This window comes from Streptomyces sp. CA-146814, from assembly GCF_050942385.1.
Taxonomy (GTDB): Bacteria; Actinomycetota; Actinomycetes; order Streptomycetales; family Streptomycetaceae; genus Streptomyces.
This window is the reverse complement of record NZ_CP192068.1, coordinates 4,968,420-5,082,729: the sequence shown is the minus strand read 5'-3', so window position 1 is coordinate 5,082,729 and position 114,310 is coordinate 4,968,420. Positions and strand designations below refer to the sequence as shown.

102 protein-coding genes (2 of these 102 only partly in view) are annotated in these 114,310 nt (G+C 71.1%); 44 read left to right on the top strand and 58 right to left on the bottom strand.

Going from position 1 to position 114,310, the window contains the following annotated elements:
• Positions 1-1,016 carry the 3' portion of a phospho-sugar mutase gene (locus tag ACQP09_RS22870; RefSeq protein WP_433402431.1) on the top strand. The gene continues 625 nt to the left of window position 1, outside the view, so only the last 1,016 of its 1,641 coding nucleotides appear in the window; the start codon falls outside the window, past its left edge; it ends in the stop codon at positions 1,014-1,016.
• Between the two features lie 81 nt (positions 1,017-1,097).
• Here the strand turns inward: ACQP09_RS22870 and ACQP09_RS22865 are convergent, their stop codons facing one another.
• On the bottom strand, positions 1,098-1,742 hold the full coding sequence (locus ACQP09_RS22865) for a PH domain-containing protein (RefSeq protein ID WP_433402428.1): 645 nt from the start codon (positions 1,740-1,742) through the stop codon (positions 1,098-1,100).
• 304 nt (positions 1,743-2,046) lie between these two features.
• Here ACQP09_RS22865 and deoC point away from each other — a divergent pair, with 304 nt between their 5' ends.
• From deoC to ACQP09_RS22850, 3 genes are read left to right on the top strand one after another with little or no spacing between them, the layout of a single operon-like run.
• On the top strand, positions 2,047-2,994 hold the full coding sequence (gene deoC / locus ACQP09_RS22860; RefSeq protein WP_433406723.1) for a deoxyribose-phosphate aldolase: 948 nt from the start codon (positions 2,047-2,049) through the stop codon (positions 2,992-2,994).
• Positions 2,995-3,000: 6 nt separating this feature from the next.
• The gene (locus ACQP09_RS22855) at positions 3,001-4,437 is read left to right on the top strand and encodes an aldehyde dehydrogenase family protein (RefSeq protein ID WP_433402425.1); all 1,437 of its coding nucleotides are present in this window, start codon (positions 3,001-3,003) and stop codon (positions 4,435-4,437) included.
• Positions 4,430-5,347: an aldehyde dehydrogenase family protein gene (locus ACQP09_RS22850; protein WP_433402422.1), complete on the top strand. Its 918-nt coding sequence runs from the start codon at positions 4,430-4,432 to the stop codon at positions 5,345-5,347. The genes ACQP09_RS22855 and ACQP09_RS22850 overlap by 8 nt, the downstream gene beginning before the upstream one ends.
• A 74-nt stretch (positions 5,348-5,421) precedes the next feature.
• Here the strand turns inward: ACQP09_RS22850 and ACQP09_RS22845 are convergent, their stop codons facing one another.
• Positions 5,422-5,844, bottom strand: a complete 423-nt coding sequence (locus tag ACQP09_RS22845; RefSeq protein ID WP_404071421.1) for a hypothetical protein — start codon at positions 5,842-5,844, stop codon at positions 5,422-5,424.
• A gap of 60 nt (positions 5,845-5,904) precedes the next feature.
• On the opposite strand from ACQP09_RS22845, the gene ACQP09_RS22840 reads away from it, so the two are divergent.
• A complete protein-coding gene (locus ACQP09_RS22840; protein WP_433402420.1) occupies positions 5,905-6,615 on the top strand; it encodes a uridine kinase in 711 nt (236 codons plus the stop codon).
• Between the two features lie 6 nt (positions 6,616-6,621).
• Here the strand turns inward: ACQP09_RS22840 and ACQP09_RS22835 are convergent, their stop codons facing one another.
• The 4 genes from ACQP09_RS22835 to ACQP09_RS22820 form a co-directional block, all read right to left on the bottom strand.
• Complete coding sequence (locus ACQP09_RS22835; protein ID WP_433406722.1) at positions 6,622-7,638, bottom strand: hypothetical protein; 1,017 nt, start codon at positions 7,636-7,638, stop codon at positions 6,622-6,624.
• A 64-nt stretch (positions 7,639-7,702) separates the two neighbouring features.
• Positions 7,703-9,970 (bottom strand): hypothetical protein, encoded by a 2,268-nt coding sequence (locus ACQP09_RS22830; protein ID WP_433402417.1) that lies wholly within the window; start codon positions 9,968-9,970, stop codon positions 7,703-7,705.
• 83 nt (positions 9,971-10,053) lie between these two features.
• Positions 10,054-10,569 (bottom strand): hypothetical protein, encoded by a 516-nt coding sequence (locus ACQP09_RS22825; protein WP_433402414.1) that lies wholly within the window; start codon positions 10,567-10,569, stop codon positions 10,054-10,056.
• 335 nt (positions 10,570-10,904) lie between these two features.
• A complete protein-coding gene (locus tag ACQP09_RS22820; RefSeq protein WP_433402411.1) occupies positions 10,905-11,693 on the bottom strand; it encodes a SigE family RNA polymerase sigma factor in 789 nt (262 codons plus the stop codon).
• Positions 11,694-11,910: 217 nt separating this feature from the next.
• On the opposite strand from ACQP09_RS22820, the gene afsQ1 reads away from it, so the two are divergent.
• From afsQ1 to ACQP09_RS22795, 5 genes are all read left to right on the top strand, one after another.
• Positions 11,911-12,588 carry a two-component system response regulator AfsQ1 gene (afsQ1, locus tag ACQP09_RS22815; RefSeq protein WP_078533099.1) on the top strand — a complete coding sequence of 226 codons (678 nt, stop codon included), beginning with the start codon at positions 11,911-11,913 and terminating at the stop codon, positions 12,586-12,588.
• Positions 12,585-14,156, top strand: a complete 1,572-nt coding sequence (locus tag ACQP09_RS22810) for an ATP-binding protein (RefSeq protein ID WP_433402408.1) — start codon at positions 12,585-12,587, stop codon at positions 14,154-14,156. The genes afsQ1 and ACQP09_RS22810 overlap by 4 nt, the downstream gene beginning before the upstream one ends.
• Positions 14,153-14,791: a hypothetical protein gene (locus ACQP09_RS22805; protein WP_433402406.1), complete on the top strand. Its 639-nt coding sequence runs from the start codon at positions 14,153-14,155 to the stop codon at positions 14,789-14,791. Before ACQP09_RS22810 ends, ACQP09_RS22805 begins: the two co-directional genes overlap by 4 nt.
• Positions 14,792-14,965: 174 nt before the next feature.
• Complete coding sequence (locus ACQP09_RS22800) at positions 14,966-15,538, top strand: VanZ family protein (RefSeq protein WP_433402403.1); 573 nt, start codon at positions 14,966-14,968, stop codon at positions 15,536-15,538.
• 134 nt (positions 15,539-15,672) lie between these two features.
• Positions 15,673-15,879 (top strand): PspC domain-containing protein, encoded by a 207-nt coding sequence (locus ACQP09_RS22795; RefSeq protein ID WP_433402400.1) that lies wholly within the window; start codon positions 15,673-15,675, stop codon positions 15,877-15,879.
• Positions 15,880-15,968: 89 nt separating this feature from the next.
• On the opposite strand, the gene ACQP09_RS22790 is transcribed toward ACQP09_RS22795, so the two are convergent.
• Together ACQP09_RS22790 and ACQP09_RS22785 are read right to left on the bottom strand one after the other, a co-directional pair.
• Positions 15,969-16,271 carry a hypothetical protein gene (locus tag ACQP09_RS22790; protein WP_433402398.1) on the bottom strand — a complete coding sequence of 101 codons (303 nt, stop codon included), beginning with the start codon at positions 16,269-16,271 and terminating at the stop codon, positions 15,969-15,971.
• Between the two features lie 156 nt (positions 16,272-16,427).
• A complete protein-coding gene (locus ACQP09_RS22785) occupies positions 16,428-17,582 on the bottom strand; it encodes an adenosine deaminase (RefSeq protein WP_404071441.1) in 1,155 nt (384 codons plus the stop codon).
• Between the two features lie 113 nt (positions 17,583-17,695).
• On the opposite strand from ACQP09_RS22785, the gene ACQP09_RS22780 reads away from it, so the two are divergent.
• Entirely contained in the window at positions 17,696-18,457 is a 762-nt protein-coding gene (locus ACQP09_RS22780; protein WP_433402395.1) for an alpha/beta hydrolase, read from the top strand.
• Positions 18,458-18,470: 13 nt separating this feature from the next.
• On the opposite strand, the gene ACQP09_RS22775 is transcribed toward ACQP09_RS22780, so the two are convergent.
• Positions 18,471-19,223 (bottom strand): hypothetical protein, encoded by a 753-nt coding sequence (locus ACQP09_RS22775; RefSeq protein WP_433402392.1) that lies wholly within the window; start codon positions 19,221-19,223, stop codon positions 18,471-18,473.
• A gap of 57 nt (positions 19,224-19,280) precedes the next feature.
• Positions 19,281-20,234, bottom strand: coding sequence for a LysR family transcriptional regulator (locus ACQP09_RS22770; RefSeq protein ID WP_433402390.1), 954 nt, complete (start codon positions 20,232-20,234; stop codon positions 19,281-19,283).
• Between the two features lie 62 nt (positions 20,235-20,296).
• Between ACQP09_RS22770 and ACQP09_RS22765 the strand changes: the two genes are divergently transcribed.
• The 3 genes from ACQP09_RS22765 (at position 20,297) to ACQP09_RS22755 (ending at position 23,633) form a co-directional block, all read left to right on the top strand.
• Complete coding sequence (locus ACQP09_RS22765) at positions 20,297-21,607, top strand: MFS transporter (protein ID WP_433402388.1); 1,311 nt, start codon at positions 20,297-20,299, stop codon at positions 21,605-21,607.
• Between the two features lie 146 nt (positions 21,608-21,753).
• Entirely contained in the window at positions 21,754-22,470 is a 717-nt protein-coding gene (locus tag ACQP09_RS22760; protein WP_433402385.1) for a L,D-transpeptidase family protein, read from the top strand.
• Positions 22,471-22,580: 110 nt separating this feature from the next.
• The gene (locus tag ACQP09_RS22755; protein WP_433402383.1) at positions 22,581-23,633 is read left to right on the top strand and encodes a sigma-70 family RNA polymerase sigma factor; all 1,053 of its coding nucleotides are present in this window, start codon (positions 22,581-22,583) and stop codon (positions 23,631-23,633) included.
• 13 nt (positions 23,634-23,646) lie between these two features.
• Here the strand turns inward: ACQP09_RS22755 and ACQP09_RS22750 are convergent, their stop codons facing one another.
• Positions 23,647-23,976, bottom strand: a complete 330-nt coding sequence (locus ACQP09_RS22750; protein ID WP_433402381.1) for an STAS domain-containing protein — start codon at positions 23,974-23,976, stop codon at positions 23,647-23,649.
• 190 nt (positions 23,977-24,166) lie between these two features.
• Between ACQP09_RS22750 and ACQP09_RS22745 the strand changes: the two genes are divergently transcribed.
• Complete coding sequence (locus ACQP09_RS22745; protein ID WP_433402378.1) at positions 24,167-27,514, top strand: S8 family peptidase; 3,348 nt, start codon at positions 24,167-24,169, stop codon at positions 27,512-27,514.
• Between the two features lie 87 nt (positions 27,515-27,601).
• Here ACQP09_RS22745 and ACQP09_RS22740 read toward each other — a convergent pair whose 3' ends face one another.
• The 12 genes from ACQP09_RS22740 to ACQP09_RS22685 form a co-directional block, all read right to left on the bottom strand.
• The gene (locus ACQP09_RS22740; RefSeq protein ID WP_317817916.1) at positions 27,602-28,198 is read right to left on the bottom strand and encodes a Uma2 family endonuclease; all 597 of its coding nucleotides are present in this window, start codon (positions 28,196-28,198) and stop codon (positions 27,602-27,604) included.
• 97 nt (positions 28,199-28,295) lie between these two features.
• Positions 28,296-29,573: a thymidine phosphorylase gene (locus ACQP09_RS22735; RefSeq protein WP_433402374.1), complete on the bottom strand. Its 1,278-nt coding sequence runs from the start codon at positions 29,571-29,573 to the stop codon at positions 28,296-28,298.
• Between the two features lie 111 nt (positions 29,574-29,684).
• Positions 29,685-30,116: a cytidine deaminase gene (locus ACQP09_RS22730; RefSeq protein WP_433402372.1), complete on the bottom strand. Its 432-nt coding sequence runs from the start codon at positions 30,114-30,116 to the stop codon at positions 29,685-29,687.
• Complete coding sequence (locus tag ACQP09_RS22725) at positions 30,113-31,375, bottom strand: ABC transporter permease (RefSeq protein ID WP_433402369.1); 1,263 nt, start codon at positions 31,373-31,375, stop codon at positions 30,113-30,115. The genes ACQP09_RS22730 and ACQP09_RS22725 overlap by 4 nt, the downstream gene beginning before the upstream one ends.
• Positions 31,372-32,487: an ABC transporter permease gene (locus ACQP09_RS22720; protein WP_433402367.1), complete on the bottom strand. Its 1,116-nt coding sequence runs from the start codon at positions 32,485-32,487 to the stop codon at positions 31,372-31,374. Before ACQP09_RS22720 ends, ACQP09_RS22725 begins: the two co-directional genes overlap by 4 nt.
• Complete coding sequence (locus tag ACQP09_RS22715; protein ID WP_433406721.1) at positions 32,484-34,067, bottom strand: ABC transporter ATP-binding protein; 1,584 nt, start codon at positions 34,065-34,067, stop codon at positions 32,484-32,486. Before ACQP09_RS22715 ends, ACQP09_RS22720 begins: the two co-directional genes overlap by 4 nt.
• Positions 34,068-34,444: 377 nt before the next feature.
• Positions 34,445-35,491 (bottom strand): BMP family lipoprotein, encoded by a 1,047-nt coding sequence (locus ACQP09_RS22710; protein ID WP_433402364.1) that lies wholly within the window; start codon positions 35,489-35,491, stop codon positions 34,445-34,447.
• A 173-nt stretch (positions 35,492-35,664) separates the two neighbouring features.
• Entirely contained in the window at positions 35,665-36,900 is a 1,236-nt protein-coding gene (locus ACQP09_RS22705; RefSeq protein WP_433406719.1) for an amidohydrolase, read from the bottom strand.
• A gap of 157 nt (positions 36,901-37,057) precedes the next feature.
• Entirely contained in the window at positions 37,058-38,092 is a 1,035-nt protein-coding gene (locus tag ACQP09_RS22700; RefSeq protein WP_433402361.1) for a hypothetical protein, read from the bottom strand.
• A gap of 10 nt (positions 38,093-38,102) precedes the next feature.
• Entirely contained in the window at positions 38,103-39,035 is a 933-nt protein-coding gene (locus ACQP09_RS22695) for an N-acetylneuraminate synthase family protein (RefSeq protein WP_433402359.1), read from the bottom strand.
• A 12-nt stretch (positions 39,036-39,047) separates the two neighbouring features.
• Entirely contained in the window at positions 39,048-40,310 is a 1,263-nt protein-coding gene (locus ACQP09_RS22690; protein WP_433402356.1) for a cytidylyltransferase domain-containing protein, read from the bottom strand.
• Positions 40,311-40,330: 20 nt separating this feature from the next.
• Positions 40,331-41,722: a DUF6716 putative glycosyltransferase gene (locus tag ACQP09_RS22685; protein WP_433402354.1), complete on the bottom strand. Its 1,392-nt coding sequence runs from the start codon at positions 41,720-41,722 to the stop codon at positions 40,331-40,333.
• 371 nt (positions 41,723-42,093) lie between these two features.
• On the opposite strand from ACQP09_RS22685, the gene ACQP09_RS22680 reads away from it, so the two are divergent.
• The 4 genes from ACQP09_RS22680 (at position 42,094) to ACQP09_RS22665 (ending at position 47,352) form a co-directional block, all read left to right on the top strand.
• Positions 42,094-42,594 carry an RICIN domain-containing protein gene (locus tag ACQP09_RS22680; protein ID WP_433402351.1) on the top strand — a complete coding sequence of 167 codons (501 nt, stop codon included), beginning with the start codon at positions 42,094-42,096 and terminating at the stop codon, positions 42,592-42,594.
• A complete protein-coding gene (locus ACQP09_RS22675; RefSeq protein ID WP_433402349.1) occupies positions 42,582-44,804 on the top strand; it encodes a sialidase family protein in 2,223 nt (740 codons plus the stop codon). The genes ACQP09_RS22680 and ACQP09_RS22675 overlap by 13 nt, the downstream gene beginning before the upstream one ends.
• 188 nt (positions 44,805-44,992) lie before the next feature.
• Positions 44,993-45,976 (top strand): glycosyltransferase family 2 protein, encoded by a 984-nt coding sequence (locus tag ACQP09_RS22670; RefSeq protein WP_433402346.1) that lies wholly within the window; start codon positions 44,993-44,995, stop codon positions 45,974-45,976.
• Positions 45,973-47,352 carry a polysialyltransferase family glycosyltransferase gene (locus ACQP09_RS22665; protein ID WP_433402343.1) on the top strand — a complete coding sequence of 460 codons (1,380 nt, stop codon included), beginning with the start codon at positions 45,973-45,975 and terminating at the stop codon, positions 47,350-47,352. The genes ACQP09_RS22670 and ACQP09_RS22665 overlap by 4 nt, the downstream gene beginning before the upstream one ends.
• A 128-nt stretch (positions 47,353-47,480) precedes the next feature.
• Here the strand turns inward: ACQP09_RS22665 and ACQP09_RS22660 are convergent, their stop codons facing one another.
• Both ACQP09_RS22660 and ACQP09_RS22655 read right to left on the bottom strand, forming a co-directional pair.
• On the bottom strand, positions 47,481-49,808 hold the full coding sequence (locus ACQP09_RS22660) for a glycosyltransferase (RefSeq protein ID WP_433402340.1): 2,328 nt from the start codon (positions 49,806-49,808) through the stop codon (positions 47,481-47,483).
• Complete coding sequence (locus ACQP09_RS22655; protein WP_433402337.1) at positions 49,805-51,373, bottom strand: hypothetical protein; 1,569 nt, start codon at positions 51,371-51,373, stop codon at positions 49,805-49,807. Before ACQP09_RS22655 ends, ACQP09_RS22660 begins: the two co-directional genes overlap by 4 nt.
• Positions 51,374-51,644: 271 nt before the next feature.
• Here ACQP09_RS22655 and ACQP09_RS22650 point away from each other — a divergent pair, with 271 nt between their 5' ends.
• Together ACQP09_RS22650 and ACQP09_RS22645 are read left to right on the top strand one after the other, a co-directional pair.
• A complete protein-coding gene (locus ACQP09_RS22650) occupies positions 51,645-52,817 on the top strand; it encodes an acyltransferase family protein (protein ID WP_433406717.1) in 1,173 nt (390 codons plus the stop codon).
• Between the two features lie 62 nt (positions 52,818-52,879).
• On the top strand, positions 52,880-54,814 hold the full coding sequence (locus ACQP09_RS22645) for an exo-alpha-sialidase (RefSeq protein ID WP_433402335.1): 1,935 nt from the start codon (positions 52,880-52,882) through the stop codon (positions 54,812-54,814).
• A gap of 104 nt (positions 54,815-54,918) precedes the next feature.
• Here the strand turns inward: ACQP09_RS22645 and leuE are convergent, their stop codons facing one another.
• Positions 54,919-55,578 (bottom strand): leucine efflux protein LeuE, encoded by a 660-nt coding sequence (gene leuE / locus ACQP09_RS22640; RefSeq protein ID WP_433402332.1) that lies wholly within the window; start codon positions 55,576-55,578, stop codon positions 54,919-54,921.
• A 250-nt stretch (positions 55,579-55,828) separates the two neighbouring features.
• On the opposite strand from leuE, the gene ACQP09_RS22635 reads away from it, so the two are divergent.
• Positions 55,829-56,860: a L,D-transpeptidase family protein gene (locus tag ACQP09_RS22635; RefSeq protein ID WP_433402330.1), complete on the top strand. Its 1,032-nt coding sequence runs from the start codon at positions 55,829-55,831 to the stop codon at positions 56,858-56,860.
• 201 nt (positions 56,861-57,061) lie between these two features.
• Here ACQP09_RS22635 and ACQP09_RS22630 read toward each other — a convergent pair whose 3' ends face one another.
• Positions 57,062-58,249: a hypothetical protein gene (locus ACQP09_RS22630; protein ID WP_433402327.1), complete on the bottom strand. Its 1,188-nt coding sequence runs from the start codon at positions 58,247-58,249 to the stop codon at positions 57,062-57,064.
• Positions 58,228-59,007 (bottom strand): RNA polymerase sigma factor, encoded by a 780-nt coding sequence (locus ACQP09_RS22625; RefSeq protein ID WP_433402325.1) that lies wholly within the window; start codon positions 59,005-59,007, stop codon positions 58,228-58,230. Before ACQP09_RS22625 ends, ACQP09_RS22630 begins: the two co-directional genes overlap by 22 nt.
• A 573-nt stretch (positions 59,008-59,580) precedes the next feature.
• On the opposite strand from ACQP09_RS22625, the gene ACQP09_RS22620 reads away from it, so the two are divergent.
• Complete coding sequence (locus ACQP09_RS22620; RefSeq protein ID WP_433402323.1) at positions 59,581-60,756, top strand: UDP-N-acetylglucosamine--N-acetylmuramyl-(pentapeptide) pyrophosphoryl-undecaprenol N-acetylglucosamine transferase; 1,176 nt, start codon at positions 59,581-59,583, stop codon at positions 60,754-60,756.
• A gap of 19 nt (positions 60,757-60,775) precedes the next feature.
• Here the strand turns inward: ACQP09_RS22620 and ACQP09_RS22615 are convergent, their stop codons facing one another.
• The 4 genes from ACQP09_RS22615 to ACQP09_RS22600 are packed head-to-tail and all read right to left on the bottom strand — an operon-like array spanning position 60,776 to position 64,374.
• Complete coding sequence (locus tag ACQP09_RS22615; protein WP_433406716.1) at positions 60,776-61,207, bottom strand: low molecular weight phosphotyrosine protein phosphatase; 432 nt, start codon at positions 61,205-61,207, stop codon at positions 60,776-60,778.
• Positions 61,207-62,340 (bottom strand): DegT/DnrJ/EryC1/StrS family aminotransferase, encoded by a 1,134-nt coding sequence (locus ACQP09_RS22610; protein WP_433402320.1) that lies wholly within the window; start codon positions 62,338-62,340, stop codon positions 61,207-61,209. Before ACQP09_RS22610 ends, ACQP09_RS22615 begins: the two co-directional genes overlap by 1 nt.
• The gene (locus ACQP09_RS22605; protein WP_433402317.1) at positions 62,337-63,347 is read right to left on the bottom strand and encodes an ATP-grasp domain-containing protein; all 1,011 of its coding nucleotides are present in this window, start codon (positions 63,345-63,347) and stop codon (positions 62,337-62,339) included. Before ACQP09_RS22605 ends, ACQP09_RS22610 begins: the two co-directional genes overlap by 4 nt.
• Positions 63,337-64,374: a dTDP-glucose 4,6-dehydratase gene (locus ACQP09_RS22600; RefSeq protein WP_433402314.1), complete on the bottom strand. Its 1,038-nt coding sequence runs from the start codon at positions 64,372-64,374 to the stop codon at positions 63,337-63,339. Before ACQP09_RS22600 ends, ACQP09_RS22605 begins: the two co-directional genes overlap by 11 nt.
• A 201-nt stretch (positions 64,375-64,575) precedes the next feature.
• Here ACQP09_RS22600 and ACQP09_RS22595 point away from each other — a divergent pair, with 201 nt between their 5' ends.
• Positions 64,576-65,922 (top strand): hypothetical protein, encoded by a 1,347-nt coding sequence (locus ACQP09_RS22595; RefSeq protein WP_433402311.1) that lies wholly within the window; start codon positions 64,576-64,578, stop codon positions 65,920-65,922.
• A gap of 131 nt (positions 65,923-66,053) precedes the next feature.
• On the opposite strand, the gene ACQP09_RS22590 is transcribed toward ACQP09_RS22595, so the two are convergent.
• Positions 66,054-66,356, bottom strand: a complete 303-nt coding sequence (locus ACQP09_RS22590; protein ID WP_433402309.1) for a hypothetical protein — start codon at positions 66,354-66,356, stop codon at positions 66,054-66,056.
• Between the two features lie 450 nt (positions 66,357-66,806).
• Between ACQP09_RS22590 and ACQP09_RS22585 the strand changes: the two genes are divergently transcribed.
• A complete protein-coding gene (locus tag ACQP09_RS22585; protein ID WP_433402307.1) occupies positions 66,807-68,033 on the top strand; it encodes a methyltransferase domain-containing protein in 1,227 nt (408 codons plus the stop codon).
• Between the two features lie 61 nt (positions 68,034-68,094).
• Here ACQP09_RS22585 and ACQP09_RS22580 read toward each other — a convergent pair whose 3' ends face one another.
• The 10 genes from ACQP09_RS22580 to rfbA form a co-directional block, all read right to left on the bottom strand.
• The gene (locus ACQP09_RS22580) at positions 68,095-68,847 is read right to left on the bottom strand and encodes an ABC transporter permease (RefSeq protein WP_433402305.1); all 753 of its coding nucleotides are present in this window, start codon (positions 68,845-68,847) and stop codon (positions 68,095-68,097) included.
• On the bottom strand, positions 68,844-69,779 hold the full coding sequence (locus ACQP09_RS22575; protein WP_433402303.1) for an ABC transporter ATP-binding protein: 936 nt from the start codon (positions 69,777-69,779) through the stop codon (positions 68,844-68,846). Before ACQP09_RS22575 ends, ACQP09_RS22580 begins: the two co-directional genes overlap by 4 nt.
• Before the next feature lie 79 nt (positions 69,780-69,858).
• A complete protein-coding gene (locus tag ACQP09_RS22570) occupies positions 69,859-70,575 on the bottom strand; it encodes a hypothetical protein (RefSeq protein WP_433402301.1) in 717 nt (238 codons plus the stop codon).
• Positions 70,572-71,459 (bottom strand): ATP-binding cassette domain-containing protein, encoded by an 888-nt coding sequence (locus ACQP09_RS22565; protein WP_433402299.1) that lies wholly within the window; start codon positions 71,457-71,459, stop codon positions 70,572-70,574. The genes ACQP09_RS22570 and ACQP09_RS22565 overlap by 4 nt, the downstream gene beginning before the upstream one ends.
• Entirely contained in the window at positions 71,456-71,851 is a 396-nt protein-coding gene (locus ACQP09_RS22560; RefSeq protein WP_433402297.1) for a GntR family transcriptional regulator, read from the bottom strand. Before ACQP09_RS22560 ends, ACQP09_RS22565 begins: the two co-directional genes overlap by 4 nt.
• Positions 71,852-71,960: 109 nt before the next feature.
• Positions 71,961-73,220 carry a beta-ketoacyl-[acyl-carrier-protein] synthase family protein gene (locus ACQP09_RS22555; protein WP_433402295.1) on the bottom strand — a complete coding sequence of 420 codons (1,260 nt, stop codon included), beginning with the start codon at positions 73,218-73,220 and terminating at the stop codon, positions 71,961-71,963.
• Positions 73,221-73,284: 64 nt separating this feature from the next.
• On the bottom strand, positions 73,285-74,559 hold the full coding sequence (locus ACQP09_RS22550) for an activator-dependent family glycosyltransferase (RefSeq protein ID WP_433402293.1): 1,275 nt from the start codon (positions 74,557-74,559) through the stop codon (positions 73,285-73,287).
• Between the two features lie 104 nt (positions 74,560-74,663).
• The gene (locus ACQP09_RS22545; RefSeq protein WP_432152841.1) at positions 74,664-74,927 is read right to left on the bottom strand and encodes a hypothetical protein; all 264 of its coding nucleotides are present in this window, start codon (positions 74,925-74,927) and stop codon (positions 74,664-74,666) included.
• Between the two features lie 35 nt (positions 74,928-74,962).
• The gene (gene rfbB / locus ACQP09_RS22540; RefSeq protein ID WP_433402291.1) at positions 74,963-75,937 is read right to left on the bottom strand and encodes a dTDP-glucose 4,6-dehydratase; all 975 of its coding nucleotides are present in this window, start codon (positions 75,935-75,937) and stop codon (positions 74,963-74,965) included.
• Between the two features lie 22 nt (positions 75,938-75,959).
• Positions 75,960-76,832 carry a glucose-1-phosphate thymidylyltransferase RfbA gene (rfbA, locus tag ACQP09_RS22535; protein WP_432152843.1) on the bottom strand — a complete coding sequence of 291 codons (873 nt, stop codon included), beginning with the start codon at positions 76,830-76,832 and terminating at the stop codon, positions 75,960-75,962.
• 94 nt (positions 76,833-76,926) lie between these two features.
• On the opposite strand from rfbA, the gene ACQP09_RS22530 reads away from it, so the two are divergent.
• Positions 76,927-78,177 (top strand): activator-dependent family glycosyltransferase, encoded by a 1,251-nt coding sequence (locus ACQP09_RS22530; protein ID WP_433402288.1) that lies wholly within the window; start codon positions 76,927-76,929, stop codon positions 78,175-78,177.
• A gap of 523 nt (positions 78,178-78,700) precedes the next feature.
• Here ACQP09_RS22530 and lanKC read toward each other — a convergent pair.
• Positions 78,701-81,358 carry a class III lanthionine synthetase LanKC gene (lanKC, locus tag ACQP09_RS22525; protein ID WP_433402286.1) on the bottom strand — a complete coding sequence of 886 codons (2,658 nt, stop codon included), beginning with the start codon at positions 81,356-81,358 and terminating at the stop codon, positions 78,701-78,703.
• Between the two features lie 51 nt (positions 81,359-81,409).
• Entirely contained in the window at positions 81,410-82,054 is a 645-nt protein-coding gene (locus ACQP09_RS22520; RefSeq protein WP_433406714.1) for a GNAT family N-acetyltransferase, read from the bottom strand.
• Between the two features lie 280 nt (positions 82,055-82,334).
• Here ACQP09_RS22520 and ACQP09_RS22515 point away from each other — a divergent pair, with 280 nt between their 5' ends.
• A complete protein-coding gene (locus ACQP09_RS22515) occupies positions 82,335-83,114 on the top strand; it encodes a TylF/MycF family methyltransferase (protein WP_433402284.1) in 780 nt (259 codons plus the stop codon).
• A 60-nt stretch (positions 83,115-83,174) separates the two neighbouring features.
• On the opposite strand, the gene ACQP09_RS22510 is transcribed toward ACQP09_RS22515, so the two are convergent.
• The 5 genes from ACQP09_RS22510 to ACQP09_RS22490 form a co-directional block, all read right to left on the bottom strand.
• Entirely contained in the window at positions 83,175-84,923 is a 1,749-nt protein-coding gene (locus ACQP09_RS22510; RefSeq protein ID WP_433402282.1) for a fatty acyl-AMP ligase, read from the bottom strand.
• Positions 84,920-86,824, bottom strand: a complete 1,905-nt coding sequence (locus ACQP09_RS22505; RefSeq protein WP_433402280.1) for an ABC transporter ATP-binding protein — start codon at positions 86,822-86,824, stop codon at positions 84,920-84,922. Before ACQP09_RS22505 ends, ACQP09_RS22510 begins: the two co-directional genes overlap by 4 nt.
• Positions 86,805-88,337: an aromatic amino acid lyase gene (locus ACQP09_RS22500; protein ID WP_404064381.1), complete on the bottom strand. Its 1,533-nt coding sequence runs from the start codon at positions 88,335-88,337 to the stop codon at positions 86,805-86,807. Before ACQP09_RS22500 ends, ACQP09_RS22505 begins: the two co-directional genes overlap by 20 nt.
• 1 nt (position 88,338) lies before the next feature.
• Positions 88,339-89,454, bottom strand: a complete 1,116-nt coding sequence (locus ACQP09_RS22495; protein ID WP_433402278.1) for a hypothetical protein — start codon at positions 89,452-89,454, stop codon at positions 88,339-88,341.
• Between the two features lie 74 nt (positions 89,455-89,528).
• The gene (locus tag ACQP09_RS22490; RefSeq protein ID WP_433402276.1) at positions 89,529-89,786 is read right to left on the bottom strand and encodes an acyl carrier protein; all 258 of its coding nucleotides are present in this window, start codon (positions 89,784-89,786) and stop codon (positions 89,529-89,531) included.
• A 645-nt stretch (positions 89,787-90,431) separates the two neighbouring features.
• On the opposite strand from ACQP09_RS22490, the gene ACQP09_RS22485 reads away from it, so the two are divergent.
• The 5 genes from ACQP09_RS22485 to ACQP09_RS22465 all read left to right on the top strand — a co-directional run bounded on the left by ACQP09_RS22485 (position 90,432) and on the right by ACQP09_RS22465 (position 95,230).
• Entirely contained in the window at positions 90,432-90,992 is a 561-nt protein-coding gene (locus ACQP09_RS22485) for an LmbU family transcriptional regulator (RefSeq protein WP_433402274.1), read from the top strand.
• Entirely contained in the window at positions 90,989-92,098 is a 1,110-nt protein-coding gene (locus ACQP09_RS22480) for a DegT/DnrJ/EryC1/StrS family aminotransferase (RefSeq protein WP_433402272.1), read from the top strand. The genes ACQP09_RS22485 and ACQP09_RS22480 overlap by 4 nt, the downstream gene beginning before the upstream one ends.
• On the top strand, positions 92,095-93,489 hold the full coding sequence (locus ACQP09_RS22475) for an NDP-hexose 2,3-dehydratase family protein (protein ID WP_433402270.1): 1,395 nt from the start codon (positions 92,095-92,097) through the stop codon (positions 93,487-93,489). The genes ACQP09_RS22480 and ACQP09_RS22475 overlap by 4 nt, the downstream gene beginning before the upstream one ends.
• A gap of 71 nt (positions 93,490-93,560) precedes the next feature.
• Entirely contained in the window at positions 93,561-94,196 is a 636-nt protein-coding gene (locus ACQP09_RS22470; protein ID WP_432152307.1) for a dTDP-4-dehydrorhamnose 3,5-epimerase family protein, read from the top strand.
• Positions 94,193-95,230 (top strand): NAD-dependent epimerase/dehydratase family protein, encoded by a 1,038-nt coding sequence (locus ACQP09_RS22465; protein WP_433402267.1) that lies wholly within the window; start codon positions 94,193-94,195, stop codon positions 95,228-95,230. Before ACQP09_RS22470 ends, ACQP09_RS22465 begins: the two co-directional genes overlap by 4 nt.
• An 18-nt stretch (positions 95,231-95,248) precedes the next feature.
• On the opposite strand, the gene ACQP09_RS22460 is transcribed toward ACQP09_RS22465, so the two are convergent.
• From ACQP09_RS22460 to ACQP09_RS22445, 4 genes are all read right to left on the bottom strand, one after another.
• Positions 95,249-95,953, bottom strand: coding sequence for a beta-ketoacyl-ACP reductase (locus ACQP09_RS22460; protein WP_432152305.1), 705 nt, complete (start codon positions 95,951-95,953; stop codon positions 95,249-95,251).
• Between the two features lie 219 nt (positions 95,954-96,172).
• On the bottom strand, positions 96,173-96,754 hold the full coding sequence (locus ACQP09_RS22455) for a hypothetical protein (protein ID WP_433402265.1): 582 nt from the start codon (positions 96,752-96,754) through the stop codon (positions 96,173-96,175).
• Between the two features lie 66 nt (positions 96,755-96,820).
• Complete coding sequence (locus ACQP09_RS22450; RefSeq protein WP_433402263.1) at positions 96,821-97,642, bottom strand: DUF4328 domain-containing protein; 822 nt, start codon at positions 97,640-97,642, stop codon at positions 96,821-96,823.
• A 125-nt stretch (positions 97,643-97,767) separates the two neighbouring features.
• Positions 97,768-99,378 (bottom strand): family 20 glycosylhydrolase, encoded by a 1,611-nt coding sequence (locus tag ACQP09_RS22445; protein WP_433402261.1) that lies wholly within the window; start codon positions 99,376-99,378, stop codon positions 97,768-97,770.
• Between the two features lie 407 nt (positions 99,379-99,785).
• On the opposite strand from ACQP09_RS22445, the gene ACQP09_RS22440 reads away from it, so the two are divergent.
• From ACQP09_RS22440 to ACQP09_RS22395, 10 genes are all read left to right on the top strand, one after another.
• Positions 99,786-100,409 carry a 2-oxo-4-hydroxy-4-carboxy-5-ureidoimidazoline decarboxylase gene (locus ACQP09_RS22440; protein WP_433402259.1) on the top strand — a complete coding sequence of 208 codons (624 nt, stop codon included), beginning with the start codon at positions 99,786-99,788 and terminating at the stop codon, positions 100,407-100,409.
• Positions 100,410-100,651: 242 nt separating this feature from the next.
• Positions 100,652-101,032, top strand: coding sequence for a succinate dehydrogenase, cytochrome b556 subunit (gene sdhC, locus ACQP09_RS22435; protein WP_078625614.1), 381 nt, complete (start codon positions 100,652-100,654; stop codon positions 101,030-101,032).
• Positions 101,033-101,037: 5 nt separating this feature from the next.
• Positions 101,038-101,520 carry a succinate dehydrogenase hydrophobic membrane anchor subunit gene (locus tag ACQP09_RS22430; RefSeq protein ID WP_404064415.1) on the top strand — a complete coding sequence of 161 codons (483 nt, stop codon included), beginning with the start codon at positions 101,038-101,040 and terminating at the stop codon, positions 101,518-101,520.
• Positions 101,521-101,550: 30 nt separating this feature from the next.
• Positions 101,551-103,305 (top strand): succinate dehydrogenase flavoprotein subunit, encoded by a 1,755-nt coding sequence (gene sdhA / locus ACQP09_RS22425; protein ID WP_433402256.1) that lies wholly within the window; start codon positions 101,551-101,553, stop codon positions 103,303-103,305.
• Positions 103,305-104,072: a succinate dehydrogenase iron-sulfur subunit gene (locus ACQP09_RS22420; protein WP_364784215.1), complete on the top strand. Its 768-nt coding sequence runs from the start codon at positions 103,305-103,307 to the stop codon at positions 104,070-104,072. Before sdhA ends, ACQP09_RS22420 begins: the two co-directional genes overlap by 1 nt.
• Before the next feature lie 149 nt (positions 104,073-104,221).
• Positions 104,222-104,860 (top strand): hypothetical protein, encoded by a 639-nt coding sequence (locus ACQP09_RS22415; protein WP_433402254.1) that lies wholly within the window; start codon positions 104,222-104,224, stop codon positions 104,858-104,860.
• Positions 104,861-104,876: 16 nt separating this feature from the next.
• Positions 104,877-105,698, top strand: coding sequence for a hypothetical protein (locus ACQP09_RS22410; RefSeq protein ID WP_433402252.1), 822 nt, complete (start codon positions 104,877-104,879; stop codon positions 105,696-105,698).
• Between the two features lie 95 nt (positions 105,699-105,793).
• Positions 105,794-106,234, top strand: coding sequence for a hypothetical protein (locus tag ACQP09_RS22405; RefSeq protein WP_433402250.1), 441 nt, complete (start codon positions 105,794-105,796; stop codon positions 106,232-106,234).
• Entirely contained in the window at positions 106,231-106,662 is a 432-nt protein-coding gene (locus tag ACQP09_RS22400) for a thiol-disulfide oxidoreductase DCC family protein (protein ID WP_433402248.1), read from the top strand. Before ACQP09_RS22405 ends, ACQP09_RS22400 begins: the two co-directional genes overlap by 4 nt.
• A gap of 10 nt (positions 106,663-106,672) precedes the next feature.
• Positions 106,673-107,482, top strand: coding sequence for a TetR/AcrR family transcriptional regulator (locus ACQP09_RS22395; RefSeq protein ID WP_433402246.1), 810 nt, complete (start codon positions 106,673-106,675; stop codon positions 107,480-107,482).
• A gap of 22 nt (positions 107,483-107,504) precedes the next feature.
• Here ACQP09_RS22395 and ACQP09_RS22390 read toward each other — a convergent pair whose 3' ends face one another.
• The 3 genes from ACQP09_RS22390 to ACQP09_RS22380 all read right to left on the bottom strand — a co-directional run bounded on the left by ACQP09_RS22390 (position 107,505) and on the right by ACQP09_RS22380 (position 110,959).
• On the bottom strand, positions 107,505-109,058 hold the full coding sequence (locus ACQP09_RS22390; RefSeq protein ID WP_433402244.1) for an ABC transporter substrate-binding protein: 1,554 nt from the start codon (positions 109,056-109,058) through the stop codon (positions 107,505-107,507).
• A gap of 278 nt (positions 109,059-109,336) precedes the next feature.
• Positions 109,337-110,680: a metallophosphoesterase gene (locus ACQP09_RS22385; protein WP_433406713.1), complete on the bottom strand. Its 1,344-nt coding sequence runs from the start codon at positions 110,678-110,680 to the stop codon at positions 109,337-109,339.
• Between the two features lie 30 nt (positions 110,681-110,710).
• Positions 110,711-110,959 (bottom strand): SCO4848 family membrane protein, encoded by a 249-nt coding sequence (locus ACQP09_RS22380; protein WP_356755865.1) that lies wholly within the window; start codon positions 110,957-110,959, stop codon positions 110,711-110,713.
• A gap of 133 nt (positions 110,960-111,092) precedes the next feature.
• Between ACQP09_RS22380 and ACQP09_RS22375 the strand changes: the two genes are divergently transcribed.
• Positions 111,093-112,355: a D-alanyl-D-alanine carboxypeptidase family protein gene (locus tag ACQP09_RS22375; RefSeq protein WP_433402242.1), complete on the top strand. Its 1,263-nt coding sequence runs from the start codon at positions 111,093-111,095 to the stop codon at positions 112,353-112,355.
• Positions 112,356-112,367: 12 nt separating this feature from the next.
• Here the strand turns inward: ACQP09_RS22375 and ACQP09_RS22370 are convergent, their stop codons facing one another.
• Positions 112,368-113,321 carry a YihY/virulence factor BrkB family protein gene (locus ACQP09_RS22370; protein WP_433402240.1) on the bottom strand — a complete coding sequence of 318 codons (954 nt, stop codon included), beginning with the start codon at positions 113,319-113,321 and terminating at the stop codon, positions 112,368-112,370.
• Positions 113,322-113,507: 186 nt separating this feature from the next.
• Here ACQP09_RS22370 and ACQP09_RS22365 point away from each other — a divergent pair, with 186 nt between their 5' ends.
• Positions 113,508-114,310 carry the 5' portion of an FAD-binding protein gene (locus ACQP09_RS22365; protein WP_433402238.1) on the top strand. It continues 547 nt past the right edge of the window, so the window shows 803 of its 1,350 coding nt (coding positions 1-803); the start codon lies at positions 113,508-113,510; its stop codon lies beyond the right edge, outside the window.

The following is a 114,310-nucleotide window of genomic DNA, read 5'->3' as shown; positions in this document are numbered from 1 at the left end:
CGGACGCCGTCCTGGCCTCCGGCAGCCCCCGTACCGCCCGCACCGTCTACACCGCGATGCACGGCGTCGGCACCTCCGTCCTGACCGCCGCCTTCGAGCGGGCCGGTTTCCCGGAGCCGGTCCTCGTCACCGAGCAGGCCGAGCCCGACCCCGCCTTCCCCACCGTCGCCTTCCCCAACCCGGAAGAGCCCGGCGCGATGGATCTCGCCTTCGCCACCGCACGCCGGGCGGCGCCGGACCTGATCATCGCCAACGACCCGGACGCGGACCGCTGTGCCGTCGCCGTGCCCGACACCGCCACCGAGGGCGGCTGGCGGATGCTGCGCGGTGACGAGGTGGGCGCGCTGCTCGCCGCGCACCTGGTGGAGCGCGGCGTCTCCGGCGTGTTCGCGGAGTCGATCGTGTCGTCGTCGCTGCTCGGCCGGATCGCCGAGAAGGCGGGGATCGGTTACGAGGAGACGCTGACGGGCTTCAAGTGGATCGCCCGGGTGGACGGCCTGCGGTACGGCTACGAGGAGGCGCTCGGCTACTGCGTCGACCCCGAGGGCGTCCGCGACAAGGACGGCATCACCGCCGCGCTGCTCGTCGCCGAGCTGGCCTCCGTACTCAAGGAGCAGGGTCGTACGCTGCTGGACCTGCTGGACGACCTGGCGCTGGCCCACGGTCTGCACGCCACCGACCAGCTCTCGGTACGGGTGGAGGATCTGACCGTCATCGCGGACGCCATGGCCCGGCTCCGCGAGCAGCCGCCGACCGCGCTGGCCGGCCTCGCGGTCACCTCGGCCGAGGACCTGTCACAGGGCACGCCCGCGCTGCCGCCGACCGACGGGCTGCGGTACCACCTGGAGGGCGCGCGCGTGATCGTCCGCCCGAGCGGCACCGAGCCGAAGCTGAAGTGCTACCTGGAGGTGGTGGTCCCGGTCGCGGACGCCGCCGGACTGCCCGCCGCACGGGCGCGCGGCGCGGAGCTGCTGGCCGGGGTCAAGCGGGACCTGGCGGCGGCCGCCGGGATCTGAGCGTACGGACGGAAACGAAGGACCGGCCCCTCCAGAGGGGGGCCGGTCCTTCCGCGTCGGACGTACGGACGTACGGGCTGCTCAGCCGATCGCCCACAGCACCACGAACAGCACGACCCCCGCGGCCGCCGGCGCGATCACCTCGTACGCCCAGCGCACCGAGCCCGTGGTGGCCCCGTCCTTCGGGTCGCCCGCCTTCTCCGCGAGGTCCCGCAGCTCCATGATCGTCTGGTCGGCGGCCGCGACCGGCGGCACGCTGTGCTGGTGCGCGTCGGCGGCCGCGCCGGGCGAGAAACGGCCGTAGGCGTCCTTGTGCGGCGCGCGGCCGGCGGCGCGCGAGGCGCGCTTGCGGTCGCGCAGCGAGACCGGGATGGCCCAGAGCTGGTACTTGGTACCGCCGGCGGCGATCAGCTCGGAGGAGTAGCCGGCCCGGACGTCGGCCACCTCGGTCCACGGCAGCTGGATCGTCCGGAACGGGTTGCGGATGCGGATCCGCTCGTCGTTCACGGCGACGACGGGCCGCAGGGTGAACGCCACGATCAGCGGTACCGCCGTGAGCAGAGCGGCGAGGGCCAGCCACGGCGCCTGCCCCTCGCCCCGGAACAGCGCGTCGCCGGCCATCACGGCGACCAGCGCGATGAGCAGCACTCCGCAGACCAGCGCGGAGGTCGAGCGGTGGGTCCGGTCGGCGTACTGCGGCTCTGCGGGAGGCGTGGGGCTCGTCATGGGGCCGATTCTGCCTGACGGACCCGGCGGAGAGGTCATGCGCCCCGGAGGCACGTGCGGCGGTGCACGCGGGCGGAGTGCCCCGGGCGTACGCGGCGCGTGCGGCGGTGCGCGCGGGCGCGGTGCCCCAGGCGTACGCGGCAAGCGCGGCGGTACGCACCACGGGCGCACGGGCGTGGCGCCCCAGGCATACGCACCACGGGCGCACAGTCGAGCCGACCCGGGCGCGCATGTGGCGGTGCGCACGGTTGAGCCGTCCCCCTGTACAGGTCGCTACGCGCGTAGATATGCTCCCCTGGTGACCATGCCCACCACTGCTCCCGCATTCTCCGACGCGACGGCGTCCGACAGTGCGCTGCGCCGCTTCCTCTTCGGGCTGCCCGGCGTCGACGCCGTCGGCCTCGAAGCGCGCGCCGCCGCCCTCGGAACCCGTTCGATCAAGACGACGGCCAAGGCGTACGCCATCGATCTCGCCATCTCGATGATCGACCTGACGACGCTGGAAGGCGCGGACACCCCGGGCAAGGTCCGGGCTCTCGCCGCCAAGGCCGTCCACCCCGACCCGCTCGACCGCACGACCCCGCGCACCGCCGCGGTCTGCGTCTACCCCGACATGGTGGCCACCGCCACCGCCGCGCTCGCCGGTTCCGGTGTGAAGGTGGCGTCCGTGGCGACCGCCTTCCCGGCCGGCCGTGCCGCGCTGGACGTCAAGCTCGCGGATGTCCGTGACGCCGTGGCGGCCGGGGCCGACGAGATCGACATGGTGATCGACCGGGGGGCGTTCCTCTCCGGCCGGTTCCTGAAGGTCTACGAGGAGATCGTGGCCGTGAAGGCCGAGTGCGGGTCCGCCCGCCTCAAGGTGATCTTCGAGACCGGTGAGCTGTCCACGTACGACAACATCCGCCGCGCCTCCTGGCTCGGGATGCTGGCGGGCGCGGACTTCATCAAGACCTCGACGGGCAAGGTGGCCACCAACGCCACCCCCGCCAACACGCTGCTGATGCTGGAGGCCGTGCGCGACTTCCGGGCGCAGACCGGCGTACAGATCGGTGTGAAGCCGGCCGGCGGCATCCGTACGACCAAGGACGCGGTCAAGTTCCTGGTGCTGGTGAACGAGACGGCGGGTGAGGACTGGCTGGACAACCACTGGTTCCGGTTCGGCGCCTCCAGCCTTCTCAACGACCTGCTGATGCAGCGCCAGAAGCTCAGCACCGGCCGTTACTCCGGCCCCGATTACGTGACGGTGGACTGATAAGCCATGGCATCCGCATTCGAGTACGCACCGGCGCCGGAGTCCCGTTCCGTCGTCGACATCGCCCCTTCGTACGGGCTTTTCATCGACGGTGAGTTCACCGAGGCCGCCGACGGCAAGGTCTTCAAGACCGTCTCGCCGAGCACCGAGGAGGTGCTCTCCGAGGTCGCGCAGGCGGGCGCGGCGGACGTGGACCGGGCCGTGAAGGCGGCGCGGAAGGCGTTCGAGAAGTGGTCGGCGCTGCCCGGCTCCGAGCGCGCCAAGTACCTGTTCCGGATCGCGCGGATCATCCAGGAGCGCAGCCGCGAGCTGGCCGTCCTGGAGACGCTCGACAACGGCAAGCCGATCAAGGAGACGCGCGACGCGGACCTCCCGCTGGTCGCCGCGCACTTCTTCTACTACGCGGGCTGGGCCGACAAGCTGGACCACGCGGGGTACGGGGCGAACCCGCGGCCGCTCGGTGTGGCGGGCCAGGTCATCCCGTGGAACTTCCCGCTGCTGATGCTCGCGTGGAAGATCGCCCCGGCGCTCGCCACCGGCAACACGGTGGTCCTGAAGCCTGCCGAGACGACCCCGCTCTCCGCTCTCTTCTTCGCGGACATCTGCCGTCAGGCCGGGCTTCCCAAGGGTGTCGTCAACATCCTGACCGGTTACGGGGACGCGGGCGAGGCCCTCGTCACGCACCCGGACGTCAACAAGGTGGCCTTCACCGGTTCGACCGCCGTCGGCAAGGCCATCGCGCGCTCGGTCGCGGGCACGGACAAGAAGGTCACGCTGGAGCTGGGCGGCAAGGGCGCCAACATCGTCTTCGACGACGCCCCGATCGACCAGGCCGTCGAAGGCATCGTCACCGGCATCTTCTTCAACCAGGGCCAGGTCTGCTGCGCGGGTTCCCGGCTGCTGGTCCAGGAGTCGGTGCAGGACGAGGTGCTGGACGCGCTCAAGCGCCGGCTCTCGACGCTGCGGCTCGGCGACCCGCTGGACAAGAACACCGACATCGGCGCGATCAACTCCGCCGAGCAGCTCTCCCGGATCACCGCGCTGGTGGAGACCGGCGAGGCGGAGGGCGCGGAGCGCTGGAGCGCGCCGTGCGAACTGCCGTCGTCGGGCTACTGGTTCGCGCCGACCCTCTTCACCAACGTCACCCAGGCCCACACGGTCGCCCGTGACGAGATCTTCGGCCCGGTCCTCTCCGTGCTCTCGTTCCGCACGCCGGACGAGGCGGTCGCCAAGGCCAACAACAGCCAGTACGGCCTGTCGGCGGGCATCTGGACGGAGAAGGGCTCCCGCATCCTCGCGGTGGCCAACAAGCTCCGCGCGGGCGTCGTCTGGGCCAACACGTTCAACAAGTTCGACCCGACGTCGCCGTTCGGCGGCTACAAGGAGTCGGGCTACGGCCGCGAGGGCGGCCGCCACGGCCTGGAGGCGTACCTCGATGTCTGAGCAGAACCGTCTTGGCGTCTTCAAGACCTACAAGCTGTACGTCGGGGGCAAGTTCCCCCGCTCCGAGAGCGGCCGGGTGTACGAGGTGAGCGACTCCAAGGGCCAGTGGCTGGCGAACGCGCCGCAGTCCTCCCGTAAGGACGCACGGGACGCGGTCGTGGCCGCGCGGAAGGCGTTCGGCGGCTGGTCGGGCGCGACCGCGTACAACCGCGGCCAGGTCCTCTACCGCGTCGCCGAGATGCTGGAGGGCCGCAAGGAGCAGTTCGTCCGCGAGGTGGCGGCCTCCGAGGGGCTGTCGAAGTCCAAGGCGGCGGCCGTCGTCGACGCGGCGATCGACCGCTGGGTCTGGTACGCGGGCTGGACCGACAAGATCGGCCAGATCTCCGGCGGGGCGAACCCGGTGGCGGGCCCGTTCTTCAACCTCTCCACGCCCGAGCCGACCGGTGTCGTCGCGGTCCTGGCGCCGCAGGCGTCGTCGTTCCTCGGCCTGGTCTCGGTGATCGCTCCGGTGATCGCGACCGGCAACACGGCGGTCGTCATCGCCTCCGCCGACGCCCCGCTGCCCGCGCTCTCGCTGGGTGAGGTGCTGGCCACCTCCGACGTTCCCGGCGGTGTGGTCAACATCCTGTCCGGCGCCACGGCGGAGCTGGCGGCCCCGCTCGCCGCCCACCAGGACGTCAACGCGATCGACCTCACCGGCGCCGGCGCGGAGCTGGCCAAGGAGCTGGAGATCGCGGCGGCGGACAACCTGAAGCGGGTCCTGCGCCCGCTCCCCGCCGAGGCGGACGGCTCCGACGCGTCCACCGACTGGCTGGCCGCGCCCGGCACGCACCGGCTGACGGCCTTCCTGGAGACCAAGACGGTCTGGCACCCGACGGGTGCGCTGGGGGCGTCGGGCTCGTCGTACTGACGTTCTCGCCGTCGTACGCGGAAGGGGCCGCCTCCACACGCTGGAGGCGGCCCCTTCCGCCGTACGGGAAGGCGTCAGCCCGTGACGAGCCGGGTCACCTGCCCCACCACCGGCAGGTCGGCGATCGCGCCGCCGCTGGTGAGCGGGTCGGTGAGGATCGCCGTCGACACCGGCTGGAAGTCGGCGACCTGGGTGCCCACCGCGTTGTCCAGCGGGTCGACGCCGGTCTTGGCCAGCGGGTGCAGCTGGAGTTCGGTGATGGGCCGGATGCTGTTGGTCAGCGAGGTCCCGAGCGCGCTGGTCACCGCGGGCCCGGCGCTCTTGGTGACCGCCTGGACGGCCGCGGTGCCCTGCTCGGGGATCTCGGCGACCGGGGGCAGCGTGGGGGCCGCCTGGGCGGAGCCCGCACCGGCCCCCAGGGCCGCTCCCAGCGCGGTCACGGTCAGACCGGCGCGCAGCAGGGCGCGGCGTTCGGGCTTGCGTGCGTGAAGTGCCATGTTTCCACCTGATCGACCTGGTCGGGTAATCGTCCGTACGCGCAGAGTAGTTGAGGTGTGATGCTGGATACCAACAGGAGGCCCGGGTGGTCCCCTGCGCGGGTCAATGCCTCACACTTCTGTTCTGTGAGTTCCCGTTCCCCCTCGATCCCGACCCGCGTCGTGCTGCTCGCGGGCCCCTCCGGCTCCGGCAAGTCCGTCCTGGCCGCCCGCACCGGCCTCCCGGTGCTGCGCCTGGACGACTTCTACAAGGAGCACGACGACCCGACGCTGCCCCGGGTGCCCGGCTCCCCGGACATCGACTGGGACTCCGCCGCGTCCTGGGACGCGGACGCGGCGGTGGCGGCCATCGCCGAGCTGTGCCGGTCCGGCCGTACGGACGTTCCGGTGTACGACATCGCCACCAGCTCCCGTACGGGCCAGGAGGCCTTCCACATCGAGCGCTCGCCGCTCTTCGTGGCCGAGGGCATCTTCGCGGCGGACATCGTGGGCCGCTGCCAGGAGCTGGGCCTGCTGGCGGACGCGCTCTGCCTGCGCGGCCGCCCGTCCACCACGTTCCGCCGCCGCCTGGTCCGGGACCTGCGCGAGGGCCGCAAGTCGGTCCCGTTCCTGCTCCGCCGCGGCTGGCGCCTGATGCGGGCCGAGCGGCGCATCGTGGCCCGCCAGACGGCGCTGGGGGCGTACCCGTGCGGCAAGGAGGAGGCCCTGGGACGCTTCGCCGCCGCCGCGGCGGGGCGGTGCCGGCGGGCGACGGTGGGGGCGCCGGAGTAGGGCCTTTCAGCCGCCGGCGGGGGCTGCGCAGCCGAAGGTCTTGGCGGCGGCCTTCATGAAGGGGGCGACGTAGGCATCCCGCTTCGGCAGGTCCTCGTGGCGCTTGCTCGCCTCCAGGTACTGGAGCCCCGACTCCACCGCCAGGTAGAGAGGGCCGCCGTCCGCGCAAGGCAGGATGAATCCGGGGCCCCTGTCGATCTTTTCGGCCTCCCGGCCGTCCGGCGCCGTGGCCTTGGCCGTGCCCGTGAACTTCCGCATGGCGGCGATGAGCAGCGGGTCCCGGGTGGCGGTGTACCTCATGAAGCCGTCACCACGGACGAAGCCACTCGTCTCGTCGTTCAGGGTCAGCTTGCAGAACCACAGGTCGGTGGGGGCCTGCTGGCCTTCTTCGAGCACCTTCGTCCCCGCTGGCACCTGGCCCGCCACGGTCAGACCGTCCAGGCCGCACACCTGTCCTTCGGAGACCGGGCGCGCGGAATCGGAGCGAGGGGAGACGAGCGTTCCGGGCTTCTCGGGGAGGTCACCGCACTGGGTCCGGGCCGCGATGGTCCGTGCGGTGTCGGTGGCCAGGACGGCGAAGGCGGTGCGGTCCACAGCCGGTTCGTTGATGCTGAACTCGGCGACCACCGGCCGGTCCGTCCAGCACTTCTCGGGCAGCATGACCCACGCTTTGTACGCATTGACCCCGCCGGTCACCTCGCCGGTGAAGTACGAGGCGCCCGGTGGGTAGGGCTCACTGTCGAACGCCAGTGGGTCATAGCCCCGTACCCCCCAGAGCCGGACGCTGAGCCCGCTCTCGCCGGAACCGAGGACGACGGACGACTTCTCGACCCTGCACTCCGTATCCGTCAGGTCGTCCTCGTCCAGCCCGTCCCCTTCGGCGTCCAGACGCCCGGACCCCGGAAGGACGGCGTCCACCTGCTCCGCCGACACCAGGTCCCCACAGAGCCGGTCCGCCGTCAGCACGTTGGTGTTGCGCCAGGCGTGCAGCAGCCCCGCGACCACCACGACCACGGCGGCCACGACCGCCCAGACCTTCCACACCGGACGCGTACGGCCTGCCGCTCCTGCTGCTGTGCTCACGTGCTCACTTCCTGGTTCGCAGGGCCGAATACGCTTCTTCACGGCCGGTGATGTAGCTCTGTCCCGCTTCTTGCACGGCGTTCCGGACGGCGTTGCTCTCGTCCGAGGCCCCACGCGTGTGAGCCCAGTCCTGGATGAGGCCGTTCGTGCTGGCGATGCCCCACGCCGTTTTCTCGCTGACCTGGCCCTTCGCCACCAGCTCCGCCTCATTCGCAGCGCCCTTGGACCACTCGTAGGTGGCGGCATCCACGGCCCGCTGCGCGATATCGCCGGCCTGAGGAATCATGTTGGCCACCGCTCCGAGGCCGTGGTACCCATAACGCGCCTGGTCGTTGATCTTCCCGATCTCGGCGTCACGAACGTCGAGGATCATGTCCGTGGCGATGGCGTTCATGCCGCCGAAGGCCTGTCCCACATCACGTGACCTGACATCCCAGCCGGTCACATTCTGGGTCAAGCTGCTCTGGGGAACGCGGTCGCCCGTGTCCAGGTACTCAACCGCGTACTGGCGCTGCGCCTCGTAGAGCGCATCGAAGACCCGGATGGGCTCCCCCTCCGCGTCCTCACCGGCCACACCGTCCGACACGCCACGCATCACCCGCAGCAGGCTGGCCTTGCTGTTGGTGATGGAGGCGCTGTCGCCCGATCCTTCGACGTCGTCCAGGCCGCTCGGGCTGCCCGGCGCGTATCCGCCCAGGATGGCGTGCGTGTCCGCCGTGTAGTCGTTCAGCACCCGGCCCAGCGGCACCTTGAGAGCCTCGGGAACGGTGTCCCCGTTGGTCCCCTGGTCCAGCGTCGCGATGATGCCCTGCATGACCCGGGCCTGACCCTCGCTGTGCGGCCCCGGCTTGCCCAGCGGAGTGCCGGGTTCCTCCCCCGTCGCCCCGGCCTCCAGCGCGAGCCCCAGGCCGTGGCGGCTGAGCGGGTCGTCCTCGATGAACACCCGGGGGCCGGCCACGGTGTTCAGCTTCGGCCACTCCCGCGCGTCGTCCCCGTTGCCCACCAGGTAGTCCAGGTGCGCCTGGCCGTTCTCCAGCTTCGGGTCGAAGAAGGCGGTGGCGGCGTCGGGGTTCTTGCTCATCACGCCGAGCAGGCTGTCGAGCGCGTCGGCGCGGCCCTCGCGGTGGTTGCCGCCCCACTGTTCGAAGATGGCCCGGTTGTCCTTCTCGGCGGCGATCATGTCGTGGCCGAGCTGGTTGAGGAACTGGTCGTCGAACGGCTGGTCGGCGCGGGTCATCATCTCGACGAACGGGCGGTAGCCGTAGAGCGGGTTGGTCTTCGAGTCGTAGTTCTTGGCCCCGGCCTCCTTGAGGCCTTCGGTGAACTTCTTGTAGAACGCGCCGTCCGGGCTGTTCAGCCAGGCCTGGTACTTCGCCGAGCCGGGCCCCGCGTCCGTCATCGAACCGGGGACCTGGGTGGCCGTCGCGACCGTGTCGGCCAGTCCGCCGAGGAGCTTGGTGTACTGGTCGGCGGAGGATCCGCCGTCCCGCTCCCGGTCGGACATGACGTCGCTCAGCTTGACGATGCCTTCCGGGCCGAGCTTGTTCAGCAAACCCTGGGCGAAGACCTTGTCGCCGGCCTGGTCCCGCATCGCCCGGTCCATCTCGGCGAGGTCGGCGTCGGAGACCTTCTTGCCGTCGAGCAGGCGCTCGGCTATCTCCTGGGTGTTGCGCAGCTCGTACGCCTCGATGTCGCCCAGCGCCTGGCCGTTGAAGCCGTCCCTGGTGCCGTCCGTGGTGTCGGTGTCCTTCACCACGGCCTTCAGCGCGATCTGGACACCGGCGTCGGCGTCCGACGTCTGCGCGACCAGCCGGTCGATCGCCCGCTGCCAGGAGCCGACCGCGTCGCGTACGGACTTCTGGTAGTCCGGGTCGTGGCGGTAGGCGGCCCGGGAACCCTCGCTCAGGCTCGCCATGTCGAAGGTGACCCGGCCGGCGTCCGAGATCAGCATGTCGGCCTTGAGCGCGTCGGCCTTCACCGTCTGGAGCTTGCTCTTGAACTCGGTGAACTGGGTGTGCGCGTCCCGCAGCAGCGAGGCGATCGCCTTGGCCTGGGTCTGCGCCGCCCGGTACTCGTTGAGCATGACGCGGAACTGCGCGTTGGCGGCCTCCGCGCTCTGGCCGATCCAGGTCCGCTCCAGCGTGATGCCCTGGACCTCTTTCTCGTACGCCTTCTCCTGCTTGTCGAACTCGCCTGCCATGCCGGTCCACTTGTCCGCGGCCGTGGTGAGAGCGGAGAGGTCCGTCGTCATGATCTCGTGGTAGGTGGGCATGCCCTTGTCCCCGTCGTCCGGTATCGCTGTCGTCCGGAATGCCTGATGAACGCGCCGAGTCGGCTCTTCCCGCTCCGTGACCGTCAGTAGGTGTCGAACGGTGAGGTCCGGCCGAACCCCAGCCCGCTCTGCACGTCGGCCCCGAAGAGGTTCCGGCGGGCGCCGCTCAGGCTGTTGATGTCCGCGTCGAGCCGGCCCAGCATGGACCGCACCTGCCCGCCCCACGTCTTGTGCGCGTCCTTCAGCGCACGGGAGGTGACCCACCCGTCGCCGTCCTTGGCGCCGAGCCCCTTGACGGCGGCCGAGGTCTCCTCGTCCGCGTGCTCGCCGGCGCCCTTGGTCCCGGGCTTGATCCGCGTACGGATGGCCTCGGCCGCGGCCTTCTTGCGGGCCGGGTCGGTGGCCAGCGAGGGGCCGCCGGGCGCGAACGGCGGCGCGTATCCGGGGGCGTACGGGACCTGAGGCGAGGTGTTCGGGCCCTGGCCCGGAGCGAAGGGGCCGTACACGGGAGGCGGTGAAGGGTCGGTCGGTGCCTCGTTGAGCTGCATCGAGGCCGACCCGCCGTCCGCCGCTGTCCGTTCGCCCGCCTCGCTGCTCACTTGGCCCCCATGAGTTTCCTCGAACTACCACGCTTGACGTGATCGGCTCAGACTAACAAGCGTCTTTTCCGCCACCCGTACGTGGGACCGGAGCCGGCCCGCGCGCACAGCGAACGGGGCCGTACAGGACCCCCCGGCCCGTACGACCCCGCTGCGTTCTCCCCCGTGGCCCGCGCCTCCCCCGAAGCGACGGACCGTTTCCCCCGTGTTCCCCCAGGCCCCCTCGGACCCGTTTTCCCTGCTCCCCCCGTGGCCCCTGCCTCCCCCGAAGCAGTGGCCGTTCCCCGTTTCCCCCGTTTCCCCGTTCCCCCTGTTTCCCCGTTCCCCCCGTTGCCTCAGGCCACCAGCTCGCCGAAGGACTCCTGCTCGTCACGTCCGAAGCTGAGGACCTCGTCCTCGCGCAGCCGGCGGAGGGACCGCCAGATGCTCGACTTCACCGTGCCGACACTGATGTCGAGGATCGACGCGATCTCCGGGTCGGTGCGGCCCTCGTAGTACCGCAGGACCAGCATCGTGCGCTGGAGTTCGGGCAGCCGGGCGAGCGCCTGCCAGAGCACCGCCCGCAGCTCCGTGCCGCGCATCGCGTCCGTGTCGCCCACCGTCTCCGGCAGTTCCTCGGTCGGGTATTCGTTGAGCTTGCGCCGGCGCCAGGCGCTGATGTGCAGGTTGGTCATGGTGCGGCGCAGATAGCCGCCGACCGCCGCCTTGTCACTGATCCGGTCCCATGCCCGGTACGTCGAGAACAGGGCGCTCTGCAGCAGGTCCTCGGCCTCGAACCGGTCGCCGGTCAGGTGGTAGGCGGTTGCGTACAGGGAGGCCCGCCGCTCCTGGACGTAAGCCGTGAAGGCCGCTTCGGCCTCCGCGGTCTCCGCCCGGGTGCGGTCCCCCGTGACCTCCCCGTACGCGCTTCCCCCGTGGTTCCCCGTGGGCGCGTCGACCACCGTCATGTACGTCGTACGCGGCTGCTCCGCGGCCGACTGCGACGGCAGGTGCTGACGCCCGGCGCTCCGAACGCACCCCCGCAGGTTCGTCCCGTTCATCGCGCCGGACTTCTCCGCGCTCCGGCCGACATCGTGGAGACGCGTCACAACCGCGCTTGAGCCGGTGCTGTGCAGTGCGTTCATCTCGCGCCCCCTATCGGTGGAGATCGGTGAAGTCCTTCGTTCGTTTCCCGCTGACCAAGAGCTTGCCGGGGCAGTTTCATGGCGCTGTCCCCCGACTGTCACAGGCCTGTCACAGGGGTAGTTGTGGCCGTGCCCGGCAGCCGTCGCGGCCGTGTGCGGGCAACGGGAGCGGGCCACAGGTCGAACTGAAGCGCCACCATGGGCCAGAATGACGCTCGTGCCTTTCCTGTTGCTGATCGAGGACGACGACGCCATCCGCACGGCCCTCGAACTCTCGCTGTCACGCCAGGGCCACCGTGTGGCCACCGCGGCGACGGGAGAGGACGGCCTGGAGCTGCTGCGCGAGCAGCGGCCCGACCTGGTCGTGCTGGATGTGATGCTGCCCGGGATCGACGGTTTCGAGGTGTGCCGGCGGATCCGCCGCACCGACCAGCTGCCGATCATCCTGCTGACCGCGCGCAGCGACGACATCGACGTCGTGGTGGGACTGGAGTCCGGCGCGGACGACTATGTGGTCAAACCCGTCCAGGGCCGGGTGCTGGACGCCCGGATCCGGGCGGTGCTGCGCCGCGGTGAACGCGAGTCGACCGACTCCGCGACCTTCGGCAACGTGGTCATCGACCGCTCCGCCATGACCGTCACCAAGGGCGGTGAGGACCTGCAGCTCACGCCGACCGAGCTGCGGCTCCTGCTGGAGCTGAGCCGCCGGCCCGGCCAGGCCCTCTCCCGCCAGCAGCTGCTGCGGCTGGTGTGGGAGCACGACTACCTCGGTGACTCGCGGCTGGTGGACGCCTGTGTGCAGCGGCTGCGCGCCAAGGTGGAGGACGTACCGTCCTCGCCGACCCTGATCCGTACGGTACGGGGCGTGGGCTACCGGCTGGACTCCCCTCAGTGACCGAACGCGCCAAGCGGTCCCTGCGGGCGGGGCTGCGCTGGACCAGTCTGCGGCTGCGGCTCGTCGTGGTGTTCGCGCTGGTGGCGCTGACGGCGGCGGTGTCCGCCTCGGGGATCGCGTACTGGCTCAACCGCGAGGCCGTGCTGACCCGTACGCAGGACAGCGCGCTCGACGACTTCCGGCGGCAGATGCAGGACACGGCGGCGGCGCTGCCGGTGCGGCCCACCAAGGACGACCTCCAGCGGGCCGCCGGGCAGATGGCCTCCGGCGGACCCGGCTACGACGTGCTGCTGGTGGACGAGCGGGAGCGCGGCAAGCCGATCGTCGGCTTCTCGGACCTGGACACCTTCACCCGGGACGACGTACCGGAACCGCTGCAGAAGCAGGTGGCCCGCAAGCAGCCGCTGACCTCGAACAACGAGCACGAGTACCACCTGTTCTGGCAGCGGACGAGCATCGCGGGCACGCCGTACCTCGTCGCCGGTACGCGGATCATCGGCGGCGGACCGACCGGGTACATGCTCAAGTCCCTGGACCAGGAGCGGCAGGACCTCAACTCGCTGGCCTGGTCGCTCGGGATCGCCACCACGCTCGCGCTGATCGGCTCGGCGCTGCTGGCGCAGGCGGCCGCGACGACGGTGCTGCGGCCGGTGCAGCGGCTCGGTGACGCGGCCCGCAAGCTGGGCGAGGGCAAGCTCGACACCCGGCTCACGGTCTCCGGTACGGACGAACTCGCCGATCTCTCCCGTACGTTCAACAGGACCGCCAGCTCGCTGGAGAAGAAGGTCGCGGACATGAGCGCGCGGGAGGAGTCGAGCCGGCGGTTCGTCGCGGACATGTCCCACGAGCTGCGCACGCCGCTGACCGCGATCACGGCGGTGGCCGAGGTGCTGGAGGACGAGGCGGACAGCCTCGACCCGATGATCGCGCCCGCCGTGCACCTCGTGGTGAGCGAGACCCGGCGGCTGAACGACCTGGTGGAGAACCTGATGGAGGTGACCCGCTTCGACGCGGGCACCGCGCGCCTGGTCCTGGACGACGTGGACGTGGCCGACCAGGTCACCGCCTGCATCGACGCCCGGGCCTGGCTGGACGCGGTGGACCTGGACGCGGAGCGCGGCATGATGGTCCGGCTCGACCCGCGCCGGCTGGACGTGATCCTGGCCAACCTGATCGGCAACGCGCTCAAGCACGGCGGTTCGCCGGTGGGGGTCCGGGTGCGGACGGAGGGCGAGGAGCTGGTCATCGAGGTACGCGACCACGGTCCGGGCATCCCGGAGGAGGTGCTGCCGCACGTCTTCGACCGCTTCTACAAGGCCAGTGCCTCCCGGCCGCGTTCGGAGGGCAGCGGGCTCGGCCTCTCCATCGCCATGGAGAACGCGCACATCCACGGCGGTGACATCACCGCCGCCAACACGCCGGACGGCGGCGCGGTGTTCGTGCTGCGGCTGCCGCGTGACGCGTCGAAGCTCACGGGCGGCGGGGCGGACGGCTCCGTCGGACGGGACGGCGGGCGTGACGGCGGGCCTCGGGACGGCGACGACAGTGAGGACGGTGGGGCGTCATGACCGGTGCGTTCCGGCCGATGGAGCGTGCCCCGCGACGGCGCGCCGCCGTCGCCGTACTGGGCGCCGTCCTGACGGTGGCCGCGCTCGCCTCCGGGTGCGGGATCCGGACGACGTCCGTGCCCGTGGACGCCGGGGCCGCACCGTCCCGGGTGCCGTGCAAGCTGCCGTCGGCGGATGTCACGACCCGGTCGCCGGACAGTGTGGCGGCGCCGGTGTACCTGGTGTGCGCCTCGCAGCTGGTGGCCGTGGACCGGCCGGTGCCGAGCGGTACGGCCGGGGGCGCCGACCGGCTGGTGGCCGCCCGCGCGCTGCTGGACCAGGTGCGGCAGGCGCCGCCGGAGAGCGAGCGCCGGGCCGGGTTCTCCACGGCGGTCCCGGCGGGGCTGCGGCTGGAGCCCTCCCGCGCCGGCGACCCGGCGGGCGCCCTGCGGCTGAGCAGCCAGCCCGAGGACCTCTCGGACGAGGCGCTGGCGCAGCTGGTGTGCACGTACGCGGAGAACGAGGCGCTGGTCACGAAGGGCTCGGTGGTCCTCGGCGGGCCCGGCGACTACCGGCCGCGCGGCTATCTCTGCACCTCGCAGACGAAGGCGCGGCCGCAGGACGGGACGGTTCCGGACGTGCTCCTACGGGACTGATGGCTCGCGCGGGCCGCAGGACGGGACGGCTCCGCACGTGCTCGTACGGGACTGATAGCGCGGGCGGGCCGCAGGACGGAACCGCTGCCCACCTGCGCGTACGGGACCGGGTGCGCCGCTCCGTACGGCCTCCGGCGAAGTCGCGGAACCGATCCGGCCGGTCGTGGCGTCTTGGTGGACGTGCGTCAAGGTTCGGACGGTCAGACCGTCATCCACTTCCGCGCGGCGGGGGTCACTCTCCTCCTCGCACATCTGCTGCTCGTCGGGTGGCTGACGCTGCGCCCGCTGGACGTTCCGTGGATCACCGCCGCCAACTTCGAGCCACTCGCCTCCATCAGAGCCGATCTCGCGCTGGGCCCGTCCGAGGCCGTACGCCGGATCGGCGGGGCGCTGCTCCTGCTGGCCCCGCTCGGGGTGCTGCTGCCGATGGCCGGCGGCCGGATCTTCGTCTCGCCCTGGGTGTCGCTGCTGCGGACGGTGGCGGCCGGGGCGCTGATCTCGCTCGCCATCGAGCTGGGCCAGACCGGGGTGCCGGGCCAGGTGGTCGACATCGACTCGGTGCTGCTGAACACCGCCGGCGTGGTCCTGGCCCATCTGCTGGTCGTCCCGGTCTGCCGGGCCCGGCTGCGCCGCCGGGGCGTGCCGGGCGTACGGGACCTTCCCCGGTACCGGCAGGAGACCCTTCTGCGGGACGAGGCCCCTGGGGGTTCGACCCCGACGATTACCAGGGTCGGCATCGCCCCGTAGAGCGATGCTTTGTCCCCCCTCGCGGATGCACCATGGATACATCGGGAGCAGCACAGAACGGCTCCCGGCTTCCCGGCGGAGCGGGACACGGACAGGTCCCGCTCCCACCGCTACGGTTCGCGAAGGAGCCCACCATGGCCGCACTGGTCCGCCCCACCGAAGGACGCATGATCGGCGGTGTCTGCGCGGGTCTGGCACGGCGCTTCGGCACCTCGGCCTCCACGATGCGCGTCATCTTCGTCGTCTCGTGTCTGCTGCCCGGCCCGCAGTTCCTGCTGTATCTGGCCCTGTGGGCGCTGCTGCCCGCGGAGAAGTCCTCCTCGTCCGCGACGGCCTGGTGACGCGACCGGCCGAGGCGGCCTCGTACATGACCGTGGGGCGCACACCCGGATCCGGGTGTGCGCCCCACATGCGTGTTCAGGTGCTGCGGTCAGCCGCCGAGCGGGATGCCGTTGGCGGTGAGGCCCTGGGTCGGCAGTCCGCCGAGCAGGCCGGTGACCGGGGCGGCCGCGTCGGTGGCGTCGCCGCCGAGGACCTTGTCGACGGTCTGCTGGACCGGTGCGTTCTGGGCCGCCGTGGCGACGCCGTCCAGCGCCATGGTGGAGACGGGGAGCGCGCCGGCCACGGAGTCGAGCGGCAGCGAGGGGGCGGCGGAGGCGCTGCCGGCGGCGGCAGCGGCGAAAGCGGCACCGAGAGCGGCGACACCGAGAGTCTTGGCAGCGGTCTTCTTCATGAAGAATTCATCCTTGGGGAAGGGGATGTGAGCGGCTCTGCAAGGTAGTCATTCCGCCGCCCCCTCCGCAAACATCGCGACACGCGAAAAATGGCCGGGATTTCACATCCCGACCATCTTCCCCGCGTCGAACACGCGCCGAACAAACGTCGAACGTCAGCTCGCGGCGGCGGCAGATCCGCTGGTCACAGCGGTCTGCCGGAAAAGCCACTCGGACTTCAGCTCGGCATAACCGGGCTTGACGACCTCGTTGATCATCGCGAGACGTTCGTCGAAAGGAATGAAAGCTGATTTCATCGCATTGACGGTGAACCACTGCATGTCGTCGAGCGTGTATCCGAATGCCTCGGTCAGCAGCTCGAATTCCCGGCTCATGCTCGTCCCGCTCATGAGGCGGTTGTCCGTGTTCACGGTGACGCGGAAGTGCAGCTTCCGCAGCAGCCCGATCGGGTGCTCGGCGTACGAGGTGGCGGCGCCGGTCTGGAGGTTGGACGTCGGGCACATCTCCAGCGGGATGCGCTTGTCCCGTACGTAGGAGGCGAGGCGGCCGAGAGCGACCGAGCCGTCCGCCGCGACCTCGATGTCGTCGATGATCCGGACACCGTGGCCGAGCCGGTCGGCGCCGCACCACTGGAGGGCCTGCCAGATCGACGGCAGGCCGAAGGCCTCGCCCGCGTGGATCGTGAAGTGGTTGTTCTCCCGCTTGAGGTACTCGAACGCGTCGAGGTGGCGGGTGGGAGGGAAGCCGGCCTCGGCGCCCGCGATGTCGAAGCCGACGACGCCCTGGTCGCGGTAGCTGTTGGCGAGCTCGGCGATCTCCAGCGCGCGGGCCGCGTGGCGCATCGCGGTGAGCAGGGCGCCGACGCGGATGCGGTGGCCGTTGGCGCGGGCGATGCGCTCGCCCTCGCGGAAGCCCGCGTTGACCGCCTCGACGACCTCTTCGAGGGTCAGCCCGCCCTCCAGGTGCTGCTCGGGGGCGTACCGGATCTCCGCGTAGACGACGCCGTCCTCGGCCAGGTCCTCGGCGCACTCGGCGGCCACCCGGAAGAGCGCGTCGCGGGTCTGCATGACGGCGCAGGTGTGGGCGAAGGTCTCCAGATACCGGGGCAGCGAACCGGAGTCGGCGGCCTCGCGGAACCAGACGCCGAGCTTGTCGGCCTCGGTCTCGGGGAGGGATGCGTAACCCTGCGCGCGGGCCAGCTCGATGATCGTGCCCGGGCGGAGGCCGCCGTCGAGGTGGTCGTGGAGCAGCACCTTGGGGGCGCGCCGGATCTGGTCGGAATCAGGGACGTTCAGGGTCTGGCTCGTCATCTTGGCACTGTAGCGCCTACGCGCGTAGAGCGCTTGTCGGCGCCTTCCGTCGATGCGCAACAGTGACCGGAAAGTCGGGTGGAGTACACCTGCTCTTCTGAGACTGTTCTGTCATGGCACAGCGCGCACTCCCCCTGCCTGCCGCCAGGCTGGGACGGGCCGTCTCGACGGCCGGAGCACCATACGAGGTCAGCGGCGTGGTCCTGCTGCTCCCGGACGGCGAGCCCGACTCACGCCGCCGTCCCTCATCCCTGTCGTACGCGGTACAGCTGCCGTTCGCCCGTGCGCTGGCGCGCGCCGGGGAGGGCGACGGGCTTGCGGTGCACGTCCTGCGCTACCGCCACCGGGGCTGGAACGACACCGACGCGCATCCGGCGGAGGACGCGGCCTGGGCGGCCGACGAGATCCAGCGGCGGTACGGGGACGTGCCCGTCTGCCTGGCCGGCCACGGCATGGGTGGCCGGGCGGCACTGCGGGCCGCCGGGCACGGGTCGGTCAACTCGGTCCTGGCGATGGCCCCGTGGCTGCCGGAGCACGCGGCCGCCGAGCCGGAGCCGGTGAAGCAGCTGGTGGGGCGGCGGGTGCTGATCGTGCACGGCACCAACGACGAGCGCACGGACCCGGAGCTGTCGTACCGGCTGGCCGAGCGCGCGAAGAAGTCCAACCGGGACACCTGCCGCTTCGAGGTCCACTCGGACGGCCACGCGCTCCGCCAGCACCGCTCCGAAGTGGTGGCGCTGGCAGCCGACTTCGTCCGGGGCTCGCTCTTCGCCCGCTCCTACGCCCGCCCGGTCAAGGACGCGCTGGCCGCGCCGCCGCCGCTGGGTCTGCGGATGCCGCTGGCGGCCGGGTTCGGACGGTCGCTGCGGCACTGAACGCCGTACGGCATCAGGCTGTGCGTACGCCTCCCCGTCGCCGCACCAGCAGCACCGAGGCCGTCCACGCGGCCGCGCATCCGGCGGCGGTCACCAGCAGGACGAGCCAGAGGCGGTCCGTGGCGACGGCGGCGGTGACGGCGACGGCCACCGCGACGAAGGTCGCCGCCATCGGCACGACGACCTGTGAGGCGCGGGTGGCCGGGGCGCGGGTGGCACGCAGGCGGTGCAGCCATCCCGCTCCCCGCAGGAAAACGGCCCCGACGATCAACAGCGCGAGCCCCACGGCCAGTTGGACGGTGGGGGCGTAGCCGGGCCTGGTGGTCGTGTCCTGGCGCAGCTCACCGAGGCCCACGGCCCACACCACATCGCGCCAAGAGGAGACCGTGACCTGGTTGCCGGGTGCGAGCTTCTCCCACACGGGTCCGTCGCCCCGCATCCGTATGCGGAACGGCTGTTCCTCGGTGCCGGGGTCGAGCGTGATCCAGTAGGTGACGGCCTTCTTCTTCCGGCCGGTCTCGGTGGAGACGACGGTGGCGGGCCACGCGGAGAGGCAGTCGCCGTTCTCCACCGCCGAGCCGCCGATCTCCGCACACGGCCGCGCGGCCCGGAAGTCCCGCGCCTCGGCGAGCGATCCCGGCAGCAGCGCGAACAGGACGGCCGCGACCAGCACCAGCACCGAACCGACGAGGGCGGCGAAGGTGACACCCATCAGGCTCGGGCGGCCGGACGGCGTGGAGAAAGGCGACGAGGAGGAACGATTCACCGGGTCATTCTCGCGTGCCGGTCAGTCCTCCCCTCCTCTCAGGTTCCCGTACGTAGGTCAGTCCGGCAGCAGGTTCCCCCGCCGGGAGAGCAGGAACCGCTTGAACGCGGCGACCGGCGGGGTGTCCGGGTGGCCGTCCAGCCAGGCGACGCCGATCTCGCGGACCGCGCGCGGGGCCGTCACCGTCAGTTCGACGACGCCCGGGCGGGCCACCGCGGGCGGTGGCAGGAGGGCCACCCCGAGTCCGGCGGCGACCAGGCCGCGCAGGGTTTCGGCCTCCTCGCCCTCGAAGGCGACGCGCGGGGTGAAACCGGCCTCCGCGCAGAGGTCGTCGGTGATGCGGCGGAGCCCGTAACCGGGTTCCAGGGTCACGAACGTCTCGTCGGCGGCCTCCGCGAGGCGGATGCGGCGGCGGGTGGCGAGGCGGTGGTCGTCGGGGACCACCAGGCGCAGGCGCTGTTCGTCCAGGCGGCGGGTGACCAGGTCGGGGGCGTCGGGGACGGGTGAGGTGAGGCAGAGGTCGAGGCCGCCCGCGCGGAGGCGTTCGATCATGGCCTCGCCGTAGTTCTGGACGAGCTGGAAGCGGACCTTCGGGTGGTCGGCCCGGAAGGCGCGGATCAGGGCGGGTACGGTCTCCGAGCCCATGGTGTGCAGGAAGCCGAACGAGACCCGGCCCGTCGTGAGGTCGGCGTCCGCCCGGACCGCGTCGGCGGCCTTCTCCACCTCGGCCAGGGCCCGTTCTGCGGAGGTGAGGAAGGTGCGGCCCGCCGGGGTGAGCGAGACCGTACGGCCCTTGCGGGCGAACAGGGCGACGCCCAGGTCCGCTTCGAGCCGGACCATGGCCCGCGAGAGCGTGGACTGCGGGACGCCGAGCTCGTGTGCGGCGCGGGTCACATGCTCGTGGCGGGCGACCGCCTCGAAGTACGCGAGGCGCGGCGCGAGGACGGCCCGGATGTCTTCTTCGTAACTGCTCGGTGACAGCCGAGGCTGTGAGCTGCGTTGATGCGCCATGGGATCGATTATGGCGGTTTCGTGCATTGGACGCATGAAACCTGGCGCTCTACGTTCGACGTATGCCTCCCGCCGATACCGGGGCATCCACCGTCGTCGTGGATGCCTCTGCCCCGTCGTCCCCCGTCATCACCTCCCGCGCCGCCGCGCCGACCTCTGTCGAGCGGCTGGAGCCCGGCCGCCCCGGCTACCGGAAGATGAGCTTCGCGCTCTTCGCCGCCGGTGTCGCCGCCTTCGCCCTCCTCTACTCCACCCAGGCCCTGCTGCCCGCGATCTCCGCCTCGTACGGCGTGAGCGCCGGCCAGGCGAGCTGGACGGTCTCCGCGGCGACCGGCGCGCTGGCGCTGTGTGTGCTGCCGCTGAGCGCGCTGTCGGAGCGGTTCGGGCGACGGCAGATGATGACGGCCTCGCTGACGGTCGCGGTCCTGGTCGGGATGCTCGTGCCGTTCGCCCCTTCGATCGGCTGGCTGATCGCGCTCCGGGCCATCCAGGGCGCGGCGCTCGCCGGGCTTCCGGCCTCCGCGATGGCGTACCTCGCCGAAGAGGTCCGACCCAAGGCGCTGGTCGCGGCGATCGGGCTGTTCGTCGCGGGCAACAGCATCGGCGGTATGAGCGGCCGCATCCTCACCGGGTGGGTCGCACAGGCCTGGGGCTGGCGCGCGGCGCTCGCGGCGGTCGGCCTGCTGGCGGTGGCGTGCGCCGTCGCGTTCCACTTCCTGATCCCGAAGGCCCGTAACTTCACCCCCGGCACGCTCAACCCGAAGGCGCTCGCCAAGACCGTCGCCACGCATCTGGGCAATCCGCTGCTGGTCCGGCTGTACGCGATCGGCGCGCTGTTCATGACGGTGTTCGGCGCGGTCTACACCGTGATCGGCTTCCGGCTGGTCGAGGAGCCGTTCTCGCTGCCGCAGGGCATCGTCGGCTCGATCTTCCTCGTCTACCTGGTCGGTACGGTCTCCTCCGCCGCGGCCGGACGTCTGGTGGCCCGACTCGGCCGCCGGGGCGCGCTCTATCTCGCGGTCTCGACCACGGCGGCCGGGCTGCTGCTCTCGCTGTCGGAGTCGCTGGCCGCCGTGCTGCTGGGGCTGGTGCTGATCACGGCCGGGTTCTTCGCCGGGCACGCGGTCGCCTCGTCCTCGGTGAGCCGGACGGCGACGACGGGCCGGGCGCAGGCCTCGGCGCTGTACCAGTCGGCGTACTACCTGGGCTCCAGCGCGGGCGGCACGCTCGGCGCGGTCGCCTTCCACGCGGGCGGCTGGGCGGCGACGGTGGCGCTGGGGCTGCTCGCGGTGCTCGGCGTGGTCTCGATCACGCTGTACGGGACCCGGGTGGCGCGGGCCGAGCGGCGGGCGCTGGTGCCGGCGACGCGCTAGCTCGACGGGGCCGATCCGGAGGCCGTAATTCCGGCTATGCCGGAACGCGACGCAACCGAGACCTGCCCCGTGCAACCACCCCTCCCCTTCGCGTGTCTACCAGACGTAACCACAAAGCTACTGTGGGCGAAGGGGAGTTGGGGGACATGGGTGTGAAGGCGAACGTATCCGGAGGGCGGCTGCGGCGCGGGGTGGCGCTCTCCGTGGCCGGGCTGGTGGCGGCACCCGCCCTGGTCCTGGGAACCGGCACCACGGCCCAGGCGGCCTCCTGCTCCACCTCCACCGGGCCGCACCAGAAGCAGGTCGAGAAGTTCCTGAAGCGGCCCGTGGACGGCAAGCAGTCGGCCGCCGACTGCAAGGCGATCCAGAAGTTCCAGAAGGCCCACGGGATCACCCCGACCATCGGGTACGCCGGGCCGCTGACCTGGCGCACGATGAGCACGATGCTCGCGCAGAAGGCCGCCGGGAAGAACCCGAACAAGGCCGGCAAGTGTCCGACCAACAAGGGCCGCATCGCCTGCGTCGACCTGACCCGGCAGCTGAGCTGGATCCAGGACGGCAAGAAGCTGACGTACGGCCCGGTGCCGGTGCGGACCGGGCGCGACGGCGCGGAGACGCGTACCGGCGCCAAGAAGGTCTACTGGCGCAACATCAACCACTGGTCGACGATCTACAAGGTGTGGATGCCGTACTCGCAGTTCTTCGACGGCGGCCAGGCGTTCCACTCCGTCACCAAGTCCATGTACAACCCGCCGGGCTCCGGCGGCTGCGTCAACATGCGCCCCGCCGACGCGAAGGCATACTGGAAACTGCTGAAGAACGGCGACGACGTGTACGTGTACGGGCGCAAGCCCGGGACCTGATCGACGCGGGCCGTAGGCCTCTTTCCACCCCTGTTGTCAGTGCCCTGCGGTAGCTTCCGACGTACCGGGTGACGGAGGCCGCGGCGCGGCTGCGCGACAGGGGTGGAGCGATGAGCGATCTGACCACGACGACGGCCACGGGTGCGGGGGCGGCAGCGGGCTCGGGGGACGCCGGGGTCTCCGGTGACGGCGGTGTCGACGCCCGGCTCGAAGGCCACCGCACCGAGCTGACCGGGTACTGCTACCGGATGCTCGGCTCCGCGTTCGAGGCCGAGGACGCGGTGCAGGACACCCTGGTGCGGGCCTGGCGCAACTTCGACAAGTTCGAGGGCCGCTCCTCGCTGCGCTCCTGGCTCTACCGGATCGCCACCAACGTCTGCCTGGACATGCTGAGCGCGGGCAACAAGCGGGCCCGCCCGGTCGATCTGACCGGCCCGACCCCGCTCGCCCAGGCCGCGCTCAGCCCCCGACCCGAGAACGTCTGGCTGGAGCCGATGCCGGACGGCCGCATCCTGCCGACCGTCCAGGACCCGGCGGAGGCCGCCGTGGCGCGGGAGTCGGTGCGCCTGGCGTTCGTCGCCGCCCTCCAGCACCTGCCGCCCAAGCAGCGGGCCGTGCTGATCCTCCGCGAGGTGCTCGCCTGGAAGGCCGCCGAGGTCGCCGAGCTGCTGGAGACCTCCGTCGCCTCGGTGAACAGCGCCCTCCAGCGGGCCCGCGCCACGCTGACCGAGCAGGAGGGCCGGGTCCCGGACGCGGCCGACCCGCTCGACGAGGAGCAGCAGAAGCTCCTGGAGCGCTATGTGAAGGCGTTCGAGGGATACGACATGGCCGCTCTGACCGCGCTGCTCCACGAGGACGCGGTGATGACGATGCCGCCGTTCGACCTGTGGCTGCGGGGCACCTCGGACATCACGGGCTTCATGACGACCGTCGGCGCGGCGTGCGCGGGCTCCCGGCTGGTGCCGGTGGCGGTCAACGGCTCGCCGGGCTTCGCGCACTACAAGCCCGATCCGGAGGGGTCCGGCTTCGTGCCGTGGGCGGTCCAGGTCATCGACGTCCAGGACGGGGCGGTCTCGGGGATGCACTGCTTCCTGGACGTGGAGCGCTGGTTCCCGCTGTTCGGGCTGCCGGACCGGCTTCCGGCGGTGACTCCCGAGGGCTGACCGGGCCGGTCGGTCACGGTTCCGGCACCCGCTCCTCCGGCCCCTCCACGCCCGGCCCCTCCAGCGCCACCACGTCCGCCAGCCCCACCAGGTCCAGCAGGCCCTGGAGTTCGGGCCCGACCCGGCGCAGCCGTAGCTGCCGGCCGGCCCGGCGGGCGACCAGCGCCAGCCGGGCCACCGCCTCCACCAGCGCCAGGTCCGCCCGCTCGACGTCGCCCACGTCGCACTCGACCGGAGCGGCCCGTTCGGCCGGGTCGTTCAGCAAGGTCTCCAGCTCCGCGCAGAGGGCCGGTACGGCGTCACGGGTGACGCGTCCGGTGACGGCGAAAACGATCGGGTTCATGGCTGCCACAACGGGAGGACCGGCCCGCTGACCGAAACTCATCGCGCCGGAGGCAGGTTTCCGGCCAGAGAGACCCAACTCACAACTCGTACACATCTCTTGCGAACCTCTTCACGATTTTCTCCCTCTAGGTTGTGTGAACGGTTCAGAGGAACCGCCTCATTCTCCAGGGGGAGAGTTGCACAGACACGTGAAGAGGGTGGGGGTTCCGGCTGTCGCCGCGGCCGCCGCCGTCGCACTCGCCGCGGGCATGACCACGCCCGCCGCCGCACAGCCGTATTCGCCCGCAGCCGTGGTCAAGGCGGCTTCCGGCTCCACGGGCAAGGCCTCGCACCAGCTGACGCTGATCACCGGCGACCGGGTGTCGGTGGACGCCAAGGGCCGGGTCGTGGGCTTCCAGCCCGCCGAGGGACGCGACGGCATCCCGGTGCACAAGCAGATACGTGACGGGCGCACGCTCGTCATACCCGCCGACGCCCAGCGGCTCATCGCCTCCGGCAAGCTCGACCGGCGGCTCTTCGACATCACCGAGCTGAACCGGCCGGAGAACCGCCGGGCCCAGAAGAAGGACCTGCGGCTCATCGTCAGCTACCGGGGCGCGCAGAGCGCGCAGGCAGCGGCGAAGGCGGAGGTCCGGGACGCGGGCGCCACCCGGATCGGCCGGAGCCTGACCTCGCTGAACGCCCAGTCGGTCGCGACGCCGAAGGCGGACGCCCCGGACCTGTGGCAGGCGCTCACCAGCGAGCAGGCGGGGAACGCCCAGCGCACCACCGCGACCGGCGTCGACCGGATCTGGCTGGACGGCAGGCGCAAGGCGACCCTGGACCGCAGCGTCGCCCAGATCGGGGCACCGACCGCCTGGAAGGCCGGTTACACCGGCAAGGGCGTCAAGATCGCGGTCCTGGACACCGGCGTGGACGGCACCCACGCCGACCTCAAGGGCAAGATCGTCGCGGCGAAGAACTTCACCAAGTCGCCCGACCTCAAGGACCGCATCGGTCACGGCACCCACGTCGCCTCGACCGCCGCGGGCTCGGGCGCGAGGTCCGGCGGGAAGTTCAAGGGTGTCGCGCCGGACGCACAGCTCCTGGCGGGCAAGGTCCTCGGCGACGACGGGTTCGGTGACGACTCCGGCATCCTCGCCGGGATGGAGTGGGCGGTCGCGCAGGGCGCCGACATCGTCAACCTGAGCCTCGGCGGCATGGACACCCCCGAGGTGGACGCGCTGGAAGCCGCGGTCAACAAGCTCTCGGCCACCAAGGGCGTCCTGTTCGCCGTCGCGGCGGGCAACGAGGGCAGCGCAGCGGGCACGGTCGGTTCGCCGGGCAGCGCGGACGCCGCGCTGACCGTCGGCGCGGTCGACGTGAACGACAAGCTGGCGGGCTTCTCCAGCCGTGGCCCGCGCGTCGGCGACAGCGCCATCAAGCCCGACGTCACGGCCCCCGGGGTCGCCATCACGGCGGCCTCCGCCCCGGGCTCGGAGATCGCCAAGGAGGTCGGCGAGAGCCCGGCCGGCTACCTGACGATCGACGGTACGTCGATGGCCACGCCGCACGTCGCGGGTGCCGCGGCCCTGCTCAAGCAGCAGCACCCGGAGTGGACGTACAAGCAGCTGAAGAACGTGCTGGCGTCCTCCACCAAGCCGGGCGCGTACACGCCGTTCCAGCAGGGCACGGGCCGGATCGCGGTGGACCGGGCGCTCACCCAGACCGTGGTGAGCGAGGAGGTCTCGGTCAACCTCGGGGTGCAGCAGTGGCCGCACACCGACGACGTCCCGGTCACCGAGCCGGTCACCTACCGCAACCTCGGCACCACGGACGTCACGCTCGACGTGACGGTCGCCGGCACCGGCCCGAAGGGCAAGCCCGCTCCGGCCGGCTTCTTCACCCTCGGCGCCTCGCAGGTCACCGTGCCCGCGGGCGGCACCGCCGCCGTGGAGCTGACGGCCGACACCCGGCTCGGCGGCGCCGAGGTGGGCTCGTACTCCGCGTACGTCGTGGCCACCGGCGGCGGCCAGACCGTCCGCACCGCGGCCGCGGTCGACCGCGAGCGCGAGTCGTACGACGTCACGCTGAAGGCCATCGGCCGCACCGGCAAGGCCGCGCCCGCGGCCGACGCCGAGCTGGACGGCCTGAGCGCGAGCGCCGAGGGCTCCTGGTACACGTCCGCCTTCAAGAACGGCGTGGCCACGGTCCGCGTGCCCAAGGGCACCTTCGTGCTGAACGGCAGCGTCGTCACGGACCCGAAGCGGAAGTACGACGTCGACTGGCTCGTCCAGCCGAAGCTCAGCATCACGAAGAACACGACGATCACGCTGGACGCGCGGAGGACCAAGCCGGCCGCCATCACCCTGCCGGTGAAGGGGACCACGCTCCGCGGCATCGAGACCGAGTACACGATCGCGACCAAGGACTACGACACCACCTACGGCTGGGCGGTCGGCCCCAAGGGGACGCTCCGCACCGCGCACATCGGCCCGAAGATCACCGACGGTTCGCTCAGCCAGCGGTGGGCCGGCAGCTGGAACAAGGGCGCGGGCGACTACAACATCGCGTTCGGCGGCAAGGTCACGCAGTTCGCCACGGGCGTCAGCCGTAAGTACACGGCCAACCAGTTCGCCACGGTCAAGCTGACCATGGGCGTCGGCGCGGTCAAGAAGAAGACCGGCGAGGTCTGGCCCATCGCCGAACTGCCGGGCGGGTACGGGATGTACGGCGCGCCCGCCCACCAGGCGCTGCCCGGCGTCCGTACGGTCCGCCTCGCCACCAGCGACAAGGCCCGCTGGGCCCTGGAGTTCGCGCAGATCGGCGGCAAGGACAAGCAGGGCTACCCGATCTACGAGTCGGCCTACTCCCTCGGGAACCCCGCCACCTACAAGGGCGGCAAGTCCTACACGAAGACCGTGAACACCGGGGTCTTCGGCCCGCGGCTGGCCGGTTACGACGGCGTCTACCGCGAAGGCAACGAGATCGCCGGCTTCGTCCCGCTGCTGGCGGACGGCAGGGGCAACGACGGCGCGCCGGAGTTCTCCTCGGTCACCACGGTGCTGCACCGCAACGGCAAGAAGTACGCCCAGACCAAGGACCCGCTCCAGGGCTGGGACTACTTCACGGTCCCGGCGGGCAGCGCCGACTACCGGCTCAGCTCGTCGGTGAGGCACACGGCGAAGATCAGCGCCCTCTCCACCCGGGTGGACGTCAGCTTCACCTTCCGCTCCAAGAAGGCGTCCACGAAGCTCCCGGCCTCCACCGTCCGCTTCACCCCGGCCCTGACCACCGACGGCCGCGCCACGGCGGGCAGGACCGTCTCCGTGCCGGTGACGGTGCAGGGTTCGGCCGCCGGGAAGAACCTCAAGGCGCTGGCGACGTACGTCAGTTACAACGGTGGCAAGACCTGGAAGAAGGTCACCGTGAAGAAGGGCAGGATCACGGTGAAGAACCCGGCGAAGAACAAGGCCATCTCCTTCGCCGCCAACATCACCGACAAGAAGGGCAACAGGTCCACGGTGCGGATCTACAACGCGTACCTGGGCAAGTGACCGCCCAGGAGCGGTAGTTGACCTCGCACGAACGGCGGCCCGCCGCACGGAGATCCCCTCCGCGCGGCGGGCCGCCGGCGTGATGCGTCAGCTGACCGGGAAGACGCCGGTGTCCAGGTCGAGCCCGAAGGGTTCGGGAAGACTGATCTTCCCGCCGTACTCGACCGTCTCCAGCACCCGGTACGTACCGCCCTCCGGCTCCCCGTAGAGCGTCGCGGTCGGACGGCCGGAGTGCCAGGGGTCGAGGAGCAGGAACAGCTCCACCCCGGCCTTGGCGTAACCGTTGACCTTGCTGACGCGGTCGTGGTTGGCGTTGGCGCGGGAGGTGATCTCGACGACGAGGCGGGCTTCCTCGGCGGGGACGGTGTTCCCCGGCCCGGAGGCGGTGGCGCGCTCCACGACGACGAGGTCTGGGATATAGATCCCGCCTCGCCCCGGCAGAGAGAGGCCGAGGGTCTGGTAGATCTCCCAGTCCTCCGGAATGACGGTGTAAAGCCTGCGCTGGAGCAGAGCAGCGGTGGTGTTGTGATCCTTGGACGGCGGCGGCGACACGGTGACGATCTCCTCGATGATCTCCACCTTGCAGCCCTCGGGTGCGTCCGTCTCCTCCCAGATCCGGACAGTGTCGTCCCAGTCCTGGCCCTGTCCCTGGCCCGGCACGGGATCGACGGTGAGTGCGCTCATGGCGGTCTCCTCTATCGGTACGTCACCGAGTCCAGCATGCCGAACGGGACCGGCGGCAGTCCACCGGTCCCGTTCACCCGTACGAGGAAACCGCAGGTCAGGCGATACGTTCCCGCACCACCGGCAGCGGGGCGAACGACGTGCCCGCCGGGGAGATCTCGTACGCGTCCGGCAGCGCCTTCAGCGCGTAGTCGAACTTCTCCGGGGTGTCCGTGTGCAGCGTCATCAGGGGCTGGCCCTCGGAGACGGTGTCGCCGGGCTTGGCGTGGAGTTCGACGCCCGCGCCCGCCTGGACCGGGTCCTCCTTGCGGGCGCGGCCGGCGCCGAGGCGCCAGGCGGCCACGCCGACGTCGTAGGCGTCCAGGCGGGTGAGGACGCCGGAGGCCGGGGCCGTGACGATGTGCTGTTCGCGGGCGGTCGGGAGCGTGGCGTCCGGGTCGCCGCCCTGGGCCGCGATCATGCGGCGCCAGACGTCCATCGCGGAGCCGTCGGCCAGGGCCTTCTCCGGGTCGGCGTCCTTCAGGCCGGCCGCGTCCAGCATCTCGCGGGCCAGGGCGAGGGTGAGGTCGATGACGTCCCTCGGGCCGCCGCCGGCCAGGACCTCGACCGACTCCCGTACCTCCAGCGCGTTGCCCGCGGTGAGGCCGAGCGGGGTCGACATGTCGGTGAGCAGCGCGACCGTGCGGACGCCGCTGTCGGTGCCGAGCGCGACCATGGTGGAGGCCAGTTCGCGGGCGTCCTCGATGGTCTTCATGAAGGCGCCGGAGCCGACCTTGACGTCCAGGACGAGTGCGCCGGTGCCCTCGGCGATCTTCTTGGACATGATCGAGCTGGCGATGAGCGGGATCGCCTCGACGGTGCCGGTGACATCGCGCAGCGCGTACAGCTTCTTGTCGGCGGGGGCGAGGCCGTCACCGGCGGCGCAGATGACCGCGCCGGTGGTGTCCAGGACGTTCAGCATCTCCTCGTTGGAGATGTGGGCCCGCCAGCCGGGGATGGACTCCAGCTTGTCCAGGGTGCCGCCGGTGTGGCCGAGGCCCCGGCCGCTGAGCTGCGGTACGGCGGCGCCGCACGCGGCGACCAGCGGGGCGAGCGGCAGGGTGATCTTGTCGCCGACGCCGCCGGTGGAGTGCTTGTCGGTGGTGGGGCGGGAGAGCGCGTCGAAGTTCATCCGCTCGCCGGAGGCGATCATCGCGGCGGTCCAGCGGGCGATCTCGGTGCGGTTCATGCCGTTGAGCAGGATCGCCATGGCGAGGGCGGACATCTGCTCGTCGGCGACCTCGCCGCGGGTGTACGCGTCGATGACCCAGTCGATCTGCTCGGGGGTCAGCTCGCCTCGGTCCCGCTTGGTGCGGATGACGGAGATGGCGTCCATGGGAGTCCTTCCGGCCGGTGCGTACGCAGGAGTTCAAGACGACTCTACGCGCATAGAGAGGGGGAATGGCGGTGGCCCTTCCGGGAAGGAAGGGCCACCAGGATGACTGATTCAGCCGAGGTGCTGCGGGCCGAACGACTGCGGCAGCATCGCGTCCAGCGTGCGGCGCCCGTCGGGCGTCTCCAGGAGGAGTCCGGGGCCGCCGAACTCGTACAGGAGCTGCCGGCACCGGCCGCACGGCACCAGGACGGACCCGGTGCCGTCCACACAGGTGAAGTGGGTCAGCCGGCCGCCGCCGGTCGCGTGGAGCGTGGAGACCAGGCCGCACTCGGCGCAGAGCGAGAGGCCGTAGGAGGCGTTCTCGACGTTGCAGCCGGTGATCGTGCGGCCGTCGTCCACCCGGGCGGCGACCCCGACCGGGAAGCCCGAGTAGGGGGCGTACGCCCGGGACATCGCGTCCCGGGCCGCCTCCCGCAGGGCCTCCCAGTCGGACTCGTCGAAGGCGGTGGTGGCAGCGGGGCCTTCGGAGGCGGGCGAGGTCACTTGCCCTCGCCCTTCCGATAGGGCACGCCGTCCGCCTTCGGCATGCGTAGCCGCTGTGCGGAGAGCGAGAGGACCAGCAGCGTGGTGACGTACGGAGCGGCGTCGACGAACTGGCTCGGCACCTGGTCGGTCAGCAGGTACCAGGTGAACAGCAGCGCCGAGACGGCCGCCGAGATCACCGCGGCGACGTACTTCTTCTTGTAGAGCTGCCAGAACACCGCGATGACCAGCAGGATCGCCAGCAGGAGCAGCATCGCGTGGACGTTCTCCGCGCCGCCGCGCAGCTTGAGGCTGTCGGTGAAGCCGAAGAGCCCGGCGCCCAGCGCCATCCCGCCCGGCATCCAGTTGCCGAAGATCATGGCGGCGAGGCCGATGTAGCCGCGGCCGCCGGTCTGGCCCTCCTGGTAGATGCCGGTGGCGACGATCGCGAGGAACGCGCCGCCGAGGCCCGCGAGCCCGCCGGAGATGGTGACGGCGATGTACTTGTACTTGTACACGTTGACGCCGAGCGTCTCGGCGGCCACCGGCGACTCACCGCAGGAGCGCAGCCGCAGCCCGAACGGGGTGCGCCACAGGATCCACCAGGTGGCCGGGATCAGCAGCAGCGCCAGCAGCGTCAGCAGCGAGAGGCCGGTGACCAGGCCGCCGATGATGCCCGCGATGTCGGAGACCAGGAACCAGTGGTGCTGCTGGAGGTCCTGCATCCAGTCCGAGAGCCCCGGAATGGTGATCTTGTCGATCGGGTCGATGCGCGGGGACTGCTTGGAGGAGCCGCCCTGCACACCGTCGAAGGCGAAGTTGGACAGGTAGCGGGTGACGCCGACGGCGAGGATGTTGATCGCCACACCGGAGACGATGTGGTTCACGCCGAAGGTGACGGTGATGATCGCGTGCAGCAGACCGCCGAGGCAGCCGCCGATGATGCCGAAGAGGACGCCCATCCACGGGCCCCACTGGAATCCGGCCCAGGCGCCGAACCAGGTGCCGAGGATCATCATGCCTTCGAGGCCGATGTTGACGACGCCCGCGCGCTCGGCCCAGAGGCCGCCGAGTCCGGCGAGGCCGATCGGGACGGCGAGTTCCAGCGCGCCGGCGACCTGGCCGACCGAGGTGATGTCCTCGGCGCCGCTGATCAGGCGGACGAGCGAGACGAGGGCGAGGCCGCCCGCGATGATGAGCAGGACGACGGGCAGGGTGAGCTTGCGGCGGCCGCCCTTCTTGGGGGCGTGGCGTGCGGCGATGGCTTTGCTGGTGCTCACAGGGCCGCCTCCTTCTCGGTCTTGATGGCGTGGCCGGCGGCGAGCTCCTCGCCCACCTTCTGCTGCTGGCGGCGGACGCCGTAGCGGCGCACCAGCTCGTAGGAGACGACGACCGAGATCACGATCAGGCCCTGCATGATCGTGGCGATCTCCTTCTCGTACCCGTACTGGTCGAGCGAGGCGGACGACTTGTCGAGGAAGGCGATCAGCAGGGCGCTCAAGACGATGCCGAGCGGGTTGTTACGGCCCAGCAGCGCGATGGTGATACCGGTGAAGCCGATCCCGGTCGGGAAGTCGAGGCTGTACGTGTGGGTGTCGCCGAGCAGCGTCGGCATGCCCGCGAGGCCCGCCACCGCGCCGGAGATCAGCATCGAGGTGAGGATCATCTTCTTGGCGTCCACACCGGAGGCCTGCGCGGCGCTCTCGCTGGCGCCGGTGGCGCGCAGGTCGAAGCCGAAGCGGGTGCGGTTGAGGATGAACCAGTAGAGCAGGCCGCAGCCGGCCGCGACGAAGGTGAAGCCGTAGATCTCGCCGCCGTCACCCATCGGCAGACCCGGGAACCAGCCGGACTCCGCGATCTCACCGGTGGTGAGGTTGTTGGAGCCGGCGGGCTGCTCGCCGAAGTTCTTCGGCAGGATCAGCCAGGCGATCAGCGCGGTGGCGATCGAGTTGAGCATGATCGTGGAGACGACCTCGCTCACCCCGCGGGTCGTCTTCAGGAAGCCCGCGATCCCGGACCAGAAGGCGCCCACCAGCATCGCGACGATCACGATCAGCGCGATGTGCAGCGGGCCCGGCAGGCTGACGCTCGCGCCGACCAGCGCGGACATCATGGCGGCGAGGCGGTACTGCCCGTCGACGCCGATGTTGAAGAGGTTCATCCGGAAGCCGACGGCGACCGCGAGGGCGGCGAGGTAGTACGTACCGGCCTGGTTGACGATCAGGACCTGCACGTCGACGTAGCTCGCCGACTCGAACATGATGCGGTACGGCTCGAACGGGTTGCGGCCGGAGGCCAGCAGCACCACGGTCGTCAGCGCGAGGGCCACGACCAGGGCGAGCACCGGGCCGGCGAGGCCCAGGATCAGCCGGTCCTTGTCGAATTTCTTCATCGGGCCTCGTCCTCCGAGCCTTCGAGGTGACCGGTGGCGGCGCCGGTCATGGCCGAGCCCAGTTCCTCCGGGGTGATGGTGGCCGGGTCGGCGTCGGCGACCAGCCGGCCGCGGTACATGACGCGCAGCGTGTCGGAGAGCCCGATCAGCTCGTCCAGGTCGGCCGAGATCAGCAGGACGGCCAGTCCGTCGCGGCGGGCCTCGCGGATCTGGTCCCAGATCTGCGCCTGCGCGCCGACGTCCACGCCACGGGTGGGGTGGGCGGCGATCAGGAGCTTGGGCGCGTGGCTCATCTCGCGGCCGACGATCAGCTTCTGCTGGTTGCCGCCGGAGAGCGAGGCCGCGGTGACCTCGATGCCGGGGGTGCGGACGTCGTACTCGCGCACGATCCGCTCGGTGTCGGTGCGGGCCGCCTTGTTGTCCAGCAGCCAGCCGCGGCTGTTGGGCTTCTCGGTGACGTGGCCGAGGATGCGGTTCTCCCAGAGCGGGGCGTCCAGCAGGACGCCGTGGCGGTGCCGGTCCTCGGGGATGTAGCCGATGCCGGCCTCGCGCCGCTTGCGGGTGGGGGCGTGCGAGATGTCGTCGGTGTCGAGCGTGATCACGCCGCCGTCCGGGTCGCGCATCCCGATCAGGGCCTCGATCAGCTCGGTCTGCCCGTTGCCCTCGACGCCGGCGATCCCGAGGACCTCGCCCTTGTGGATGGTGAAGTCGACACCCGCCAGCACGTCGCGGACGGTGCCGTCGGGGTCGGTGATCGTGAGCGCGAGGTCCCGCACGCGCAGCATGGGCACGTCGGTGACGGTGGACTCGCGGGTCTCCGGCGTCGGCAGCTCGCTGCCGACCATCAGCTCGGCGAGCTGCTTGGTCGTGGTGGTGGCCGGGTCGGCGGTGCCCACCGTCGTACCGCGGCGGATCACCGTGATGTCGTCGGCGACCGAGAGCACCTCGCCGAGCTTGTGCGAGATGAAGATGACGGTCAGGCCCTCGGCCTTGAGCTCGCGCAGGTTGGCGAAGAGCGCGTCGACCTCCTGCGGCACGAGGACCGCGGTCGGCTCGTCCAGGATCAGGATGCGGGCGCCCCGGTAGAGGACCTTGAGGATCTCCACGCGCTGCCGGTCGGCGACCCCGAGGTCCTCGACGAGCGCGTCGGGCCGGATGCCGAGCCCGTACGCGTCGGAGATCTCCTTGATCTTCCGGCGGGCGCCGGCGCCGATGCCGTGCAGCTTCTCGCCGCCGAGGACCACGTTCTCCAGGACGGTGAAGTTGTCGGCGAGCATGAAGTGCTGGTGCACCATGCCGATGCCGCGCTCGATGGCGTCGCCCGGGTTGGAGAAGGAGACCTGCTCACCGTTGATGGCGATGGTGCCCTCGTCCGGCTTCTGCATGCCGTAGAGGATCTTCATCAGGGTGGACTTGCCGGCACCGTTCTCCCCGACGAGGGCGTGCACGGTGCCCTTGCCGATGGTGATGTCGATGTCGTGGTTGGCGACGACGCCGGGGAAGCGCTTGGTGATGCCGTGCAGTTCCACGGCGGGGGGGCTGCTGGACGCGTTGATGACGCACTCTCCTTGGCCGGACAGGAGCGGGGGCGGAGGGGCTGAGGGGGCTCTGGTGAGCGGGGTGAAGTTATCGCGCCGGAGGGCCGTCTACACGCGTAGAGCTGCCGAATCGTGAAACACAGGCGCACGTCACAGTCCGGACGCGGGGTCCGGGACCGGTGGGAGAGCACTGCGATAGGCGGATCTTCTTCGGTGCTGCGTTGGTGGGGCTGAGGGTGGGGCTGTTCTGCGGGTGCCGCTGAGGGCCCTGTTCCGGTTACCGGAGAGGGCCCGGCGGCCCTGTCCGTCCGCCGGCGCCGGGGTGCGGCGGGGCGGACGGACAGGGCCTGGGAAACCAGCCGGAGAACCGGCCTCGTCAGCGAGGTGACGAGACGTTCGTCATGCGAGGTGACGAGAGGTTACGGGGCGGTCTTGACGGTGATCTTGCCGTCGATGATGTCCTGCTTGGCCTTGTCGACCGCGGCGATGACGTCCTTCATGTCGGCGAAGGCCGGGTTGGACATCGACAGCGCGACGCCGTTCTTGTCCAGGCCGTAGCGGATCTCACCGGACTGCGGCTTGCCGTCCTGGACCGACTTGATCAGGTTGAAGACGGCGTCCTCGATGTCCTTCGTGACCGAGGTCAGGATGGACTCCTTGTAGTTGGCGAGGCCCGCCTGGTTGTACTGGTCGGAGTCGACGCCGATGTTCCACTTCTTCGCCTTGGAGGCGGCCTCGATGGCACCGGAGCCGGCCAGACCGGCGGCCGAGTAGATCACGTCGGCCTTCTTGTCGAGCTGGCCCTGCGCGGCGGCCTTGCCGAGGTCGGGCTTGGAGAAGCCGTCGAAGTTCGGCGGCTGGGTCAGGTACTGCGGGAGCACCGTCACCGAGGGGTCGGTGTCCTTGACGCCCTGGGCGTAACCGGCCTCGAACTTCTTGATCAGCGGGGTCTCGACACCGCCGATGAAGCCGACCGTCTTCGTCTTGGTGACCTTGGCGGCGGCGACGCCGGCGAGGTAGGAGCCCTGCTCCTCGTTGAAGACGATGTTGGCGATGTTCTTGGCGGTCACCGAGGCGTCGTCGATGATCCCGAAGGTGGTCTTCGGGAACTTCGGCGCGACCTTCTTGATGGCCGGCGCGTAGGCGAAGCCGACGCCGATCACCGGGTTGTTGCCGGCGCGGGCCAGCTCGGTGAGGCGCTGCACCTTGTCGGCGTCGCTCTCACCGTCGGACGGCTCGGCCTCGTTGCCGTCGACGTCGAGGTCCTTCTCCGCCTTGGCGAGTCCGGCGTAGGCGGCGTCGTTGAACGACTGGTCGCCGCGGCCACCGATGTCGTACGCGATGGCGGCCTTGTCTCCACCGTCGGAACCGGCGTCCGACGACGTTTTTCCGCCACACGCGGTGGCGGAGAGCGCGAGGGCGGCTGACGCTACGCCCACGGTGGCAATCCTGGTGATCCGGCGCAAGGGAGGCTCCTTCAAACCTGACCGAAGCGCCTCTTCCGGCGCTGGTTTCGCGGCGATCGTAACGCGCGTAGATGTCAGATAAGAGCACGTACGGAAGCCGTTATCGGATCGTCGTGAACAGAAGGGGTTACGCACGTCCATGGATGGACCGCGAACAGTTCGTGAAGGCGCCCCTAAGACCGACCGGCCAGCAGGGCGGCGGCCGTGAACAGCTCGACCCCTACGGTGATGGCCTCCTCGTCCACGTCGAAGTTGCCCCGGTGCAGGTCCAGACCGCGCGTGTCGCCGGGCGGCCGGACGCCGAGGCGGGCCATCGCGCCCGGGACCTGCTCCAGGTACCAGGAGAAGTCCTCGCCGCCGAGGCTCTGCTCGGTGTCCTCGATCGCGTACGAACCGCGGCGCTCGGTCATCGCCGCGTCCAGCAGCCCGACGGACTCGGCGTCGTTCACCACGGGCGGCACGCCCCGTACGTAGTTGATCACGGTCTTGGCCCGATGCATTCCGGCCACCTCGTCCACGGCGGCGTGCACCAGGTCGGCCGCGTCCCGCCAGGCGTCCAGGTTGAGGCAGCGGACCGTGCCGGAGAGCTCGGCGTGCTGCGGGACGACGTTGGGCGCGTGGCCGGTGTGGAGGCGGCCCCAGGTGAGGACGAGGCCGGAGCGGGCGTCGACGCGGCGGGAGAGCAGCGCGGGGACGTCCACGGCCACCCGGGCGGCGGCGGTGACCAGGTCGGTGGTGAGGTGCGGGCGGGCGGTGTGGCCGCCGGGGCCGTCGAGCGAGATCTCCAGCCGGTCGCAGGCGGAGGTGATGGGCCCGATGCGCAGCCCGATCGTCCCGACGTCCACCTTCGGGTCGCAGTGGACGGCGATGATCCGCCCGACGCCCTCCAGCACCCCGGACGCGATCGCGCTGAGCGCACCGCCCGGCATGACCTCCTCGGCCGGCTGGAAAACCAGGCGCACCGGGTTGGGCAGGAGGCCCTTCCGGTCGAGCGCGGCGAGCACCAGGCCTGCGCCGAGCACGGTGGTGGTGTGGACGTCGTGGCCGCAGGCGTGGGCGCGGTCGGGGACGGTGGAGCGGTAGGGGACGTCCACCTTGGTGTCCGGGATCGGCAGCGCGTCGATATCGGCCCGCAACGCCAGCATGGGCGTCACGCCGTCCCACTCCCCCACGTCGCAGACGAGCCCGGTCCCGACGTCCAGCACCCGCGGCTTGAGCCCGGCCTTCTCCAGCCGGTCCTTGATCGCGGCGGTGGTCCGGAACTCCTGGTTGCCCAGCTCGGGGTGCATGTGCAGATCCCGGCGGAAGGCGATCAGCTCGTCCCGCAGCTCGTCACCGAGCCTGCCGGGCAGCCCACCTCCTCCCGGCTGGTCGACCAGGTCTTCGGGGCGGGCGGCGCGGGACTTCAACTGGTTCACCTTGTGAAGGGTAGGCCCCTTCACCCATCAACTGGCCACTGATCAACAAAACTTCAGCCGCACAGGGGAACAAAAGCGGTGTGGAGGTGTGTGACGGATCGTGACAGTGGGTATCAAGGTGGGTTTCGGTGACGGTGGTGGAGACCCGCTACGCGTGGGCCGTCGACGTCAGCCGCTGCACCCCCCGGGCCGTCTCCGTGACCCCGCTCAGGAACCCTTGCGCGCGCGGTGAGGCCGTCGTACGGAGCCACTCCGGGGCGATGTCGCAGACCGCGACGTTCACGCCGGTGCCGGACAGGGCCAGCGGGAGGGTGTGGACCACCGTGGAGGGGAAGCTGACCACCGTGTGGCCGATGGGGCCGCGGCGGGCGATGAGTTCCAGCGGGAGGTCCGGGCGGACGATCTCCAGGCCGGTGGCGGCCTCCAGGGCGTGGAGCTTCTCGGCGGACTCGCGGCGGTGGGCGAAGTAGCGGGTGGCGCCGTGGGTGCGGGCCAGGGCCGCGACCGCCTCCTGGTACGGGACCGGGTCGACCACCCCCGTCTCCACCAGGGACGTCCCCACCAGGTCCGCGCCCTTGCCGACGCTCGGCGGGCCGAAGCGGGCGCGGGTCCAGGCGAAGGTGTTGGCGGTGACGGTGACGCCCGGCGGCGGCTCGACCGGCATCGCGGTGAAGACCTCCACCTCGTGCCGGGCCGTCGGGGTGAAGCGGCGCCGGGCGGTGGCCGTGACCGGGGCCAGGAGCAGCTCACGCGGGCCGCCGCGCCCCTTGCGGTGCCAGCGGGTCAGCCGCTCCCCCCGGGCCAGCTGGGTGACGAACTCCATGGTGGCCGTGCCGTCGTCGACCACCGTGAGGCGCTCGGCGCGGACCAGGGTGAGCAGGAGCTGCACATAGCGGGAGAAGGGGTCCCCGATCACGATGTGGTCCGCCCGCCTGACCAGCCCGGCCAGCGCGCGCAGGGCCTTGAGAGGCGCGCCGGAGTCCCCGCGCGCCTCCTGCCAGCGGACGGTGATGCCCTCGTCGCGGGCCAGCTCCGCCATCCGGCGCAGCTGGCCGCGCGACATCGGGTCGACCGGGGGGAGGACGACGACCGTGGTGTCGGCCGGGTCGTCTCCCCCCATGGCGTGGGTCCACTCCAGGACGTTCAGGAGCTGGACCGGGCTCTCGACGAAGGCGAGGTTCACCGGTCGGCGCTCAGACCGCGACCGGCTCGGGGGCCGGCGCGTTCTCGGTCTCGGCGACGACGCCCGCGACCCGGCGGAGCTTCTTCATCGGGCCGAGCTCGGACTCGTACACCTTCTTGACGCCGTCGCCGAGGGAGGCCTCGATGGTGCGGATGTCGCGGACCAGGCGGGTCAGGCCCTGGGGCTCGACGGAGGCGGCCTGGTCGGAGCCCCACATGGCGCGGTCCAGGGTGATGTGGCGCTCGACGAAGGTGGCGCCGAGCGCGACGGCGGCCAGCGTGGTCTGGAGGCCGGTCTCGTGGCCGGAGTAGCCGATCGGGACGTTGGGGTACTCCTGCTGGAGGGTGTTGATGACCCGCAGGTTCAGCTCCTCGGCCTTGGCCGGGTAGGTGGAGGTGGCGTGGCAGAGCAGGATGTTGTCGCTGCCGAGCACCTCGACCGCGTGGCGGATCTGCTTCGGCGTCGACATGCCGGTGGAGAGGATGACCGTGCGGCCGGTGGCGCGCAGGGCGCGGAGCAGCTCGTCGTCGGTGAGCGAGGCGGAGGCCACCTTGTGGGCGGGGACGTCGAACTTCTCCAGGAAGGCGACGGCCTCGGTGTCCCACGGGGAGGCGAACCAGTCGATGCCGCGCTCGGCGCAGTGCTCGGAGATGGCCTGGTACTCCTCCTCGCCGAACTCGACGCGGTGGCGGTAGTCGATGTACGTCATCCGGCCCCAGGGGGTGTCGCGCTCGATGTCCCACTGGTCGCGCGGGGTGCAGATCTCCGGGGTGCGCTTCTGGAACTTGACCGCGTCGCAGCCGGCTTCGGCGGCCGCGTCGATCAGGGCGAGGGCGTTGCCGAGGTCGCCGTTGTGGTTGATGCCGATCTCGCCGGTGATGTAGACGGGGTTGCCGGGTCCGGCGGTACGGGTGCCGAACGTGCGCAGGCGGGAGGTGCTCATGGTGGTGCTTCCTTACTTGGTGGGGACAGAAGGGGAGGGAGTGGAGGTGAGGGTGGGGCCCAGCAGCCAGGCCGCGATCTCGCGGATGGCGCCGTAGCCGCCGGGGGTGGTCGTGACGGCGCGCGCCGCGGCGCGTACCGAGTCGTGGGCGCTGCCGACCGCGACGGGCCAGCCCGCGAGGGCGAAGCAGCCCAGGTCGTTGACGTCGTTGCCGACGTAGAGCACGCGGTCGGGGGCGATGTCCTGCTCGTCGCACCACTGCTTGAGCGCCTCGTCCTTGCGGTCGATGCCGTGCAGGACGGGCACCTGGAGCTTGCGGGCGCGGGCGGCGACGACCGGGTTCTGTTCGGTGGAGAGGATGAGGAGGGGCACCCCGGCCTTGCGGAGGGCGGCGATGCCGAGTCCGTCGCCCCGGTGCACGGCGACGGTCTCGCGGCCGTCGGAGTCGACCATGACCCGGTCGTCGGTCTGGGTGCCGTCGAAGTCCAGGACGACCGCGTCCACGTCCGCGAGGGAGGGCAGCGGCGACGGGTCCAGGAGCGGGGCGAGCGCGCGGGCGCGGGCCAGGTCGTGCGGGTCGTCGATCTCCAGGACCCGGGCCGGGTCGGTGGCGACGAGCGCGGTGTGGCCGAAGAAGCGGTGGCGGTGGGTGCGGAAGCCCGCCGCGTCCATCGCGTAGGCGGCGCCGGTCTCCAGGAGGTCCTGGGGGCGGTCCTGGCGGCGGGGGCGTACGGACTTGTCGTGGTTGACGCCGTACGTGCCGTCCTCCACCGCGTGCCCGTCGCGCCAGAGGAACCCGTGGAACGGGGCGACGGTGACGGCCGTGTCGGCGCCCTCGTGGGCCACCGCACGGGCCACGCCGTCGATGTCCTCGCGGGAGACGAAGGGGCTGGTGCACTGGACGAGGAGGACCACGTCGACGCTCCGGCCGCGCTCGGCCTCGTACACGTCCAGCGCGTGCAGCACGGCCGCCTCGCTGGTCGCGGTGTCGCCGGCGATGGCGGCCGGGCGCTCCACGCAGTGCAGCCGGTCGGCGGCGCCGAGGTGGGCGGCGGCGGTGCGGGCGGCCTGGGCGATGGCGGTGTCGTCGGTGGTGACGACGACGTCGGTGACCTCGGGGGCGGCGAGTGCGGCGCGGACCGCGCGGGCGACCAGCGGGATGCCGCCGACCTCGGCGAGGTTCTTGGCGGGGACGCCCTTGGATCCGCCGCGGGCGGGGATCACGGCGAGGACGGTCGGGGTCGTCGAGGCCCCTGAAGTCACGGTCGGGGTCATCGAGGCTCCTGAAGTAGTGGTCACAGCTCCCCCATCCGGCGGATCACCGGCGCGACGCGCTGGACGCCGTGCCGGTAGGCGCCGCGCGCCGCGTTGCGGACGGTCTCGCGCACCGCGCCCCGCACCCGGCCGGGCTGCTGCGGCGCGGCGGCACCGGGCAGCGGTGTGCCGTCGGGGGCCAGGTGGTGGCGGGCGAGGATGCCGGGGAGGTAGCCGGGGGCGGTGGCGGGCGTGTAGTACGGCGCGAGCGGCGGGAGTTGGGGGTCCGCCAGCAGCCCGGCCACCTTGGCGCGGGCCGTGTCGTAGGCGGTGCCGTACGAGCCGTCGGCGGCGACGCCCTGGCCGGCCAGCCACTCCTCGTCGGGGCGCGGGCGGTACCCGCCGTCGAGCCGGTCCCAGGAGGTGAGGAGCCCGGAGCCCACGAAGTGGTGGTTGCCGAGGGGTTCGCGTACGCCGAGGTCGGTGAGGACCGCGGTCGGGATGCGGCGGTGCAGGGACTCCAGCGCGGCGGTGGAGGAGACGGTGACCAGGAGGTCGGTGCGGTCCAGGACCTCGCCCATGTGTCCGTACACCAGGCGGAAGTTGGGCGGCAGTCCGCCGGGCACCTTCTGCGCGAGCTTCTGGTACGGGAGTTCCTCGATGTGCGTGGTGTGCTCGCCGGGCTTGGAGCGCAGCTTGAGCAGCACCTCGCGGCGCGGGTGGAGCCGGGCGTGCTCGACGAGCCGGCGGAGCAGGTACGTACGGTCGGCGCGGGAGGCCGGTACGGAGGGCTGCGCGGCGAACACCACGGTGTCGCGGCCCTCTTCGGGTGCGTACGGGGCTCCGCCGAGGAACGGCAGCGCGGCCTCGGTGACGGCCGAGGCGTCGGCGCCCACTCCCTCGTACACCGCGCGGAAACGCTCCGCGTCGTGGGCCGAGTTGGCGAGGACGATGTCCGCGCCGTGGCGGAGCAGCAGGCCGTCAGCGAGCTTCTCGTAGACGACGCCGACGTACCCGGTGACGATGACGGGCCGGCGCGTGAGGTTCAGCGCGGCCAGGCCGTGCAGCATCGCCTGGACGCCGCCGCCGACGAGGGCGAGGACGACCACGTCGTACCGCTCGTCGCGCACGGTGTGCAGGAACTCGACCGCGGTGACCTCGCGGACCTTCTCCGCTTCGATGCCGACCTCGCCGACCTCCGCGAGCTGGCGGGGCGTCGGGGTGGCCCGGCCGCGCAGCAGCAGCCCGCTCACCTCGACGGGGCGCGTACCCCGCTCGTCCGCTCCGGCGGCCCCGGCGGTCAGGCGGCGCGCGGTGAGCGCGCCCCATTTCCACCGGGTGTCGGAGTCGGCGAGGACGGCGACCCGCAGCGCCGGGCGGGGCTCGGCGGGGGTCGGGGCCGGATCGGCCGCATTGCTGGTACGTGGGGGCACGTCCTAGAAGCTAGGAAGGCATTTCGATGCGCGGCCCAACGCGACGGCAACAAATGGTTAACAGCGAGCCGACGGTTGGCGATTCGGCAGGCCGGATCCACGAAAAGCGCTTCTGTGGTGGGTGGTTCATCTCTATTCCATTCACCGTTCACCTGCCGTGCGGCGGGAAGGCAGGCAGGCAGGTCCGAAGCAGCCAGCGGCAGGTCAACACGGCTTCCGCAGGCGCTGGTTCACTCTGTTCGCGGGCCTCGGTGATCGCTCATCAATTCGTTGTCAGCACACGCTCGCGCTGCCATGCTCCCCGGCGGGACCGGAATCGGGACCGAAATGAACGCCCTTTCGACGAGCGGAGAGAAATCACCATGTCCCGTATGAGCGGAGTGAAATCCAAGGTGGCGGCGGCGGCCCTGGCCGGTGCGTCGGTCGTGGCCTTCTCGTCCACCGCTTCGGCGGCGCCGGCCGCCGTGTACGCGTCCCTGTACAACGCCGGCACGGGCCACTGTCTCGCGGTGCCCGGCTCCAGCACGGCCAACGGCACCGAGCTGGTGCAGTGGACCTGCACCACCAACAACGACCAGTACTGGACCCTGGAGAGAGTCGCGGGCGGCAACGGCGACCGGGTGAGAGTCCGCAACCTCAACAGCGGCAAGTGCCTGGCGATCGGCGGCTCCAGCACGGCGAACGGCGCCGACGCCATCCAGTGGACGTGCGGCACCAACACCGACCAGGTCTGGATCTACGACAGCGCCTACCGGCTGCGCAACCTCAACAGCGACCGCTGCCTGGCCATCCCGAACTCCAGCACCGCGTCCGGCACCAAGGCCGTCCAGTGGACGTGCGGCACCAGCGCGGACCAGCAGTGGGTGTGGTAGCCGGCTTCGTGCGGCGGTCCGGCCTCGCCGCGACCGCCGCGCTCCTGGCCTGCCTGACGGGCGCCGTTCCGCCGACGTACGCGGAGGGGACCTCGGCGGAGGTGACGGTCCACAGCGACACGGTGAGCCAGGGGGACGGGACCCGTACGCCGGACATCATCGCCACCGGGGAGAACCGGGCGGTGGTGGCCTGGCGGGAGGGGATCTGGCCGGGAAAGGTGGACCAGGGACACATCCGTTACGCGTACACCACCGACGGCGGATCGACCTGGAGCACGCCCCGTCAGCTGGCCCAGGCCACCTCCGAGGCGATGTGGCACTACGTGATCCTGTACCAGGACGGCTCCACGCTCTACGCCTTCCTCGGCCGCACCTCGCCGCAGTCGACCTCGGGCCTCCCGGTCACGCTGGTGGCCAAACGCAGCACCGACGAGGGCCACACCTGGCAGGACCACCCGATCGACGTGCCGCAGAACATCGCGAACCTCGTCGTGGCGGGCCGCCCGCTCCAGCTCGCCGACGGCACGCACGTCATCCCGTTCTGGTCCTCCGGCCAGCGCAGCGGAGTGCTGCGGTCCTCGGGCGGCGGCCTCTCCACCTGGACGGCCGGCGCCTTCGTACCGGATCCGAACGGGCTACGGGCCGGTGAGCCCCAGATCGTGGCGTCGCACGACGAGCCGGGCACGCTGATCATGACCGCGCGCCCCACCTACCCGCCGGCCTCGGACTACCTGACGAAGCCGACGTACGCCGCGACCGCGCGGTCCACCGACGGCGGGCTGAGCTGGTCGCCGTTCGTCCTCGACACCGAGCTGCCGAACTACAACACCAAGGGCTTCCTCACCAAGGGCGCCGACGGCCAGTACCTGACCGTCTACAACACGGCGGGCCGGGCCTGGACCGGCCCCGAACCGGCGCTCGCCCGCGAGGTGCTGCACTACAAGGTCAAACGCCCCGGCGAGCGGTGGAGTTCGGGCCGCTTCTTCGCCGACGGGCCACGGGTGACCTCCGGCACCGGAACGGGCTGGGACACCTACGCGATGGCGGACGAGTACGCGCCCGGCAAGTACTTCGTCACCTGGGAGCACGACACCTCCGCGATCAAGGTGAACCGGCTCGACGTCTCCGACGCGTTCACCAACACCTCCACCGGGTTCGACACGTCGGCGGGCTGGACGGCGGTCCCGGGCACCGGCACCGCCGAGGTGACATCCGGCGGCGAACTCCACCTGGCGGCGCAGGACATGACCGGCGCGTCGGCCACCCGCCCGTACGCGCCGCCCGGCGCCCTCGTCGCGACCGTACGCGGCAGAGTGGGCGACTACTCCCGGCTCGACCCGGCCACCGGGGCCGGAGCCAGCCTCGCCCTGAGCGTGCAGACCGGTTCCCGGCGGCTGGCGTTCACCGTGCAGGAGGACGGGGTCCACGCGCTGCGGGCGGGAGCGACCGGCTGGACCCGGGTGCTCGCCACACCCGGCGACGAGGCCCCGCACACCTGGAAGGCCGTGGTCGACGCCCAGGGCCGCGCCACCCTCTACCGGGACTCCCAGGAGACCGGCGCCCACTGGAACCTGCCGGAGAGCACCGCACCCCCGGGCCTCCGGCTGTGGTCCTCGGGCACCGCCGCCGACCCGGCCGAGGCGTGGATCGACAGCGTGGGCGTGGAGAGCGGGATCGCCGCGTCCACTTGGGACGACCTGGCCGGCTGGACCGCGTCGCCGAACGGCGGGACGGCGGCGGTGACCGGAGAGAGCCGGCTGCGGCTGCGCAGCGCCAACGGCTCGGCCGCCACGGTCCGGCACGGCACGCCGAAGCTCTGCGACCCGGCCGTCGACTTCCGGGGCCAGGTGACGGACCCGGGCGTCCTCGATCCGGCGACGGGCGCGGGCGCCTCGATGGGCGTCCGGGTCGACACGGGCGCCCGGCGGCTGATGCTGACGTTCCAGGCGGACGGCGTCTACGCGATCCGCAAGGGGGAGACGGCGTGGTCCAGGGTGTACGCGAGCACGGCCGCCACGACGCCCACCTCCTGGAAGGTGGTCACGCGCAGCGGAGGCGAGGCGCGGCTGTACCGGAACGGCACCGACACCGGCGCCACCTGGACCATCCCGGACCTGGCGACCACGCCGGGCGTGACGCACTGGGCGCAGGGCACGGCGGCCGATCCGGTCGAGTCGTCCGTGGAGTGGACCCGGGTGACGTGCAGCTGATCCGGGCGGCCCCAACCGGAGGACACGAACGGCTGATCCGGGCGGTCCCCGGATAAGAGCAGGAAGGGCGTCGGCCTCCCCACGAAGGGGCGGCCGGCGCGCCGGTTCACCGCCTCGACCGTCTTCGTTCACCTGCATTCCCCGCTGGGGACAAGGTCCGTGCCGCGGCCCGCCCTAACGTCGGCCGCGTGGTCAAGCTCTCCGTCATCGTGCCGTTCTTCAACGTGCAGACATACGCGCCAGACACCCTCCGAAGTCTTCGGGCCAATATCCGGGAGGACTTCGAGTTCATCCTTGTCGACGACTGTTCGACCGACGGGACGGCGGACGTCCTGCTCCGTGCCCAGGACGAGATCCCGGGGGCGGTCGTGCACCGACACGAACGGAACGGAGGGCTGGCCACGGCCCGCAACACCGGGCTGGACGCGGCGCGCGGGCAGTACATCGCCTTCCTGGACGGCGACGACTGGGTCGCCCCCGGCCACTACGCCGAGCTCCTCGCCCGGACCGAGGCCCTGGGCTGCGACTTCGTCCGTACCGACCATGTCCAGGTCGAGCGCACCAGGCGTACGGTCCACCGCGTCCCGCACGGCAGGCGTGACACCGTGGCCGACCCGCGCACGGCCATCCTGCCCGCCGACCGGTCCACCTCCGTGGACTACCCGTACGCCTGGGCCGGCCTCTTCCACCGCCGGCTGCTGGACCGCGGGCTGCTGCACTTCACCGACGGGCTGCGCACGGCGGAGGACCGGCCGTGGATCTGGCGGCTGCACCGCCGCGCCGAATCCTTCGCGGTGCTCAGCACGCTGGGCGTCTTCTACCGGCGGGGGGTGGCCTCCTCGCTGACCCAGATCGGTGACGTCCGCCAGCTCGACTTCATCCGGTCGTTCGACCAGGTCATCAGCGAGACGGCCGAGGACCCCGAGGCGGCTGCGCTGCTGCCCAAGGCGGTACGCACGTACTGCGCCATCATCTTTCACCACATGAACTCGATCGAGAGGTTCGAACCGGCGGTGGCCCGCATGCTGAAGGCACGGAGTTCACAGGCGCTCGGCCGTATGCCGCAGGCCGTACTGGACGAGGTCCTGGAGTCGCTGGACGTGGAGCGCGGCGCGCTCCTGCGCCGGCTGCGCCGCAGCCCCGCCGCCGCGAAGGAGGCGACGACGGCATGAGCACCGCCCCCGCCCGCCGCACCACGCAGCTCTTCACCGCCTCCACCCTCTACGGCGCGGCCACCCTCGCCGCCGCCCTGGACACCGGCTGTTTCGGACCGGCCGACCGCCGGACGCTGGTGGTCTGCAACAACGCGGCCATCCCGGAGACCACCCCGGCCCTCGACGCGATGCCGGGCTTCGAGCAGCTGCGCGGCCGGTTCGACGACGTCATCTCCTGGAACGAGACCATCGCCCCCTTCCACCCCAGCGGCTGGTCCCCGCGCCCGGACGACGTACCCCTGTGGGAGCGGCATCTGCGGCTGGCCTGGGAGCTGGGCGACGACGAGGTCGAGCTCGCCGTCGAGTCGATCCAGGTCAACCCGGCGTCGGCCATCACCGAGATCTTCACCGGCGCCCCGATCGACGTGTACGCCGACGGGCTGATGAGCTACGGGCCCACCCGCAACAAGCTCGACCCGCTGACCGGCACGCGGATCCGGCGGCTGCTGCACCTGGATCTGGTGCCCGGGCTGAAGCCGCTGCTGCTGACCGAGTTCGCGGTGGAGCCGCTGGTCGTGGAGACCGAGGGCTTCCTGAAGGTGCTCAGCGAACTGGCCACGGCCAGTTCACCGGCCGGGCTGCCCTCCGTCGAGGCGCCGGCCCTGCTGCTGGGTCAGTACCTGTCCGCGCTGGGGCTGATCACCGCCGCGGAGGAGGAGGAGCTGCATCTGCGGATGATGCGGGGCGCGGTCGCCCTCGGCCACACCCGGCTGGTGTTCAAGCCGCACCCGACGGCTCCGGCGCAGTGGTCGCGGTCGATGGAGGCGGAGGCGGAGCGGCTCGGCGCGGAGCTGACCGTGCTGGACACCGGGATTCTGCGGGCTCCGGTCCTCGCCGAGGTGCTCTACGAGCGGATGCGGCCGGCCCTGGTGGTGGGCTGCTTCTCCACGGCGCTGCTCACCGCTTCGGCGTTCTACGGGCTGCCGGTCGCCCGGGTCGGTACGGAACTGCTGCTGGAGCGGCTCTCTCCGTACGAGAACAGCAACCGGGTTCCGGTCACCCTGGTGGACGCGCTGCTGCCGGAGCTGGGCGACCGGGCCGCGGTGGAGGAGCGGCGGCCCTCGGACGGGGCCGAGCGGGAGGTGTCCGCGCTGGTGACGGCGGTCGGGTTCGCGATGCAGCCGAAAATCCACCCGGGGCTGCGGCCGGCTGCGGAGCGGTATCTGTCCACCCGGCTCACCCCGGCGACCTGGCGGTACTTCAAGCGGCGCCGGCTGACCTCGCTGGGGCTGCCGGGCGGGGTGCCGGCGCAGCTCTCGTTCCTGCCGCGCAACGCGGCGGTGCGCAGGGTGGTGCGGCGGGCGCGCTCGCTGCGGCGGAGGGTACGGCGGTAGGAGCGGTCCTGAACGGGGGATACGGCGGTGGGGCGGGTCCGATACAGGACCCGCCCCACCGCCGTATCGCCGTATCACCGCACCGGCCACCGGCCACCGGCCACCGGCTACCGGCTACCGGCTACCGGCTACCGGCCCACGATCACCCGGAGGTCCGCGGCGTTGGCCTCGGTGACCTTCCACAGCTCCTGCTGGCGGCCGTGCACATCGGCGACCGACGCCGCGTGGTCGGCCAGCAGCGCGGTCGCCCGTTCCGTGAGGCGCGCGCCGAGGTGGCGGTCGTGGACGGAGATGCCCCACTCGGGCCGCTCGATGTCGGCCAGGAAGTAGGCCATCTTGGGGTGCGATATCAGGCTGATGATCGGCGTGCCGCAGCCGAACGGGATCATCCCCGCGTGTCCCCGCATACCGATGACCAGCTTCGTCCGGGCGTAGACGTCACGTATGGAGTCGTTGTCGAAGTCGTACATCGGGATGACCGGCAGCGAGATGCCGTGCTCGCGCCGCAGGTCGAATGCGATCCGCTCGTCGTCCAGCGAGTGCGCCACACACCTCACCTCGGCCTGCTCGCCGAGCGCGGTGACCGCGGTGGCCATCTCGTCGAGGAAGTGCCCGTAGTCATGACCGAAGCGCAGACCCGCCCGGTCGTAGGCGGCGTTGACCAGGATGGTGTCCTCGCGCTCGGCCGGGTCGCGCCAGCCGTCGACCAGCTGCCGGGTGACCGTGGTCGGGCAGGGCTGGAAGCGGACCTTGTCCTGGAGCTCCGGCGGCAGCAGCTCCCGGACCTTCTCGATCGAGCCGTGGTTGCGCAGCCCGAAGAAGGCGGAGGTCTCCACCAGCTTGCGCAGGCTGGACAGGAACCGCTTGCGGCCGTGTCCGTACGCCTGGCCGTCGAACGCGTTGAAGCCGACCGCGTACACCAGGACGGGGACGTCGATCCGCCCCAGCAGCTCGTCGGAGACGTTCCACTGCCATCCGCTGTTGCCGTTCGGCGCGGTGTCGGGGATGAAGAGCCCGCCGCCGCCGATGACCAGCCCTCGCCGGGCGTTGACCCGCTCCAGGGCCCTCTCGTCGAAGAGCCGGTGGGCGTGGACCGAGTGCCAGCGGTCGGGCCCGGTGTCCTGGCCGAAGGCCAGCCGTACGCTCTCGGGCAGCAGCTTGTCGCCCGCGTTGCCCTGGCGCTCCATGTAGAAGGCGACATGGGCGAGCTGCCCGGAGGCGGGGCCCTCGGCGGGCGGGGTGAGGCCGGTGGTACGCAGGTGCATGAGCCGGTTCGCCCGGTGCGTCGGGTCGACGCCGAGCCCCTGGAGCGCGAGGCGGGACGCGCCCTCGTCGTCGCCGTGGATCCAGGCGATCTGGGCGAGCCGCCCGTACGCGGTCGCGGCCCGGTTGGGCGCGGAGGCCGCCAGCAGCAGCTGGGCGCGGGCCTCCTCGTACCGGGACACGCTCATCAGGGCGTGCCCGAGCACCTCGTGCGGCCAGGACTCCTCGACCGGGATGCGCAGCGGGGCGAGCAGGTCGACGGCTTCCTGGTACTCGCCGGCCAGGATGTGGGCGGCGGCCACCTTGCGGGCGCTGTCCACGTCGGCGGTGCGCCGGACGTGCGGGGTGCCGTAGTGGACCAGCAGGTCGTGGTGCTTGGAGCCGCGGGCCGCGAGGTAGGCGGCGTGGAACGCGGCGTCGGAGAGGTTGTACTCGTGCCAGCGGGCCTCGGCCTCGGAGTAGCCGGCCTCACCGCCCTGCCAGGGCTTGTGCCGCCCCGTGAAGTGCAGGATCGCCGTGCCGTCGGGCACCGGGAGGTCACCCGACAGGCGCCGCTTGACGAAGTTGTAGCGGGCGTCCAGGTGGACGAAGTCGCCGTCCAGCACGGCGTTCAGGATGCCCTGGTCGTGCTTGTCCAACTCGTACGAACCGGCCCGGCCGACCCGGTCCAGCTCGGCGCAGAAGGCGTCGGTCAGATACTCGCGCTGGATGACCAGCAGCCCGCTGTTCAGCTTGTGCTGTCCGTAGAAGAACTGCGGGACGGCGGCCAGGCCCTCGCGCAGCCGCAGCAGCTCGCCCAGGTCGTCCAGGACGACCATGTCGGTGTCCAGGGTGATCACGGTGTCGTAGTCGCGGACCCGGAACACGTCGAGGATGAAGTAGGCCTTGCGCACCAGGTAGTTGTCCTGGTCGCCCTTGGCGTACGAGTCGTAGTGGCCGGCGTCCACCCGGCGGAAGTCGGCGCGCGGGTGCAGAGCGCGGATCTTCGCGACGGAGGCGGGACGCAGGCCGTCGTGCAGGACGAGGAAGTCCTCGCAGACGTCCGGGTTGGACAGGGCGAGGCTGCGCAGCAGGGTCAGGAAACCGGGCAGGTAGTTCTCGTCCACGAAGCTGGCGAAGGCGATGCGGCGCTTCCCGGTCAGCGCGTTCGCGGGCGCCACGGGGGCCTCGGTGGAGGGGGTGGGCATCGTCATCGCAGGCAGATCCTCGTGTCGGTGACGCTCTGGGCCCGTTCCATGACCCACGCCTTCTCGCTGGTGTACTCGTGCACGGAGGTGATGGGCATCCGCATCGCCGCGGGCAGCCGGTAGGCGCCGCTCTCGTAGAAGTCGAAGCCGATCAGGTCGAGGCGCGGACTCACGTCCAGGAAGTCCAGCAGCCAGAGCATGTTGAAGCCGCTGGTGGGGATCGACGGCCACACGTCCCGGCCGAGGCGCCCGATACCGCGCACCGGCCAGCGCAGGGACTCGTCCCCCAGGTAGGTCTGCGCGCCCGGGACCAGCCGGTTGCGCAGCGAGTACTTCCAGTCGCCGGAGATGCCGCCGAAGATCAGCCGGGTGTCCACGTGCTGGTCCCAGTTGAACCCGTGCTTGTGGATGCTGACGTGGATGTCGGTGCGCCGGCCGGTGGCCGCCGGGTCGATCCGGTACGAGTTGAAGCGGACCACCAGGTCGTAGTCGTCGATCTCCTTGCCCAGCGAACTGCTGCCCACCCGCTGGGAGTTGGCTATCAGGCAGATGGACTTCCCGGCGATCCGGTTGCGGAACTCCCCCAGGGTGAGCCAGCGGACGCCACCGAAGGTGGGGTCGTCGACCGGTCCGCGCATCCGGGCCCGGCGCTGCTCCGCGTAGAGCGTGGTGAGGGCGGTGAGTTCGGCGAGGGCGGACGGGTCGCCGGGGCCCGCGGGCGCCCGGCCGGCCGTGGGCGCGCTCCCGCCGCCCGCGACACCGGCCTCCTCGCGGAGCAGGCCGAGGTAGTGGGCGAGCGTCTGCTGGATCTCGTTGACCGGGGCGTCGGCCCCGATCTGCGCGAGCAGCGCGCCGACCAGCAGCGGCCGGGCCTCCTCCCGGGCGCTCCGGGCGTGCAGTTCCAGGCCCTGCGCCCAGGAGTCGGTGACGGAGCCGTCGGCGAACTCCCGGGCCTCGGGGCAGCCGGTGGCGAGCCGCTGCACCAGCTCCGCCTGGAGCCGGGCGCCCTCCCGGAGCCCGGCCAGCTTGGCGGCGACGCCGAAGCCGTCCTCCTCGGTGAGTTCGAGGTAGCGCTCGAACGCGGCGACCGCGGCGCTCTCGGCGCCCATGGCCTCCAGCACGCGGGCGCGCAGCCGCCAGCCGGCCCGGGAGCGCTTGCGCTGGGTGAGCACGGTGTCGGCGACCAGCAGGGCGAGCTTCGTCTCGTCCTCGTAACCGCAGTCCAGGGCCTTGTTCCCGACCGCGAGCAGCGGGTCCATCAGCGCGTCGCCGAGCAGCAGCGCGGAGCTGGCCGACGCCTTGGCCGGGCGTCGCAGCAGCGGCAGCGGGCTGGTGCCCGTGGTCGCCGGGGCGGTCGCGGCATGGGTGGCGAGGAAGGTGCGGAGCGCCTCGGCCAGGGCGTTGCGCCGCCGGTCCAGGCTCGCTACGAGCTTGGTGCTGTGCGCGGCACAGGCACTCAGGCAGGTCTCCAGGTCCACGGCGTCCACCCGGTCGGCGGCCACCGTCTCTCCGGAGGTTGTCGGAGCCTCCGCGTCACGTTGCCGTGGCCAGCGGGTGCGGGCTTTCGTCATGGCGCTCCAAGCGTCTGGTGCCCGTGGGGGGAAGGGGGCTTCGGTCTCGCGCGGGTGCCGGGTCTCCGTCCGAGGTGACCCTGAGTGAAGTTCCGCGCAGTGGTTGTCGGTTCCGCGTCACCGTAGGAAACCTGGACGACCGAAGGATGAACTCCCTCTGTCGGACCGGGAAACGGCGTGCTGCCCGGGCGTTCCGCGTGCTTTCGCGGCCCTACGCTGACGCGGCACGACGCTGGAGAGGGGAGCGGCTTTGACCACCGCACCACAGGGTGTGACCATCACACCGCAGGACACGAAGGCGGCATCCCGGACCGCTGCGCCCGAGCACGTCCGGAGCGGCCGGGCCGCCCCGGACGGTACGGAACCGCCCCGCACGGCGGCCCACCGGCCGAAGGCGCGGCTGCGCGCCCTGGACGGGCTGCGGCTGCTCGCCGCGCTGATGGTGGCCGGTTACCACTACGGGGGCCGCGGCGGCGAGATAACCGAGGCCTGGGGCAGCTCGCCCGCCACCCAGTTCCCCACGGCCCACACCTGGCTGGCGTACGGCTGTCTCGGGGTGCAGATCTTCTTCGTGATCAGCGGCTTCGTGATCTGCATGAGCGGCTGGGGGCGCACCCCGCTCGCGTTCTTCGCCTCGCGCGCCTCGCGGCTGCTGCCGGCGTACTGGGCGGCGGTCGTGCTGGTGACCGCGGTGTTCGCGCTGCCGATGGTCGCGTACGAGGCGGTCTCGCCCAGCGACGCGCTGCTGAACCTGACGCTGTTGCAGCAGCCGTTGGGCGCGGACCGGGTGCTGGGGGTGTGCTGGACGCTCTGGGCCGAGGTGCGGTTCTACGCGCTGTTCGCCCTGTGCGTGGTGCTGCCGGGGGTGAACCGGCGCCGGGTGGTGCTGTTCTGCGCCGGGTGGACGCTGGCGGCGGTGCTGGCCCAGGCCGCGGACGAACCGCTCCTCGACGTACTGCTCATGCCGCAGTACGCCCCGTACTTCATCGGCGGCATCGGCCTCTACCTGCTGCACCGGGACCGGCGTGACGCGCTGGCCTGGGGCATCGTCGGGGTGAGCTGGCTGCTGGGCCAGCACTACGCGGTGGCCGACCTGTGGCACCCGGACAGCCCGGACGCGTTCTCCTACCGTTCATCGGCGGTCATCATCCTGATCGTGACGGCCGGCTTCGCCGCCGTCGCGGCCGTCGCGCTGGGCGCCCTGAACCGGATCGACTGGCCGTGGCTCACGGTCGCCGGGGCGCTCACCTACCCGTTCTACCTGGTCCACGAGCACCTGGGCTGGGTGGTGGTGGGGTGGCTGCACCGCGGCCTCGGTGTGCCGTCGTGGGCGACGTTCGCGCTGACCCTGGCGGCGATGCTGGGGCTGGCGTGGCTGCTGCACCGGTTCGTGGAACGACGCTTCACCCCGCCGCTGCGGAAGGCCCTGGCGGCGGGCCGATGACCGGGACGGGCACACCCGGCACCCGGTCTCCGACGACCACCACTCTCCGGAGGACCACCACCATGTCCCTGTTCGGACACCGACCACGGCTCCGGCACCGGCTCCGTAGAGCCCGGCCGGGTACGGCCGCCCTCACCCTGCTGCTGGCCTCGACGGCCCTCGCCGCACCCGCACCCGCCGCGACGGCGGCACCCGCGGCGGCCGCCGTACCGGCTGCCGTGGCCACCCCGTTCAAGGCGAACACCGAGGGCTACCGCTGCTTCCGGATCCCCGCCCTCGTCACCACTCCCTCGGGCGCCCTGCTGGCCTTCGCCGAGGGGCGGGTCTCCACCTGCGCCGATATCGGCCACAACGACGTCGTGATGAAGAAGTCCACCGACGGCGGCCGGAGTTGGGGCCCGCTGAAGGTGGTGGCGGGCACGGGCGACCAGGACGCGCACGGCAATCCGGCGCCCGTCGTGGACGCGGCGACCGGCCGGGTGTCGCTGCTGTACGCGACCGGCGGCTGGAGCGGCACCCCGGACCAGCCGGTCCGCGGACCCCGCGGCCTGCGCGTCGTCCACAGCGTGAACGACGGCACCACCTGGACGGCCGGAACCGCGCTCCCCCACCTGAAGCCCGCCGGCCGGAGCTGGATCTCCACCGGACCCGGCCACGGCATCCAGCTCGACAGGGGCCCGCACCGGGGCAGGCTCGTCGTGCCGGGCGACTACACCACCCAGGACGGCCGGGCCGGCGGCCAGCTGTACTACAGCGACGACGGCGGTCTGACCTGGGCGCTGGGCGCGCAGGCGGACGTGGACCGGAACACCGCCCCCGCGTTCCCGGCCGAGCTCTCGGTGGCGGAGACCACCGGCGGAGGCGTGTACGTCAACGCCCGCAGCTCGGCCCGGTGCGGCACGAACGACCACCGGATGACGGCCACCAGCACGGACGGCGGGGCCACGTTCGACGCCCCGTTCTCCCCGGTACCCGGCCTCGACACCGCACCCGTCTCCGGCTCGCTGCTGCGCCTGCACGCGAAGGAGCTGGGCGCCGCGCGGGACCGGCTCCTGATCTCCCTCCCGTCCCGGCTGGGCCCGCACGCCCTGGAGGACCGCCGCGAACTGGCGATCCGCTCCTCCTCCGACGAGGGCAGGACCTGGCAGACGGCCGGTACGGTGGTGACGCCGGGCCGGTCCGGCTACTCCGACCTGGCGCTCCTGCCGACCGGCGCCATCGGGGTGCTCTACGAGAGCGCGGGGAACATCCCGCACAGCGACCTGGTCTTCACCTCGTTCACCGAGAGCGCGATGGACGCGGACCGGCGCGAACTGCGCCTGCCCCGCACCTCGGACACCGGCCCCCACGGGTACGGCAACCACGCCGTGGTCCACGGCGGCGCCCAGCTCTCCACCCGTAACTCCGGCAAGGCCATGGCCTTCGACGGCCAGGACGACTACCTGCGCCTGGTCTCCTGCTCCGACTCGCTGCGCCTGGGCGCGGGCGACTTCACCGTGACCGCCTGGTTCCAGCACTCGGCGACGACCGGCGCGCGGCCCATCATCTGGGGTTACGGCATGGGCTCCGGCGTCAAGCAGTTCTGGCTGCGGGCGGAGCCGGCCGACGGCACCCTGCGCGCCGCGATCGACACGGGCGGCGCCTTCGCCGACGTACGGACCACGTCCTCGTACAACGACGGCCAGTGGCACCACGCGGTCTTCAAGCGGCAGGCGGGCCGGCTGATCCTGGCGGTGGACGGCGGCCAGGAGTTCAGCGCCCCGGCCCCGGCGGGCGACATCACTCCGGCCGCGCAGTTCTCGGTCCACATCGGCGCCCGCCCGGACTTCCCGAACCAGCCGGCCGGCGTCACGGAGCTGTTCCGCGGCGGCCTGGACGACATCCGGATCTTCGGCCGCGGTCTGACGGCGCAGGAGGCGGCCCGGGTCAAGGGCGGGGCGCTGGACGTGGCCAACGAGGAGGAGCGGGTGCGGCTGGGGTTCTCCAGCATCTGGTAGCGGCTGCCTGAACCGGACGGTCCCGGACCTCAACTCGGCTTGTTCTCAAGCGGAGTCGAGGTCCGGGACCGTCACCGCCCTTGGCCTCCGTGGCCTCCATACGCCTACACGCTGCTGAGCGAGAGCTTCGCAGCGAACCCCAGGAACAGCACGCCCGCCGCCGAGGTCGCCCCGGCCGAGAGCCTCTTACGGCGGCGGAAGGCGGCGGCCAGACGCGTGCCGCCGAAGATCAGCGTGGAGAGGTAGAGGAAGCTGGCGAGCTGGAGCAGCGTCCCGAGCAGCAGGAACGACAGGGCCGGGTAGGCGTAGCCGGGGTCGACGAACTGCACGAAGAACGAGATCAGGAACAGGATCGCCTTCGGGTTGATCAGACTGACCACCAGCGCCCGCCGATAGGGGTTCTCCGTCGTCGCCGCGGGCGCCTCGGCCGCCTCCGCCAGTTCGGCGGTACGCCGGTGCCGCTCGCGCCACAGGGACACCGCCGCGCGCAGCATGCCGATCGCCAGCCAGGTCAGATAGCCCGCGCCCGCGTACTTGACGATGGCGAAGAGCAGCGGCGTGGTCTGGAGCAGCGAGGCGGCGCCGAGGGCGGCCAGCGTCATCAGGACGGTGTCCCCGGTCCAGACGCCGGCGGCGGCCTTGTAGCCGGTACGGACACCGCGCCGGGCGGCGACGGAGAGCACGTACAGCGAGTTCGGGCCCGGCAGAAGCACGATCAGCAGCAGGCCGGCGAGATAGGTCGGAAGGTCGGTGACACCCAGCATGGACGGAGTCTCGCACAGCCGCACGGTGCAGCGCAGACACGTTTCACCGACCGGTCACCGCGACGCCTGCGCCCGGGTTTCCCGACGCTTCGGGGACCACTGTTCACGGGTTTGTCCAGGGCCTCGGACGTTCAGCCAGGGGTCACTCCTGAGGGTGACCTCCCCAGGGGGTCTGGACGCGCCGCCCCTGTCCTGCGCAGGATGCGACGACCGGGCCGACGCAGGCTGGGGGGAAGTGGGGATGGCAGGGATGCCGGACAGGAACAGGGACGCGGAGAACGGCGCGTACGGAGACGGGAGCGGCCGTCCGTACGTGCGCCGGGGCCGGTACGGGAGCGGAGGCGGCGGCAGGCGCGGCCGACGCGCCGCCACCGCGACCGCCGCCGGGCTGCTCGCGACAGCCGCCCTCGCGGCAGGGTGCGGGCCGCAGGACCCGGCCGCCGACGCGTTGCGCCGACCACCGGCACCGGCCACCACCACGGCTCCCGCCCCCTCCCCCACCGAGGACGCCAAGTCCGGGACCACACCCGCCCCAGCTACCCCGGCCACCCCCGCCACACCTCCACCCCCACCCACCGCGCCACCCTCCTCCGCACCCGCCTCTCCCGCTCCGACCACAGCCCCTGCCCCGCCCCCGCCCTCTCCCCCGCCCCAGGTCCTCATGCGCATCGGCTCCGAAGGCGCCCAGGTGCGGGAGTTGCAGGCGCGGTTGCGGCAGATCGGGCACTTCGGGCGCAACCCCACCGGCTACTACGGCACGGTCACCGCCGAGGCCGTCCGGTCCTTCCAGGCCAAGCGGGGTACGGAGGCGACCGGCTCCACGGACGCGGTCACCTGGCGGAAGCTGCTGGCCATGACCCGTACGCCGACGGCCGACGAGCTGGACCCGCCGACCGAGCGGCCGGTGGCGAAGCCGGACGAGCGGTGTCTGACCGGCCGGGTGCTCTGCATCAGCAAGAAGAGCCGGACCCTGGCGTGGATGATCGACGGCCGGGTCGTCTCGGCGATGGACGTGCGCTTCGGCTCGGAGTACACGCCCACCCGCGAGGGCGAGTTCCCGGTGTTCTGGAAGTCCCGGGACCATGTGTCGACGCTGTACGACACCCCGATGCCGTACGCGCTGTTCTTCAGCGGCGGCCAGGCCGTGCACTACTCGGCCGACTTCGCGGCCAACGGCTACAGCGGGGCTTCGCACGGCTGTGTGAACGTCCGGGACAAGGCGAAGGTGGCGGCCCTCTTCGACCAGGTGAAGAACGGCGACAAGGTCGTCATCTACTGGTGAGGGATCCGGCGGTGTGAGAGGGCGCGGGCGGGACCGGGGGAACGTGTCCCGCCCGCGCCGATGCGCTGAGCCGAAGGTACGGGGGGAACCCCGGCTCGTCGCGCTGCCGATGACCAGTCGGCTCACTCTGTACTGCGCCCGGCGCTCGAAAAACGTCACACTTGTCGGCGACGCACCTTCACTCGGAGGGAAAAGCGCAGGTCAGCGGGTGAGTACGGCCGTCGGGGCGGGGCTCGCCGGGCGCAGCGGAACCGCTGCCTCCGCCCGTACGCCGACATCGGCGCGGCGCTCGCCGTCCGCGTCGGAGGGTACGGGCTCGAAGGAGACGGGCGGCAGGGAGCCGCCGTCACCATCACCGCGACCCGGTCCGTCGTCGTCCCCGCCGCCGCCGGAGGAGCCCCCTCCGTCGGACCCGCCGGAGCCGTCCCCGCCGAGGAGCCGGTCGCAGAAGCGCTCCAGGTTCTCCTCGCCCTTGGCCAGCTTGATCAGGTGCCGCCGGCTCCGCTCGTCGAGGGTGCCGGCGCGGAAGGCCTTGCAGGCCTTGACGGACTTCTCGTACCAGTTGCCGCCGTCGCCCTGACCGCCGGAGCCGCCGGGCCGCTCGTCGCGGTGGGCCGGGTCCTTGGAGGCGTTCTCGCGGCCGGAACCGCCGGAACCGCCACCGCTCCCGCCACCGGAGCCAGCCGTTCCGTCAGGCCGGTTCGGGGCGCCGGTGCGGTCGTGGCCGTCCGCCTCCGCGTCGGTCTCGCCGGTCTCCGGCCGCTCGGCCTCCTCGGACGCGCCGGGCTGCCGGCTCTCGGGCGAAGAGAGCGGATCGGGGTCGTCGAGCGGGGTCGGCAGGGCCTCGGCGGACGGGTCGTCGGCGGGCAGCCTGGAGACCAGCGGCTCCGGGGTGGCCGCCGACACGGAGGAGGCGGGCGCGGGTGAAGCGTGGCCGCCGAAGGGGCCCGGGAGCATCCCCGTACCGGCGGCGACCGCCACGCCGCCGAGCGCGCAGCCCGCGAGCGAGACGGCCAGGCCGAAGCGGACCGGGCGGCTCCAGCGCGGACGGCGGGGCGGGGCGGCGGGGGCGGCGCCGATGTGGACGGAGTGCAGGGTTCCGGGCTGCCCGGGGAGCGCCGTGCCCGCGTTCCGCCCGGCGAGCCGGTCGCCGCCGGAGCGGGAGGCCTGCCGGAACGCGGTGAGTACGGCGTCCTCGCCGGGGAGTTCGCCGGAGGGGACGCGGCGGACGGCACGGGCCGCTCCGAGCGCTTCGGCGAGCCGGACGGCGTCGTCGCGGGCCTGGTCGCCGAGGGGTACGACCGGCTCGCCGCGGAGCAGTTTCTCCGCCGCGTCCTTGTCGAGCCAGTCGTCGTACTGGTCGGCCATCACATGTCCCTCTGCGTCCACGGTCGCGAATGCGTCACACCGGGAGTGACCCCGGCCGGCGCCGCCGGACCGCCCCTACCGGGGCGCTGAGAGGGTACGGCACCAAGCCCCGAACCGCCGCCCTGGCCCTGACCTGCATCGCTCCCGGGCGCCTGGGCCGAAGCCAGGTCCGGCCCTTCGGGGCCACCGCCCGGCGCGGGCGCACCGGCGGGGAGCGGCGGGTCGGGGTGCTCGGTACCGAGGAGTTCGGCGAGCCGCTTGAGGCCGCGGTGGGCGGCGGTGCGTACGGCACCGGGCCGCTTGCCGAGGGTCTGGGCGGCGCTCTTGGCGTCGAGCCCGACGACCACGCGCAGCACGACGGCCTCGGCCTGGTCCTGCGGGAGCTGGGCGATGAGGGACATCGTGCGGTCGGTGTCGAGCGCCTCCATGGCGTCACCGGCGGTGTCGGACTCGGCGGGCCGGCCGGTCAGCTCGGTCTCGTCGCCGCCGATCGCGGGCCGGCGGCTGCGCATCCGCAGATGGTCGAGCGACCGGTTCCGGGCGATCCGGGCCGCCCAGCCCCGGAACCGGTCGGCGTCACCGCTGAACCGGTCGAGGTCACGCGCTATCTGGAGCCAGGCCTCGGACGCCACGTCCTCGGCGTCCGGCTCGCCCACCAGCGTCCGTATGTAGCCCAACAGCCGTGGCTGCACAGCGCGGTACACAGCACGGAAGGCGTCCTCGTCCCCGTCCTGTGCCGCGAGCACCGCGGCGGTCAGCTCCGCGTCGTCCCCCAGCACTCCCTCAACCCGCCCTGCTGTCCAAATCGCAGCTGGTCACCACTGCTGCGCCACTCTGCGCGACTCAGCACGCTACGTGGTCGGCAGGGGTCGCGTCCATGACTTGTACAACTCGCAACAATTCGCGGCCCTCGGTGCGGTGTGACAGAAAACGCAGCCGCGGCGCTGAGATGAGTACGGGGTCGTGCTGCGACCCCGTGGAAGACGGCCGGGGCCTCTCCTGTGGGGGGTGGCGGCCCCGGTCGTCGCTCCTCTTTCTTCTGCGCTCGGACCAGGCACTTCTCAAGCCGCCTACCCCTCCGTGGCCAACGGCGCGACCCACGCGCCGACGAATCCTTTCGGGTGAGCGCGTTCTCGGACGTCAGGTACCCCAGTAACCAACACTTTGTGACCAGCACTTTCCAGCGCTCACCCGACCCAGCAGCGTTCAGTCTTCGCGTGAGCTCAGGACAAGCTCCTGGCACTTCCCTTCGGCGCCGCAGGCCATCCGCGCGACGATCCCGCCCGAACGGGCACCCCGGGCGCCCACGACGCCGAGACGATCACCGGACAGCAGCCACTAAAGTGCCCAGCGTGAACACCGCGCCTCAGCAGACGACCGTCTTCCGCCTGATCGTCACGGGCGGTGGCACCGGCGGTCACACGTACCCCGCTCTCACCGCGATCCGCACCTTGCAGGCGCGCCTGGCGGCTTCCGGTCGCACCCTCGACGTCCTGTGGATCGGAACGGCCGAGGGCCTGGAAGCCCGGGTCACCAGCGCGGAGGGCATCCCGTTCACCACCGTCGCCACGGGCAAGATCCGGCGTCACTCGAATCCGCTGAAAATGGTGTCTCCTGCCAACGTCCGGGACATGGCACGTGTGCCGCTCGGGGTCGCTCAGGCGCGCACCGCTGTCTCCGCCTTCCGGCCGTACGTCGTCCTCGCCACGGGCGGTTACGTCGCCGTCCCGACCGGGCTCGCCGCGCGGATGTGCCGGGTCCCGCTGGTCCTGCACGAACAGACCGTCCGCCTCGGCCTCGCCAACCGGAAGCTCGCCGGGTCCGCCGCGCGGATCGCCGTGTCCTCGGAGTCGACCCTGCCGCTCCTGCCGGAGAGCGTGCGGTCGGCGGCGGTGGTGACCGGCAACCCCGTACGTCCGGAGGTCCTGACCGGCCACCCGGACAAGGCCGTGACGGCACTGGGTCTGCACGCGTTCGACCGGCGTCTTCCGACGGTGTACGTCACCGGCGGGGCGCAAGGCTCGCAGCAGATCAACGACGTGGTCGGCGACGAACTGCCGTGGCTGCTGGAGCGCGCCAACGTGGTGCACCAGTGCGGCCCCGCCCATCGCGAGGCACTCTCCGCCCGCGCCGCAGGGCTTCCGGCCTCCCTCGCCGCCCGGTACCACCTCACCCCGTTCGTCGGACCGGAGCTGCCGGACGTCCTGGCCCTGGCCGATCTCGTGATCTCCCGCAGCGGCGCGGGCACCCTCGCCGAGCTGACCGCCCTGGGCAAGCCCGCCGTATTCATCCCGCTCGCCACGGCAGCCGGCAACGAACAGGCCCACAACGCCCGCCACCTGCAGGAGTCGGGGGCGGCAGTCGCCCTCCTCGGCCACGTCACCGGTGGCCACCTGCGCGAGGCTGTCGGCCCGCTCCTCGACGATCCGGAGCGCCGGGCCACGATGGCCGCAGCGGCCAGGGCCCACGGTCGTCCGGACGCTGCGGAAAGGCTCGTGGACGTGATCCTGTCCGCAGCATCCCGGTAACAGCTGGGCCCGCAGAGGGCTACGTGATCCGTCCACCAGCATGGAGGGCGGTGCCGGCTTCAATGAGCACAGCGCACTCGTGGAATGCAGCGTCACCCTGGCCCATCGGGTCGGGCACATCCCGGTCGCCGAGGTAGAGACGCAGTTTGTTCTCGTTTCCCGGACCGCAGAAGGCCCGGAGGGTGGCGAGAACAGAGGCGTCCATGGCAAGTACCGTGTCCGCCCAATCCAACATGTCCAGGCTGGTCTGCTGAGCACGGTGGGCGGTGAGGTCATAGCCCAGCCGCCGGGCGGCGTTGATCATGGCGGAATGAGCTGGCTGGTCCTGCCACTTGCCGATCAGCCCGGCTGAGCGAACGGCCAGACGCGGTCCACCCCGTCGAGCGAGAGCAAGCTGAGCGAAGGGGCTACGGCAGTAGTTCCCCAGGCACACGACAAGCAGATTCGACATCATGAGCCGCCTGTGGCCTTGAGTGCGTGTCCGAGGGCCGCCACCACTCGGTGGACATCTGCCTCGGTGAGGTGCTGGTGGAAGGGCAGGCTCAGGATTTCCCGGCTGGCCTGTTCGGTGGCGGGCAGGTCACGCGTCCAGCGTGCGAAGGCGGGCTGAAGGTGGTTGGGCGGGTAGTGAACGCCGACGCCGATGTTCCTTGTCCGTAGGTGGGCGAATACGTGGTCCCGGTGCGGCACGCGTACCTGACACAGGTGCGGCACCGTGTGGCCGAGGTCGACGTCGACGAGCGTCACTCCCTTCAGCGCGTCCAGGGCATCGCTGTAGGTGCGCCACAAATGCCGCCGGGAGCGCACGGTGGCGTCGAAATGGTCGAACTGCGCCAGCCCGATGGCGGCGTTGATGGACGAGAGCTGATACCGCAAGCCGAAGCCTTCCACCTGGTAGCTGGTGGTCTCAGCGCGCTCGCTCTGGGACTGCGTGACGCCTAGCATGCGGAGTCGGCGGACAGAGGCGGCCTCCTCGGGCGTACGGGGGATGACGGCCCCGCCTTGGCCACACGTCAGATTCTTGACCGGTCCGAAGGAAAAGCACGTCAGGGCCGTGTCGTCGGCACCGACGTGTTGGGATCCGCAGTGAGAGCCGAAGGCATGGGCGGCATCCTCGATGACCACGATGCCCCGCACCGCCAGCTCCTCGCGAAGGGAACTGAGGTCGACGGCCCGGCCACCGAAGAGCACCGGCAGCACGGCGGCCGTGTCGTCGGTGACTGCGTCCATGACGAGTTGCGGGGTGACGCACAACGTCGCCGGGTCTACGTCGATGAACCGCGGGGCGGCTCCTACCGCCCGGATGGCCTGCACAGTGGCGCAGAACGTCATGGACGGCACGATTACCTCGTCGCCAAGGCCGATGCCGGTGGCCAGCAGGGCGCTGTGCAGGGCAGCGGTACCGGAACTGACGGCCACCACGTTAGGTACGCCGAGGTACGCGGCAATTCGCCTCTCGAATTCGGCGGTGAGGTCAGTGTGCCCGTATTGGCCGGCCTCCAGGACTCGGGCGACAGACGCTGCCTCACGTCCGTAGAGGTAGGGGGAGGCGTTGCGCCGGGCGTCGGGGGTGGTCAGGCTCATGTGGTTACCCCGTTCATAGCGATGCGCTTCAGGTCGGTCGTCTCACCGACGGCCAGCGTCTCGACGTAGTTGGTCAGGAAGACCCCTGTCCGGTAGGTCAGACGGTCATGGTCGACCGGGAGGCCGAACAGCCCGTTGACCATTTGACCGACCAGGTCAGCTCCGGCCGCCTCGGTCAAGGGGAAACCGCCGGCGATCCGGACGTTCAGTTCGGTGATGGTGGCCTGCCCGTCTGCCTGGACGAAGCCTTGTACGCAGCACAGGCCCTCGGCGCGTACAGCACGTAGGGCGGCCAGCACGAGATCGAGCACGGTGGTGTCGCGGAAGGTGGTGGAGACTGCGGCGAGTCCGGCCTTCACCAGGTCCCGGCGGCGCAGGATCGCCGACGCTCGGCCCGTGCGGTCCACCAGGCAGTCTGCCGTGAACTCGGTTCCGTACACCCGCTCCTGCACCAAGGCATCAGGGACCACCTCGCTCAGCAGCAGGGCGTGCTCCTTCTTCTCGACGAAGTGGACGTGCTGGGCGCCGTGGCCGCGCCGGGGCTTGACCACCAACTGCGTGTTCTCGGGAACCCGGTCGAGGGTGTCGCCCCACCATGACCGAGGGGTAGGCACTCCGCTCTCGGTCAGCACGCGATGAAAGGCTGCCTTGTCAATGCATGTGTGTACCGATGCAGGTTCGGGCAGCCACATACGCACGCCGATCTCCTCCAGCCGAGAACTCATGCGCAACAGCGGCGGAAGATCGTTCTCGATGGCAGGTACCACCGCTTGTACCGCCAGCGCCCGACATAGCCCGGTCATGCGGGCCCGGTAGTCGCGGTCGTCAGCCGTCGGAATGAGCTGCGGCACGACTTGTGGGAGCAGGAAGCCTGGGGCAAGAGGGTTGGCGTCGGCGGCGATGACTCGGTGGCCGAGACGGGTAAGGCTCCGGGCCAGTCCAAAGCCGGGGTTGGCTCCAGTGCCCGTGACCAGGATCCGGCGCGGTGCGATCTGGTCAGCAGGCACGGCCGCCCTCCAGAGGTGCGAGCGAGGGGCGGAGGGCCGGCGAAGCGGTGCGCGGCATACCTCCGCTCGTGAGCGGAGCCCACCGGTCGGGGTTACGGCGATACCATTCTGCGGTTTCAGCCAACCCATCCTCCAAGCGGTGAGCGGGCCGGTAGCCGAGCTGGTCGCGGGCCTTGGACCAGTCGATCGAGTAGCGGGCGTCGTTCGACGGTCGGTCGGGGATGTACGTGACCTCGTCCCACGTCGCGCCGCAGATGTTCAGCAGGCGGCCGGTCAGCTCCTTGGTGGACAGGTCAGTACCTCCACCGAGGTTGTAGACCTCGCCCGGCTCCCCATCACGCAGCACTGCTTCGATCCCGGCGCAGTTGTCTTCTACGTGCAGCCAGTTACGTACGTGCTGCCCCCGGTCGTGGAGCGTGACGGGTACTCCTCGCAAGAGTCGGGTCACGAAGAGAGGGATGACCTTTTCGGGGTACTGGTAGGGCCCGTAGTTGTTGCTGCTACGAGTCGCACACAGCGGGAGCCCGAGCGTCTGGTAGGCACCCAGGGCTACCAGGTCCGCGGCCGCCTTCGACACCGCGTACGGAACCGAGGGACGCAAGGGCGAATCCTCGGTCGCGGCCCCCTCCAGCAGCGGGCCGTAAACCTCGTCGGTCGAGACGTGAACGAACTTGTCGACACCGTGGCGGTGTGCGGCGTCCACGAGCACCCGGGTGCCGAGAACATTCGTGGACAGGAACGCGTCGGCCGCGTTGTAGGAGCGGTCGACGTGGGACTCGGCCGCGAAATGCACCACTGCTGTGGGACCGGACGCCATCAGGCTGTCGACAACAGCTGCGTCACGGATGTCGCCGTGGACGAACCGTAGTTTGTCCGACAGGAAAGCCATGCCCAGGTTCTCGATGTGACCGGCATAGGTGAGGGCATCGAGGACGGTCACGCGGGCAACGTCCTCGGCCTGGATGATCCGCTTGACGAAGTGCGAGCCGATGAAACCCGCACCTCCAGTGACGAGTACGTGATTCATGCACGCCTCCCGGAAGAGTGGCGGCCCGGCACATCACGCAGAGAGGCGCTGTCCGCAGACCGTCGAGAGATGCTCGGTATCTCGCCGAGCTGCCTCCACGGTGGGCCGCGTACCCCGTTGGAGTCTGTATCCCCGGTGTGGGCCCGCTCTGTGAATCGGGTCGCTACGGTGCCGTACAGACACCAGAGTTGGGGGGTGTGCATGACGACGGAAGCAGTACGCCATCCCCTGACCTACGTGCGCCAACAGCGCGGGTGGAGCATGGAAAAGCTCGCCCACCACCTGAACCTGGCCGCGCAACGCCGCGGTCTTCGCATCGCTGCCGACCGCAGTCGCATCTACCGGTGGGAGCACAGGCGGGTGGGCGCTCCCAGCGACCTCTATCAAGAGCTGCTGGCCGACGTTCTGGGCATCGATTCCGCCCGGTTGCGGACCGTGCCATGGCCGTGGTGGCTACCCGCCTACGATCGCCCGTTCCCCTTCAGCCCGGCCGGCGTCCGCGCCGCCCACACGGAGTTATTGGTGGATCTCGACCAGCCTGACCGCCGTACCTTCCTCGCCCTCGCCGCCGGATCCTTAGTCGGAATGGCAACCGAATGGGCTCGCGTCGAACCCGAACGTCTGGCCGGGGCTCTGGCTGGGCGCCGCGTCGATGAAAGCCTGCTCACCTGGCTGGAGAGCAGCGTCGAACGCCTCCCGGGCCTGTCGAACACATCCCCTCAGGAGTGTGCTGACCTCCTCGGCGCGGCCATGCGCGTCACTATCAACCTGCTCGACTCAGCCCGCTACGACGAACCCACCGGCCGCCGGCTGCGTACCGTTCTGGCTCAGGCAGCCCAGAGCGCCGGATGGCTCCACTTCGACCAAGGCCGCCACGCCTCGGCGCAACGCCATTGGCGTACCGCCCTGCACTCAGTCCACAGCGCCGACGACCGCGACCTCGGAGCCGGAGTCCTCTCCGACCTCGCCTACTCCGCCACGTGGCTCGGCCACCCCGGTGAGGCGGTCGAGATCCTCGCCCTTGCCCGTACCCGAACCCACCACGCGACAGCCCGCTCCCTGCTGGATGTACGCCGCGCCCGCGCCCTCGCGGTCCTCCAGGACGATGTAGGCACCGCCCGCGCACTCAACGACGCCGAACACCAACTGGAGCGTGGCAGAGCACAATCCGCACCCCCGTGGGTGTCCTGGATGTCATCCGCCGACCTCGCCGTTGACGCAGGGCGCTGCTGGCTGGACCTGGAAGACCCACGGCGAGCCAACGCCGCGTTGGAGGAGGGTCTGGCCTTGCTGGTTCCCGAACGGGAGAGAACCCGCTCCATCATGCTCACCTATCGAGCCCACGCGGCGCTCGCCGACCACGACGTCGCCGCCGCCGTGGCGAACACTCGGACAGCTCTGGACAGCGCTTTGGGCACAGGTGCTTCACGGTGCCTCGACCTGGTGCGCGTCACGCTGCGGGAGTCACTCGAACCCCACAAGGGCGAACCCGCCGTTGAGGACCTGCGCTCGTACGCACATCAGCGGCTGGTATCCGTGGCCACGTGAGCGGACTCCCTGACCCCTGGAAGAGCTGGGCGCCTACATGACCAGCGCCCTTCACCTGGAGGAGTCCGGGGCAGTCGCGCTCCTCGGGGACGTCGATGGTGGGCGTCCGCGCGAGGCGGTCGGGCCGTAGGTCAGTGGTCGTCCCAGTGGCCGTCGTGCTCCGCGTGCCGGTGACCGTCATGGACGTAGTCCACGTGGTCGCCGTGCGGAACCGCGACATGGCCGCAGTCCTGGCCGTGCTGGTGGTCGTGGCCCTCGTGCACCGCGTGCCCGGACTTCGCGCATTCGTCCACGTGGTCGCCGTGCACGCGGTGCAGGTGGTCGTCGTGGACGTAGTCGACGTGGTCCTCGTGCGGGACGGCGACATGTCCGCAGCCCGGAGCGTGCCGGTGGGCATGGTCGGAGTGGGGGCGGTGCTCCGTGGTGGTGGACATCTGCGCGGCTCCTCGTCGAGTGGGGCGTGGCCGTACCGGCCGAAGAGCCGGACGCGCACACCTCGCGGCTTATCGCCAATTTTATCCCTTCCGGGGTGCGGAGTCCGGGGAAGCCGCGCGGAGCGGTGAGGCCGGTGGCGTGAGTGACGCGGTCGGCCTCGGGTGCAGGCCGAGCTGAATTCCGCCGATCCATAGTGGCAATTCGAGATCCGGTATAAACTCGCTCCCGTTCCAGGGAACCCGCACGGCCCCGATCCACATCCATGGCCGTGGCTATTCGGACCAGGCTTTTCCGCAGCGCGAAGTGATATTTCGCGCCGCCCGGCATGGGCCGATGCGCGGACCTTTCGAATGTCCCGCCGCACGCCGGTACAGAGCTTCGGCATGGCACTCACGCAGTCGATCGGACAGCCCCGTCCACCGCACCGTTCATCCGACGAGGAGACCAGAATGCAGCAGAATCCCCCGTGTCAGATATGCGGCGGACCCGTCCGCGAGTTCCTCGACTTCGGCAAGCAGCCGCTCTCCGACCGCTTCGTCGCACCTGATTCCGCGGAACCGGAGTTCTTCTACCGGCTCGCCGTGGGCATGTGCGAGGAGTGCACGATGGTGCAGCTCATGGAGGAGGTTCCGCGTGATGAGATGTTCCACGCGGAGTACCCCTACCATTCCTCCGGTTCGCGTGTGATGCAGGAGCATTTCACTCAGGTCGCCCGGACGTTCCTCGGTACCGAGCTGGTGGGCCCGGATCCCTTCATCGTGGAGTTGGGCTGCAATGACGGAGTCATGCTGAAGACCGTCTCCGAATCCGGTGTACGGCATCTCGGGGTCGAGCCGTCGGGCAGTGTCGCGGACGTCGCCGCAGCAAGTGGTATCCGGGTCCGCAAGGACTTCTTCGAGGCCGCGACGGCCGCCGCGATTCTGGCCGAGGAAGGTCCGGCGGATGTCATTTACGCCGCCAACACCCTCTGCCACATCCCTTATATGGACTCCGTGCTGCAAGGGGTGCAGACCCTGCTGGCGCCGAACGGTGTCTTCGTCTTCGAGGACCCCTATTTCGCCGACATCGTGGCCCGCACCTCCTTCGACCAGATCTACGACGAGCACTTCTACTTCTTCACCGTCCGCTCGGTGCGCACGATGGCCGCCCGGCACGGTCTCGAACTGGTCGACGCCGAGCGGTTGCCGGTGCACGGGGGCGAGGTCCGGTACACCCTGGCCAGGGCCGGTGCGCGGCGGCCGTCCGCGGAAGTAGCGCGGCTGCTCGCCGAGGAGGACGCCCAGGAGCTGACCGGGTTCGCCACCCTGGAGCGGTTCGCCTCGGCGGTGGAGAAGCGCCGGGACGAACTGGTCTCCCTGTTGCGCCGGCTGCGGGACGAGGGCCGGTACGTCGTCGGCTACGGAGCGACGGCCAAGAGCGCCACCGTGCTGAACTACTGCGGGATCGGCCAGGACCTGCTCGCGTACATCAGCGACAGCACCCCGGCCAAGCAGGGCCGCCTCACCCCGGGTTCGCACATCCCGGTCCTGCCTCCCGAGCGGTTCCGCTCCCGCTACCCGGACTACGCGGTGCTCTTCGCCTGGAACCACGCCGAGGAGATCATGGCGAACGAGCAGGAGTTCCGCGCCGCGGGCGGACAGTGGATCGGATACGTCCCCGGCGTCCACGTGGTGTGACGGCGGCGACCGGACATCGGTGGGGCGCGGCGCCGGGTACCCGGCGCCGCGCCTTCGGCGCTCACTCCCAGCGGAAGGTCAGGGCGGCCACCACCGAACCGGCCACCCCCGCCACCAACAGGCTCACCAGGTGCATCAGTTCGGGAGCCGCTCCGGCCCAGGTGGCCCCCAGGGCCTTGAGGCCCGCGCCGTAGGGCAGGTACTCCCCCACGCTGCGCAGAGCGGCCGGGAGGCTGTCCGGGGCGCCCAGGCCGCCCCCGATGGCCATCGTGCCGAAGAACAGCACGAAGCCCGCCGCGACCACCACGTTGGGCGACGGCGCCAGGGCGGCCACCAGCAGCCCCAGCCCGTACATGGCGAACGCCACCAGGACGAAGACCAGCACCGAGGTGAGGATGTTCTCCGGCATGCCCGCGTCGAACGCGGTGGCCCCGACGATCAGGGCGAGGCAGATGCCCAGCACGGAGGTCAGCAGGTTGGTCACCGTCTGCGCGACGAGCAGGGCGATGGGCCGGACCGGGGTGACCGAGAGACGGCGCAACACGCCGAGCTGGCGGGACTGCGCCATGTTCGTCGGCAGGAAGATCAGGGCCAGCATGCTGATGATCATCAGCAGTGTCATCGGCATCAGCGTGACGTCCAGGAAGGTGCGTCCGCTGTGGTCCTGGGAGGGCCGGTTCGCCGAGTCGCCCATGGCGTTCATCGTCAGGATCAGCAGGGGCAGGCCGAGCGGCAGCAGCAGCTGTGCGCTGTCACGCAGGTCGAGGAGGGCCTGCGTCCTGGTCAGTCGGAGGAATCCGTTCACGGTGCTCATGCGTCCGCTCCTTCGGTCTCGGCGTGGCCCCCGAGCGACCGTCCGGTCAGGCTGAGGTAGGCGTCCTCCAGGGTCGTGGTCTCGGTCCGTACCCCGTCGGTGCTCACGCCCTGGCGCGCCAGCTCGGCTTCCACCGCGCCGGCCAGGTCGCCTCGTCCGGTGACGGTGACCGTACGGCCTTCGACCACCACGTCGGCCACCTCGTCCAGGGCCGACAGCGCCGACCGGTCCACCGCGTCGGCGCTGCGGAAGCGCAGCCGCTGACCGCCGGAGACGTCGGAGATGAGCGCGGCCGGGGTGTCGAGCGCGGCGATCCGGCCCTGGTCGATGAGGGCGATCCGGTCGCACAGACGCTCGGCCTCCTCCATGAAGTGGGTGACCAGCACCACGGTGACACCGCGGTCACGCACCTGCTCGACCACCTGCCAGGTGTCCCGGCGGGCCCGTGGGTCGAGTCCGGTGGTCAGCTCGTCCAGGATGGCCACCTTCGGGTTGCCCACCAGGGCCAGGGCGATCGACAGACGCTGCTGCTGGCCGCCGGAGAGCGCCTTGACCGCGGTCCTGCGCTTGGACTCCAGATGGAAGTCGTGCAGCAGTTGCCGGGGGTCGGCGGGGTCGCGGTAGAAGGACGCGAACAGGTCCAGCGCCTCGCCCACCCGGAGGCGTTCGGGCAGCCTGCTCTCCTGGAGCTGGACACCGAGTACCTGGCGCAGCTCCGCTCGTTCGGTGCGGGGGTCGAGACCGAGGACGCGCACGCGGCCCGCGTCGGGCGTGCGGATGCCCGCGACACACTCGACCGCGGTGGTCTTGCCCGCGCCGTTCGGGCCGAGGATGCCGAAGATCTCGCCCGCCTCCACCTCGAAGTCCACTCCCCGCACGGCCTGGGTCGCGCCGTAGGACTTGGTCAGTCCGACCACTTCGATGAGGGCCATCGCCTCGTTCTCCTCACTGGTTGTCGGTCGTTTCTCGTACGCTTCGACCGCTCGCCGGCCTCCTCGGGCCGACGGCGGGTCATCGGGCCGGCGGACGGATGGTGACGTCGCGCACCAGCCACCAGGTCAGCAGCGTCCCGACGGCGGCTGTGCCGAGGAGGCCCAGGACAGCCCAGCCGAGTGCCAGCCGGTCGGCGTAGGCGGGCAGGGTTCCGAGGGCGACGCTGTCGCGGCCCAGCAGGATGTCCCCGGGAAAGACCAGCAGGGTGACGAACGGCACCATCAGCAGGCCCCTGGAGGCGAACCGGTACACGCACGCGGCGGCGAACGCGCCGCCCACCAGCCACACCAGGTGCACCAGCCAGCTCTCCAGGAGATAGGAGGGCAGCGAGGCGAAGCCCCAGTCGTGCGGCTGGTCGGCCGCGGTGTAGACCAGGACCTCCAGGCCGAGGCCGACGGTGAACAGCACCGCGGTGAAACCCGCGATGGCGACGGCGAACACGAGCGCCTGCCGGCTGAACGCCCTGCGCGTCATGGAGTTGGACACGTGGAGCGGAAGGCTGTGCCAGGTCAGGTGGACGCCGATCACCAGGCAGTACGCCCGTGCCCAGGCGTCGTAGGACGGCATGACGCCGTCGGCGTCGGGGCCGTACTCGGTCAGCAGGGCGGATGAACCGGTCATGGCGAGGACCACCAGGCTCAGCACGCACCACGCGACACAGCTGACGCGCACCCAGTAGCGCAGCAGCAGACGCAGAGCCGCCCCCCGCCAGGGCGGTGCGGGAGCGGTGTTCATCGGTCGCGCTCCCCCAGGTCACGGATGAGATGGCTGAAGAGGTCCTGCAGGCCGATGGGTCCCAGGTCCAGGTTCATGGACCAGGCGCGGGCGTGCCGGTCGGCGCCCAGCTCACCGAAGACCACCACCGACTTGGTGTAGCCGAGCAGTCGCTCGTCCAGGACCTGGAGGCCCTGGACGAAGGAGTCCACCAGGTCCGCGGGTCCGGTGACCTGGCAGCCCTGCGCCCGGAGCGCCTCGGTCTCGCCGCGGGCCACCAGCTTCCCCGCGTCGAGCATCACCACTTCCTCGAAGACGGAGCCGAGCTCCTCCACCAGGTGGGTCGAGACGATCACGGTGCGGGGACGGGCCATGTAGTCGGCGAGCAGCTCGTCGTAGAAGACGTGGCGGGCCGGGACGTCCATGACGGCGTGGGCCTCGTCGAACATGGTCACCGGCGCCTGGGAGGCCAGCCCCGCGATGACGCCGACCGCGGCCCGTTCGCCCTCCGAGAGGGCCCTGATGCGCTTGTCGGTGGCTATGCGGAAACGCTCGGTCAGGTGTTCCGCGTAGGCGTCGTCCCAGTCGGGACGTAACGTGGCGGCGAACCCGAGCGCGTCCCGCACCCGGCCGAGTTCGTCGGGGAAGTGGAACCGGCCGCGCACGAGACAGACCTTCGCCGCCGCGGCCTCGTTCTCGAAGACGGGTTCCCCGCCGATGCGTACGGTGCCCGAGTCGGGGCGGCGCAGGCCGGCCAGGACCGACATCAGGCTGCTCTTGCCCGAGCCGTTGCGGCCGATCAGTCCGTAGATCCGGCCCCCGCCCAGATGCAGGGAGAGGTTGTCCAGGACCACCCTGCGCCCGATGGTGAGCCGCAGGTCCCGCACCGAGACCGCGACACTCATCGCTCGCCCCGCCGCACGGTGCCGTGCGCGGCTTCGGCGCCCTCGGCCCGCCGCAGCCGTTCGATGACCTCGTCGAGGGGTACGCCGATGGTTCGCGCCTCCTCCACCATCGCATCGACGACTTCGGTGAAGAAGCGCTCCCGGCGCTGCCCCAGCAGGACCGACCGGGCGGCCGGTGTGACGAACATGCCGATTCCCCTCTTCTTGTAGAGCAGGCCCTCGTCCACGAGCTGCTGGTAGGCCTTGGCGACCGTCGCCGGGTTGATGCGGTGGAACGTGGCGTACTGCGTGGTGGACGTGACCGGCTCGTCGCCGCTCAGCGCGCCGTTGACGATGTCGGCACGCACGCGCTCGGCGACCTGGAGGTAGATCGGTGACCTCTCGTCGAACATGCCGCCTCCCTACCTCTCTGGTTCACTACTCGACTAATGAACCATAGAGCGCGGAGCGGCCCCGCTGTCAAGAGAGAGGGGCCGTCAGGCCGCACGGTCCGAGGGGTGTTCACCCGTTCCAGCGACGCATGACCAGTACGGCGTTGTGGCCGCCGAAGCCGAACGAATGGCTGACCGCCACCTGTACCGGGTGCTCCTGGGTCTTGTGGGGGACGAAGTTGATCCCGGGGAACTCGGGGTCGTCGCAGTTGACGGTCGGCGGCACCAGGCCCGTGCCCAGAACCTCGCTGATCACGGCCGCCTCCACGGCGCCGCCCGCCGCGAGCAGGTGGCCGGTCATGCTCTTCGTGGAGCTGACCGGCATCCGCTCGGCCCGCTCCCCGTAGACCCGGCGGAGCGCGGCCACCTCGCCGGCGTCGTTGAGCAGCGTGCCGGTGCCGTGCGCGTTGACGTACCCGACCTCGTCGGTGTTCAGCCGGGCCGCCGCCAGCGCCTCCCGCATGGCGCGGTCCATCTGCGCCCCGTCGGGCGCGGGGGCCGTCAGGTGGTGTGCGTCGGTGGTGGCCGCGTACCCGGCGAGTTCGGCCCGGATCGGCGCGCCGCGCCGGACCGCGTGCTCCGCGCTCTCCAGCACGAGCACGCCCGCTCCGGCCCCGATCACGAACCCGTCCCGGCCCCGGTCGAAGGGGCGGGACGCGGCGGCGGGATCGCCCGTACGGCGGGAGAGCACGCGGGCTCGGGCGGCCGCGGCCAGTTCCAGCCTGCCGAAGGCGTCCATGCCCCCGGCGACGGCCACGTCCGCCCGGCCCTCGCTGATCCAGCGCGCGGCCTCGCCGATGCACATGGTGCCCGTGGCGCAGGCCGCGACCAGCTCGGCGGACGGGCCGCGGGCGCCGAGGGCGAGGGCGAGTTCGGCCGCCGCGCTGATCCCCATCGTCGGGAACACGTGAGGGCTGACTCCGCCGTACCCCTCCGCCGCCATCGCCGCCGCGTTGTCGGACGCGATGCGGGTCGAGCCGATGATCGACCCGACCGCGACCCCGACGCGCGGGGCGAGCGCGTCGTCCAGCTCGAGTCCCGCCTCCGCGAGAGCCATCCGGGCCGCCGCGATCCCCGCCTGGATCGTCCAGTCCGTACGGCGCACGGTGTGCCGGGGCACATGGGCGAGAGGGTCGAAGCCGCGCACCTCAGCCCCGATGCGTACGGGCAGGTCGTCCACCTCGAAGCCGGTGACCTCGCCCACCCCGCTCCGGCCCGCGAGCAGCCCCTCCCAGGTGGCGGCCCAGTCGGGTCCGAGCGGCGTGACCGCCCCCCGGCCGGTCACCACCACGCGCCGGTCCCGCGAGCCGTCCGTCCGGTCACCGTTCACAGCTGGTCCCCTCTCTGCTCTCTACCTGTCTCCGCCGGGCCATGCCCCGGCGGTTCCTGTCGGCTCAGACCGCGGCGACCGGTCTCGCGCGGTGTTGTGCGGTGAGTTCGACGAGGCGGCCGACCGCGTCGGCCGGGGAGGGCATCGCGTGCAGGTCCGCCTGGAGCCGCCGGGCCCCGACCGCGTACGAGGGGTCCTCCAGCAGCTGTTCCACCCCCGCCACGACCGCCTTCCCCGACACCCCCTCCACCGGCAGACTGATCCCCGCCCCGTAGGAGGTGACGCCGTCGGCGAGCCAGATCGCGTCCATCTGGTCGGGCATCGAGAGCTGGGGGGTGGCGTGGAGTGCGGTGGTGCCGATCGTGCCGAACCCGCCGTGGTGGACCATCGCCCGGCAGGTCGGGACCAGCGCCGCGAGCGGCACGAAATCGGTGACCCGGACATTACGGGGAGCCGGCCCCTCCCACCCCCGCACCGCGGCCACGACCTCGACATCCAGAGCGGACAAGGCCTCCAGGATCTCGGGCACCGACACCGCGTACCCGGCCAGCCGCTCGACGGCCGACAACCCCAGCGTGAACCCGATCCGGGGCCGGGCAGGCCGCTCCCACAGCCAACGCTCCACCACCGACGGCCCGTTGTAGATCCCGTACCGCACCGGCACATAATCCACCGACGTCTCAAGACGGAACGGCTCGGGCAACTGGTCCAACGTGAACTGGCCGGTCGTCAGCTCCTCGTCGAACTCCACCCCGAACCGGCCCGCCAGAGCGCCCAGCCACTCACCCAGCGGATCACTCCCCAGCCCCTGCGGGTCCCGCGCCCGCAACCGCAGGAACTGCTCCCGGGTCCGGGCGAAGAAATCCACCCCCCACGTCATCCGGGCATGCGCCGCACCACACGCCCGCGCCGCGACAGCCCCGACGAACGTCCCCGGCTCCCACACCACCAGATCCGGCTCCCACGACCGGCACAACGCCACCAGGTCATCGGCCATCGGATCGTTCACCAACCGGAACCACCACGGCACCACATCCTCGTAACCCGCCCGCAGATACCCCACACCCCCCTCCCACTCCGACACCCCCGCCACATCGAACGGAGGCAGGGAGGAGCCGCCGAACCGGGACTTCCACTCGGGGCGCATCGCCAGGAGGCGGCCCATGCCGTGGTCGCGGCCGACCGCCACCGCCGTCAGCCCCGCCCGCGTGATGTCGGGGACCAGCTCCGGCTGCGACGCCACCCGCACCTCATGACCGGCCGCCTCCAAAGCCCGCGCCAGAGGCACCTGGATGTACAGATGGGTCTTCTCTGCGTAGAGGGCGAACAGCACGCGCATGGCGGAGGACCTCCGACGGCGAGGGGACAGGACGCTGTCCCGCCGGCGGGACAGGGGGAGGGACTCCGGCGGTCCGGCCGGGCGGCCGGACGGGGCGGGAGACCTCAGGGCGTGGGGAGCGGCTTCCGGGTGCCCATCTGGACGACGAACCCGGAGAACTCGTCGAAGCCGCCGCCCCGGAAGTTGTGCAGCTCCTCCAGCACGACGATGTCGAAGGCGTCCTCGATGTGCAGCAGCAGCTGTATGAGGGTGAAGGAGTCGAGGTCCCCCAGCTTCACCTCGTCAGGGTCCTTCTGCTCGGCGTAGTAGCGCTCCAGGAAGACGCGGATCTGCGCCTTGACCGATGCCTCGTCCAGTACGACGTCCATGGTGATGCTCCCTTTTCTCCTGCGTTTCGCTTCAGTCAATCCCGTACCAGCGGTTCCCACCAGTGCCTGTTCTCGGCATACCAGCGCACCGTGTCGGCCATACCCGTGGCGATGTCGACGGAGGGGGTGAAGCCGAGTTCGCCGAATATCTTCCCGGCGTCGACCGAATAACGGAAGTCGTGCCCTTTCCGGTCGGCCACGTTGAGCACGCTCGACCAGTCCGCCGAGGACAGCTCCAGGAGCATTTCGGTGAGTTCCCGGTTCGATATCCCCTTGCCGCCGCCGATGTTGTAGGCCTCTCCCGGCCTGCCGTTGACGGCGATGAGCGCGAGGGCCCGGCAGTGGTCGTCCACGTGAATCCATTCCCGCACGTGGGAGCCGTCACCGTACAGAGGGATTTTCCGGCCGTCCAGCAATCTGGTGACGAACAGCGGGATGATCTTTTCGGGAAACTGATGGGGGCCGTAGGTGTTCGACGGCCGGGCGATGCGGACGGGCAGCCCGTGGGTGCGGTGGAAGGACCGGGCGAGCAGTTCGGCGGACGCCTTGGACGCCGAGTACGGCGAGTTGGGGCGGAGCGGGAAGTCCTCGTCCCAGGAGCCCGACGCGATGGAGCCGTACACCTCGTCCGTGGAGAGCATGACGAAGCTGTCCACCTTCGCCTCCAGGGCCTCCTGGAGGAGCACCCCGGTGCCCAGCACGTTCGTCCGCACGAAGTCGGCGGCGTCCGCGACGGAGCGGTCCACATGCGACTCGGCGGCGAAGTGCACCACGACGGAGCAGTCGCGCAGGGCCTCGCGCACCGCTGCCGCGTCGCACACGTCGCCGCGCAGGAAGCGCAGCCGCGGATCGTCGAGCAGCGGGCCGAGGTTGCGGCGGTCGCCCGCGTAGGTGATCTTGTCCAGCACGGTGACCCGGGCGTCCTCCAGCCCGGGGTACCCCTTGCCCAGCAGGCTTCGGACGAAGTGCGAGCCGATGAATCCGGCCCCGCCTGTGACCAGGACTCTCATGGGTGTCACCCTTTCCGGCGCGTCACGCGAGCGCCTTCGCCGTCTCCATCACGTAACGCCCGTATCCGGCCTGGGACATCGCGGCGCCGAGCGCGTGGCACTCGTCGGCGGTGATGTAGCCCATCCGCAGGGCGATCTCCTCCAGGCAGGCGACGCGCACTCCCTGACGGTCCATCAACACCTGGACGTACTGGCCGGCGTCGAGCAGCGACCGGTAGGTCCCGGTGTCGAGCCAGGTGAAGCCGCGCCCCAGCTCGACCAGCCGCACCGTCCCCGCCTCCAGGTAGGCGCGGTTCACATCGGTGATCTCCAGCTCGCCGCGGGCGGAGGGACGCAGCCCGCGGGCCACCTCCACCACGTCGCCGTCGTAGAAGTACAGCCCCGTGATGGCGTTGCGCGAGCGCGGGTGCGCCGGCTTCTCCTCGATGCCGATCAGCCTTCCCTCGCTGTCGACGTCACCGACGGCGTAGCGCTCCGGGTCGGCGACGGGGTAGCCGAAGAGCGTGCAGCCCCGGGACATCGTCCGGCATTCGCGCAGCAACTCCTGGAAACCGGCGCCGTGGAAGAGATTGTCCCCGAGGATCAGAGCGGAGGGTTCACCCCCGACGAAGTCGGCACCGACGATATAAGCGTCGGCTATTCCCCGGGGTTCCGCCTGCTCGGCATAGCTGATGTCGACTCCCCAGCGGTTTCCGTCTCCGAGCAGCCGGGAGATCGGCTCCATGGATTCGGGCGCCGTGATGATCAGGATGTCCTTGATCCCCGCGAGCATCAGCACGGAGAGCGGGTAGTAGATCATGGGCTTGTCGTAGATAGGAAGCAGCTGCTTCGAAACACCGGAAGTAATGGGCATCAGGCGACTTCCGGTGCCCCCGGCAAGAATTATCCCCTTCACGACCCTCCCCTTCGCACCTAATATACGTCCCCCATAGGTTGACCCCATCGAGGGCTGCGGAGTCAACACAGGAGCAAGAATTCAAGGAGTCGGCATGCGCGTACTCTTCACCGCTTATGCGGTGCGCACGCATTTCTACAGCATGGTGCCTCTGGCGCGGGCTTTGGAGGCGGCCGGTCATGAGGTGCGGGTGGCGTCGCAGCCGGAGCTGGTCCCCGACATCACGCGTGCGGGGCTGACGGCGGTGGCGGTCGGCCGCGACCACAACATGTGGCGCGTGCTGAAGCTGCGGCACGGTTCCGAACGCTGGGCGGCCCTGCCTCCGTTCGATGTGGCGGGGGTGTCGGAGTGGGAGGGGGGTGTGGGGTATCTGCGGGCGGGTTACGAGGATGTGGTGCCGTGGTGGTTCCGGTTGGTGAACGATCCGATGGCCGATGACCTGGTGGCGTTGTGCCGGTCGTGGGAGCCGGATCTGGTGGTGTGGGAGCCGGGGACGTTCGTCGGGGCTGTCGCGGCGCGGGCGTGTGGTGCGGCGCATGCCCGGATGACGTGGGGGGTGGATTTCTTCGCCCGGACCCGGGAGCAGTTCCTGCGGTTGCGGGCGCGGGACCCGCAGGGGCTGGGGAGTGATCCGCTGGGTGAGTGGCTGGGCGCTCTGGCGGGCCGGTTCGGGGTGGAGTTCGACGAGGAGCTGACGACCGGCCAGTTCACGTTGGACCAGTTGCCCGAGCCGTTCCGTCTTGAGACGTCGGTGGATTATGTGCCGGTGCGGTACGGGATCTACAACGGGCCGTCGGTGGTGGAGCGTTGGCTGTGGGAGCGGCCTGCCCGGCCCCGGATCGGGTTCACGCTGGGGTTGTCGGCCGTCGAGCGGCTGGCCGGGTACGCGGTGTCGGTGCCCGAGATCCTGGAGGCCTTGTCCGCTCTGGATGTCGAGGTCGTGGCCGCGGTGCGGGGGTGGGAGGGGCCGGCTCCCCGTAATGTCCGGGTCACCGATTTCGTGCCGCTCGCGGCGCTGGTCCCGACCTGCCGGGCGATGGTCCACCACGGCGGGTTCGGCACGATCGGCACCACCGCACTCCACGCCACCCCCCAGCTGCTTCTCGCCGAAGAACTCGACGCGCCGATCCTCGCCGACCGGGTGGCCGCGTACGGGGCGGGGATCAGTCTGCCGGTGGAGGGGGTGTCGGGGAAGGCGGTCGCGGCAGGGGTGGAACAGCTGCTGGAGGACCCCTCGTTCACGGTCGGGGCCCGGCGGCTCCAGGCGGACCTGCACGCGATGCCCTCCCCGGCCGACGCGGTCGGCCGCCTCGTCGAACTCACCGCACAACACCACGGACGCTGAACGGCGGGTGGGGGAGCCCTCCAACGGGCTCCCCCACACCTCCGGGGCGGACGATCTCCCCGGTTGGCGGCCGCGGTCTCTACCGTTCGGCCCTGTCGGTCGGACGGGGGGTGGTTCTCAGGGGTCAGCAGCCGTTGCTGACGGTGCTGATGAGCAGCTCGGCGTCGGGCGCCGGCGTCTCCATCTCCTGGAGGTCCAGAACGTTCATCACGAATCACCTCCTCCCGGCTCGTTCACCTGCGGATACGCGATCCCGGCAGTCTCCCGCCGGGACATCCCGGGTCAGCAGCCGTTGCTGACGGTGCTGATGAGCAGCTCGGCGTCGGGCGCCGGCGTCCCCATCTCCTGGAGGTCCAGAACGTTCATCACGAATCACCTCCTCTCGCCTCGTTCACCTGCGGATACGCGATCCCCGCGGTCTCCCGCCGGGACATCCGGGGTCAGCAGTTGGAGCTGACGGTGCTGATGAGCAGCTCGGCGTCGGGCGCCGGCGTCCCCATCTCCTGAAGGTCCAGAACGTTCATCACGAATCACCTCCCTCTCTCCCGCCTCGGTATCGCTCCCCCGCCGGTGCCGCCAGTCGGTGCGCGACCCGGGGTTCGAGGAACGGAAGCACAGGGTGGCCGCCCTCCTGGACGGCGGAGAGGGCGCTGAGGACCCCGGCCGATCCGGTGGCCAGGTCCATGGACAGCCGCAGTCCTCCCGCTCCGGGGAAGGCGAGGTGGCCGTCGAACGCGAGGGCGTTCCAGTGCAGGTTGGCCAGGTGTTCGCGCACATGGTCGCCCGGTACGTCGGTCAGGTGGCGCCGCAGTGAGTGCACCGCCGCGAGGAGTCCGGAGCGGCCGTTGAACAGCTGGCTCTCGATCACGTACGGCGTGCAGGCGGCACGGGCGAGGGCGGGCAGCGCCGCCGACAGCCGCTCGTCCGCGAGGTGCGCGTCCAGCAGGTCGGCGACCAGGCCGATGCCCGCCGAGCCGATCTCCAGGTACGTCAGCGCCCGGATGCCGCCCTTGACCCGCAGGACGTCGTCGCTGCTCGCGTCGCACAGGTCGAGGTCGCGATGGACCGCCCGTACGGCGTCGGTGAGGTAGTCCTTGTCCCCGGTGGCCTCGTAGCAGCGCAGCAGGAACAGGGCCCCGCCGGACCAGCCGCGCAGCAGCCCGCCGCGGGTGCCCGCGCCACCGGGGGCACGGTCGATGCCCCGGGGCGCGGGGCTCCGCACGGCGTCGCGTACGCGTTCGGCGAGTCCGAGGGCCTCGTGGCGCGCGGGGTGTCCGGCCTCGCCCCGGGCGAGGTGCAGCAGGTTGAGGCCGATGCCGGCCAGACCGCTGTGCAGGGAGACGTCGGTGACCTCCGCGAGCTTCGGCCGGACGCGCTCGACCAGCTCGGCCGCGGCCTCGCGGTGGCCCAGGTGGTCCAGGGTGAAGGCGACACCGTGGGCTCCGTCGTAGAAGCCCGGCCGCAGGTGCGGTGCGCGGGCGGCGCGCAGCAGCCATTCCTCGTGCCGGGGGTCGCGTACGCCGGCCGCCACCGAGAGGGCCCACAGCACCCCGGCCGCCCCATGGGCGAAGGAGCCGGGCTCGACCTGGAACTGCTGCGGATCGCCCGGGAAGAGCCGGTCCGTGCGCTCCGGGGTCGCGGTGGCCGCGATACCGCGCGCCAGCGAGGCCCTGGCCGCCGCCCAGTCGACCGGCGCGCGGTCGATGCGAACCTCGGACCGGGCGGTGGTGCGGGCGGCGGTACCGGTACGCGGCAGCGCTTCCGGGGCCAGCCGGTCGCGCAGCCCGGTCGCGAAGTCCGACGGAGGCCGGAAGAGGCGGTCGGCTTCGGCGATCAGATCCTCCGCCTTCTCCTGGGAGAGGCCCAGGACCGCGGTGTTGGGCAGGTACAGCCACAGCCGGAGCACGGCCAGGGCGTGCAGGTCGACAGCGGTGCCGGTCCTGGCGCGGGCGGTGAACCCGGGGTGGCCGAGAACGGGCCGGATGTCCCGGTCCGCGGCGAAGCCCATCTCGAAGTCGACGAACGCGACCCGGGGTCCGGCGCCGGGCTCGTCCTCCTCGACCAGGATGTTCGCGGGGTGCAGGTCGCCGAAGACCACACCGCGCCCGTGCACCTGGGCGAGCAGCTCGGTGACGGCCGCGTGCACCGCCTCGGCCCGCCGGGTGTACGCGGCCAGCGCCTCGTCCGTGACCTGCCGCCAGGTCAGCATGGGGTGGTTGAGGGCCACCCAGCGCTGCAGGGTGCCGCCCTCCATGCGCTCGACGGCGAGCATGCGGTGCCCGCCGAGGACGGCCTCGCCGTGCACCCGGGGCACGCCCCGCAGCCCGGCGAGCCGGTCCAGGACGCGTCGTTCGTTGTCGAGCCGGGCCACGGCGTCGGTGCCGTCGGGGGCCGCTCCGGCGTACGGCCGGGCCTCCTTGAGCACCACGGGCCGGCCGTCGGACCGGCGTACCGCGGTGTAGACGCCCCCGGCGTTGGAGAAGTGCAGGGCCTGTTCCACGTCGTAGTCGAACGCCCCGCTGGGCGCGGTGCGCCGCTCGATGTGCGGGCGCAGGAAGTCCGGTGGCTCCACCCAGGCGGGGGTGCTGAAACCGGGGCGTCTGAGGTCGGGGACCCGGCTGCCGTCGGACCGCAGGAAGGCCGGGACCAGTTCACCGTCCTCGGTCCAGCACCAGTGCTCGCGGAACGCGCCGTAGCGGAAGTGGACGGGGCCCTCGCCCCAGCGGCAGTCCGTGAGCACGTAGGGGCCGCTCTGTCCCGCCAGCCGGTCGGCGAGGATCTCCGCGGTACGGCGGAACTCCTCGGTGTCACGCGGATACAGGGCGAGGAACTTGCCGCCGGCCGAGCGGGGCGCGTACTTGGAGTTCATCGCCTCCAGCAGCTGGGTGCTGCCCAGGTGCTTGAAGGCGATGCCCGCCGACCGGCAGTGGTCGGCCGTGATCTCCAGCACCTGGGTGGCGTTCGCCGTGGTGGCCGAGACGTGGATCTTCCAGCCCAGCTCGGGCAGGGGCGGCACTCCGGGGCCTTCCGGGGTGTACACCTCCCAGAAGCGCCGCCGCTCCCGCCGCCAGCCGGTGACGGCCGAGGCGAACGCCGAGGGCACCAGGAGCGTCTGCTCCGCCGTCTTCTCCGGGGACTCGAAGAAGACGGGGTCGGCCAAGGCGTATATCGACCAGTCCACGGCCACGGGAATCCTCCATCAGCACGCCGGGGGCATCAAGGGAAAGGAGAGCTATCCGACGGTTTCGGGTTGATAAGCGGTCAGGGACGTCCGAACTCCCGAACGCAGGTAGTTCGTCAGCATCTCCCGTACGAGTTTCCGCTCGGGGTCTGTCTCCGAGGATTCGGGGCCGGCTGCGGGGCGGCTCTCCCATTCTCCCCGGACGAAGAGCGCTTCGTACTCGTCGCGCAACATGGCCCACACCAGAAGATCATGGCGCTCACCATTGATGAGCTGACGGTCCCGAAGAATTCCCTCAAGCATGAAGAAACGCAACCGGATCACCATGTCCAGCATGGCCCTGTTGTGCGAACCGACCCGGAACTGGAGCCGGTGGGCGCCCAGGTCGGCGAAGAGGTGCTCGATCAGCAGCCCGAACCCCTCGGCGCCGAACCCCCTGGTCCAGAGCCCGTCCTCGCCGATGGCCCCGCTGATCTCGTAGGCGTCCGGGCCGACGCGGAAGAACTTGACCATGCCCACGGGCCGTCCGGCCAGCGTACGGATCGTGCAGTAGCGCGATCCGTTGACCTCGACCTCGCGTCGCAGCGCCGCGATCGTGACCTGCTCGCCCGCGTCCCCGGTGAGCGCGGCGACGCGCCCTCCCGGACTGAGCCATTGCACGAACAGTTCGTAGTCCGCATCGGTGGAATGCGTGATCCGGACGATGCGGCCGGAGCGTAGCTCCTTGCCTGCTTCTTCCGTGTCGATGACGGGACCTCCTCATTCCGGTAACTCTTCGCGGCAGCCGTCATCGTGGCGCATGGAATGGAGCCGGTCAACCGGAAGGAAACCACTTCTTGACTGTCGTTAATTACCTGGGATTCTTTTTCCACCTCTGTCCCGCCGGCGGGACAGGCACACCGCCAACGACGGGTCGGATCAACGACGATTCCCACCCTTTCGGGCATCCGACGTCGTTCGAGCAAAGGTTTCCGACATGGCAGATACAGCCCAGGCTCTCTATCTGGATCTGATGAAGAGAGTTGTCTCCAACACCATCTATCAGGACGCCGCTCACGGCTGGGTCCAGGACCGGGACTTCGAGGCCGGGCTGCCGAAGATCGGGTACGACGCCGAGCTGCGGGCCGGCGGGCGGGACATCCCGCTGGTCGCGCACACGATGATCGGGCGCAAGAGGCTGGACAACGTGCACGACTGCGTCGAGCGGGTCCTGCGCGACGGGGTCCCCGGGGACCTCGTCGAGACGGGGGTCTGGCGGGGCGGCACGACGATCTTCATGCGGGCCCTGCTCAGCGCGTTCGGCGTCACGGACCGCACGGTCTGGGTCGCCGACTCCTTCGAGGGCATCCCGCAGGGTGACCCGGAGAAGTACCCGGGGGACGAGCTGGCCCCGCTCCACCGGTACAACGACGTGTTCGGCGTGCCGCTGGAGACCGTCCAGGAGAACTTCCGGCGCTACGGCCTGCTGGACGGCCAGGTGCGGTTCCTGAAGGGCTACTTCCGCGACACCCTGCCCACCGCCCCGATGGAGCGGATCGCGGTGCTCCGGCTGGACGGCGACCTGTTCGAGTCCACGATGGACGCCCTGGTCCACCTCTACCCCAAGGTGCCGGTGGGCGGCTACGTCATCGTGGACGACTACCGGGCCCTCCCACCGTGCCGCATCGCCGTGTACCAGTACCGCAGGGAGCACGGCATCACCGACCCGATCCAGGAGATCGACGGCGTCGGGGTGTTCTGGCGCCGTACCCGATAGGGGACGCCACCGCCCTGCGGCGGGTCCGGCACCGCGGTGCCGGACCCGCCGCAGGGCCCCTTATCCGCCGAACTCCCCTGCCGCGTAACGCTCCCTGGCCAGGCGGCGCTGGATCTTCCCGCTGGTGGTGCGCGGCAGCACCCCCCTGCGCAGCAGCACCAGGTCGCTGACGGCGAGACCGTGGTGGCGGCTCACCGCCTGCCGGACCCGCTCCTTCAGCGCGCTCCGGTCGGTCTCCGGAAGGTTCAGCATCGCCGCCTCGGTCTCGGCCAGGACGACCACCCGCTGCTCCTCGGCGCCCTCCACCGCGATCGCCGTGGCCGACACCGGGGCGGCCCCCTCCACGGTCTGCTCGATGTCCTCGGGGAAGTGGTTGCGGCCCCGCACGATGATGACGTCGTCGATACGGCCCACGACGAAGAGCAGGCCCTCGTGGAGGAAGCCCCAGTCACGGGTGTGCAGGTGGCCGTCCGCGAAGGTGCGGGCGGTGCTCCCGGGCCGGTTCCAGTAGCCGTCGGTGACGTTCGGCCCGGCGACGAGGATCTCCCCCACCCGCCCGGTGACGTCCTGTCCGGTGTCGGGGTCGACGATCCGTATCGCGGCCCCGGCCACCGGCCTGCCACTGCTCACCAGCGTCGTGGCGTCCGGGCCCGGCGGGCTCGGGACCACCTCACCCGCGGCGAGCGCGGCCCGGTCGAAGTGGCGGCTGACCGCGCCCTCACCCGCAGGCGTCATGGCCACCGACAGGGTCGCCTCCGCCAGCCCGTAACACGGCACCGGCACCGAGGCGTTCAGGCCCGAGGTCCCGAACGCCGCCACGAAGGCCTCGACGGACCGGGCGTGCACCGGTTCGCCCCCGATCGCCAGGGCCTCCAGGGAGCTGAGGTCGAGCCCGGCGGCCTCCTCGGGGCTGATCCGCTGTACGCAGTGCGCCATGCCGAAGTTCGGCGTCACGGTCCACTCGGCACGGTGGTCGGAGATCGCGCGCAGCCAGCGGTAGGGGTTGTGCAGGAAGCCCATGGGGCTCAGGTGCACCATGTGCAGCCCGGCGCTGAGCGGGGCGGCTATGCCGCAGATCAGCCCCATGTCGTGGAAGAATGGCACCCAGGAGACCGCGGTGCGCGCCGGCATGAACCGTGCTCGCATCTGGTAGGCGGCCGCCGCGAGGTTGGCGTGGGTGACCCGGACGCCCGAGGGGGAGCCGGTGGAGCCGGAGGTGTACTGGAGGTAGGCGACGTCCTCGGGCCGCGCGGCGGGCACGTCCGGCTCCGGGGCCTCACCGGTGGACGCGGTGTCCACCATGAGGACCCGGTCGCCCTTCCAGCCGGCCTCGGCCAGGGCGGCCCGCACGTCGGTGTCGGTGTGCGAGGTGGTGAGGACGCACAGGGGCGCGCTGTCCTGGACGACGGACCGCAGCCGGGTCTGGCTGCGGAACAGCTCGGGGGCGTACAGCGGTACGGCCACCACCCTCGCGTACAGGCACGCCAGGAACGCGACGACGTAGTGCTCGTCGTGCCGGCACAGCACCGCGGCGCGCTCGCCCGGCGGGCAGACCTGGTGCAGCTCGGCCGCCACCGCCCGTGCCCGGTCGTGCAGTTCGCGGTAGCTGAGCGTGGTGACGGTCTCCTGGCGTCCCGCGACGCCGGGCACCTTGCGCCGGTCGAGCACGGTGAGGGCCGGCCGCTCCGCCGCCTCCTCGGCCAGCCGGGCGACGCTGTCGGCGAGGAACTCCAGGCGGACCGGCTCCTCGTCCCCGAAGGGCAGGAGCATGCCGTCCGGGACGGTGCGGGCGGGAACGTCGGTGGTCATGGTGTCCTTCCCAGGTCCCCGGCGGGGTGCACCGCGGACGGGTCCAGGGTGTTGGCCGGCAGCAGCAGCTGGGTGGCCGCCAGTTCGCGGTAGAGGGCGTCCCTGCTGAGCAGCTGTTCATGGGTGCCGGTCGCCCGGACGCGTCCGGCGTCCATGACCACGATCCGGTCGGCCATGGAGACCGTGGACAGCCGGTGGGCGACGACGACCACGGTGGTCCTGCCGCTCACCTCGGTGATGACCTCCCGCAGCGCGTTCTCGTTGCGGGCGTCGAGCTGGGAGGTCACCTCGTCGAGCAGCAGCAGACGGGGCTTGCGCAGCAGCGCCCGTGCCACGGCGACCCGCTGCCGCTCACCGCCGGAGAGCTTGTTCCCGCGGTGGCCGACCTCGGTGTCGAGGCCCTGGGGCAGCCGGGCGACGACCTCTTCGAGCCGGGCCTGCCGGACCGCGTCCCAGATGGCCGCTTCGTCCGCGTCGGGGACGCCGATGGAGAGGTTCTCGCGCAGGGTGCCGGCCAGGACGGGGGCGTCCTGCTCGACGTAGCCGATGGAGGCGCGCAGGTCGCCGAGCGGCCAGTCGGTGACGTCCTTGCCGTCCAGGGTCACTTGGCCGCGCTCCACCTCGTAGAAGCGCTCGATCAGGGCGAAGACGGTGGACTTGCCCGCGCCCGAGGGGCCGACGAAGGCCGTCATGCCGCCGCGGGGGATGTCGAAGCTGACGTCGTGGTGGACGACGGTGTCGTTCCCCGGGTAGCGGAAGACCACGTTCTGGAATCCGACCGAAGCGGGCTCGGCCGTCCGGTCCGGGGTCCGCGGGGCGGGCGGCTCCTCCGGCTCGGTCCGCAGCCGCAGCATCTCGTTGACCCGGCCGAGCGCGGCGGCGACCACGTTGAACCGCATCATCGCCGTGACGAGCGCGCCGAGCGGGGGGACCAGGTAGAAGAGGTAGAGCAGGAACGCGATGAGGCTGCCCAGGCTCATGTCGCCGGAGGCCACGCGTGCGCCGCCGACCCCCAGCACGGCCAGGAACGAGATCTGGATCATGATGGTGATGAAGGCGCCGATGAACGCCTCCAGCCGGGCCACCTTCAGACTGGACTGCCAGGCGCGCCGGGCGCCCCGCTCGGCGATCTCGGCCTCCCGGTGCTCGGCCCCGGACGCCTTGATGGTGCGGAAGGTGCCGAGGACGCGTTCCAGGGCGGTGCTCAGTTCGGCCACGCCCTCCTGGACGCGCCGGGAGCTGTTCTCCAGCTGCGGGAGGCCGATGCCGATGACGATGGCGCCGAGCAGCAGCACGCCGAGCGTGGTGAGGAGCAGCACCCCGTCCATGAAGCCCATGAGGACGACGATGGTGGTGAGCATCACCGCCCCGTTGACGGTCTCCACGATGGTCGTGGTGACGGCGCTGCGCAGCAGCGTGGTGTCCGCCGTCGCGCGGGACATCAGGTCGCCCGGCGGGAACTTGTCGGTCTCGGAGACCCGCAGCCAGAGCACCTTGCGGATGACCTCGCGGCGGGAGTTGAGCACGACGGTCTCCGAGACCCGCATGAGCAGGAAGGTCCCGAAGGCACCGAACACCGCGGAGAGCAGGACCAGTCCGCTCAGCAGCAGCAGGGTGCGGGTCACCGAGGACTGGCTCTGCAGGTCCTCCACGACGCTCTTGGCCATGATCGGCTGAATCAGCCCGGACAGGCCGCCGAGCAGCGTCAGTCCGCCGCCCAGGAGGATCACGCCACGGTAGGGGCGGAGGTAGCGCAGCATGTCGCGCCAGGCGTCGCCGCGCAGCACCGCGGGGAGCCGGTGGTCGCCGCCGGCCCTGCCCCCGCCTCCGGGTTCCGGGGCGGCGGCGGGCTCGGCGTCGTCGGCGGGCCGGGTCACCGGGTCAACGTGTGTGTCCGTCATCTCCGACCTCCTCACGGCTGATGAGATCGGCGGCGGTGGCGGCGAGGATGTCGCGGGCCGCCCGGACCTCGGCGGCCAGCGGGCGGTCGGTGCTCAGCGGCGGTGATACGCGGGCGAGTTCGGCCCACACTCCGGCCTCCTCCGGCTCCCGGCCCTCGATCGCGGCGAACTGCGTCACGCCCAGGCCCAGCGACCCGACGACCAGCCAGGCCAGTTCCAGCGCCTCACCGACGGAGTTGGCGCCGTTGAGCGCCATCGGTACGTGGTCCTGGTTCCAGCCGTTGGTGGGCAGCGAGGTCAGCCCGGAGGGGTAGACCAGCTGGCGGATCCGGGAGACGAACGAGGTGGCGCTCAGCTGGACGCCGGCCAGGCCGCTGTTGCTGCCGGGGTTCGGGGTGAGCATGGGCGGCCGGTCGCTGTTGGTCGCCGGCGTGCACAGCAGCGCCAGCTGCCGTTCGGCGAGGAAGGCGACCTGCTGGAGGCAGAGACCGATCTGGTCGGACGCCAGGCCCACCGGCATCGCGTGGAAGTTGCCCGCGTGCAGGAACTCGCCTTCGAAGTAGAGCGGGTTGTCGGTGCAGCCGGTCGCCTCACGTACGAGGATCTGCTCGGTCGACGAGAGCTGGTCCAGGACGGCTCCGATGACCTGGGGGGCGCACCGCAGGCTGTAGGGCTCCTGGAGCGGGCGGTGCGGGGCGCGCCGCATCCCGGGCGGCAGCCCGTCGCGTATCCACTGGGCGGCGAGGATCTGGCCCGTCTGTCCCCGGATGTGGCCCACGGCCGGGTGGTAGGCCTGGGGGCTGGACCCCAGCAGCGTCACCGCTCTGGACGTCAGGAGCGCCACCGCCCGGCAGAGGCGCAGCAGTTCGCGGTGGTTGAACATGGTCGCGGCCAGGCCGACGCTGGTGCCGTTGACGAAGGAGAGGGACTCCCGGGCGCGCCAGGTGATGGGCTCGGCCCCGAGGGCGGCGAGCGCCTCGGCGGCGGGCACGATCGACCAGCCGCCGTCCTCGTCGAGCTGCCAGGCCTCGCCCTCGCCGGTGAGGGCGAGGGCGGCGTGGGCCAGTGGCTGGAGGTCGCCGCTGGCGCTGACGGTGCCGTCGCGCGGGATGACCGGGGTGAACCCGCGGTTCCAGAGGTCGGCGAGGCGGTCCCAGAACTCGGGTGCGACGGCCGAGTGCCCCTTGCGGATGCTGTTCAGCCGCAGCCACACCACCAGTCGGCTGACCTCGGGAGGCAGCGGTCGGCCCTGCGCGCTGGCCAGGTGGGCGATGAGCCCGCTCCCCTGGTCCTCACCCGCGCCCGCGGCCGGGTAGACGACGAGCGGCCCGAATCCTTGGGTGATGCCGTACAACTGCCCGTCGGATGCCAGCAGTTCGTCCAGGGCCGTGACCCCCTCCCGCATCCGTTCGGCGTCCGCGGCGTCGCACGCGTCGAGCCGGGCGCCCGGCCGGGCCTGGGAGAGGAGGTCGGCGAGCCCCGCCTTCGGGGATTCCACTGTGTCAACGATCACTTCACGCTCCTGCTCGGGTGGTCAGAGGGGGCTGTACGTGGCGGAGCTTCCCGGTGTCGGACCGGTCGATCCGGTCGACGACGTGGACCCGCCGGGGGCGGACGACGAGCCCGGCCGAGGCGAGGACGGCGCGGACCCCGCCCGTGTCGAGCGCCTCGCCGGCCGCGGGGACGACGAGCAGGTCGAGGTTCTCGCCGCTGACCGGGTCCGTGACGGGCAGGCAGGCCAGGTCCGCGCAGTGCACGACATCCCGCAGCAGCCGCTCCAGTTCGTCGAGGTTGACCCGGCGCCCGTTGACCTTGACCAGTCGGCCCCGGCGCCCGGAGAAGCGGAAGCGATGGTCCGGTCCGACCCGGATGTAGTCGTCCGTGAGGTGGCTGGACGGCGGTGGACTGCCGGGCCGGGCGGCGAGCCGGGGGCTGCTGACGGACAGCAGCACGTCGCCGGTGGAGTCGGGTTCACCCCAGGCGGGCCGGACGTCGGGCAGGAGCTCCCACAGGGGCTCGTCGGGTGCCCACACCCGGCTGGCGACGCCGCCGGTCTCCGTGGAACCGAACACCTCCGTGACGGAGACCCGCTCGGCCCCCTGCTCCTGGACGAGCCGGGCGGCCGTCGTCGGGAGCATCGCGGTGCTGTGGAGGACGGCCACCTGCTCGGCCGCGCGGACCCACTCACCGTGCCGGAGCAGCACCGAGAACGTCCACGGGACGCCGACCACGGCCCAACGGCGGTGCTCCGTGAGGGGCATGGCGCCGTAGTACTGCGGCCGATACCAGACGGGCACTCCCAGCCGCGCCGGGAGCAGCACGGTGGCGAGGGCGCCGAAGAGGTGGCGGGCGGGGGCGCAGGCCAGCAGGGCTTCGGGCCGCCGGGGGGCGAGGAGACCGGCGAGCAGCCCCGCCTCGTCCCAGAGCTGCTGCCCGGTGCGGACCCACCTCTCCTGGGGGCCGGTCGTCCCCGACGTGCGGAACTCCACGGTGTCGGGAAGGAGCCCGGTCACGAGCGCCTCGGGGTCGCGCACCTCGTCCCACCGCACGAGCCAGGGGGTGTCGCTGATCTCCGGAGCGTCATTCCCGGCAGCCAGCAACTCATGCGGCGACAGTTCGTGGTAGCGCACGTGTTGACCTCACGTCAGGGGACGCGGGTGTCCGAAAAATACGGACACTCCGCAACATGAACCGGACAAATTAGCTAGAAGGAGCGGTCCGCCGGCAGGAGGTCGACGAGGTCCGCGACGCTGCGGACTCCGGCCATTTCCTCCTCGGGGATCTCCACGCCCGCCTCCTTCTGGAGCGTGAAGGTGATTTCTACCAGGGAGAGCGAGTCAATTCCCAGCTCGTCCACCAGAAGCTTCTCGGGCGACGCTTCGGAGGCCGGAACCCCAGATACCTCTTCAATGGTTCGGGCCACAAACGCGAGGTGATTGCTCTCTTGCTCGGAAGTTTTCATGAGTATCTCCTATTCCCTCCCGCCCTTAGTCGTCAAGTAATTCACCGGACCGCCCCGGAAATCCGCCCCAAGCGCTGCGCACCTTCCCGGCGAGCGGTACCGGCCGAAGGTCCGCCGGCGGACGGAGCCGGGCGCGCCTGTCCCGCCGGCGGGACAGGCGCGCCCGCCCGAAGCTCCGGTGGGGCCCCGATGGATACCCGGTGGATCCCCAGTGGGGCCCCGGTGGAGCGGCCCGGCAGGAGCGGGCGTCGGACCCTCGGAGGTGACCCCCGGACGCCCGCACAGGATCGACGGCATCGGACCCGCAACCCGGCCCAGCCACCCCTCGGAAGGTTTCACCGCAGGACCCACGGATACGGCCCGGTAGCGGCCCGCCGAAGAATTTCCCCGTATTAACAGACACTGGACGCCACTCGCCACGTGAGGCAGACTGCGCCTCGATTGGATCAACGATCTCGCCCAAGATCATCATGAACCGGGGGTTTCACAAATATGGAGCGTATGTTACCGAATAATCCGAACAGACACCCACGCCTTACCACCCGTGAGACCCCGGAAAAAAGGAACCGGAATTCTGGGGACTTCCCGGCCGGCCGCACCGGAGCGGCACGCACCGGCAGAACCTCGCTCACACTTCCGACACATATGCCGATCGATCAGTGGCGTGATCTCGGCCAACACATTTACGTCATCAACGATTCGTCCGGATGGTGGTTCGGCGATTGGCTGATTTACGGCCAGCAGCACTACCCGGACCGCTACAAACACGCCATCGCCGAGACGTCGCTCAGTTATCAGACGCTACGCAACTACGCGTGGGTGGCCGGACAGTTCGGCGTGGACCGCAGGCGCGACCGGCTGAGCTTCCAGCACCACGCCGAGGTGGCGGGCCTCAACGTCGAGATGCAGGACAACTGGCTCAACCAGGCCGAACGGTTCGGCTGGTCGCGGAACGAACTGCGACGGCGCATCAAGGCGGGGCTGCGCCCGCCGTCCGAGAAGCTGCCGGCCAACGTCCGGGTGGATGTCACCGCCGAACGCCGCGCCCGCTGGGAGCGGGCGGCGGCCGACCGGGGCCAGGAACTCTCCACCTGGATCATCTCCGTGCTGGACGAGTCCGCGAGCGTCTGGCAGACGGAACCCACCCCGCAGCTCGCCCCGGCCCCCGCCGAGCACCCCCAGCAGAACGGAGCCCCCCTGCCATGACACTCGCTGTCTGGGACTACCTGAACGAGTTCGAAGCGGAGCGCGACGACATCCTCGACGCCGTGGAGAGCGTGTTCCGCTCCGGTCGGCTGATCCTGGGCGACAGCGTCCGGGGCTTCGAGAGCGAGTTCGCCGCGTACCACGGCGGCGGGCAGTGCGTCACCGTGGACAACGGGACCAACGCCCTGGTGCTCGCGCTCCGCGCGGTGGGCGTGAAACCCGGTGACGAGGTCATCACCGTCTCCAACACGGCTGCCCCCACCGTCGTCGCCATCGACGCCGTCGGAGCCGTGCCCGTGTTCGTCGACGTCGACCCGGACACGTATCTGATGGACGTGGACCAGGTCCCCAAGGCCGTCACCGAACGCACCCGCGCCCTGCTGCCCGTCCACCTCTACGGGCAGTGCGTCGATCTGGCGCCGCTGGAGGAGTGCGCGCGCGCAAACGGCCTGGCGCTCGTCGAGGACTGCGCACAGGCCCACGGAGCCCGCCGCGACGGCCGGATCGCCGGGACGACCGGCGACGCCGCCGCCTTCTCCTTCTACCCGACGAAGGTGCTGGGCGCCTACGGGGACGGCGGCGCCGTCCTCACCGGCCGGGACGAGACCGCCGACGCACTGCGCAGACTGCGCTACTACGGCATGGAGAACCGCTACTACGTCGAGGCCACGCCCGGTCACAACAGCAGGCTGGACGAGGTCCAGGCGGAGATCCTGCGGCGCAAACTGACCCGGCTGGACACCTATCTGGCGGGGCGGCGCGCCGTGGCCGACCGGTACGCCGAGGGCCTGGCCGGCACCGGTCTGGTGCTGCCCGCCGTCGCGCCGGGCAACGACCACGTGTACTACGTGTACGTCGTACGCCATCCGCAACGCGAGGTGATCATGCGGGAGATGGAGCGCAGGTCCATCTCCCTCAACATCAGCTACCCGTGGCCGGTCCACACGATGCGGGGATTCGCGCACCTGGGGTACCGGCCCGGCGATCTGCCGGTGACCGAACACCTGGCGGAAGAGATCTTCTCCCTGCCGATGTACCCGTCCCTGCGCCCGGACGACCAGGAGCGCGTCATCGAGGCCCTGCGCGAGGTGACGGACCGGCTGTGACCCCCCTGCCCCCCGCGACTCCGTCCGCCCGCCCCGAGGAGGCAGCCGTCGTGGAGGAGTCCGTCCCCCGCCCGCACCCCTCGGTGACCGGCGCCTTCGGCCGCTGGTGGGAGGAGCGCCGCCGTGCGGCTCCGCTGACGGTCACCCCCGTCTCCTTCGCCGACCTGCACCAGTGGCACTTCGCACCGGAGGGCGGAGACCTGGTCCATGCGACGGGCGGGTTCTTCGCCGTGGCCGGAATGCGCCGGTACGAGGCCGACGGCTCCGTGCGGGACCAACCGGTCATCTCCCAGCCCGAGATCGGGATGCTGGGCATCCTGGTCAAACGGTTCGGCGGCGTACCGCACGCGCTGATGCAGGCGAAGGCCGAGCCCGGCAACGTGGGCTCGGTCCAGCTGTCGCCGACGGTGCAGGCCACCCGCAGCAACTACACGCGCGTGCACCGCGGCCACGGCACCCGGCATCTGGAGCACTTCTCCGGCGACCGGCGGGGCCGGGTGCTGGTGGACTCCCTCCAGTCCGAGCAGGGGGCGTGGTTCTGGCGCAAACGCAACCGCAACGTGCTGGTGGAGACCACGGCCGAGGTGGCGGACCACCCGGACCACCACTGGGTGGAACTGGACGAGTTGCGGCGGCTGCTCCGTACCGACCACCTCGTCAACATGGACGCCCGGTCGGTGCTGGGCACCGCTCCGCTGTTCCGCCCGCCCCCCGACAGCGACGATCCGTTCGTCCGGGCGCTCGCCCGCTCCTACGCCGAGTCCCCGGCCGGAGACGACGACGAGCAGGAGGTACGCACGTGGCTGAACGACGCCAAGAGCCGATGCGCCTCGTCCGCCCGGCTGCTGCCGCTCTCCGGCATCGACGGGTGGACCCGCACCGACGGGGAGATCGGCGACGACGACGGCACCGCCTTCCGGATCATCGCCGTCCAGGTGACAGCGGTCGGCCGGGAGGTTCCGGGCTGGTCGCAGCCGCTGCTCGCACCCCGGAGCGAGAGCGTGGCGACCTTCCTGGCGCGCGAGATCGACGGGATCCTGCACCTGCTCGTCCAGGCACGGGCCGAGCCGGGACTCCACGATCTGCTGGAGCTGGCGCCGACCGTGCACCGGCACTACCCCGGCGAGGCGCCCGGCCCCTTCGACGCGCTCGCGGAGAGCGAGGACCCGGCGCGCGTCCGGTACGACGCCCGGCACTCGGAGGAGGGCGGCCGGTTCCACCGGGCGATCACCCGCCACCGGGTGATCGACGTCGGCGCCGAGGTCCCGGTCGACGTACCCGAGTCGTACCGGTGGCTGACCGTCCACCGGTTACGGACGCTGGCGCGGCAGGGCTACCACGTCAACGTCGAGGCACGCAGCCTGCTGGCCTGCCTGCACAGCCTGTGGTGAGCGCCCGGACCGGCGGATCGGTCCACGGCCTCCGCCGGCCGCAGGGCCGCACCGACCGAGAGGACCACTCCGTGCAATGGAAGAGCCTGGGCGTGCAGGGGGCCCGCGTCTTCACCCCGACCGTCTTCCCGGACGAACGAGGCCTGTTCGTCGCCCCGTTCCAGCGCGATCCGTACGCCGGGGCGGTGGGCCTCCCGCCCTTCCCGCTCGCCCAGACCGCGCACAGCCGCTCGCGGCGCGGAGTGGTGCGCGGCGTCCACTACACCGCCGCGCCACCTGGCATGGCCACGTACGTGTACTGCGCGCGCGGCCGGGCCCTGGACATGGTGGTCGACGTACGAGTGGGTTCCCCCACGTTCGGCCGGTGGGACTCCGTGGTGCTCGACGCGGAGGAGTTCCGCGCCGTCTATCTGCCCCTGGGCGTCGGGCACGCCTTCACCGCCCTGGAGGACGACACCGTGATGTCGTACCTGCTCTCGGGCGGGTACTCGGCCGAGGACGAGAAAGCGGTCTCGGTGTTCGACCCGGCGCTGGGGCTGCCGGTCGCGCCGAGCCCGCCCCCCGTGCTGTCCCCCCGCGACCGGTCGGCCCCCACGCTCGCCGAGGCACGGGAGGCCGGGATGCTGCCGGACTACGCCACCTGCCTGGAACTGGAGGCCGAACTGTGCTCCGCGGTGCCCGGCCCGGCGTCGGGACCGGCCCGATGAGCGCGGCTCCGGGCGGTGCGGCGGCGGGCCCGACGGCGGGGCGTACCCCCCTGATCACCGTGCTGGGGGCCTCCGGGTTCCTCGGTTCCGCGGTCGCGGCCATGCTCGCGCGCACCCCGGTCCGTCTCCGGCTCGTGGCCCGGCGGGCCGGCTCGGTGCCGCCCGGCGTCGCCGAGGTGGAGACCCGGGCCGCCGACCTCACCGACCCCGGCAACCTGCGCGACGCCCTCGCGGGCGCCGACGCGGTGGTGCACCTGATCTGTCACCGCACCGACAGCCACGCCTGGCGCACGGGGAACGATCCGATGAGCGAACGGGTCAACGTGGGCATGGTGCACGACCTGATCGACGCGGTACGCGGAAGGGCCGGGGGGCCGCCCCCCGTCTGCCTGTTCATCGGCTCCACAAGTCAGGTGGGCCTGACGTCCGCCGACTGCATCGACGGCACCGAGCCGGACCGCCCGGCCAGCGTCTACGACCGGCACAAGCTCCTGGCGGAGCAGGCGCTGCTGTCGGCCACGGCCGAGGGCGTGCTCCGGGCCCTGTCGGTGCGGCTTCCCACCGTGTTCGGAGACTGCCCGGTCCCGACGGCGGTCGACCGCGGGGTCGTGACCGCGATGGCCCGGCGCGCCCTGGCGGGTGAGCCCCTGACGGTCTGGCGGGACGGGGAGATCGCCCGCGACATGCTGTACGTGACCGATGCCGCCCGGGCGCTCGTCACGGCACTGGACCACGCCGACGCCCTGGCGGGGCGCAGTTGGGTGGTGGGCACCGGGCGGCCCACCCGGCTCAGGGACCTGTTCACCTCGGTCGCCGAGATCGCGGCGGCGCTCACCGGCGGGCCACCGGTCCCGGTCGTCACCGTCGATCCGCCCGCCCACGCCACGCCGCCCGACTTCCACAGCTACACCGTGGACGCCTCGGCGTTCCGCGCGGTGACCGGATGGACGCCGGACGTGCCGCTGCGGACGGGCCTCGAACGCACGGTCCACGGCCTCGCGAAGGACCGCCGGGAGGAGCCCGCGGGAGGCTGAGGCAGGTGGCGCCCCGGGTCAGTGCCCCATGCCGAGCCCGCCGTCCACGGGGATGACCGCGCCCGTGACGTATCCGGCGTCGGGGCCCGCGACGAAGCGCACCACGCGCGCCACCTCGTCGGCCGTGCCGCTCCGTCCGAGCGGCACGGCCCCCCGCATCTCCTTCTGGCGCGACTCGGGGACCGCGGCGGTCATATCGGTGTCGATGATTCCCGGCGCGACCACATTCACGGTGATGTTCCGCGGGGCGACTTCGCGCGCCAGGGAACGGGCGAATCCGATCATGGCCGCCTTCGAGGCAGCGTAATTCGTCTGCCCTGCGGACCCCATCATTCCGGATACCGACGAAATGAGAATGATGCGCCCCTTCCGGGCCCGCATCATCGGATACAGGGCACGGCGGGAAACCCGGAAAGCGCCGCCCACGTTGGTGTCGTAGACCGAGGAGAAATCGTCGTCGCGCATCACGGCCAGCAGTTTGTCCCGGGTGATACCGGCATTGGCCACGAGCACCTCGACAGGCCCGTGCTCCTCCTCCACCCGCTGAAACGCCTGGTCCACCTGGTCGGTGTCCGTAACATCGCACGGGACCCCGAGGACCCCCTGCGGCGGCGTGCCCGACCGGTGAGTGACGGCGACCCGGTCCCCCGCCTCGGCGAAGGAAAGCGCTATCGCCCTCCCTATTCCCCGATTTCCCCCGGTGACGAGAACCGAACGCCCCATGACATGCCCCCTGAATTCCCTTGAATTCCCGGCGAACCCGACGGGCAACGCGCCCCCGACCGCCCTTGGGAAAAGAGCCAAGCACAGCACTCGGAACTGTTCAAGGGCGAAGCCGTGCCGGGAACGGAGGCACCGCGGCCGACGGAACCGGGACGCCTTTTCCGCCGTGCTGTTCCGGGGCGCGGCCTCCCCGGAACGCCGAAAGAGCGGCTTCTGCCGTCAGCCCCGGATGCGGGCCCGGCGCGACATCACCGCGCGCAGGACCCGGCGCCCCTCCGTCGACAGGTCCAGGGCCTCGCGCACCCCGGCCCCGCTGCCCGCCGTGCCGGTCGTCTCCGCGAGGATCTCCAGGATCCGGACCTGGCGCTCCAGCTCCCCCGCCACCAGCGGCCCGGCTTCGGTCGGCTGCCCGTCGCGCGCCGCCTTAAGGAGGTCGGCCCCGTTCACCGGAGCCTCCCCGTCCGGGGCGTCGAACCGGCCGTGGATCTCCAGCGCGACCAGCGAGCAGGCGTCGGCCCACTCCCGTAGCGGCGCGGGAGCGAAGTCGGAGGGCGCGGCCCCCAGCATCGCGCGCACCCGTGCGGCCGGGCCGTCACTGACGGCCTCGTCGTCCATCGCCGTACGGACGGCCGCGAGGCGGATGGCCCATTCCCGCCCGTCCTCGCAGCTCGCCCAGAGCGGCCGCAGCGGCTCGGTCCCGTCCGGGCCCGCCAGCAGCGGCAGGCACCGGTCCAGGCAGGCCACGGCACTGGCGGCGAGCGCTCGCTCGTCGGCGCGTTCGATCAGTTCCAGCAGACTCATCGACGTCTCCCTCGGTCTACCGCGTACTGCGTCGAATGGCCGAAAAGCGTCACTTCTGAGCGGGTGTCAGCGGTGCGCACCCGGGACCGGCGGGGCGGGAACCCAGGACTGTACGGCGCGTTCCACCTGCATCCGGGTCAGGGCGCGGACGAAGAGGATCGCCAGTACCGCGGCGACGATCTCCAGCGCCTCGGCGGCTGCCACCAGCGCGAGGGCGTGCGCCTGCTGCTCCGGCTCCTCGGCGATGTCCTGCACGTGTGCGGTGATCCGGTCGGTGAGGAGCGTCGCGATCCACAGGGCCCACCAGAAGTTGAGCAGGGCCCGCGGGACGGCCGTCCGGCCGCCCTCCGGGCCGATCGGGGCGCTGCCCGCCCAGATTCCGTCGGCCACCCTGTAGGGGAACCAGAGGTTGGCCACGGGCACGAACCAGCCGCCCACGGCCCAGCCGGGGCCCATCTTCTGGACGCCCGGGTCGAAGACCTCGGCGTTCCGGCGGGTCCGGTGAAACCAGAGGATGAAGAGGATGCCGGTGACCATGAAGACGGTCGGCTGGTAGTCCGTGATGGTGTCGTGGAGGCGGTCGGCCGACTGGACCCGGCTGAGCTGGACGGCCGTGTAGTCGCCGGCGGCGAAGTCCTGCCATGTGGAGCGCAGGTGGAGTCCGCTGACGATGGCGGCCAGGTCGGTCGCGATGACCGTACCGAGCAGGGCGGTCACCGCCCAGGACAGGCCGACCGGCGAGCGCGGCCAGTCGCGCACGCCCCAGCCGCCGGGGCCGGTCGCTGCGGGTGCCAGGTGGTCGGGCAGCGGCGGCCGAGTACCGGAGCAGAAGGTGCAGAGGCCGTCGTCGGTGACGGCCGTTCTGGTGCGGCAGCGGGTACAGAGCATGAGGCATCCCCCCAAGGGCGCGAAGTCGGCAGGCGACCACACGTCCCTCCCCAGGAAGCGCACGGTCGGCGGACCGTATCAGGTGCCCGGAAGCACACAGTCCACCGACCGCCCCGGGGGTCTCGTCAGCCCGCGCTGCCCGTCCGGCCCGCCAGCTCCTGGAACTGTGCCCAGGTCAGCTCCGGCTTCCGCGGGTCCCACAGCTTCTGCGAGGTCGCGACGAGCGGCATCCTGATGCCGTCGGCCACCTGCTGGGTCGTCTGCGCGTTCGGCAGGTCGCCCCAGACCGCGAACCGGCCGCCGAGGATCTGCGGCGAGTAGCGCTGCGCCACCGGTTCGGTGCCGCGAAGGACCATCGGGGTCCACTGCTCGTAGATCCGCTTGCCGGTCGGGTAGACGAACTCGTTCGGCTCGCCGAGCACGTAGTACAGGAACTCGTCGTTGAGGTTGAGCATCTTGTAGCCCTCGGCGAGGTACTCCTGCGGCGGCCGGGCGCCGATCTCCTTGCCGGTCCAGTACTCGATCTCGATGTTCTTGGCCGCCTTGACCTTCGAGTCCCGGAAGAGGCCGTCGTTCCACGCCTTGGCGGTGCGGCCCTTGGGCTCGACCACCTCGGCCCGGTCGTTCAGCCAGCCGGTGGCGAGGTCCTCGATGGTGGCGCCCGAGCCGTGCTTCTGCTCGGCGGCCCGCTGGAGCTGCGGGTACGAGGCGGCCGGGTCGCCGACCATCAGCGCCTGGTACTCGTCGGCGCCCAGGTGCCAGTACTTCCCGGGGAACAGGTCGGTGTACTCGTCGAGCAGCTCGTCGATCAGCTTCGCCGCGCCCGGCTTCGAGATGTCGATGGACCCCGGCGACTCCCGGCCCTGGGTGTTGCGGAGCTGGAGGTCGGGGTGGGCCCGCAGCACCGCGCCGAGGTGTCCGGGCGAGTCGATCTCGGGGACGACCTCGATGTGCAGGCTGCTGGCGAGGCCGACGATACGGCGGACCTCGTCCTGGGTGAGGGCCTCCTCGGAGACCACCTCGGGATGGGTCTTCGACTCGATCCGGAACGCCTGGTCGTCGGAGAAGTGCAGGCCGAGCTGGTTCAGCTTGAGGTCGCCCATCTCCCGTATGCGGTCCTCGATCCACTCCGCGCTGTAGTGCTTACGGGCGATGTCGAGGTTCAGCCCGCGCTGCGGCCGGTCCGGCCGGTCGTTGACGACGCCTTCCGGGACCGTCCTGTCGGCCTTGAGCGACTGCTTGAGGGTCCGGGTGCCGTAGAAGACGCCCGACTCGTCGGGGCCGGTGATCCTCACCTTCCGGTCGCGGACGGTGAGCGTGTACGACTCGGCCGGCCCCTGGTCCTTCGCGCCGAGCGCCAGCTCGACGTCCCCCTCGCGCGGCTCCTCCGCTCCCCGGTAGGGGAGCTTCAGCTCCTTGGCGAGCAGCTCGGCCTCGTCGGCGAGCACCTGGCTGCCCTTGGCTATGACGATCGAGCTGTCCTTGCCCGGCTGCCAGCCGGGACCGCGCGCGGCGGTGTGCTCGCGGACCGCCGGGATCGTGCTCGGGGTGGTGGAGAGCGGGTAGCTGCGGGACGGCGACGGGGCGGCCGCCGTGGCGGAGGTCCCGGACGGTGAGGCCGCGTCGCGGGAGGGGTGGCTGCCGGAGCCTTCCGGCCAGACGACGACGGTGAGGACGACGGCGGCCGCGGCCGTGACAGCCGCGCCGGTGACGAGGGCACCACGCGTGGGCGACATCGCTCAGATTCCTCCGGAGTAGGAGCCAGTGGGGGGATGTGGAGGGGGTGGATCGTCGGGGGTGAGTGGGGTGAGTGAATAGGCTGAAAGGTTGACATTTGTGGCGGCGATCCGCTCACCGAGGACGATCGCGGAGCGTACAGAACGCCAGACCTCGCAGGTCAGACGGCCGTCAAACGTTCCGTAACTCTCCCGTTCGGGTGATTTTTGGCCGTTCCCCCGGACGGCCCCCGACGGATCTCGCTAGCGTTGCTGCACATTCGTCCCTCTCTTCACTTCCACCCCGAGAACATCTTCGCTTCCACCCGGGACCGTCACACTCCCACCCCGTGTCCGTCCCGGTTTCACCTCGCGTACGCCCCCGTCGGGCAACCTCGTTGCCCTTCTGCCCGTCTTCCGTGGCACAGATGTCATTGATCGAGGAGTCCACGCTGTCCAGGTCCAGCGAGTCCCCCGCCGGCCTGCCCGAGCAGTCCGCGCCCCCGGCCGGGCCCTCCGCCATACCCGTGCAGCTCCGCCACCCGCCGCAGGTCAGCGGCGGAGCCGGAGTGTCCCCCGCCACCCTGGCGGCCGGTCTCGCCCGGTTCAACGAGGCGCCGTTCACCACCGCCGAGGCCGCGCTCCTGGAGTGCTGCGGCAGCGGGCGCTGGGCCCACCGGATGGCCGCCCACCGCCCTTTCCACGACCTGGCGTCCCTGCTGGCCGCCTCCGACGAGGCGGGGTACGACCTGGCACCCCGGGACATCGCGGAGGCGCTCGCCGCCGAGCCCGCCCCCTGCCTGCACCACGACGCGCCGCGCGCCGCGCACCTGGCGCTGCGGGCCGCGCACGCGGCGTACGAGAGCAGATTCGGCCATTCCTTCGTGATCTGCCTCGACGCCTGCCCGCCCTCGCAGGCCGTGGACCAGGTCCTGGCCTCCATCCGGGTCCGGCTGACCCACGAGGTGGACGAGGAGCGGGCCGTCACCGCCGACGAACTGCGGCGACTCGCCCGGAGCCGACTGGTCGAGCTGGTCACCGAGGGCTGGTGACCCGCAGCCGGTCACCGGGAGCCGGTCACCCCGGCGGCGGGCAGGCCGCCCGGCATGATCGGCAAGAGACCCCTAGCCCGTACGTGCCTGTTTGATTGCCACTTTGATCACACCAGAGGCCCCGGCGCGAACGAACCGACAATGCGTCGCTACGATGGCCGGGGCCGGTGGACCGTACCCGGCCGGGTCAGACCGACAGTCAAGCCGGCCGACCCCAATCCCCGCTCCCGGAGGGTTCTTCCGTGCCGGCTGGAACGCTGTACCGCGGCCGGGAAGGCATGTGGTCCTGGGTGGCTCATCGAGTCACCGGTGTCCTCATTTTCTTCTTCCTGTTCGTACATGTCCTGGACACCGCTCTCGTCCGCGTCTCCCCCGAGGCCTACGACGAAGTCGTGGCCACGTACAAGACGCCGATCGTCGCGCTCCTCGAATACGGCCTCGTGGCCGCGATTCTCTTCCACGCGCTGAACGGTCTCCGGATCATCGCCGTGGACTTCTGGGCCAAGGGCCCGCGACTCCAGAAGCAGATGCTCTGGACCGTGATGGGCATCTGGATCGTGCTGATGGTCGGGGCCCTGTACCCCGTCCTCGGTCACGCCGTACGCGACGTCTTCGGGAGCTGAGGCCCATGTCCAGCGAGACTTCTTCCGCAGCCGCGATCGGCGACGTGGAGAGCGTGAGCCTCTACGACGTCGACAACCCGGCCCCGGTGATCGAGCCGCCGCGCAAGCGGACCGGCAAGACGCCCAAGGGATCGCGCACCAACTTCGAGATGTACGCCTGGCTCTTCATGCGCCTGTCGGGCATCCTCCTGACCGTCCTCGTCATCGGCCACCTGCTGATCCAGCTGGTGCTCGACGGCGGCGTCTCCAAGATCGGCTTCGCCTTCGTGGCGGGCCGCTGGGCCTCGCCGTTCTGGCAGGCCTGGGACCTCATCATGCTGTGGCTCGCCATGCTCCACGGCGGCAACGGCCTGCGCACGGTCATCAACGACTACGCCGAACGGGACAGGACCCGCTTCTGGCTGAAGATGCTCCTGTACACCGCCACGGTGTTCACCGTCCTGCTGGGCACGCTGGTGATCTTCACCTTCGACCCGAACATCCGCTAGGCGCCGGGACAGAGGGACCAGAGGAAAACCATGCAGATCCACAAGTACGACACCGTCATCGTCGGCGCCGGCGGCGCCGGCATGCGCGCGGCCATCGAGTCGACCAAGCGCAGCCGTACCGCCGTGCTGACGAAGCTCTACCCCACCCGCTCCCACACGGGCGCCGCGCAGGGCGGCATGGCCGCCGCGCTGGCCAACGTGGAGGAGGACAACTGGGAGTGGCACACCTTCGACACGATCAAGGGCGGCGACTACCTGGTCGACCAGGACGCCGCCGAGATCCTCGCGAAGGAGGCCATCGACGCCGTCCTCGACCTGGAGAAGATGGGCCTGCCGTTCGGCCGCACGCCCGAGGGCCGCATCGACCAGCGCCGCTTCGGTGGTCACACCCGTAGCCACGGCGAGGCCCCGGTCCGTCGCGCCTGCTATTCGGGCGACCGCACCGGCCACATGATCCTCCAGACGCTGTACCAGAACTGCGTCAAGGAGGGTGTGGAGTTCTTCAACGAGTTCTACGTCCTGGACCAGCTGATCACCGAGGTCGACGGGGTCAAGAAGTCCGCCGGCGTCGTCGCGTACGAGCTGGCGACCGGCGAGATCCACGTCTTCCAGGCGAAGTCGGTCATCTACGCCTCCGGCGGCACCGGCAAGTTCTTCAAGGTGACGTCGAACGCCCACACCCTGACCGGTGACGGCCAGGCCGCCTGCTACCGGCGCGGTCTGCCGCTGGAGGACATGGAGTTCTTCCAGTTCCACCCGACGGGCATCTGGCGCATGGGCATCCTGCTGACGGAGGGCGCCCGTGGTGAGGGCGGCATCCTCCGCAACAAGGACGGCGAGCGCTTCATGGAGAAGTACGCGCCCGTCATGAAGGACCTCGCGTCCCGTGACGTCGTGTCCCGCTCCATCTACACGGAGATCCGTGAGGGCCGCGGCTGCGGTCCCGCCGGTGACCACGTGTACCTGGACCTCACCCACCTGCCGCCGGAGCAGCTGGACGCCAAGCTCCCGGACATCACCGAGTTCGCGCGGACGTACCTCGGCATCGAGCCCTACACGGACCCGATCCCGATCCAGCCGACCGCGCACTACGCCATGGGCGGCATCCCGACCAACGTCGAGGGCGAGGTGCTGGCCGACAACACCACCGTCGTCCCGGGCCTGTACGCCGCCGGCGAGGTCGCCTGTGTCTCCGTGCACGGCGCCAACCGCCTGGGCACCAACTCGCTGCTCGACATCAACGTCTTCGGCAAGCGCTCCGGCATCGCGGCCGCCGAGTACGCGGTGAAGAGCGACTTCGTCGAGCTTCCCGAGAACCCGGCCCAGCTGGTCGCCGACCAGGTGGAGCGGCTGCGCAACTCCACCGGCACCGAGCGCGTCGCCGCGCTGCGCACGGAGCTCCAGGAGTGCATGGACGCCAACGTGATGGTGTTCCGCACCGAGCAGACCATCAAGACGGCGGTCGAGAAGATCGCCGAGCTGCGCGAGCGCTACCTGAACGTGTCCATCCAGGACAAGGGCAAGCGGTTCAACACCGACCTGCTGGAGGCCATCGAGCTGGGCAACCTGCTCGACCTGGCCGAGGTCATGGCGACCTCTGCGCTCGCCCGCAAGGAGTCCCGCGGCGGTCACTACCGCGAGGACTACCCCAACCGCGACGACGTCAACTTCATGCGCCACACCATGGCGTACCGCGAGGTCGCGGATGACGGCTCCGAGTCGATCCGGCTCGACTACAAGCCGGTCGTCACGACCCGCTACCAGCCGATGGAGCGTAAGTACTGATGGCTACCCCCACCCTGGACAAGACCGGCAACGCCGAGGCCGGCTTCGCCGACTCGCCGTTCATCACGGCCACGTTCCGGATCCGCCGCTTCAACCCCGAGGTGTCGGACGAGGTCCAGTGGCAGGACTTCCAGATCGAGATCGACCCGAAGGAGCGTGTCCTCGACGCCCTTCACAAGATCAAGTGGGAGCTCGACGGAACCCTGACGTTCCGCCGTTCCTGCGCCCACGGCATCTGCGGTTCCGACGCGATGCGGATCAACGGCAAGAACAGGCTCGCCTGCAAGACGCTGATCAAGGACATCAACCCGGACAAGCCGATCATGGTGGAGGCCATCAAGGGCCTCACGGTCCTCAAGGACCTCGTGGTCGACATGGACCCGTTCTTCCAGGCGTACCACGACGTCATGCCCTTCCTCATCACCAAGGGGAACGAGCCGACCCGTGAGCGCCTGCAGTCCCCCGAGGACCGCGAGCGGTTCGACGACACCACCAAGTGCATCCTGTGCGCCGCGTGCACGTCCTCGTGCCCGGTGTTCTGGAACGACGGCCAGTACTTCGGCCCGGCGGCGATCGTCAACGCGCACCGCTTCATCTTCGACTCGCGCGACGAGGGCGGCGAGCAGCGGCTGGAGATCCTCAACGACCGTGACGGCGTGTGGCGTTGCCGTACGACGTTCAACTGCACGGACGCCTGCCCGCGTGGCATCGAGGTCACCAAGGCGATCCAGGAGGTCAAGCGCGCGCTCATCACGCGTCGCTTCTGATCCCCGCGCGCATCCCAGCGCACCGCCTTCACGGGCCCCGTCCGCCGTCGTCGTCATGACCCCGGCGGGCGGGGCCCGTTGCTGCGTCCGGGCGATATGGGCGGTACGGTCGTGCGGAGCTGAAAGCCGCGCAGAGAACGGGGATCCCCATGAGCGAGCCGAATCCGTACGCGGGCGACGCGTACAAGTGGGGTCCTCCCCAGCAGCAGCCCGGCCACCCGCAGCACCCCGGCCACCCCCAGCACCCCGGCCACCCGCCGACGGTGGCCGACGGTCAGGCGTACGGGTATCCGCCGCCGGGTGCCACGCCCGCGTACGGCTATCCGCAGCCGCTTCCCGAGTCGGCGACCGAGCCGGGACCGGGGTACGGGTATCCGCATCCGGGCCAGCCCACGATGCCGGGCCAGTACCTCCCCGTGGCCCAGGGCGTGCCGGGTCAGGGTGGTGTCCCGGTGCTGTCGATCGGCGACATCACCGTCATGAGCGGCGCGATCGTCACGCCGTCGGGGACGATGCCGCTCAAGGGCGCGGTCTGGACGGCCACCGACATGTCGCGCACCGAGGAGAAGATCCCGGCGCACGCGATCGTGCTGGCGATCGTCTTCGCGCTGTTCTGCCTGGTCGGCCTGCTCTTCCTGCTGATGAAGGAGAAGCGGACCGTCGGCTTCGTGCAGGTCACGGTCGTCAGCGGCGGCCGCCACCACGGCACGATGATCCCGGCGATGGGCCCGCACACCTTTCCCGCCGTGATGGGCCAGGTCAACCAGGCCCGCTCGATGAGCGCCTGAGCGGCGGGCCGATGTCATGGCACGTTTCGAGCACACCGTCACCGTCGCCGCGCTGGACCGCCACTGGTTCGAGGAGGCCGCCGGCCATGTGGTGGACCTCTTCGACGCCTCCCGGGAGCGGGGCGGCGCGATCCTGCTGCCCGACGGCCGCCCGATCCACGGCCTCCGGCTGCTGAAGGGGCGCCATCTGGAGTCGGGGGCGCGGTACGGGGAGATACCCGGGACGGACCGGGACGGCGCCCCGGAGGCCACCGTCCTGCGGGAGTGGCGGCCCTCCCGGACCGTCGAGCTGGAGAGCCTGGTGGCGGAGGAGGGCATGTCCATGCGGGTGGGCGTGCGGGTGCGCGAGCCCCGGACGCCCAGGGAGCTGGAGGTGTCGCTCGACGGGCACAACCCGGAGGGCGGTTCGCTGTACCGCTTCTCGGGCCGTGCCAAGGTCGACCTGCGCGCCTGGTGGGCGGCGCTGGACCAGCCGCTCTCGGCGCCTCCGGCGGCCCGCGCGCCGGTCGTCGGCCGGGCGGTGCACCGGCTGGGCAAGGCCCGTCTGACGGTGACCCCGCGCCCGGCCGAGGACGGCTCCTGGCGGGTCTCCGTCGTGCTGACCGTGCGCGGGCGGTGGCTGCTGCGGCCGGTCGCCGGGGTGGCGCTGGCCTTCGCGCGGAGGCCGGTCGAGCGGGGGTTCCGGGAGGCGGTGGACTCCTCGGTGGAGGGGTGGGCCGAGATGCTGGCGGAGGTGGTGCCGCTGCGCGGTGAGGCGCTGCGCGCGGAGATTACGGACGCGCTGACCGAGCCGCCGGAGCCGGTGGAGGAGCCCGTGCCGCTGCCCAAGGCTCTCTGACGGACACCCTGTAGCCCCCTTCTTGAACATGTTCAATAAGGGGGCTACAGTCATGCCCACAAGCAGTTTTGAACACGTTCAAAGGAGAGTCGGGCATGGACCTCACCGTGGTCGCGTACGTCCTCTACCTGCTGATCAGCGTGGCGCTCACCGTCTGGGTCGCCCGCACCCTCAGCCGTAACGGCAGGATCTTCCTCGCCGACGTGCTGCACGGCAACGAGAAGCTCGCCGAAGCCGTCAACCACCTGCTGGTGGTCGGCTTCTACCTGGTCAACCTCGGCTTCGTCACGCTCTACCTGAAGAACGCCGACGGGGTCGCGAACGCCCGCGAGCTGTTCGAGGCGCTCTCGGTGAAGGTCGGTGTGGTCCTGCTGGTGCTCGGCGTGATGCACCTGGGCAATGTGTACGTGCTCAGCCGCATCCGGCGCCGCAGCGCACTGGAGCGCGAGCAGACCCCGCCCGTACCGCCGCAGGGCTGGACCAGGCCGGGTGCGCCGGGCCCGTGGGCCGCGCCCGCGCCGACGCCGGGGCAGTGAGCCCGGTGACCGCCGCCGCTCCGGTCCGCCGGCTCACCGTCCTCTACGACGCGCAGTGCCCGCTCTGCACGCACCTGCGGCACTGGCTCGGCCGCCAGCGCCAGCTCGTCCCGCTGGACCTCGTACCGGCCGGATCGGCCGAGGCGCGGCGGCGGTTCCCGGAGCTGGACCCCGCCTCCACGTACGAGGAGATCACCGTCGTCGGCGACCTCGGGCAGGTCTACCGAGGGACCTCCGCCTGGATCGTCTGCCTCTGGGCGCTGGCGAAGTACCGTTCCAAGGCCCACTGGCTGACCACTCCGGCCGGAGCGCCGTTCGCCCGGGGGACCGTGCTCGCCGCGGCGAGGTACCGGGCGGCGACGGCTCCGCGCTGCGGTCCGGGCCAGGCGTGCCCGGTACCGCCGGGTGCCCAGTGGGCTCCCCGCTAACCTTGGGCCCGTGGTGAAGGAAGAGAAGAACGTGCAGGAGAACGGGGCCGCGAAGCCCGCCAAGGCCGACAGGACCGCTCCGGCCGGCAAAGCCGTCCCGGCCGGCAAGGCGGCGAAGAGCGAGCAGACCCGCACGCTGATTCTCGAAACGGCGCTCAGGCTCTTCGCCGAGCGCGGCTACGACAAGACGACGATGCGGGCCATCGCGCAGGAGGCGGGCGTCTCCACCGGGAACGCCTACTACTACTTCTCCTCCAAGGAGCACCTGGTCCAGGGCTTCTACGACCGCATCGCCGGTGAGCACGCGGCGGCGGTGCGGCCCGTCCTGGCGGACGAGGCGGAGCTGGCCGGCCGGATCCGGGGCGTGCTGCTGGTCTGGCTGGAGGTGGCGGAGCCGTACCACCGGTTCGCCGCCCAGTTCTTCAAGAACGCGGCCGACCCGGACAGTCCGCTCTCGCCGTTCTCCGACGAGTCGGTGGCGGCCCGCGATGGGGCGATCGCCATCCACCGCCAGGCCCTCGCCGGTTCGGACACCAAGAGCGATCCCGAACTGTCGCCGCTGCTCCCCGAGTTGCTCTGGCTGATGCAGATGGGGCTGGTGCTGTTCTGGGTGTACGACCGCTCACCGGGCGCGGAGCGCAGCCGGCGGCTCGTCGAGCGCACCGCGCCGATCGCCGCACGCGCGATCGGGCTCTCCCGCTTCCGGGTGCTGCGACCGCTCGTACGGCAGGTTCACGCGCTGCTGGTGGAGTTCATGCCGGGCGGCGAGGCCCCGGCCTCCGCCGCCCCGGACGGGACGCGGCCCGGGGCGGCCGGCTGACCGGCCGCTCCGGGCGGGTGCGTCAGATCCAGCTGAGCTCCCACAGGCGCCAGAAGCCGGTGCCGTCGGAGAGGTACTGGGAGCCGGCGACGTCCGTCTTGGCGACGACGTAGTCCTTCTTCTGCCAGAGCGGCAGCAGCGGGACGTCCTCGCCGACCAGCTTCTGCATCTCCTTGAAGTCGTTGGAGGTGCGGCCGCGGTCGCTGAACTGCTGCGTGGCGGCGATCAGCTGGTCCATCTTCTTGCTGGAGTAGCCGCTGTGCAGGACGTTGCCGGTGCCGACGAGCGGCTGGCTGAAGGTGTCGGGGTCCGGGAAGTCGGGGAACCAGCCGACGGTGTACATGTCGTACTCACCGGCCGCGTAACCCTTCTGGTACCGCGTCCACTCCACGGCCTTGACCGAGACCTCGAAGAGGCCGTCCTTCTCCAGCTGGCGACGGAGCTCGGCGGTCTCCTTGGTGTACATGTCGCCTTCGCGGTAGGCGAAGTTGACGGCCACCGGCGTCTGGATGCCGGCCTCGTCGAGGAGCTTCTCGGCGCGCTTGGGGTCGGAGGACGGGTAGGCGTCGAAGAAGGGGGTGCTGTGCCCGATGTAGCCGGTGGGGATCAGCGAGTACAGCGGCTCGACCGTGCCCTGGTAGACCTTGCTGACCAGCGGGCCCCGGTCCAGGAGCGCGGCGACGGCCTGGCGGACCTTCTTCTTCCCGAACGGCGAGTCCTTGCGGGTGTTGAAGATGATGTTGCGGATCTCGGCGCTGGCCGCCTCGGTCACGCGCAGCTCCGGGTCGCCCTCGTCCAGCTCCGCGAGCTTGGAGGACGGCAGCTGGCGGTGGGCGATGTCGACGTCGCCGCTGTTCCAGGCCGCCAGCAGGTCCTCGGACGCCGTGAAGTAGCGGATGTCGACCGCTTCGCCGATCTTCTTGAGCGCGCCCTTGTACTTGAGGTTCGGCACCAGCTCGGCGCGGGCGTTCGGCTCGTACGACTTGAGGACGTACGGGCCGGAGCCGTCGACCTGGTTGCCCTTGCGGAGCTCGTCCTTGGGGTACTTGGTCGAGTCGACGATCGCCGCGGCGCCGGTGGCGAGCTTCTGCGGGAAGGTCGCGTCCTTGCCGGACAGGTTGAACGTGATCGTGCGGCCCTCGGTGGAGACCGTGTCGAGCGTCGGGAAGAGACCCGAGGGACCGACGTCCGACTTGATCGCGAAGATCCGGTCGAAGGAGTGCTTGACGTCCTTGGCGGTGATCTTCCGGCCGTTGGAGAACGTCAGGTCGTCACGGAGCTTGCACTGGTACGTCTGGAGCTTCTGGCCGACGAACGCGCAGCTCTCCGCGGCGTCCGGCTCCGGCACGATGGCGCCGGGCTTGAAGGTCATCAGCGACTGGTAGATGTTGCTGTAGATCGCCCAGGAACCCGCGTCGTACGCGCCGGCCGGGTCCAGCGAGGTCACGATGTCCGACGTCCCGACCGTGATCGCGTCGGTCTTCCCCTCCCCTGAGGGGAGCAGTTGCCAGGCGCCGACGCCTGCGATGACCAAAACCGCGAAAATCGCGAGAATCCGTACCCGGACCGACCGCATTGCCGTGCTCTCCCTTACCAGCCCCACCACGGCAGTTGCGCTCAGACACGCACACTGCCGCACGTTCGCGCTTACCCAATCACACGATTTTCACATCTGGAAGAGTAAATGGGGCACTCACAGCCTTTTGTTGGACACGTTCGACTCGGGGTGTCCGAAAAGGCTGTTTCCCGCCTCTCACCTGCGGATTCACGTAGCGGAGCGTGACGTTACGGTTCGGTTTAGTTGAAGATCGCATGATCGCAACGGCAACGCCCGCACAGGCGGGAGGCGGGGATTCAGGCCTGGCGCGAGGCGAGTTCGACGACGGTGATGTCGGCCGGAGCGCCGACCCGTACCGGCGGGCCCCAGGCGCCCGCGCCGCGCGAGACGAACAGCTGGGTGTCGCCGTACTGTTCGAGCCCGGCGACGGTCGGGTTGGCCAGCTCGGCGAGGTAGTTGCCCGGCCAGAGCTGTCCGCCGTGGGTGTGGCCGGAGAGCTGGAGGTCGACGCCGTGCTCGACGGCGTCGTGGATGACGACGGGCTGGTGCGCGAGGAGGACGGCGGCCCGGGAGCGGTCCCGGTCGCCGAGCGCGCGGACGAAGTCGGGGCCCTGGCCCTCGGTCTCGCCGGCGATGTCGTTGACCCCGGCGAGGTCGAACCCGCCCATCTCCACCCGGGCGTTCTCCAGCGGGATCAGCCCGAGCTCGCGGACGTGGTTCACCCACTGCTCCGCGCCGGAGAAGTACTCGTGGTTGCCGGTGACGAAGAAGCTGCCGTGCCGGGCCCGCAGCCCGGCCAGCGGTTCGGCGGCGGAGCCGAGCTCGGCCACCGAGCCGTCGACGAGGTCGCCGACGACGGCGACCAGGTCCGGCGAGGTGGAGTTGATCGTGTCGACGATGCGCCGGGTGTGGGCGCGGCCGAGGATCGGGCCGATGTGGATGTCGCTGACCACGGCGATACGGAAGCCGTGGGCCGCGCGCGGCAGTTTGGCCAGCGGCACGGTGACGCGCTTGACGCTCGGCCCGCGCAGCACGTCGGCCGTCCCGTACCCGACGGTGGCGAGGCCCGCGGCGGCCGCGGCACCGCCGACGACCCGGGAGACGAAGAGACGGCGGGAGGGGAGGGCGACGGCGGGGGCGGGCGCGGGGTCGGCCGGTGCCGGGTCTGCGGGCGGAGTGGGCGTGGGTGCCGGATCGGCCGGGGTGGTGGCGGTGTCCTGGCCTGCCGGGACGAGTTCTTCCGTACGGATGTGGCTTCCGCTCGCTGTCGGCGCCACGGCCTCCTGAGGCAGCGCCACGGTGGTTCCGGCGGCGGCCGCCGCGTCGCGCCGGGCGAGCACACGGGTCAGGAGCGGGCGGACGACCTCGCCGACCAGCAGGGCCAGCGTCAGGTACATCAGGCAGGCCAGCCACAGGAACCCGGGCCAGGCCAGCACCTGCTGAAGCCAGAACGGCGCGCCTATCCGGCCGGAGGTCATGGCTCCGACGCTCAGGAGCGGCAGGACGAAGGCGGCGACGGTACCCACCTTGCGCAGCGTGCTGCCGGGTGCCGTCGTGTCACCGACGAACCGGCGCCACACATAGCGGTGCACGCTCGCGAGCAGCGCCAGCACCACGAGCGCCACCAGGACGAAGATCACTGCTGCCATCCGTGCCTACCTACGTTCTTCTCATCGTGCGCGCTCGTCGCGCAAAGCCCGGACGCCACGCAACCCGATCGCACCGACCACCGTCCCCAGAAGAAAGGACGTGATGGCGAGCAGCAGGTGCACCCAGAAGTACCCGGTCGGCTCACCCGCGTCGTCGAACGCGAGCCCGCTGCCGTCCTGCCACAGGTTCTTGACGAAAGTGATCCAGATGAACCAGCTCCACACCCCGAAGACGAGCAGGAACCAGGAGGCGGGGCGGCTGAGCTTCATGGGTCCAGTATCGCCGCCACCCTCCGGGGCCCTCGCCCGGGGTGGCGTCCGAAAGGGGCAGTCCCGGCCACCGCTCCGGCGGGTCAGCCGGTCCGGGTCCTCATCCACATCTTCGCCCTGTACTTTTTCGACCGTGCCTGCTCTGAAAAAGATCGCTTCTACGGTCATCTCCGCCGCCCTGCTGTCGAGTCTTGCCCTCACCCCCGCGCACGCGGCCGACAAGGACAAGAAGGACGACAAGCAGCCCAAGCCGCCGAGCACCATGTCGAGCCTGGGCGGGGAGCAGCTCGCCAAGACGGGTGCCCAGGTGAACCTGGGCCCCGGCGCACCGGTGCTGCCGAAGAAGCTGTCCGGCCGCTCATGGGTCGTCGCGGACGCGGAGAGCGGCGACATCCTGGCCGCGCACAACGCGCACTGGCGGCTGCCGCCCGCCTCCACCCTCAAGATGCTGTTCGCGGACACGGTGCTGCCCGCGCTCCAGCCCACCTCCCTGACCCACACGGTGAAGGAGACCGACCTGGCGGGGGTCGGCGAGGGCAGCAGTCTGGTGGGCATCAAGGAGGACCACACGTACTCGGTCCACGACCTGTGGCTCGGCGTCTTCCTGCGGTCGGGCAACGACGCGGTGCACGTGCTCTCGGAGATGTACGGCGGCGTCCCGAAGACGGTGGCCGCGATGCAGAAGCACGCCGAGGAGCTCCAGGCGCTGGACACGACGGTGGTCTCGCCGGACGGGTACGACGCGCCGGGCCAGGTCTCCAGCGCCTACGACCTGACGCTGATCGCCCGCAGCGGCATGCAGAAGAAGGACTTCCGCGAGTACGCGGCCACGGCCTCCGCCGACTTCCCCGGTCAGAAGAAGAAGGGGAAGAAGCGCGAGAGCTTCGAGATCCAGAACACCAACCGGCTGATCACCGGGGACATCGGCGTCGACCCGTACAAGGGCATCGCGGGCGTCAAGAACGGCTACACGACCCACGCGGGCTCCACGTTCACCGGGGTCGCCGAGCGCAACGGCCGGGTGCTGCTGGTCACGGTCATGAACCCGTCGGCGGAGGAGAGCCACGCCGTCTACAAGGAGGCCGCCCACCTGCTCGACTGGGGCTTCGCCGCGAGCGGCAAGGTGACCCCGGTCGGCCAGCTGGTGCCGCCGAGGTCGCTGGACACCGGGAACGTGGACGGTGGCAAGGGCGTGCACCCGGCGGCCGGGGCGGACCAGGGCTCCGGCGGCCAGGCGAAGGCCGCGCACGCCGCGACCGCGGGGCAGGAGTCCGGCGGGGCCGGTATCGCCCTGGCGGTCGTCGGCGGCTTGCTGGTGGTCCTGGCGGCCGGGGTGTTCCTGGTCAACCGGCGCTGGCCGGTGCCGGGTCTGAGCCGCCGCCCGCCGCAGGACTGACGCGGGACCGGCTCAGGAGGCCCGGGTGGAGCCGCCGGCCTCCTGAGCGGCCTCCGGCTCCGCCTTCGCCTTCACGTCCTCGTCGCCCTCGCCGTCACCGTCGCCCAGCTCCTCCTCCTTGGACCCGGTCGCGGTCCAGGCGGCGCAGAACAGCAGCAGCTTCGCGGAGAAGTTGATCCACAGCATCAGCGCGATCGGGACGCCGAACGCGCCGTACATGCTCTTGCCCGCGACCCCCTTCATATAGCTGCCGAGCAGCAGCTTGAGCAGCTCGAAGCCGACCGCGCCGACCAGCGCCGCGACCACCAGCCGGCGCCGGGGCGGCTCGACGCCGGGCAGCAGCGTCAGCAGGTAGAGGATCAGCAGGAAGTCGGCGAGGACCGCGACCACCAGGGCCGCCAGCCGGAGCAGGATGCCGCCCGCGCCGCCCTCGGGGATGCCGAGCTGGTCGGCGGTCCAGCCGACGGCCGTCGTCCCGACGGTGGAGACCGCCAGCGTGGCGAGCGCCGCGCCGCCGAGGCCGACCAGCAGGACGGCGTCCTTGAGCTTGGCGACGACCGGGTTGGCCTCCTGGACGTCGTCCAGCTCCCAGACCGCGCGCAGGCACTCCCGCATCGAGCCGATCCAGCCGACGCCCGTGAACAGCAGCAGCGCACCGGCCACCAGTCCGACCGTGCCCGCGTTGGCCACCAGGGTGTCGATGCCGAGCTGGTCGGAGATGCCCGGCACCTGCTCGGCGAGCTTGTCCTTGATGGTGTCCAGCTGTTGGTCGCTCAGCAGCGCGGCCGCGATCGCCGCGCCGACCGCGATCAGCGGGAAGAGCGCCAGGAAGCTGATGAAGGTGATCGCGGCGGCGAGCCTGGCCCAGTGGACCTTCTCCAGCCGCTCGTAGGAGCGCCAGGCGTGCGTCTTCATCAGCCGGGAGACGAGCGGCCCCACGACGGGGAGTTTCTTGAGCCAGTCCATGGACCTACGCGTACCCTCCCGGGCCCGGAAAACCTGCGGGCCGCACCGGGCACTCTTCCGGACGCGTCCGGAAGGCCCATCGCCCGTGCCGCTGACACGCGATCCCTCACCCGTTCCGGTGAGCGGTGTAACAAAAGGTACGAATAGGTTTTCGCGGACGATACGCCCAGGGCTACGGTCACGGGCATGTCCGTCGACACGGTGTCCTTGACCGGCTGGGGCCGCACCGCCCCGACCACCGCCGTACGGTTCCGCCCCCGTACGTACGAGGAAGCGGCTGCCGTGGTCCGGGGCCGCGGGCCCCGGGGCGCGCTGGCCCGGGGGCTCGGGCGGGCGGCCGGTGACGCGGCGCAGAACGCGGGCGGCTCGGTGCTCGACATGACCGGCCTGGACCGGGTCCGCGCCCTGGACGAGGCGGCCGGGACGGTCCGCTGCGACGCGGGCGTGACCCTGGAACGGCTGGAGCGGACCCTGCTGCCGCGCGGCCTGTTCCCGCCGGTCGTGCCGGGTACGGGCCGGATCACGGTCGGCGGTGCGATCGGCTCCGACGTGCACGGCCGCGACCACCCGGCCGCCGGTTCGCTCGCCCGGTACGTCGACAGCCTGGAGCTCCTCACGGCCGACGGCGAGGTGCGTACGGTGACGCCCGGCACCGCCCTCTTCGACGCGACCACCGGCGGCCTCGGGCTGACCGGTGTGGTCCTCTCCGCCACCCTCCGCCTGCGGCGCGTGGCCTCGCCGCTGATCGCCGTCTCCACCGAGCGGGCGGTGGACCTGGACGACCTGCTGGCCCGGTTCACGGCGGGCGGCAGCGACCGTACGCCGTACGCCTCCGCCTGGATCGACCTCCTCGCCCGGGGCCGGGCCGCCGGACGCGGCATCCTGACCCGAGGGGAGCACGCGCCCCCTTCTGTGCCACCGGCGCACGCCCGGCGCACGATGCGCGCCCCGCGCACGGACCACCGCCCCACGGCACCGCTCCTCCCCGC

Coding starts and splice junctions, on each gene's coding strand:
- ACQP09_RS22420 (WP_364784215.1), top strand. CDS start 103,305: ATGGCTACCCCCACCCTGGACAAGACCGGCAACGCCGAGGCCGGCTTC.
- ACQP09_RS22755 (WP_433402383.1), top strand. CDS start 22,581: ATGAGCGATCTGACCACGACGACGGCCACGGGTGCGGGGGCGGCAGCG.
- ACQP09_RS22415 (WP_433402254.1), top strand. CDS start 104,222: ATGAGCGAGCCGAATCCGTACGCGGGCGACGCGTACAAGTGGGGTCCT.
- ACQP09_RS22765 (WP_433402388.1), top strand. CDS start 20,297: ATGCCTCCCGCCGATACCGGGGCATCCACCGTCGTCGTGGATGCCTCT.
- sdhA (WP_433402256.1), top strand. CDS start 101,551: ATGCAGATCCACAAGTACGACACCGTCATCGTCGGCGCCGGCGGCGCC.
- ACQP09_RS22680 (WP_433402351.1), top strand. CDS start 42,094: ATGAGCGGAGTGAAATCCAAGGTGGCGGCGGCGGCCCTGGCCGGTGCG.
- ACQP09_RS22560 (WP_433402297.1), bottom strand. CDS start 71,851: ATGTTCGACGAGAGGTCACCGATCTACCTCCAGGTCGCCGAGCGCGTG.
- ACQP09_RS22485 (WP_433402274.1), top strand. CDS start 90,432: ATGCCGATCGATCAGTGGCGTGATCTCGGCCAACACATTTACGTCATC.
- ACQP09_RS22820 (WP_433402411.1), bottom strand. CDS start 11,693: ATGAACGCACTGCACAGCACCGGCTCAAGCGCGGTTGTGACGCGTCTC.
- ACQP09_RS22550 (WP_433402293.1), bottom strand. CDS start 74,559: ATGCGCGTGCTGTTCGCCCTCTACGCAGAGAAGACCCATCTGTACATC.
- ACQP09_RS22770 (WP_433402390.1), bottom strand. CDS start 20,234: ATGGCGCATCAACGCAGCTCACAGCCTCGGCTGTCACCGAGCAGTTAC.
- ACQP09_RS22830 (WP_433402417.1), bottom strand. CDS start 9,970: ATGCCCACCTACCACGAGATCATGACGACGGACCTCTCCGCTCTCACC.
- ACQP09_RS22840 (WP_433402420.1), top strand. CDS start 5,905: ATGCTGGATACCAACAGGAGGCCCGGGTGGTCCCCTGCGCGGGTCAAT.
- ACQP09_RS22600 (WP_433402314.1), bottom strand. CDS start 64,374: ATGAATCACGTACTCGTCACTGGAGGTGCGGGTTTCATCGGCTCGCAC.
- rfbB (WP_433402291.1), bottom strand. CDS start 75,937: ATGAGAGTCCTGGTCACAGGCGGGGCCGGATTCATCGGCTCGCACTTC.
- ACQP09_RS22430 (WP_404064415.1), top strand. CDS start 101,038: ATGTCCAGCGAGACTTCTTCCGCAGCCGCGATCGGCGACGTGGAGAGC.
- ACQP09_RS22505 (WP_433402280.1), bottom strand. CDS start 86,824: ATGACGGACACACACGTTGACCCGGTGACCCGGCCCGCCGACGACGCC.
- ACQP09_RS22645 (WP_433402335.1), top strand. CDS start 52,880: ATGTCCCTGTTCGGACACCGACCACGGCTCCGGCACCGGCTCCGTAGA.
- ACQP09_RS22750 (WP_433402381.1), bottom strand. CDS start 23,976: ATGAACCCGATCGTTTTCGCCGTCACCGGACGCGTCACCCGTGACGCC.
- ACQP09_RS22855 (WP_433402425.1), top strand. CDS start 3,001: ATGGCATCCGCATTCGAGTACGCACCGGCGCCGGAGTCCCGTTCCGTC.
- ACQP09_RS22655 (WP_433402337.1), bottom strand. CDS start 51,373: ATGACGAAAGCCCGCACCCGCTGGCCACGGCAACGTGACGCGGAGGCT.
- ACQP09_RS22515 (WP_433402284.1), top strand. CDS start 82,335: ATGGCAGATACAGCCCAGGCTCTCTATCTGGATCTGATGAAGAGAGTT.
- ACQP09_RS22865 (WP_433402428.1), bottom strand. CDS start 1,742: ATGACGAGCCCCACGCCTCCCGCAGAGCCGCAGTACGCCGACCGGACC.
- ACQP09_RS22450 (WP_433402263.1), bottom strand. CDS start 97,642: ATGCTCTGTACCCGCTGCCGCACCAGAACGGCCGTCACCGACGACGGC.
- deoC (WP_433406723.1), top strand. CDS start 2,047: ATGCCCACCACTGCTCCCGCATTCTCCGACGCGACGGCGTCCGACAGT.
- ACQP09_RS22380 (WP_356755865.1), bottom strand. CDS start 110,959: ATGAAGCTCAGCCGCCCCGCCTCCTGGTTCCTGCTCGTCTTCGGGGTG.
- ACQP09_RS22665 (WP_433402343.1), top strand. CDS start 45,973: ATGAGCACCGCCCCCGCCCGCCGCACCACGCAGCTCTTCACCGCCTCC.
- ACQP09_RS22690 (WP_433402356.1), bottom strand. CDS start 40,310: ATGACCCCGACCGTGACTTCAGGGGCCTCGACGACCCCGACCGTCCTC.
- ACQP09_RS22440 (WP_433402259.1), top strand. CDS start 99,786: ATGTCATTGATCGAGGAGTCCACGCTGTCCAGGTCCAGCGAGTCCCCC.
- ACQP09_RS22455 (WP_433402265.1), bottom strand. CDS start 96,754: ATGAGTCTGCTGGAACTGATCGAACGCGCCGACGAGCGAGCGCTCGCC.
- ACQP09_RS22635 (WP_433402330.1), top strand. CDS start 55,829: ATGCCGGACAGGAACAGGGACGCGGAGAACGGCGCGTACGGAGACGGG.
- ACQP09_RS22530 (WP_433402288.1), top strand. CDS start 76,927: ATGCGCGTACTCTTCACCGCTTATGCGGTGCGCACGCATTTCTACAGC.
- ACQP09_RS22610 (WP_433402320.1), bottom strand. CDS start 62,340: ATGAGCCTGACCACCCCCGACGCCCGGCGCAACGCCTCCCCCTACCTC.
- ACQP09_RS22460 (WP_432152305.1), bottom strand. CDS start 95,953: ATGGGGCGTTCGGTTCTCGTCACCGGGGGAAATCGGGGAATAGGGAGG.
- ACQP09_RS22780 (WP_433402395.1), top strand. CDS start 17,696: ATGGCACAGCGCGCACTCCCCCTGCCTGCCGCCAGGCTGGGACGGGCC.
- ACQP09_RS22720 (WP_433402367.1), bottom strand. CDS start 32,487: ATGAAGAAATTCGACAAGGACCGGCTGATCCTGGGCCTCGCCGGCCCG.
- ACQP09_RS22405 (WP_433402250.1), top strand. CDS start 105,794: ATGGACCTCACCGTGGTCGCGTACGTCCTCTACCTGCTGATCAGCGTG.
- ACQP09_RS22490 (WP_433402276.1), bottom strand. CDS start 89,786: ATGAAAACTTCCGAGCAAGAGAGCAATCACCTCGCGTTTGTGGCCCGA.
- ACQP09_RS22735 (WP_433402374.1), bottom strand. CDS start 29,573: ATGGACGCCATCTCCGTCATCCGCACCAAGCGGGACCGAGGCGAGCTG.
- ACQP09_RS22545 (WP_432152841.1), bottom strand. CDS start 74,927: ATGGACGTCGTACTGGACGAGGCATCGGTCAAGGCGCAGATCCGCGTC.
- ACQP09_RS22570 (WP_433402301.1), bottom strand. CDS start 70,575: ATGAACACCGCTCCCGCACCGCCCTGGCGGGGGGCGGCTCTGCGTCTG.
- ACQP09_RS22390 (WP_433402244.1), bottom strand. CDS start 109,058: ATGCGGTCGGTCCGGGTACGGATTCTCGCGATTTTCGCGGTTTTGGTC.
- ACQP09_RS22790 (WP_433402398.1), bottom strand. CDS start 16,271: ATGAAGAAGACCGCTGCCAAGACTCTCGGTGTCGCCGCTCTCGGTGCC.
- ACQP09_RS22740 (WP_317817916.1), bottom strand. CDS start 28,198: ATGAGCGCACTCACCGTCGATCCCGTGCCGGGCCAGGGACAGGGCCAG.
- leuE (WP_433402332.1), bottom strand. CDS start 55,578: ATGCTGGGTGTCACCGACCTTCCGACCTATCTCGCCGGCCTGCTGCTG.
- ACQP09_RS22660 (WP_433402340.1), bottom strand. CDS start 49,808: ATGACGATGCCCACCCCCTCCACCGAGGCCCCCGTGGCGCCCGCGAAC.
- ACQP09_RS22580 (WP_433402305.1), bottom strand. CDS start 68,847: ATGAGCACCGTGAACGGATTCCTCCGACTGACCAGGACGCAGGCCCTC.
- ACQP09_RS22785 (WP_404071441.1), bottom strand. CDS start 17,582: ATGACGAGCCAGACCCTGAACGTCCCTGATTCCGACCAGATCCGGCGC.
- ACQP09_RS22595 (WP_433402311.1), top strand. CDS start 64,576: ATGACGACGGAAGCAGTACGCCATCCCCTGACCTACGTGCGCCAACAG.
- ACQP09_RS22805 (WP_433402406.1), top strand. CDS start 14,153: ATGACCGGTGCGTTCCGGCCGATGGAGCGTGCCCCGCGACGGCGCGCC.
- ACQP09_RS22370 (WP_433402240.1), bottom strand. CDS start 113,321: ATGGACTGGCTCAAGAAACTCCCCGTCGTGGGGCCGCTCGTCTCCCGG.
- ACQP09_RS22575 (WP_433402303.1), bottom strand. CDS start 69,779: ATGGCCCTCATCGAAGTGGTCGGACTGACCAAGTCCTACGGCGCGACC.
- ACQP09_RS22445 (WP_433402261.1), bottom strand. CDS start 99,378: ATGTCGCCCACGCGTGGTGCCCTCGTCACCGGCGCGGCTGTCACGGCC.
- ACQP09_RS22615 (WP_433406716.1), bottom strand. CDS start 61,207: ATGTCGAATCTGCTTGTCGTGTGCCTGGGGAACTACTGCCGTAGCCCC.
- ACQP09_RS22845 (WP_404071421.1), bottom strand. CDS start 5,844: ATGGCACTTCACGCACGCAAGCCCGAACGCCGCGCCCTGCTGCGCGCC.
- ACQP09_RS22795 (WP_433402400.1), top strand. CDS start 15,673: ATGGCCGCACTGGTCCGCCCCACCGAAGGACGCATGATCGGCGGTGTC.
- ACQP09_RS22590 (WP_433402309.1), bottom strand. CDS start 66,356: ATGTCCACCACCACGGAGCACCGCCCCCACTCCGACCATGCCCACCGG.
- ACQP09_RS22480 (WP_433402272.1), top strand. CDS start 90,989: ATGACACTCGCTGTCTGGGACTACCTGAACGAGTTCGAAGCGGAGCGC.
- ACQP09_RS22510 (WP_433402282.1), bottom strand. CDS start 84,923: ATGACCACCGACGTTCCCGCCCGCACCGTCCCGGACGGCATGCTCCTG.
- ACQP09_RS22410 (WP_433402252.1), top strand. CDS start 104,877: ATGGCACGTTTCGAGCACACCGTCACCGTCGCCGCGCTGGACCGCCAC.
- ACQP09_RS22695 (WP_433402359.1), bottom strand. CDS start 39,035: ATGAGCACCTCCCGCCTGCGCACGTTCGGCACCCGTACCGCCGGACCC.
- ACQP09_RS22760 (WP_433402385.1), top strand. CDS start 21,754: ATGGGTGTGAAGGCGAACGTATCCGGAGGGCGGCTGCGGCGCGGGGTG.
- ACQP09_RS22585 (WP_433402307.1), top strand. CDS start 66,807: ATGCAGCAGAATCCCCCGTGTCAGATATGCGGCGGACCCGTCCGCGAG.
- ACQP09_RS22850 (WP_433402422.1), top strand. CDS start 4,430: ATGTCTGAGCAGAACCGTCTTGGCGTCTTCAAGACCTACAAGCTGTAC.
- ACQP09_RS22565 (WP_433402299.1), bottom strand. CDS start 71,459: ATGAGTGTCGCGGTCTCGGTGCGGGACCTGCGGCTCACCATCGGGCGC.
- ACQP09_RS22465 (WP_433402267.1), top strand. CDS start 94,193: ATGAGCGCGGCTCCGGGCGGTGCGGCGGCGGGCCCGACGGCGGGGCGT.